The organism is Bacillus sp. DU-106, assembly GCF_004799705.1.
GTDB classification, from domain to species: domain Bacteria; phylum Bacillota; class Bacilli; order Bacillales; family Bacillaceae_G; genus Bacillus_A; species Bacillus_A cereus.
On the sequence record NZ_CP026607.1, the window covers coordinates 522,501 to 637,843 of the forward strand.

Genomic DNA, 115,343 nt, shown 5'->3' on the forward strand with positions numbered 1-115,343 from the left:
GTGCCTTTTGTAGAATGAACCGGCGAGTTACGATCCCGTGCGAGGTTAAGCTGAAGAGGCGGAGCCGCAGCGAAAGCGAGTCTGAATAGGGCGTTTAGTACGTGGTCGTAGACCCGAAACCAGGTGATCTACCCATGTCCAGGGTGAAGTTCAGGTAACACTGAATGGAGGCCCGAACCCACGCACGTTGAAAAGTGCGGGGATGAGGTGTGGGTAGCGGAGAAATTCCAATCGAACCTGGAGATAGCTGGTTCTCCCCGAAATAGCTTTAGGGCTAGCCTTAAGTGTAAGAGTCTTGGAGGTAGAGCACTGATTGGACTAGGGGTCCTCATCGGATTACCGAATTCAGTCAAACTCCGAATGCCAATGACTTATCCTTAGGAGTCAGACTGCGAGTGATAAGATCCGTAGTCAAAAGGGAAACAGCCCAGACCGCCAGCTAAGGTCCCAAAGTGTGTATTAAGTGGAAAAGGATGTGGAGTTGCTTAGACAACTAGGATGTTGGCTTAGAAGCAGCCACCATTTAAAGAGTGCGTAATAGCTCACTAGTCGAGTGACTCTGCGCCGAAAATGTACCGGGGCTAAATACACCACCGAAGCTGCGGATTGATACCAATGGTATCAGTGGTAGGGGAGCGTTCTAAGGACAGTGAAGTCAGACCGGAAGGACTGGTGGAGTGCTTAGAAGTGAGAATGCCGGTATGAGTAGCGAAAGACGGGTGAGAATCCCGTCCACCGAATGCCTAAGGTTTCCTGAGGAAGGCTCGTCCGCTCAGGGTTAGTCAGGACCTAAGCCGAGGCCGACAGGCGTAGGCGATGGACAACAGGTTGATATTCCTGTACCACCTCTTTATCGTTTGAGCAATGGAGGGACGCAGAAGGATAGAAGAAGCGTGCGATTGGTTGTGCACGTCCAAGCAGTTAGGCTGATAAGTAGGCAAATCCGCTTATCGTAAAGGCTGAGCTGTGATGGGGAAGCTCCTTATGGAGCGAAGTCTTTGATTCCCCGCTGCCAAGAAAAGCTTCTAGCGAGATAAAAGGTGCCTGTACCGCAAACCGACACAGGTAGGCGAGGAGAGAATCCTAAGGTGTGCGAGAGAACTCTGGTTAAGGAACTCGGCAAAATGACCCCGTAACTTCGGGAGAAGGGGTGCTTTCTTAACGGAAAGCCGCAGTGAATAGGCCCAAGCGACTGTTTAGCAAAAACACAGCTCTCTGCGAAGCCGTAAGGCGAAGTATAGGGGGTGACACCTGCCCGGTGCTGGAAGGTTAAGGAGAGGGGTTAGCGTAAGCGAAGCTCTGAACTGAAGCCCCAGTAAACGGCGGCCGTAACTATAACGGTCCTAAGGTAGCGAAATTCCTTGTCGGGTAAGTTCCGACCCGCACGAAAGGTGTAACGATTTGGGCACTGTCTCAACCAGAGACTCGGTGAAATTATAGTACCTGTGAAGATGCAGGTTACCCGCGACAGGACGGAAAGACCCCGTGGAGCTTTACTGTAGCCTGATATTGAATTTTGGTACAGTTTGTACAGGATAGGCGGGAGCCATTGAAACCGGAGCGCTAGCTTCGGTGGAGGCGCTGGTGGGATACCGCCCTGACTGTATTGAAATTCTAACCTACGGGTCTTATCGACCCGGGAGACAGTGTCAGGTGGGCAGTTTGACTGGGGCGGTCGCCTCCTAAAGTGTAACGGAGGCGCCCAAAGGTTCCCTCAGAATGGTTGGAAATCATTCGTAGAGTGCAAAGGCATAAGGGAGCTTGACTGCGAGACCTACAAGTCGAGCAGGGACGAAAGTCGGGCTTAGTGATCCGGTGGTTCCGCATGGAAGGGCCATCGCTCAACGGATAAAAGCTACCCCGGGGATAACAGGCTTATCTCCCCCAAGAGTCCACATCGACGGGGAGGTTTGGCACCTCGATGTCGGCTCATCGCATCCTGGGGCTGTAGTCGGTCCCAAGGGTTGGGCTGTTCGCCCATTAAAGCGGTACGCGAGCTGGGTTCAGAACGTCGTGAGACAGTTCGGTCCCTATCCGTCGTGGGCGTAGGAAATTTGAGAGGAGCTGTCCTTAGTACGAGAGGACCGGGATGGACGCACCGCTGGTGTACCAGTTGTTCTGCCAAGGGCATAGCTGGGTAGCTATGTGCGGAAGGGATAAGTGCTGAAAGCATCTAAGCATGAAGCCCCCCTCAAGATGAGATTTCCCATAGCGTAAGCTAGTAAGATCCCTGAAAGATGATCAGGTTGATAGGTTCGAGGTGGAAGCATGGTGACATGTGGAGCTGACGAATACTAATAGATCGAGGACTTAACCATATAATATGTAGCAATGTTATCTAGTTTTGAGAGAACATAAAAAACTTGTTGACTTTTAAAGTAAATAAGTTATAATAATGATTGTCTCAAAAGAATAATGTCTGGTAATGATGGCAGAGAGGTCACACCCGTTCCCATACCGAACACGGAAGTTAAGCTCTCTAGCGCCGATGGTAGTTGGGACCTTGTCCCTGTGAGAGTAGGACGTTGCCAGGCAATATTATTCCGCAGTAGCTCAGCGGTAGAGCTATCGGCTGTTAACCGATCGGTCGTAGGTTCGATTCCTACCTGCGGAGCCATTGGAGAGCTGTCCGAGTTGGCCGAAGGAGCACGATTGGAAATCGTGTATACGTCACAAGCGTATCAAGGGTTCGAATCCCTTGCTCTCCGCCATAGGATTTATAATATTTGGCCCGTTGGTCAAGTGGTTAAGACACCGCCCTTTCACGGCGGTAACACGGGTTCGAATCCCGTACGGGTCACCACTTTGGAGGATTAGCTCAGCTGGGAGAGCACCTGCCTTACAAGCAGGGGGTCGGCGGTTCGATCCCGTCATCCTCCACCATATAAATTTTATATGAATAGTATTATCGCGGGGTGGAGCAGCACGGTAGCTCGTCGGGCTCATAACCCGAAGGTCGCAGGTTCAAATCCTGTCCCCGCAACCAAATGGTCCCGTGGTGTAGTGGTTAACATGCCTGCCTGTCACGCAGGAGATCGCCGGTTCGACCCCGGTCGGGACCGCCATTTTAATAAGGCTCGGTAGCTCAGTCGGTAGAGCAGAGGACTGAAAATCCTCGTGTCGGCGGTTCGATTCCGTCCCGAGCCACCATTTATTTTAATAAAATACGCCGGCTTAGCTCAATTGGTAGAGCAACTGACTTGTAATCAGTAGGTTGGGGGTTCAAGTCCTCTAGCCGGCACCATGTAAGTTTCGGAGGGGTAGCGAAGTGGCTAAACGCGGCGGACTGTAAATCCGCTCCTTCGGGTTCGGCAGTTCGAATCTGCCCCCCTCCACCATTTACATAGGGGCATAGTTTAAAGGTAGAACTGAGGTCTCCAAAACCTCCAGTGTGGGTTCGATTCCTACTGCCCCTGCCAAATATATTTACACAACATGGCGGTTGTGGCGAAGTGGTTAACGCACCGGATTGTGGCTCCGGCATTCGTGGGTTCGATTCCCATCAGTCGCCCCATTTTTATTTTAAAAATTACAAATAATCTAATGGATACTTACATATAATTAAGTAAGAATTCGATGGGCTATAGCCAAGCGGTAAGGCAACGGACTTTGACTCCGTCATGCGCTGGTTCGAATCCAGCTAGCCCAGCCATTTTTGCGGAAGTAGTTCAGTGGTAGAATACAACCTTGCCAAGGTTGGGGTCGCGGGTTCGAATCCCGTCTTCCGCTCCAATAAAATTTAATATGGCGGCATAGCCAAGTGGTAAGGCAGAGGTCTGCAAAACCTTTATCACCGGTTCAAATCCGGTTGCCGCCTTTTCTTTTGTGCCGATGTGGCGGAATTGGCAGACGCGCACGACTCAAAATCGTGTTCCTTCGGGAGTGTCGGTTCGACCCCGACCATCGGTATCATGAACGGCGTAATAAAAGACTCTACACCAAATGTGTAGAGTCTTTTTATGTTTTCATCATACTATAAAATAAGCAAAAATGGTGTGTTGGTGAAATGGTTATAAATGATTAAGGTAAACTTATTCATTTAGTACATGCGATACAGTTGGGGAAAGCTACAAAACAATAAAGGGATAAATTTTTATCCCTTTATATAATTTCATTATTTTATAGAGAATTTCTCCAACCTGGTGACATGAAGTTAAATCCGACGCCACCAGTAGATATTAGTACATGATCAGCTGTTAATTTCGTAATTTCTAAGAACTTCTTTTCAAACTCTTCTCTGTTGTATTTGTACATAGTTGAGTGGCATGACCACATGTGCGTTGAAGTACTCAACCAGTCTCCTAATTCCTTTAATTCAGGAAACGACTCAAATCGAATTGGTTCATCTAATTTCATGAATCTCACTTGATAGATAGTTGGGTTTAACTTCTCTCCTATTCCTTTAAAAGCATGTGATTTTTTGTCTTTGGAATGTGTCATAATTCACCCTCCATCTTTTCTTCAAATTTTTTCCTATTTTTATTATACAACAATAGAAAACAATTATGGGAATAATATGGAAATCTTTATTGGCAATATAAAAAGACTGTAACAGAAATGTTAGAGTCTTTTTGTTAAATTATACTATGTGCTTCTAAAATTCGTAATAAACGTAGGAATTCATGTATAATATAACTTGTCGAAAGAACAAAATGATAGTGATTTATATTATGTCTGTAATATGAATCAAAAATGAACTTTTTATATTTCTTTTAAAAATGTGTTGAACACACATTATATTTCATATTAATATTTTTATGTAGATTTAAAACGGGAAAGAGAGTGGAAAGTATGGGCCGTAAATGGAACAATATTAAAGACAAAAAAGCATCAAAAGATGCAAATACAAGCCGTATATACGCGAAATTTGGGCGTGAAATTTATGTGGCAGCAAAACAAGGCGAGCCAGATCCAGAATCAAACCAAGCACTAAGAGTTGTATTAGAGCGTGCGAAAACATACAATGTTCCAAGAACAATTATTGATCGTGCAGTTGAAAAAGCAAAAGGCGGTTCAGAAGAAAATTATGACGAGCTTCGTTATGAAGGATTCGGACCAAATGGAGCTATGGTTATTGTAGATACACTTACAAATAACGTAAACCGTACTGCAGCAGATGTACGAGCTGCATTTAGCAAAAATAGTGGTAATATGGGTGTGAACGGTTCTGTAGCTTACATGTTTGATGCGACAGCTGTTATCGGCCTTGAAGGTAAAACATCAGATGAAGTTCTTGAAATTTTAATGGAAGCAGATGTAGATGCACGTGACATTCTAGAAGAAGAAGATTCTGTTATCGTGTATGCTGAACCAGATCAATTTCATGCAGTACAATCTGCACTTAAAGGTGCTGGCGTTGAGGAGTTTACAGTTGCAGAATTAACAATGCTTGCACAAAGTGATGTAACACTTCCTGAAGATGCTCAAGCACAATTTGAGAAAATGGTTGATGCATTAGAAGATTTAGAAGATGTTCAACAAGTTTATCACAACGTAGACTTAGGAGAGTAATACGATAGATGACCCTTTTCGCTTAGCGGATAGGGTCTTTTTTATGAAGTTAATTAAGGTGATGAAGTATTAAAGGTATTTTGTTGTAGGTAGGGAATATGATTATAGGGATATATAAAATATTCATTATCTCTAGGAGGCTTAATATGGAACATAAGACACCAAAGCATATCGTTGCTGTAGCCGGTTATTTAACAAATGGAAAAAATGAAGTGTTATTAACAAAAGTGCACTGGCGAGCTGATACGTGGGAGTTGCCAGGAGGACAGGTAGAAGAAGGCGAAGCGCTCGATCAAGCTGTCTGTAGGGAAATAAAAGAGGAAACAGGGTTAACGGTGAAGCCTATCGGAATTACAGGCGTTTATTATAATACTTCTATGCATATTCTAGCTGTTGTTTTTAAAGTAGCATATATAAGTGGTGAAATAAAAATTCAACCTGAAGAAATACAAGAGGCTAAATTTGTTGAGTTAAATGAAGAGAACATAGATGAGTATATAACGCGTCCTCATATGAAATCCAGAACGCTTGATGCAATGAGAGCAACACATTTTATTCCGTATGAAACGTGGGAAGTACAGCCGTATAATTTAATAGGAAGATTGTAAAGAAAAGAGTAGCCGATTTGAGATACATTCGAATCACTACTCTTTTTTTGTATACTGTTTAAGAAAAAGGTCAAAATAATAGTAGCACTAGTATTGATTTTGAGAACGTTTGTTCTGTATAATAAATCTATATGTTATATACATTTAGATTACTAGATAGTCAAAAGTATATATATTTGTAGATGATATAATTAAAGTGTAAAGTGAAAATATAATAGTCTTAAGGGTTTCTCTTTTATTGGTTATTCGTACTTTAACATAACCTATATTCAATATTTCAGATGAATAGTAGATAAAAAAAGACTGTGATACAATACTTTTTTATCCCACTATTTGCTAGGCAGTAAGCTTGATTAATGAGGACCGATTAAAGTTTCACTTTATACCTTACAATGATGTAAGGTACGTGTAAGAGAAATCGATGGGATATTTTTTTACAACAATGTATTCTTAAAGTAAGAGTTATATGCTGTGTGGAAAAGAGGTGTTCAAGATGAAAGAACGAGTATTATCTAGGGTGAACTATCATCAAAAAGTTGCATTAAATCCAATGACTAAACTTTTTTATAAAGCCATTATATTATTATTATTGTTAAGTTGTACGTTATTATTCATTGGAAATGTAATGATTGAGAAAAGTGATATTAGTAAATTACATGTACCGGCTAAGTTAGAGGTGCCAGAATCATTAACACATGCATTTATTGCGACAGAAGATAAAAGATTTTATCATCATAACGGTTTAGATTATATAGCAATTATTAGGGCCTCTGTTGAGAATATAAAGGCTGGTGGTGTCGTGCAAGGAGGAAGCACAATTACACAGCAGCTATCTAAAAATGCCTTTTTAACGAATGAACGTACATTTTCTCGGAAGTGGAAAGAGATTTTTTATACGAAAAAAATTGAACGCACATTTACGAAGGATGAAATATTAAAATTATATGTAAGTAATATTTATTATGGAGAAGGAGCATGGGGAATTGAAAAAGCAGCAAACCTTTACTTCGGTAAAAAGGTGAACCAATTAACGTTGGCTGAAAGTGCAATGATGGCTGCTGTAGTAAAAGCACCTGCTTATTACTCACCTGCCCAAAATTATGATAAAGCAGTAGAGAGACGTAATGTCGTTTTGAGACTAATGGAGAAAGAAGGCTATATAAGCCATGATGAGTATGTTCAAGCAGTTAGTGAGAAATTGGTAATTCGTCATGATATAAAAATAGAGCAGTCGATGTTAAATAGCGCGCGTAAAAAAGCAGTAAGTTAAGAGAAGTTCCTACAGAGGAGCTTCTTTTTTTGAATAAATTGTGACAAATTGTGACACAATATCGTCACAATTATTGTGTTTTTGTAATTTATGTGAGCGTGTTCATTGCGTGACGTATATAAGTGTTGATATTATGTGTATTGTGTACAATGCTGTATACAGAATATGAATTTAAAGAGGAATGTATATGAAATCAAATAAACTCATGGCTCTTGGTATAGTTTTTTCTATCGCAGTATTGATTGTAATTGGAACAATTGCGTATAGCATCATAAATGACAAAAAAGATAAAGGGAATGAGATGTTTGCTTATTCTACGCAACAATCTTTAGGGAAAGATGATGCTCCAGTTAAGGTAGTTGAATTTGGAGACTTTAAATGTCCTGCTTGTCGTACTTGGGATGTAACAGTATTACCTCGATTAAAAGAAGAGTATATTGATAAAGGCAAAGTGCAGTTATACTTTATTAACTTCCCATTTATCGGAAAAGACTCAGATTTAGGTGCAGCAGCTGGTGAAGCAATTTATAAACAAGATAAAGATTCATTCTGGATTTTCTATGATGAGATTTATCAAAATCAAAAGAAAGATACGGAAGAATGGATTACAGAAGATTTGCTTCTTAGCATTGTGAAAGAGAAACTTCCAAAAGTTGATGTAGAGCAATTTAAGAAAGATTTACACAGTAAAGACATTAAAGAAAAAGTAAGTAAAGATTCAGATCGTGCTCAAAAATTAAAAGTTCAAGGTGCTCCTTCTGTATATGTAAACGGAAATCTTGCAAATCCTGATTTTGATAGTATGAAGAAGGCAATTGATAAAGAATTGAAAAAGTGATGAGGTCTCTCATCACTTTTTCGACTTTTTTCGATAAAATTCTTGCCTCTACTTTTTTTACATGCTATACTATTTTACATAAGTTATTCTAATATCTTATATGTAATTCATATTTGCGGGTGTAGTTTAGTGGTAAAACAAGAGCCTTCCAAGCTCTGGTCGAGAGTTCGATTCTCTTCACCCGCTCCAAATTTTATTAAAAGTTTTTCTATAAATTGTGATCAACGCAGTGTTTCGTTTCCGAGATAAACGAGGCATTGCGTTTTTTAATGTTTGAAAAATATAATTACATGCGAAAATAGAAGTAAATGATAGTATTCCAAACGTGAATTACTAACCAATAGAGTGGTTACATAAGGGGTGGATTCATCTGAGGAGGCGATTAAGAGTGGATTTTGAACAATTAAAGCAAGATGTAATTGCGTATAGTAAAACAATTGGCATAGATAAAATAGGCTTTGCGAGCGCTTCTCCTTTTGAGGAATTAAAGCAGCGCTTAATCCAGCAACAACAATTAAATTATCAATCTGGATTTGAAGAGCCTGATATAGAGAAGAGAACGAATCCGCAACTGTTATTACCGGGTGCTAAATCAATTATTGCGATTGCTTTAGCATATCCTTCAAAATTAAAAAATGCACCATTAAGTAAGCGTGGAGAACGCCGTGGGATTTTTTGTCGTGCTTCTTGGGGACAAGATTATCATCTTGTTTTACGAGATCGTTTGAAAAAATTAGAGGCATATTTAATTGAAAAACTTCCCGATATAGAAGTGAAGTCCATGGTTGATACAGGTGAATTAAGTGATCGAGCTGTATCAGAGCGTGCTGGTATTGGATGGAGCGGTAAAAACTGCTCTATTATTACACCTGAATTTGGTTCGTACGTATACTTAGGGGAAATGATTACAAATGTTCCATTCCCGCCAGATAAGCCGATAGAAGATCAATGCGGAGGCTGTACGAAATGTATCGATATTTGCCCTACCGGTGCTTTAATACAGGGGGGACAGTTAGATTCGAAGAAGTGCATTGCGTTTTTAACACAAACGAAAGGATTCCTACCTGAAGAATATCGCGATAAAATAGGAAATCGCATATATGGATGTGATACGTGTCAGACTGTTTGTCCGAAAAACAAAGGAATGGATTTTCATAATCATCCTGAGATGGAGCCGGATCCTGAGCTAGTTAAACCATTATTAACGCCACTTTTAACAATTAGTAATCGTGATTTTAAAGAGAAATATGGGATTATGTCAGGGTCATGGAGAGGGAAAAAACCACTGCAAAGAAATGCGATTTTAGCATTAGCACATTTTAAAGAAGCATCGGCAATTCCAGATTTAATTGGTGTTATGAAAGATGACCCAAGACCGGTACTACGCGGAACGGCAGCATGGGCACTTGGGAAAATTGGCGGAGATGGAGTAGGCGAAGCGATTGAGAAAGCGATGGAACGTGAGAAAGATGAAGAAGTGCTTCATGAAATGAATCGCGGGCTTGAATTGTTAGCACAGAAAAAAGAGTAGATAATATTTCCCTTTTTCATATTGTAATATGGGAGGGAGACAGAATGGTTGTAAAAACGAAGATTGAAAACCAAGTACAACAATTTTTAGCATATATAACGGAGAAAAGAACGAATGTGGATGGTATTGCTGAGGATTTACTACAAATGGCACTGAGAAAGAAACAATTGTTTCAAAGGCGTAGTGCACATATAGTGAAAGCAACTGCGGATGTTTCTTTCATTAGACAATTAAATAGTAATGACCATCAAGAAATTGATTATCAAATACATTTTAAATATTTAATTAAGCATAAAGAATTATTTTATATTGAAGAGGAACAATTAAAACGAAGAGTTTGTTTAAATAATAGTCGAATTATAGGCGATTCTGCTATTGAAGTGTCAGAAGAAATTAGAATGGGTGAGACATTAGAAAGGGATATTACGAAAGAGAAGTACGGTTCTTATCAGTATAATCGTTTAGAGGCAGTGAAATATGCAGAGCGTTGGTGGGATGACCGGAATCCTATGTATCGTAATTTCCCTGATAATTGTACGAATTTCATTTCTCAATGTCTTCATACTGGAGAAGTACCTATGAACGGGTATCCTAATATTCGTAAAGGATGGTGGCAAAGGGAGAATCAGTGGAGTTGGAGCTGGGCTGTTGCACATTCTTTTTATTGGTATTTGTCAGGTGCTACAACAGGACTTCGAGCAGAGGCGGTAGAGAGGCCAGAAGAACTTATTCTTGGAGATGTCATTGCTTATGATTTCGAGGATGACGGAAGATGGAATCATACGACGATTGTAGTAGCAAAAGATGCAGATGGTATGCCGCTTGTAAATGCACATTCAGCGAATAGCCGTCGACGTTATTGGAACTATGAAGACTCTAGTAAATATACACCACAAATGAAATATAAATTCTTTCATATTATTAATGGGTAGAGATTTTTCGCTCAAGTGGTATAATACGTAGTAGACAAAAAACAGAGGTGAATATCGCGTGGGAGTACATGTTGTTTTATATCAGCCAGAAATTCCAGCAAATACAGGGAATATTGCTCGTACTTGTGCAGCAACTGGAACAGAATTACATTTGATTAGACCGCTTGGATTTTCAACGGATGATAAAATGTTAAAGCGTGCAGGATTAGATTATTGGCAGCACGTAAAAATTACGTATTATGATTCAATTGAAGAATTTTATGAAAAAAATAAAGACGGTGAATTCTTCTATTTAACAAAGTATGGCGAGAAAGCTCATACAGCGTTTGACTATAGCAAGCGTGAGAAGGATTACTATTTTGTATTTGGAAGAGAAACAAACGGCTTACCAGCTAATGTAATCGAAGAAAACTTTGATCATTGTTTACGTATTCCAATGACAGATAAAGTACGTTCATTAAATTTATCTAATACAGCAGCAATTTTAATTTATGAAGCGTTCCGCCAACAAAATTACCCTGGATTAGATTTAGAAATCGTTTATTAAAAGTCGCCATATGGCGACTTTTTTTTATAAAATAAAAATAATATATAATCATACATTTAAAAGAGAGGACATAATCATATAGAATGGGATATATGATTAAAAATAGATAAGACGGGTTGAGATAAATATGAAGGAAGAATATAGTAATCAAAATACCTTTTTAAGTATGATAGATATGGATTTAATTAGACAAGGATTATTACATGCTATTCAAGATTTAGTATTCATATTGAAAGTTATTGATAATGAAACGTTTCAATATATGTATGTGAATAAAATAGGAATGGATTATGCTAGGTTAAGCGAAGAGTGCTATGGAAAAACTTTTGCAGAAGTATTACCAAAAGATATAGCGGGGATATTGCAAAGGCAATATGCAAAAGTAGTGAGAGAAGCGAAAGCACACACCTTTTGTGATGTAGTCAATTTACCAAAAGGTGAGATACATTATGAATCTTCACTTAATCCTGTCTGCGACGAAGAAGGAATATGTCAATTTGTTATTTGTATTACAAGAGATATTACAGCTCAAATTGAGGAGAAGACAAAGATAGAGGAAAAACAAATGTTATTTAAGTCGTTACTGGAATATAATAATGACTCAATTATATCTATAGATTCTATAGGGAGAGTTACATATGCAAATCCGGCAACGTATGAAATATTTGGATACCGGTATGAGGAATTAAATAATAAATTTATTTTTGAATTCATTAATAAAGAATATGAAAAAGATTTTCAAATTATATTTAAGGGATCGATGCAAGGAAAAGCAAAACAAATTGTTTCAAAGAAATATGTTCATAAAGAAGGGTACGAGCTATATATTTCTTTGAGAACTATCCCGATTATTGTGAACGGTGAAATTGTTGGGATTTATATTGTTACGAGAGATGTTACAAGGCAAGTATTAAACGAAATGCGAACAGAATATTTAGCTTACTATGACCAGTTAACGGGATTAATGAATAGAATTTCATGTACAAATAAGTTAAATACTTTTTTAAATGAGAGTGTAAATTTTGCGCTTGTATTTATAGATTTAGATGAGTTTCATCGTATTAATGATACATTTGGTCATAAAGAGGGAGATAAAGTATTACAAAAAGTTACAGAATGTTTAAGCAATCTAAAAATAGAAGGTATGCACTTATTTAGAGAACACGATGATCAATTTGTTATGTTGATAGAAAATATAACGAAAGAATATGTAGAGGAAGTTGCAAAAAGCATACTGAAAAATATTAGTGAATATTTTGTAATCGAAGAAGAAGATGTATATTTAAGTGCATCAATTGGAATTGTAATGGCTCCAGCAGATGGAGAAGATGAAAAAATACTATTTCAGAGGGTCGATGCTGCTTTAGAAAAAGCAAAAGAAAAAGGAAAAGGACATTATCATTTTTATTGTAGTGGATTAGACTGTGAGCGTGAACAAAGGTTTATAATAGAAAACCAGTTACATCGTGCTATAGAAAAAAATGAATTTTTCTTATATTATCAGCCACAAATTAATATTGAAACGAAAAAAATAGCTAGTATGGAAGCCTTAATAAGGTGGGAGAATAAGGAATTAGGATTTGTTTCTCCAAACCAATTTATTCCGTTGGCAGAAAGAACAGGATTTATTATTAAGCTCGATGAATGGGTAGTAAATCAAGTGTGTCAGCAACTGCGCGAATGGTTAAATAAAGGATATGAAGTGGTCCCAATTGCGGTTAATATTTCAGCTAGACACTTTCGTTCTATTACATTAATAGAGATGATTACACGGGCTTTAAATAAGTACAATGTATCAGCTCATTTATTAGCGATAGAGGTTACAGAAGGAGCTCTTATACATAAAGATATATCAAAGAGAGTGTTACTACAATTAAAAGAACAAAATTTAAAGATTCATTTAGATGATTTTGGAACAGGCTATTCATCTTTAAGTTATTTAAAAACATATCCAATTGATACTTTAAAAATTGATCGTTCTTTTATGGAAGGTATACATATAGATGAACGTGATACGAATATTACAGCTGCAATTATTCATTTAGCTCATACTTTAGAATTGAATATAATTGCAGAAGGAGTAGAAAAAAAGGAGCAAATACAGTTTTTGAAAGAAAAGAATGTGAAGCTTGTACAAGGTTATTATTATAGCCGACCACTATCCAAATATGATATGGAAAATATGTATTATAAATAAAAAAATGATGTGCTAAAAGCACATCATTTTTTATGTGTACCTGGTTTGTCATTGTAACCGGATGTAAAAATAGCTGTAAGAAATGTGAGTGATACACCTAAAATTAATAATAATTTCATACTAATATCCTCCTTACTGTTTTCGGTTTATGAGTTTTATTTATTATCCAAAATGTATGTAAGGTTCTTAGAAGAAAAGAATTTATTTATAATGAATAGCAGTGTAAAAATGTTAATACCTATATTATACAGAATTTTCTTTGAATTTTGGAGAGAATTTTAGCGTGCTATTATATATTTCGTTTTGATTTAAAGAATGTTTAAGGACATCCTAGCATACCTTTTATAATAATCCGATTGAACAAGGAGATGGGGGAGGAGCTATAATGGATATTCTAAAAAAGATTGAACAGCATCGAGCAGCAGAAGAACGTTTACAATGGGAAGGTACGTTTGCGGAGTATTTGGAGCTTGTGAAAGAAAGACCATGGGTGGCTCAAACAGCACACTCTCGCATTTACAATATGATAAAAGACGCTGGAATTGAAGAAGTTGATGGTAGAAGAAAGTATAACTTCTTTAGTAATCAGCTCTTTGGATTAGAGGATGCTCTAGAACGTCTTGTAGAGGAATATTTTCATCCATCTGCAAAACGATTAGATGTTAGAAAAAGAATTTTATTATTAATGGGTCCTGTTAGTGGAGGGAAATCAACGTTAGTTACAATGTTGAAACGAGGATTAGAAACATATTCAAGAACAGATCGCGGAGCAATTTTTGCAATTAAAGGATGCCCAATGCACGAGGATCCACTGCATTTAATTCCACATCATTTACGAGATGATTTCTTTGATGAGTATGGGGTTAGAATTGAAGGGAATTTATCACCACTAAATGTCATGCGTTTAGAGCAAGAATACGGATCAAGAATTGAGGATGTAGTTGTAGAGCGTATTTTCTTCTCTGAAGATCGCCGTACAGGGATTGGTACATTTAGCCCGTCTGATCCAAAATCACAGGATATTGCAGATTTAACAGGTAGTCTGGACTTTTCTACGATTGCAGAATATGGTTCAGAATCAGATCCGCGTGCGTATCGATTTGATGGAGAATTAAATAAGGCAAACCGAGGAATGATGGAGTTCCAAGAGATGTTAAAATGCGATGAGAAGTTTTTATGGCACTTATTATCGCTTACGCAAGAAGGGAATTTCAAAGCGGGAAGATTTGCGCTTATTTCAGCAGATGAATTAATTGTAGCGCATACGAATGAAACAGAGTATCGCTCATTTATAGCAAATAAGAAAAATGAAGCATTGCACTCAAGAATTATTGTAATGCCAGTTCCTTATAATTTACGAGTAAGTGAAGAAGAACATATTTATGAAAAAATGATTCGTGAAAGTGATGTATCGAATGTTCACATTGCACCACACACACTTCGCGTTGCAGCAATGTTCACTATTTTAACTCGTTTAAAAGATCCGAAGCGTCCGGATATTGATTTAATTAAAAAGATGCGTTTGTATGATGGAGAAACGGTAGAAGGTTATAATGCGATTGATGTAGAAGAATTACAACGCGAATATCAAGATGAAGGTATGAAGGGTATTGATCCTCGTTATGTCATTAACCGAATTTCGTCTACAATCATTCGAAAAGAGGTACCATCTATTAACGCGTTAGATGTACTTAGATCTTTAAAAGATGGGCTAGATCAGCATCCATCCATTAGTAATGAAGACCGTGAACGTTACATGAACTTCATCTCATTAGCGAGAAAAGAATACGATGAAATCGCGAAGAAAGAAGTACAAAAAGCGTTTGTTTATTCATATGAAGAATCAGCTAAGACGCTTATGGATAATTACTTAGATAACGTTGAGGCGTACTGCAATAAATCGAAATTACGTGATCCGTTAACAGGAGAAGAAATGAGTCCAGATGAAAAATTAATGCGCTCAATTGAAGAGCAAATTGGAATTTCAGAAAATGCTAAGAAAGCGTTCCGTGAAGAGATTTTAATTCGCATTTCTGCTTATGCCCGTAAAGGAAAACGCTTTGATTATAATTCACATGAACGTCTTCGTGAAGCGATTCAGAAAAAACTATTTGCTGATTTAAAAGATATAGTGAAAATTACAACATCAACGAAAACGCCGGACGAAAATCAGCTTAAGAAAATCAATGATGTTGTTGCGCGTTTAATTGATGAGCATGGTTATAATTCTTCTTCAGCAAATGAATTACTACGCTATGTAGGTAGCTTGTTAAACAGATAGTTTGATAACAAAACGCTGTCTCTTGTATTTTGCGGGACAGCGTTTTATTATCCGTTCATATGTGTATAAAGTGTCATACCTTGTCCAAATGTAATAAATTAAGATGCAATTTTATGAATTTATTGTCAATTATTTTTACAATATGCATATGATAGAGTAACCAACCATTCATACGAAAAAAGCCAACACAATACAATATGTTGCAAAGTAAAAATGTGTGCAACAATGCATTGTGTTTCTTTCTTATCAGTGGCTGAATATTTCTTTCTATTTATGTGAGTGGCAAAATTTTGTTTAGGATGCTCGGGGTATTGTATGAAAAACGTTATAAATGTTTATGGGATGATTTTCTGTGGGCAGTTACCTTTCAAATATTCTAGCTTGCATATTACAGAACAAAATTTATAGATTGCTGTTCATACAGGAAGACAATTACAGTAAGGAGGGAAAGGAATGGGCGAAGAAAATCAACCAAATTATACGATTTCACAGGAAAACTGGTCCCTCCATCGCAAAGGATATGACGACCAACAGCGCCATCAAGAAAAAGTACAAGAGGCAATTAAGAATAATTTACCCGATCTTGTAACAGAAGAAAGTATAGTTATGTCTAATGGCAAGGATGTTGTAAAAATACCAATTCGTTCTCTAGATGAATATAAGATTAGATACAATTATGATAAAAATAAACATGTTGGGCAAGGAAACGGTGACAGCAAAGTTGGTGATGTCGTTGCGAGAGATGGATCAGGTGGTCAAAAACAAAAAGGGCCAGGAAAAGGGCAAGGAGCAGGAGATGCAGCTGGGGAAGATTACTATGAAGCTGAAGTCTCTATTTTAGAATTAGAGCAAGCGTTTTTCAGAGAGTTAGAACTGCCTAATTTAAAGAGAAAAGAAATGGATGAAAACCGGATTGAACATGTTGAATTTAATGACATTAGAAAAACAGGATTATGGGGAAATATCGATAAGAAACGAACAATGATATCCGCATATAAACGAAATGCGATGGGTGGTAAAGCATCTTTTCATCCAATTCATCAAGAAGACTTAAAGTTCCGCACTTGGAATGAAGTATTAAAGCCAGATTCAAAAGCTGTTGTATTAGCGATGATGGATACGAGTGGATCGATGGGAATATGGGAGAAATATATGGCACGTAGCTTCTTTTTCTGGATGACAAGATTTTTACGCACAAAGTATGAAACAGTTGATATTGAATTTATTGCTCATCATACAGAAGCGAAAGTCGTTACAGAAGAAGAATTTTTCTCAAAAGGAGAAAGTGGCGGAACAATATGTTCTTCCGTATATAAAAAAGCATTAGAACTTATCGATAATAAATATTCACCTGACCGCTATAATATTTATCCATTCCATTTTTCAGATGGTGATAATTTAACATCAGATAATGCTAGATGTGTAAAACTTGTTGAAGAGCTAATGAAGAAGTGTAATATGTTTGGGTATGGGGAAGTGAATCAGTACAACCGCCACAGTACACTCATGTCAGCCTATAAAAATATTAAAGATGAAAACTTTAGATACTATATTTTAAAGCAAAAAGCAGACGTATTTCATGCGATGAAAAGCTTTTTTAGAGAAGAATCAGGTGAGAAAATGGCATAACCTCTTTTAAAGAGGTTCTTTTTTTGTAAACTTTTTATTTTTTCAGTTGACAATGATAATGAAAATCATTATCATTTATTCGAGAAATGATTACATTTTGAATTATATATTTCGGAGGAGATGTAAAGTTGAAACAAAATAAAAGAAAACGTATAAATGCAATGATTATAGCGGCGGCGTTATCACTTCCGTTTGCTGTGTATTCAACACCTGCTTTAGCGGCAGTAGCAATTGAGGCGAATAAAACTGGACAAGGTTTAGAAGATGGTACATATGACGCTGTTATTAAAGCGTATAAAGATAAAACGAATGAAGAGTCTATGGCAGCTGTTTATATAAAGGATCCGAAATTAACAATTGAGAATGGAAAGAAAATTGTAACAGCAACGTTAAGTGATAGTGATTTCTTTCAATACTTGAAGACAGAGGATATTCACACTCCAGGTGTGTTTCATGATGTGAAAGTAATATCAGAAGACAAAAAGAAAAATGGAACGAAAGTGATTCAGTTTGAAGTAGGGGAATTAGGAAAAAGGTATAATATGCGAATGCATATTTATATTCCAACAATGGCCTATGACAATAAGTACCAAGTACAGTTTGAAGTAAATACATTGAATTTAGATAAAGATGTTCCAGAAGCACAAAAGGAAAATAAAGAGGATAAAGTGGATCAACAAGATGCAAATGTAATAGTAGATAAGCAATTACAAAGGCATATTAATAAATATAACTTGAATAGAGAGAATCTAGATGATCCAATAACTAAGGAAGATTTATTAAAAGTTAAATCCTTAATAGTCGTTGAAGCTAAAAGTAAAGGAATAAAAGACGTAAGTGGTCTAGAATATATGACGAACTTAGAAAACTTAACGTTGGAAGAAGTTAAGTTAAAAAATATAAAATTTATCTCGGACTTGAGACAATTGAAATCATTAAGTATAACCTATGGTGAACTTGAAGATATTGGACCTTTGGCTACGTTAGAGCATATTGAGTTTTTAACTTTGAGAAACAATAAAATCTCAGATTTAAGCCCATTAAGCCAAATGAAGAAGATTAAAATGCTAGATTTAAATAGTAATTATATAAAAGATATTAAACCATTATTTACAGTGAAATCTTTAAGGACTTTGACGGTAGCAAATAATCAAATTAGTAATGCAGGTCTTGAAGGAGTTCACCAATTAAAGAATTTAAAGACATTTGAAATAAGCAATAATGGATTGAGTAATGTTGAACATATTAATGGGATGAATAAATTAATTGAATTAGGGCTTTCCAAAAATGAATTAGTAGATCTTACGCCATTATCAAAATTGTCAGGGTTACAGAAATTAAATCTAGAAGAAAACTATATTTCAGATATAACGCCACTTAGTCAATTAACAGGTTTATATGATTTAAAACTAGGTTCAAATGAAATTCGTGATGTTAGACCAGTTCAAGAATTAGGAAAAAGAATGTATATCGATATTCAAAGACAAAAAATTTTTTTAGATGATGTAGAAAAAGATAAGGAAGTTAAAATACCTATTTATAATTTACAAGGAGAGGCACTTGATACTATTCAATTGAAGAGTGAAGAGGGGATCGTTAATAATGGTTCTGTTAAATGGGGGACTACCGGTGAAAAAACATATGAATTTATGTTGGATATAAATCCAGAAGAGAATCGTATTAAGTTTAATGGAACAGTAATTCAAAATGTTGTTGAAAGATTAGACGAAATCAAGGAAACAATAAAAGAGAATAATGAACAAAAGGAAAATGTAATTCTCGATAAAACTTTACAACAACATATTAATAAAGAGAATTTAGGTAGAGAGAATGTAAACGCTCCTATCACAAAAGAAGATTTATTACAGATTAAAAAATTAGAGATACTTAAAGAAAAAGGAAATGAGATAAAAGATATAACAGGTTTAGAATACATGACGAATTTAGAAAAACTTACTTTAGAAGGAGTAGGCCTGAAAAATATTGAGTTCATCTCAAACTTGAAACAATTGAATAATGTGAATATATCTCATAATCAAATTGAAGATATAACACCACTATCTTCATTGGAAAATTTACAGTGGTTAAATCTTGCGGACAATCATATTAAAGATGTAACGGTTATTGGTTCCATGCTAAACTTATTTAGCTTAAATCTAGCTGGGAATGAGATTCGTGATGTAAGGCCGTTAATACAATTAGGTCAGTGGTTTACAATTGATGTTGGAAGACAAAATATCATTTTAAATGATGCAAAAATAAACGAAGAAATTCAAGTTCCTGTATATGATTTAGAAGGAGAAAGTATTGAAAATATTCAATTGGCAAGTGAGGGAGGGACGTTTAATAACGGAGTAATAAAATGGAATACCCTAGGTGAAAAGGTGTATAAATTTGATTTAGATTCTGATGAAATTAGCATCAGGTTTAACGGAACAGTTATACAGAATATAGTGGAAAAAGAAGAAGTAAAAGAACCGGTAAAAGAAGTTGAAGAAACAAAAGAAGAAGTGAAAGAACCGGTAAAAGAAGTAAAAGAGGAAGTAAAAGAGCCAACGAAAGAAGTTGAAGAAGCGAAAGAGGAAGTGGACGAGCCAACAACAGGAGTTGAAGGATCGAAAGCGGAGGTAAAAGAAACAGGAAAAGAAATTGAAGGTTCAAAAGACACGGTAAATCAATCAGCAGTAGTCCAAGAACAAAACGTGAATAATCAAGTTGTGAAAGAAAATAAACCAGCTGTTAATAAGCAAGAAGAAAGTAAGAAATCATTAGGAGCAACAGGTGGACAAGAGAATACATCAACATTACTTTCAGGCATAGCGTTAGTTCTTTCAGCACTGAGTATGTTTGTATTTAGAAAGAGATTATTTAAGAAATAAAAAACGTTTTATCTTATTATAACGTAAGATGATTATATGAGTTTTTGAGAAGACATTATCATGGCGATTTCATTTTGAAATATGCTTATGGTGATGTCTTTTTTAGAAGGATATAAATGGAAAAGGTGTGAATATATTAGTGAAGGAGGAGAGGTTATGTATGTCAGTTCTATTTTGAAAATTGAAGAGGTGGCAGCATTTATTGCGAATATGAATAAAGATGCTACTCATCATGTTGGCTATTGTGGAGATGAGAAAGAGGAGTTGTTACAGACAATTATTCATGATTTTTCAGATATAGGCTGGGAACAATCTTTTGTTGCTACTTATGAGAATAATAATTTAATAGGTTTATTAGGATTTGATGTGGATGAAGTAAAGAAATGTGCAGAGATATGGGGGCCGTTTATTATCGCAGAGAATTGGGAAGAAGTTGCTTTACATATGTGGAAGGAACTTATAGAAAAGGTGCCTTTTCATATTGAGAGATTTTATGGTTTTTATCATGTGGAAAATAATAATTGTGCCCGTTTAATGAGGAATTTACATGCAAAAGAACAAGGTCGACATAGTATTCTCGTTTTAAATAATATTGTGGAGCACCGTATTATATGTAATGTAGAAGAGGCTTTACCACAAGTGTTTGAGCAGTTTATCGCTTTACACAATCATGTGTTTTCTAATACGTATTATGACGGAAACGAAATTATTGAACGTTTAAGTAATACGAATAAATTATTTGTAAGTATGAAGAATGATAAGTTAGAAGGTTATGTATATGTGGAAGTAAATCCAGAGTTTCAAGAAGCGAATATCGAATTTATTGCAACCGCTGAAAATAGTAGAAGAAAAGGTGTCGGAGAGCGGTTATTACAAAAGGCAATTCAGTATATTATTTCCTTCCAAGGAATGAAGGAGATAGAATTATGTTTGAATACGAATAATGATCGTGCGATGAAATTGTACAAGAAAGTAGGATTTGAGGAGAAGGCATGTTTACAACACTATATAATAGAGTGAAAACCCATTCGTATGAAAATTATATTTCATACGAATGGGTTTTATTAATCTACTTTTCCCCCAGTTGTTACGGATTCAGAAGTAATTTGAGGTGCTAATCGTTACATAACCTTTTTTATTTTTTGAGATACTTCTTTTGTTTGCAAATTAACATCTTCTTTTCGCAGCTCCTTAAAGAGCGAAATGACCATAAGAACGACTACGATAGAAAATGGTAGTGCTGCGATGATAGCTGCGATTTGTAGTGCATTTAATCCTCCAGCTTGTAATAAAAGAGCGGCAATTATCGCGATTGTTAATCCCCATATAAGTTTTAAACTATTTTTCGGTGATAAGCTTCCGTTACTCGTTTGCATTGAAACAACAAATGTTGCTGAATCGGCAGAAGTAACGAAAAATGTGGCTACTAAAATTAACCCGATAATCGTTAAAAAGGTAGAAAATGGTAGATGTGAAATAACAGCAAATAATCCAATCTCTGTACCATTTTTTGCAATTTCATCAGCTATTCCAAGCGATTGGAACATTTCCATATGAATTGCGGTACCACCAAATACTGCAAACCAAAATGTACAGATAAGAGTTGGGACTAATACAACTCCAAAAATAAATTCTTTTATTGTGCGTCCTTTAGAAATACGTGCGATAAATGTGCCGACGAATGGAGACCAAGAGATCCACCATCCCCAATAGAAAATAGTCCAGTTTTCAATCCAAGAAGAAGATTTTTCACTAAATGCTCCTAAATTTAATCCCATACTAGGTAAAGCGCCGATATAAGAACCGAGTGTAGATGTGAAATATTTCATAATAAATACAGTTGGTCCTAAAAGTAAGAAAGAGATGAGTAAAATACCTGCAAGAGAGAAATTCAAGTTACTCAAATATTTAATCCCACGATCTAAGCCAGTTTGTGCACTTGTTAAATATAAAACAGCGAAGATAGCTATAAGTACGAGCTGAGTAAGTAAAGTGTTATGAATGGAAGGGAATAAATAGCTTAATCCTCCAGCAATTTGTTGAGCACCAATCCCAACAGATGGTACAATGCCAAACACTGTGGCTAAAACAGCTAAAATATCAACTGTTTTTCCGATACGGGAATTTTTCGATCGATTAAATAATGGAGTAACTGTAGCCCCGATAGTGCTACCTTTTTGTTTGCGGAATGTGAAATATGCAATTGTTAAAGCGACCATTGCGTATAGTGACCACGGAAAGAGTCCCCAGTGGAAAAATGAATATTGCATAGCGAGTTTGGCGCTTTCTTCTGTACCTGCTTTTCCTGTTAACGGATCTGTAAAATGTGAAATCGGTTCAGCGATTCCATAAAAGAGGAGTCCAATTCCCATTCCTGCCCCAAACAACATGGATAGCCAAGATGGATAATTATATTTTGGCTTTTCTCCATCTTTACCGAGACGAATAGAACCGTACTTGGAAAATGCTAAATAAGCAGCCAAAATAATCATTGTAGTCATAAGTAGAGAGTAAAACCATCCAAATTTATTGAGGATAAATGAGTTTAAAGAAGATGTAACACTTTGTAAATCGTAGCCTTGTATCCAACTTGCTGGGGTAATTCCCCATATAATGAATAATGTTGTTAGCAAGAAGGAGATATAAAATACACTGTTTTCTTTTTTTATCATAGAATCCCACCCTTATTTAATAAAGTTAACAATTATAATAATCATAACAATTAAGTTTTTAATTGTCAAAAAATTCCCTTTTTATAATGTGAAAGGATGCAATTTGTTTTAGGGAGGTAAAGAGCAATGCGTTCACGATATGTACAAATTATAGGAAGAAATAATATGAAATATTGCATTTTATATTGTTACATCCAGATTTTATGTTAAATTCTTGAATGGAATATTAAAATAGGGGGTCAGGATATGAACAAGAAATCAAAGATCAATAAAGTGATGCTTAGCATTAGTACAATGGCTTTATCGTTAGGCGCACTTCAAACTCATGCAGCAGCGGAAGAAAAAGTACCGTATAACGTGTTAAAAACGAAACCGGTTGGAATTGAAAAGTCGGTAGATGAAGTTGGACATATTTCAAAAGTTGATGAAACTTTATCATTTCAAGAACGTTTAAAAGTAGGAGATTTTTCACAGCGACCAGCATCTATTACGAAGAAAACTGCAGTAAAGCAGGTTAAAGAAAGCTATTCAATGGCTGATTTAAACAAAATGAATGACCAAGAATTAGTTGAAACGTTAGGCAGTATTAAATGGCACCAAATTACAGACTTATTCCAGTTTAATGAAGATGCAAAGGCTTTTTATAAAGATAAAGGAAAAATGCAAGTCATTATAGATGAATTAGCTCATAGAGGTAGTACATTTACGAAAGATGATTCAAAAGGAATTCAAACGTTTACTGAAGTGCTGCGTTCAGCTTTTTATCTTGCATTTTATAATAGTGAATTAAGCGACTTAAATGAAAGAAGCTTCCAGGATAAATGTTTACCTGCTTTAAAAGCAATCGCAAAAAATCCAAACTTTAAGCTTGGTACAGTTGAACAAGATACAGTCGTATCTGCATACGGTAAATTAATTAGTAATGCTTCAAGCGATGTTGAAACGGTTCAATACGCATCGAATATTTTAAAGCAATACAATGATAATTATACTACTTATGTAAATGATCGAATGAAGGGACAAGCAATATACGATATTATGCAAGGTATTGACTATGATATACAGTCGTACTTAACTGAGGCTCGTAAAGAAGCGAATGAAACGATGTGGTATGGAAAAGTAGATGGGTTTATTAATGAAATAAATCGTATTGCTCTTCTAAATGAAGTAACGTCAGAAAATAAATGGCTCGTTAATAATGGAATTTATTTTGCTAGCCGTTTAGGGAAGTTTCATAGCAATCCAAATAAAGGATTAGAGGTTGTTACACAAGCAATGCATATGTACCCGCGCTTAAGTGAACCGTATTTTGTTGCGGTAGAACAAATTACAACAAATTATAATGGTAAAGATTATAGCGGGAATACAGTAGATTTAGAGAAAATACGTAAAGAAGGAAAAGAGCAATACTTACCAAAAACATATACATTCGACGATGGATCAATTGTGTTCAAAACAGGAGATAAAGTATCAGAAGAAAAAATTAAGAGACTATATTGGGCTGCGAAGGAAGTAAAGGCACAGTATCACCGTGTAATTGGAAATGACAAAGCGTTAGAGCCAGGAAATGCGGATGATGTATTAACGATCGTAATTTATAATAGTCCAGATGAATATCAGTTAAATAGACAATTGTATGGATATGAAACAAACAACGGTGGAATTTATATTGAAGAGACAGGTACATTCTTTACATATGAGCGTACACCAGAGCAAAGTATTTATAGTTTAGAAGAGTTATTCCGTCATGAATTTACTCATTATCTGCAAGGGAGATATGAAGTTCCTGGTTTATTTGGAAGAGGAGATATGTATCAAAATGAAAGGCTAACTTGGTTCCAAGAAGGAAATGCAGAGTTTTTCGCAGGATCTACTCGTACGAATAACGTTGTACCAAGAAAGAGTATAATTAGCGGATTATCATCTGATCCTGCAAGCCGTTATACAGCAGAGCGTACACTATTTGCTAAATACGGTTCTTGGGATTTCTATAATTACTCGTTCGCATTGCAGTCTTACTTATATACGCATCAGTTTGAAACATTTGATAAAATTCAAGATTTGATTCGTGCGAATGACGTGAAAAATTATGATGCATATCGTGAAAATCTAAGTAAAGATCCTAAGTTAAATAAAGAGTATCAAGAGTATATGCAGCAGTTAATTGATAATCAAGATAAATATAATGTACCGGAAGTAGCAGATGATTATTTAGCTGAACATGCACCGAAATCGTTAACTGAAGTGAAAAAAGAAATTAGTGATACGTTGCCTATGAATGATACAAAAATGACAAAACATAATTCTCAATTCTTTAATACATTTACATTAGAAGGTACGTATACAGGTAGTGTCACAAAAGGTGAATCAGAAGATTGGAAAGCAATGAGTAAAAGAGTAAATGAATCTTTAGAACAATTGGCGCAAAAAGAATGGAGTGGCTACAAAACTGTTACAGCATACTTCGTCAATTATCGTGTGAATAGCTCAAATGAATTTGAATATGATGTAGTCTTCCATGGAATCGCAAAAGATGATGGAGAAAATAAAGCTCCAACGGTTAATATAAATGGCCCTTATAGCGGTCTTGTAAAAGAAGGAATTCAATTTAAAAGTGATGGCTCAAACGATGAAGATGGAAAAATTGTTTCTTATTTATGGGAATTTGGAGATGGAAGCACAAGTGCAGAAGTGAATCCAGTACATGTATATGAAAGAGAAGGTTCTTATAAAGTATCGTTAAGAGTAAAAGATGATAAGGGAAAAGAGAGCAGAAGCGAAACAACTGTTACGATTAAAGATGGAAGTTTAACAGAATCAGAACCAAATAATCGTCCAGAGGAAGCAAATCGTATCGGGCTAAATAGTACGATAAAAGGTAGTCTTATTGGCGGGGACCACACTGATGTTTATACATTTAATGTAGCATCAGCGAAAGATATCGACATTTCTGTTTTAAATGAGTATGGAATTGGGATGACATGGGTACTTCACCATGAATCAGATATGCAAAATTATGCAGCTTACGGTCAAGCTAATGGGAATCATATAGAAGCAAAATTTAATGCAAAACCAGGTAAGTATTACTTGTATGTATATAAATATGATAATGGCGATGGAACATACGAATTGTCAGTAAAATAAGTGATTTTCCAATGTATGTTTAACTTTACTTTTTGTGGAAAATAGTATATTATATAGATATATAATATATCGGTTATTTTCTAGGAGGAGCCTGTCACAATAGGTTTCTCCTGTTCTTTTTTAGGGGCCTGTTTTACAGGCTTTTCTTTAAAGAGTAAATAACTGAAAATTAAGAACTATAATCTTTGAAAGAGGTGGGGCATACACATAACAAAAAAGGGATTGTTTAAGAAAGGGGGATAAGAAATGGTCTTGTTTGGTTATCCACTTGAAACAATTTATTTATATGGATTTATTATTGCTACTATACTCACTGTTATTTATATCTTCTTTGGAGATATATTTGAATCGATATTTAGTTTTGGGGGCGGATCTGTATCCGTTGTTACTTTATTACTTAGTTTCTTCGCCATGTTATGTGGGCTTAGTTATATAGGAGAGTACTTATTTTCCTTTAATAGTATTACTATTTTCGGGGCTGCATTTGCTATATCTTTTATCGGTGTTTTCATCATGAAAATACTAATTTTAAAACCGATTGCAGAAGCAGAACAAAATACCGTACAACGTATGGATGAATTTATCGGTTGCAAAGGAGAAGTCATTACGACAATTCCTACAGAAGGATTTGGTGAAGTATTAATTTTATCCCAATTTGGAAGTAATGCAATCCCAGCTAAAACTGTTGGAAAAAAAGATATTTCGCAAGGAACAGAGGTTATTATCGAGGGAGTCCAAGATGGTGTTTTACTTGTACAAAACATCGCTTATTCTTTAAAAAAACCAAAATTATAAGGGGGAATTTACATGACGATTCCATTAATTATCGGTGGAGTTTTACTGGCAATTTTAATTCTACTCATTTTAGTATTCATTACGAAGTATCGTACGGTTGGTCCAGATGAAGCATTAATTGTTACAGGGAACTGGCTTGGTGGAGGAAAGAATGTTGTTACCACTGATGATGGAAAGAAGATTAAGATTATCCGCGGGGGCGGTACTTTCGTAGTTCCAATTATGCAAAGAGCAGAGCCTTTAAGCCTATTAAACTACAAATTAGAAGTTGGTACACGTGATACGTATACGAAGCAAGGTGTTCCAGTTACAGTAAATGGTGTTTCTATTATTAAAGTAGGTTCTACAATTGAAGAAGTATCTACTGCAGCTGAGCAATATTTAGGAAAAGAAACAGAAGAGTTAAAAGTAGAAGCAAAAGAGGTTTTAGAAGGTCACTTACGTGCAATCTTATCTTCTATGACAGTAGAGGATGCGTATAGTAATAGAGAGCAATTTGCTCAAAAGGTACATGAAGTAGCTTCTACAGATTTAAAGAAGATGGGACTTCGCATTGTTTCTTTCACAATTAAAGAAATAATGGATAAAAACGGATACTTAGATGCGCTTGGTCAGCCGCAAATTGCGACAGTTAAGCGTGATGCAACAATTGCAAATGCAGAGCGTGAAAAAGAAGCACGTATTGAAAAAGCACGTGCTGAAAAAGAGGCAAAAGAAGCAGAATATCAACGTGATGCACAAATCGCTGAAGCTGAAAAACATAAAGAATTAAAAGTACAGTCCTATAAGAGAGAACAAGAGCAAGCACGTGCAGATGCGGATCTTTCTTACGAATTACAACAAGCGAAAGCACAACAAGGTGTTACAGAAGAGCAAATGCGCGTTAAAATCATTGAGCGTGAAAAGCAAATCGAGTTAGAAGAAAAAGAGATTGCGCGTCGTGAAAAGCAATACGATGCAGAAGTTAAGAAAAAAGCAGATGCAGATCGTTATGCTGTTGAGCAATCAGCAGAAGCAGAAAAAGTAAAACAAATTAAAAAGGCAGATGCGGATCAATATAAGATTGAAGCTGAAGCGAGAGCTCGTGCGGAAGAAGTACGTGTGGAAGGTTTAGCGAAGGCGGAAATCGAAAAAGCGCAAGGTCAAGCGAAAGCGGAAGTACAAAAAGCGCAAGGTACAGCAGAAGCAGATGTTATTAGATTAAAAGGTTTAGCAGAAGCAGAAGCGAAACAAAAAATTGCTGAAGCATTTGAATTATATGGTCAAGCGGCAATTATGGATATGGTTCTTAAAATGCTTCCAAGTTATGCGAAGGAAGTTGCAAGTCCGCTTAGTAATATTGATAAAATCACAGTTGTCGATACAGGCGGCGGTGGTAAAAATAGCGGGGCCGGAAAAGTTGCGGGCTATGCGACTGATTTAATGGCAACGATGCAAGAAACGTTAAAGGCTTCTTCTGGAATTGACTTAAAAGAGCTATTAGAAGGATTTGCAGGAAAAGGAGCAGTGCAACAATTATCAAGTGATAAACCTGTTGTATCTGTAGTAGAAGATAAGAAAAAAGAAGTAGAAAAAGATAAAGAATAATAAGGTGGAAAGAACCTCTAGTAAGTGAAATACTAGAGGTTCTTCTGTGAATTATAATATTTCGAATAATATACATTTTTATACATTGTTTTAATTATTTAATTTATATAGAATGAAAAAGATATGTATCAATTCTTTATGATGTAGAAAAAGATAGAGAGTCTCATCGATACATTTAAATCGTATTATTTTTATAGAAAGATTAAATGTTAATTAATTACATTTAAAACGGTATGGAGGGGTAGAAGTATGTTTCAAGGGAAATTAAGGAGTAGTAGTTTAAAAACAAAGTTACTTGTATCATTTATTATTATTTTAGTTCTTCCAAGTATTGTAATTGGTTGGACGTCTTATCAACAGGCGAAGACGAATTTTAATGAAACGATTTTAAACTCGGCGAAAGATAATATAAAAATTTTGGATAATGTAATTAATAAAGAATTGGATAGTAAAAAAGTAGATGCAACTTATTTTACGAAATTATTCACACAATCAAGTTACCAAGCAGATCAAATTCAAAACATACAAAATAAACTAGAAGAATACAATAAACTGCATCCAGAAATGGAAGCAATCTATACAGGATCTAGTAATGGACAGTTCATTCAATCACCAGCTATTCAGATGCCAGATGGATATAATCCTACAGAAAGAGATTGGTATAAAGAGGCCGTGAAGAAAAGTGGAGAGGTAATTGTAACTGCTCCATATAAGTCAAAAACGACAGGGAATATTGTTATTACACTAGCAAAACAAAACGAGGATAAAAGTGGAGTTCTTGGGATTGACTTGATCATTAATAATATTGTTACTACTTCCAAGATGGTTAATATTGGTAAGGAAGGATATGTAGCGATATTTGATCAAGATAAAAATGTAGTAGCACACCCGAAAATGAAGCCAGGAGAGAAATTAGAAGAGAAACTTAGTAAAGAATTGTATAAACAGGAAGCTGGGGATTTTCATTATTCATTAGATGGTGAAGATCGCAATATCACTTTTAAAACGAATAAGAAAACTGGGTGGAAAATAGCAGGAATTATGCCTTCCAAAGAAATTATCGAAGCGGCTGAACCTATTTTCTATAAAACAGTAACTGTTCTTGGAATTTCACTAATAATCGGTGGAATTGTAATTTACTTCATAATTGCGTCTATTATTAAACCGTTAAAACAACTTGTCATATCATCGAAGAAGATTAGTGAAGGTGATTTAACAGAATCAATTACAGTTCATTCTAAAGATGAAATTGGACAGCTAGGAGAAAGTTTTAACGAGATGGCTGCATCGTTACAAAGTGTCATTTCCAATATAAACACTTCAGCAAGTCATGTAGCGGCATCTTCAGAAGAATTAACAGCTAGTATGAAGCAGACAAGCGAAGCGACGGAACAAATTACACAGGCGATAGAGCAAGTATCAAGTGGTGCAGAAATACAAACGAAAGAAGTTGAAGAAGGAGCAACATTGTTAGAAGAAGTTACAGAAGGAATTCAGCGTGTTGCAGATAGTTCTTCATTAGTATCTACAGCCTCTATGTATACGAAGAAAAAAGCTGAAAATGGTGGGAAGTTAGTTGAACAAACTGTGAATCAAATGCAATTAATTCATGAGTCTGTTTCACAGTCAGACAAAATCATTGGTTTGTTAGACGATAAGTCGAAACAAATTGGAGCAATCCTTGAAGTGATTCAACATATTGCAGAACAGACAAATTTATTAGCGTTAAATGCGGCAATTGAGGCTGCGAGAGCTGGAGAGCAAGGAAGAGGATTTGCAATTGTAGCAGATGAAGTGCGAAAGCTAGCAGAACAATCAGGACAGTCTTCTACGGAAATTGGGAAACTAGTGAAAGAGATTCAATTTGATATAAAAGAAACAGTAAGCTCTATGAATCAAGTTGGAGCAGAAGTACAATCAGGACTTGTAGTTGCAAATGAAACGAAGCAAAGCTTTGCCGAAATATTGAAGTCTACAAATGATACAGTTGTACAAATTGATAGCATGGTAGATGTAGCAAAACAAATGACGGTAGATGCAAAACAAGTAAGTGCATCTATTAATGAAATTGCAGCCACAATTGAAGAAAATGCAGCAAGCGTTCAAAATATTGCTGGTTCTTCAGAAGAACAATTAGCTTCAGTAGATGAAATAAATGCAGCAGCAGTCCATTTATCACAAATGGCAGAAGAATTACAAGAGATGATTAGTAAGTTTAAAGTGTAATAACAAATATTAAGAAACGAGGTAATAATTTTACTTTGTTTCTTTTTTTATGAAGAGAAAAAGAAAGAAATATAGAGTAACCGTGTTATGATTAAGTATAATTAAAGAGACTGTATATTCTTTAAATTCTATCTTTAATCATGTTAGGGGAATGGTTTTGAAATTAAAAAAATTAAAACTCCAACCGAGAATTACATTAACTATTAGTACACTTATTTTAGTGGTACTTCTGCTAACGAGTTATTTATTTTATTACATATTATCTGAAACGGTAGAAGAGCAAATTGGGAAACGGGCTTTGCATGTTGCGAAAACAGTTGCCGCGATACCAGAAATTCAGGAAGCTTTTCAAAAAGAAAATCCAGCTTCTATTATTCAGCCAATCGCAGAAAAAATTCGACTGGATACAGAGGCTGACTTCATTGTAGTTGGAAACAAAGAGGGGATTCGTTATGCGCATCCTGAGCGAGATAAAATAGGAGAAAAAATGGTTGGCGGAGATAATAAAGGCGTTTTATTAGAAGGAAAATCATATGTTTCGAAAGCAACTGGATCATTAGGCCCTTCATTACGCGGAAAAGTTCCAATCCGTAATCAGGAAAATGAAATCATTGGCGTGGTGTCTGTTGGATTTTCAATGGCTGATATTCATGGAGCGGTAGAAGTGTATGGAAAGCGTGTATTTTGGATTACAATAATAGGGCTATTAATTGGAGTAATCGGCTCTATATATTTAGCGGCAAGTATAAAAAGAATGATGTTCGGGATGGAACCAGAAGAAATTTCATCTTTATATGAAGAGCATAGTACAGTGATTCAATCTGTACGTGAAGGGATTATTGTAATCGATAAAAATGGCATGATTAGTTTAGTCAATCAAGCAGCTTATGATATTCTTTCGCTAGATAAACAACAAAATATTATTGGGGAATTTATTTTAAATGTAATTCCTAATTCAACGATACTAGATGTACTTCAAACTGGTGAAGAACAGTTTGATCGCCAATTAAATATAAAAGGACAGGCTGTTATTGCGAACCGTCTACCTATTAAAGTAAAGAATAAAGTAACTGGCGTTGTATCGAGCTTACGTTTGAAATCTGAAATGGATCAGTTAACAGCAGAATTATCTCAGACGAAGCAATATACAGAGGCATTACGAGCGCAAGCGCACGAATATAACAATTTATTGTATACGCTTTCAGGTCTTATTCAATTAGAATCATACGAAGATGCTTTAGAGCTTATTCATAAGGAAACAGCGGTATATCAAGATTTTGTTCAATTTATTATGAAGCGGATTCAAAATCCATGGCTAGGTGGAATTTTAATTGGATTTTATAATAGAGCACGAGAGTTGAAGATTGATTTTATGCTAGATAGAGAAAGTGGTTTAGAAAAATTAAGTCCACATATTGAGAGTAATTATGTCGTTTCTATTTTAGGAAATTTAATTACGAATGCATTTGAAGCAATTGAAAAAAATGAAGAGAATGATAAGAAAGTAAGGATGTTTGTAACTGATATTGGAGAAGAAATATTAATTGAAGTGGAAGATTCAGGGCAAGGGATTCATGATGAAATAATTACTAGCATATTCTATAAAGGCTTTTCGACGAAAGAAGGAGGAGAGCGAGGATATGGATTAGCAAAAGTGAAAGAGTTAGTAGAAGATTTAAATGGAAGTATTGCAATTGAAAAAGGGGATTTAGGTGGTGCGTTATTTATTATTGCACTACCGAAAGAGAGAGGCGAATAGTAATGGGTGAGGAGATTGAAGTATTAATTGTAGAAGATGATATTCGGATTGCTGACATTCATCGTCGTTTTACTGAGAAAATTGAGGGATTTAAAGTAATTGGAACGGCAACGACTGGAGAACAAGCGAAAGAATGGCTAGAGCTTGTGAAGCCACAGCTTGTTTTATTAGATGTGTACTTACCTGATATGCAAGGAACGGAACTTGTCACATATATTAGGCATCATTTGCACGATACAGATATTATTATGATTACAGCGGCATCGGAAACAGATGTAGTGAGGCACGCCCTGCGGGGCGGAGTAACAGATTATATCGTAAAGCCACTAATGTTTGATCGATTTAAAGCAAGTCTGGAAGGCTATCAAAAAAAGATTATACAGTTAAAGAAAAATAATCAATTATCTACGGAGCAAATTGAATATTTATGGTCTCAAAGAGGGGTGAAGGGAGATCAAATAGAATATGCCCCGAAAGGGATAGATCCTTTAACTTTAGCGAAAATAAAAAAGCATATGTTAACAGTTAATGAAGAAGGGATTACAGCAGAGGTGCTAAGTTCAATGGTAGGCGTAAGCCGATCAACGGCAAGGCGTTATTTAGAGTATTTGATATCTGGGAAGAAAGTCCACGCAGAGCTAATATATGGAAGTGTTGGGAGACCCGAGAGACGTTATTTTCTTGTTTCTTCATAATAAAAAACAGTAGAGGATTTTATTCCTTCTACTGTTTTTTTTGCATCTTATATTGGAATAATCCCAATTACAATTCCGGTAATTAACATAACCATCGTCGTTCCAACGGCCCACAATAAAGTGAAGCGTTGATGTTCACCGAAATCAACTCTTGCCATTCCGACCAATAAATAAGTGGAAGCGACAAGAGGACTTAATAAGTGAACGGGTTGCCCAAGTAAGGAAGCGCGTCCCATTTCAGCTGCACTAATTCCGTAAGTAGCAGCAGCTTTCGTCAAAATAGGTAATACCCCGAAGTAAAATGCATCATTAGACATGAAAAATGTGAATGGCATACTGAGAAGTGCTGTAATAATTGGCAATTGTGGTCCAAGTGCATCTGGTATAAGAGTTACTACACTGTTAGCCATTGCATCTACCATTTTTGTTCCAGATAAAATACCAGTGAAAATACCGGCAGCAAATACGAGAGAAACAACTGCTAATACATTCCCAGCATGAGAAGCAATACGTTCTTTCTGTTGCTCTAAGTTTGGATAGTTAATCATAACAGCGATAGCAAAAGCGACTGTAAATAAAACAGGTAATGGCATAACTTCTAGTATGAGACAGACAAGTAATGTGGCGGTTAATAAAAAGTTAATCCATAGAAGTTTAGGGCGTTTATGCACTGCTGCTTCGACAGTTGCAGCTTGCTCATCCATTGTTTGCATTTGTTTTAAATACTGTACATCCATAATTCCTAAACGTTTTCTTTCTTTTTTTCCAAGATAGTAGGCAACGAAAACAACCCAAATTGCACCAGCAATCATTCCTGGAATAAGAGGTGTAAATAATTCGGAAGCCTCAAGCCCAAGTGCGCTCATAACACGAGCTGTGGGTCCACCCCAAGGTGTAAGATTTGTTACCCCTGCCCCTAACATAACAACTCCAGCTAATATGAGGGGGTTCATTCCAAGGCGCTTATATAGTGGATACATTGCGGAAACTGTAATCATGTATGTTGTTGTACCATCACCATCTAGAGAAACGATAATAGTCAATATAGCCGTTCCGACAACGATTTTTAAAGGATCTCCTTTTACAAATTTTAAAATCTTACTAATGACAGGATCGAATAAACCGCTATCAATCATAATCCCAAAATATAAAATAGCGAACATAAGCATAATACCAGTAGGTGCTAATTTTTGGATCCCCTCTAACATCATAGGTCCCATATCGGCATAGAATCCGCCAATTAATGCAAAAACACTCGGAATTAATATTAATGCTACTAGCGCTGACATACGTTTCGTCATAATTAAAAACATAAAGACAAATACCATCGCAAATCCAAGTAGTGCTAACATGTAATTTCCCCCTCAAAAGAATGATTGCGCTTTCAAAATAGAATAAAAATTCAGAAAAAGTTTTTTTATTTATAATAAAAGCATCTATTCAAATGGTAAATAATTTGAAAAATAACATCATTAGAAGCATAATTTTTATTTTGTTCATTTTGTTCACGGTAGTTAATTTGAATTTTTAAAAAGTAAGCTGCTTCTCGTAAGAATGGTAGAATAAGATGAAAATAGCGAAGTGTGAAATAGGGAGTAGATGTTATATGAAAACGAGAATTGAAGAGATTTATAGCTCTTATGAAGGAAAAGTAGAGGAGATTTTTATTAATGAATCTTCTTACGTATATGAATGGGAAAAATTACTGATGATCCGAAAAAATGACGGTGAGCTTAAAAAAATTGCAGTCGGGATTAGTGGAAATATAAGATTGGTAAATGTAGAAGTTGGACAGGAAATTAGTGCGGATACATTATTAGTTAAATTAGAAGATGATTTGTTAATTACAGGTTGCGAGTGATGAGAGATGTGTAGAAATAACTACACATCTTTTTTTGTTTCCTATATTACAAAAAGCACATTGTTTTTTCACAAATCTCACACAACCTTTTGGTATTATTTTCGTGGAGTATACGGTTTCTAGGGAGGAATATTGATGAAAGTAAAATATGTCGTACTTGCTATATGTTTATGTTTCGTATTTACGGTAGTCGGGTGTGGGAAAAAGGAAACAGCAGCTGTTGCCATTGATGAGAAACATGATAAATGTGATATTTGCCAAATTGGGGTAACAGATAATCAATTTGCAACAGAAATTATTTTAGAAAATGGAAAAGCGTTAAAGTTTGATGATATCGGTTGTATGTATAAATGGATGGAGATCAACTCAGATGAAAAGACGAAAGAGAAATTTGTCCGAGATTATGATTCGAAAGATTGGATTTCGTTAGAAGACGCTACTTACGTATATGATAAAACAATAACGACACCGATGGCTTATAATGTCATTTCATTTAAAAATAAAAAAGATGCAGAGAGCTTTGTATCTAACTATAAGGGGAAAGTTCTTTCGTATAAAGAGCTAGCAGAGCATAAATGGGAAATGAATAAAGAGATGATGGGGAAACCGAAAGCAGGAAATCATGGTGGACATCATTAATAGAAAAAGACAACTATGTAGTTGTCTTTTTCTATTATTACTCAGGTGCAAATATAGAAAAGGTGTAAAATTTTTAGCAGAACGGTTACAATGGAATATAGTAACCTAAAGCAATCATTTATGTACTTTTTAGAAATGTATACAAATGCGGTAAAAACGTGCTAAACTAATTGCTTCATAATGTTAATGATGGGGCCATCAGGCGTATCATTTCAATAGGTTGAGAAACATAGTATAAGCTTAAGATAATCCGATTAAAGAAGGAATCTAAAGGGCTTATGGATAAATGTACTCAAGAAGAGTTATTGTATGTGATGGAGGAATGGTTAAGAAAACATTATCTTTCATAGGAGCTGTAGTTGTGAGAAAACAAAAAATTTTATTATGTATTTTATTAGGACTTTTAATGACGGTAGTGGCTTGCGATAAGCAAGAAGAACCAGAATCGAAACCGGTTCATGTGAAAAATGAGAAGAAAAAAGAGAAGCATAAAGAACAGGAAGAATCTAAAGAAGAGAAAAGTATAAATTTAATGGACAAACAGTTGTTACTTTCAGCTACTCTTGGAGACACAGAGACAGCTATGAAGTTGATTCAGGATGGAGCGAATATAAACGTAGAAGGTGACAACGGAGAAACGCCTGTCCTTGCAGCGACGTACCAAAATCATGTAGAGACAGTTAAAGCATTAATTGGTGCAGGTGCTAATATTGAAATTAAAGATGAGAAAAAAAGTAATCCACTTCTTTATGCAAGTAGAGAAGGATATACGGATATTGTAAAAGTATTAATTAATGCAGGAGTTAATACGAAAGAAACGACTAGGTCAGGTGGGACAGCACTTATTTCTGCATCTGAGCGTGGCCATGTAGAGGTTGTTAAAGAATTATTAGAGCATACAGATATTGATGTGAATTATAAAAATGAACGTGGTGGAACAGCGTTATTAGAAGCAATTGTATTAGGAAATGGTAGTGAAAACCATAAGAAAGTAATTCAATTACTTATTGATCACGGTGCAGATGTAAACATGGCTAACAAGGAACATCTGACGCCACTGCAATACGCTGAAAAAAGAGGTTTTAAAGATATTGTAAATATGTTGAGGGTAGCTGGAGCGAATGAAGTAGTACAGCCACAACAACCAGTAGAGTAAAAAACGAAAAATAATCCCATTTAGATAGACAGAATGAAGAAATCAGTTAGTATGATGGATTCAGTAATGTGTATTTGAATGGGATTTTTATTTTGAACATGAAAAATAGATTATGAATGGATGGTAAATGGAGTAAATAAGGAGGCAACCTTATTTGGCAATTGTAAAAAATGAAAAAGTAGTTTCTGTTTGTTGCAGTGCCAGAAGTACGCCCGTAGCTGCTGAGGCAAGTGTGGAAACTTTAGCGGAGTTTCAAGGGAACGGATATGGTACTGATGTTGTTACAGCCTGGGCCATATCAATACAAGAGAAAAGGCGCATTCCACTTTATAGTACTGCTTGGGATAACTTTAGTTTGCAAGCAGTGGCAAGCAAACTAAAAATCATTAACTATGGAATGAATTTACATATTGATTGAATTTTAAGTATTGTTTCGTTCTATTTATTTATATTTTAATATCTAGATTAATGTAAATAATGATATGGTGAATATTAACATTCGATTAACACCTAATTAACAATCTATCAAAACTGACTTAATAAATGCGTAATATAGTAAAGGTAACAAAATAACTAGGGTAGAGAACATTTGAGAACACCCACTTACATATAATGTGCCACTTTCTTAGGTGTGCTCTATTCCCTAGAGTTCAAATAAGGAGAAAGGCGTTCTATGTAAGTAGGTGTTTTTAGTTTGGATAAAAATAGAACAGTTAGGTGGAATAAATGTTTAAAGAACCTTATATTGCGATGATAAAGGATTGGAAAGGATACAAAGCATACAAAAAATTGCCGAAAACAGTTTTTCTTATGACTGGTTCAATGCTGGAATTACCAGAGCGTGTATATGAATTGCAGAAACATGGACATGATGTATTTCTTCATTGTGATTTTATACAAGGCTTAAATACGAATACAGAGGAAGCGCTTTTGTATATTCAAGATGTTATCGGGGCACAAGGTATTATTTCAACAAAGGGTTCAACAATTCGAAATGCTAATAAAATTGGATTGAAAACAATTCAACGTATTTTTATTGTAGATACTTTATCTCTTACTAAATCAATTGAAAATTGTAAAACGACTAAACCAAATGCAGTAGAGATTATGCCGGGGATTATGCCTTCTATTATTAAGCAGCTAGTAGAGGAAATAGAGTTTCCTATTATTGCAGGAGGGCTGATTCAAACGCGAGAAGATGCGGAAATTGCAATTCGTGCAGGAGCAAGTGCGATTTCAACAAGTCATTATGAAGTATGGATACAAGAAGAAAAAAGGAGTGCAACCTTGTGATTGAATTGAAAAATGTTTCAAAGGTATATAAAAATGCAGAAGAGACAGCGGTTAAAGGCATATCGGTTCATATTAAGAAGGGTGAATTTTTTGTTTTAGTTGGACCTTCGGGATGCGGGAAAAGCACATTATTACGAATGATCGCTGGCTTAGAAGAGATTTCTTCAGGAGATTTAATTATTAATGAACGTGTTGCAAATGATCTAGAGCCGAAAGACCGTAATCTATCAATGGTATTTCAAAATTATGCATTATATCCACACTTATCTGTAGAAGAAAATATTTTATTTGGACTTAAGGTAAGAAAAGTACAAAAAGAAGAGCGACAAAAGCGATTAATGGAAGCTATTGAAATGGTAGGACTGAAAGAGTATGTGAAAATGAAACCAGGCCAATTATCAGGCGGACAAAGACAGCGTGTTGCACTTGCCAGGGCAATTGTGAGTCAAGCGCCAATCTGTTTAATGGATGAACCACTTTCGAATTTGGATGCGAAATTACGTGCGCAAATGAGAATTGAAATTAGAGAAATTCAGCAGCGATTAGGAATTACGATGATTTACGTTACCCACGATCAAATAGAAGCGATGACTATGGGTGATCGTATCATGGTTTTAAATAAAGGAAGTATACAGCAAGTTGGAACACCACTTAACATATATAACGAACCAGCAAACGAATTTGTTGCAAGCTTTATAGGTTCTCCTTCTATGAATATAAATGATGGGGAAGTAAATAAAGAAAAAGGTGTATTACATATAGGACAATTGCAAATTCCATTATCTATTAGACAGTTAAAGCAATTACCAGAAGGAACAATTCGCATAGGCATGCGCCCTGAGCATATTGCACTGTCTGAGGAGGGACAAGAAGTGACGTTGCAATCTGTAGAAGTATTAGGGAATGAATCTATATTGAACTTTGCGGTAAATGGAACAACTTGGAGTGCGAAAGTTATCGGACAGTTACTCCTGAACAAAGGTGACAAAGTAAAATTATTATTCTCGCAAGAAAAGTTATGCTTCTTTAACGAAAACACGAATGAACGCTTAAAAGTGGTAGCTGAAGAAGAGTTGAAAGTGGTGGCGAAATAATGATCGAAGTAAGTAAGTTACCAGTTCAAACAAAGGTGTCAAAAAAGAAAAAATTATGGGAGAGAACGAAAGATTTAAGAATAGGATTATTGTTTTTGGCGCCATCTATTTTGCTATTTTCGATTTTTCTGTTCTATCCATTGTTTAGGACGATTTATTATAGTTTTTATTTAACCGATATACATGGAGAAGCTAATCTTTTCGTTGGCTTAGAAAATTATCAATATTTATTCTCTGATCCAGCCTTCTACAAAAGTATAAAATCAACTTTATTATTTGTTTTATATACAGTTCCTACGAGTATTATATTTGCTTTGTTTCTTGCATTGATTGCAAATGGAAAGGTAAGAGGTATTGGGTTATTCCGAGTTCTGTTTTCTTCGACGATGGGAATATCAGTAGCTGCTAGTGCAGTGATTTGGCTATTTTTATTTCATCCAAGTGTAGGATTATTTAATAATATATTAGCCTCTATGAACCTTCCTGCAATCGCATGGTTAACGAGTCCGGACTGGGCACTATTCTCTGTATCAGTTACAACAGTTTGGGTGAATACAGGTTTTGCATTTTTAGTTATATTAGGTGGTTTACAAAATATTGATACGTCTTTATATGAGAGTGCATCTATAGATGGTGCTAGTTATTTATATAAGCTTCGCCGTGTTACATTACCGATGCTATCACCAACTTTATTCTTTATTGTAACAGTAACATTAATTAGTGCGTTCCAAAGCTTTGGACAAATTGATATTTTAACGCACGGTGGACCAAATGATGCAACGAATTTAATTGTGTACTCGATTTACAAAGAGGCGTTTGTGAATCATCAATTTGGAACAGCAAGTGCACAAGCGATGGTATTATTTGTTTTCATTTTCGTTGCTACATTACTTCAATTTAAGTTTGCTGAGAGAAAGGTGCATTATAAATGATTGTTAAACAGTGGAAACAAAATTTCCTATTATACATGCTACTCATTATTAGTGCAGTGATGGTATTTTTTCCTGTACTGTATGCATTTTTAATAAGCTTTATGACACCAGACGATATTCAAATGAGAAGGTTATTTCCGACCCAGTTTACTTTTGATAATTTCATTAATATTTTTCAAAAAGTACCGCTTTTTACATACTTATATAACAGTTTAATTGTATCGACAGTCGTTATGATTGGACAACTTATCGTATCAAGTTTAGCAGCTTATGCTTTTGTTTTTCTTCAGTTTAAAGGGAGAAACTTAATTTTCTTCCTGTTTATTTCAACGATGCTTATTCCGTGGGAAGCAACGATGGTGCCTAACTTTTTAACGATTCAAAACTTTGGCTGGATCAATAGTTTCGCCGGGATGACAGTGCCGTTTTTTGCAACAGCTTTCGGTATTTTCTTGTTACGTCAACATTTTATGACACTCCCGAATGAACTGAAAGAAGCTGCTTTTATTGAAGGGATTGGAAATATAAGATTTTTATTCAGCGTTGTAATACCGTATTGTAAAACGAGTTTTATTACGCTTGGAGTATATAGCTTTTTAACAACATGGAATATGTATTTATGGCCACTTTTAGTGACCACTGATGAAAAAGTAAGAACAGTGCAAATCGGTGTAAAGCAGCTTCAGTCTCAAGAAGTTGCAACTGATTGGGGAAGCGTAATGGCCGGTGTTACGGTTATCGTTATTCCAACATTGATTTTACTATTTTTAGGGCAAAAGCAATTACAACAAGGATTAACAAAAGGTGCAATTAAATAACTAAGAGAAGGTGAGATTTAAATGAGTCTAGTTAAAAAAGGTGCTGCTCTATTAATGGTAGCAACAATGGCATTATCTAGTGCAGCTTGTTCAAATAGTAAAACAGAGGGAAAACCTGAAGTACAGGCAAAAGTAGCACCTGTTGAAAAAAATGGTGATAAAACTGTAATTCGCTTCTGGCATGCGATGGGTGGAAAAACACAAGGAGTATTAGATGGTCTTGTTGCAGACTATAATAAGTCGCAAAATAAATATGAGATAAAGGCAGAGTTCCAAGGGACATATGAAGAGTCTTTAACGAAATTTAGAACGATGTCTGCAACGAAAGAAGCGCCAGCTCTTGTTCAATCGAGTGAAATTACAACGAAATATATGATTGATAGCAAAAAAATCACACCAATTGATAGCTGGATAAAAAAAGATAAGTACGATACGTCAAAATTAGAAAAAGCAATTACAAATTATTATTCAGTTGATGGAAAAATGTATTCTATGCCATTTAATTCATCTACACCAGTATTAATTTATAATAAAGATGCTTTTGCAAAGGCGGGCTTAGATCCAGAGAAAGCTCCAAAAACATATGCGGAATTACAAGAAGCAGCGAAAAAGTTAACGATTAAAGAAGGCGGAAATGTAAAACAATATGGATTCTCCATGCTTAACTACGGTTGGTTCTTTGAAGAATTGTTAGCGACACAAGGTGCTTTATATGTAGATAACGAAAACGGCCGTAAAGATGCTGCAAAGAAGGCGGTATTTAACGGTAAAGAAGGACAGAAAGTATTTGGAATGTTAGATGATTTAAATAAAGCTGGCGCACTTGGAAAGTATGGAGCAAGTTGGGATGATATTCGTGCCGCGTTCCAATCTGGACAAGTTGCTATGTATTTAGATTCTTCAGCAGGTGTTCGTGATTTAATCGATGCATCTAAGTTTAATGTAGGTGTTTCATATATTCCGTATCCTGAGGATTCGAAACAAAATGGTGTTGTTATTGGTGGAGCATCATTATGGATGACGAATATGGTTTCAGAAGAAACGCAACAAGGTGCTTGGGACTTTATGAAATATTTAACGAAGCCAGACGTACAAGCAAAATGGCATACTGCAACAGGTTATTTCTCAATTAATCCAGATGCATATAATGAGCCATTAGTAAAAGAGCAATATGAAAAATATCCACAGTTGAAAGTAACAGTAGATCAATTGCAAGCGACGAAGCAATCTCCAGCAACACAAGGGGCTTTAATTAGTGTATTCTCAGAATCACGAGATGCAGTTGTAAAAGCATTAGAAGCGATGTATGACGGGAAGAATAGTAAAGAAGCGTTAGATGAAGCTGCCAAAGCAACAGATAGAGCAATTAGCATTTCAGCTCGTACGAGTCAAAAATAAGAGAAAGCCGTATCCTTAAAAGGGATACGGCTTTCTTTATAGGGAGATAAGGGATCAAAGAAATGATGAAGTCTTATCTCTTTTATATGAGTAAAGGGTCTAGAGTGAATGTTGTCCTTTTCATTATTTATTTAACTCCATTGCGACTTGTTTACCATTTACGAAAACCTCTACTACCGCTACTACAACTTCCATTACTTTTTTCATCTCTCATCTCTCCTTATTTTTTGTTTCATTTCTTACTCTCAGTATAAGGAAATACAGTAATTACAACTATCGAATTGGATGACAAGAGACTTACATTGTTGTAAGGATAATAGTTTAGTTTGTAATAAAGTGAAACTGTAATCAGTGGGGGGCTTACTGCCCGTTAATGCGGGATTTCAATTCTGAACTTTCTGTCGTTTTGAACTATAATTAGAAAGAGGGGGGATAATATGAAAAGAATTCTTGTTATTAGTGATATTCATGGAGAGATAGAAAAGTTCGAACATTTATTGGAAGAAGCTCAATATGATGCGAAACAGGATCAATTAATCTTACTGGGAGATTATGTAGATCGTGGTCCAAATGCGCGTGCTGTAATTGAAAAGGTAAGAGAATTGAAAAAAGAGGGAGCACTCATTTTAAAAGGAAATCATGAAGATATGATGATTAAGGCGTTAACGACAAATGAGGAACGTTCATGGAACCATTGGGTAAAAAGAAATGGTGGAGATAAGACATTATATAGCTATGGATTTGTAGAAGAAGATATTGCGGTTAATGAGAAAGACTTCCAAAAACCGATTTTACACTCTCGTGTATTAGAGGAACATATAAAGTTTATTCAAGAATTAGATCATTACATTGAAACAGAAGAGTATATATTTGTACATGCTGGGGTTGAACCGATGAAACGAGTTTCTGAATCTGAACCATATACATTAATGTGGATCCGTAATGAATTTCATAATGGATATAGCGGTGAAAAGGTTATTGTATTTGGGCATACGGAAACAAAAACGCTTCATGGTAGTGAGGATTGCGGAGTGTATTTTGGTAGTAATCGTATTATTGGGATTGATGGCGGGGCTGTGTATGGCGGTCAGCTAAATTGTTTAGAGTTGCCGAGTAAAAAGGTATATGTAATAAAAAATTGAAAGAGATAAGAGGAATCTTATTTCTTTCAATTTTTTATTAAGCTAAATTTAAGACAAAGTTTTTATAATAAAACTTCAAAATTTTAGAAGGAAATAGTTAAAAATGAAATTACGTAATGTAACTACATTCTTTTGTTATGAAGAGAAGAAATGTAATAATAAATAGAATTGAACTATTTGATGGAAGGTGAGAGCATGCGTTTACTTGTAGTAGAAGATAATGCTTCGTTATTAGAGTCTATCGTACAAATTTTACGTGATGAATTTGAAGTAGATACGGCAATAAATGGAGAAGATGGATTGTTTTTAGCTCTTCAAAATATATATGATGCAATTTTGCTGGATGTGATGATGCCAGGGATGGACGGATTTGAAGTGATTCAAAAAATACGAGATGAAAAGATTGAAACACCAGTCCTGTTTTTGACAGCGAGAGATTCTTTAGAAGATCGGGTGAAGGGATTGGACTTTGGTGGAGATGACTATATTGTTAAGCCATTTCAGGCCCCTGAATTAAAAGCGAGAATTCGTGCTTTACTACGCAGAAGTGGTAGTTTAACAACGCAGCAAACAATTCGCTATAAAGGCATTGAATTGTTCGGAAAAGATAAAGATGTTCAAGTAGATGGAAAAGGTATGAAGTTATCATTAAAACAATATGAGCTTCTAGAGTACCTTGTTCAAAATAGCGGAAAGATTTTAATGCGTGAACAAATTTTTGATCGTGTTTGGGGATTTGATTCAGATACGACAGTAGCGATTGTAGAAGTGTATGTGCATCATTTACGTAAAAAATTAGAGCCATTCGGTTATCAGAAAGATATTCAAACCGTTCGAGGTATTGGATATATATTAAAAGAACAATGAAAAAAGGAAGTATGTTTCAAAAAACACGCATTCGTTTGACTATAGTGAACTCATTAGTATTTATTCTATTAATAGGTATATTAGGCAGTATTATTTATTCGTACACATACAAGCGTATTTATAGTGAAGTAGATCAATCTATAAAAATGATAGCTCAGTATAGAGAAAAATTAGATGTTAAAGTACCACCAAGAAAACGCATGGAGAATATCCAAATTGGAGATCCGCGAGTAACTAGAATAACTTGGAATGGGAAAATAGTGAAAATAGAGGGCGATAACCGTAAATTCCGTTCTATTTTTGAAGAGAATTTGGAAAGTTTTTCTCCCGAAAAATTAGAGGAGTTACAAGATATTGAAGTACAAGGACGATATTTTAGAGCATTTTCGCTTCAAAAAGATGGAGAAATAGTTCAAATCGTGCGAGATATAACAGCGGAAGAAGGAATGTTAAATACTTTATTTTTAATTCTCGTTATAGGTTGTAGCATAGGAAGCCTCTGTGCGATAGGTATTGGCTTTTTCCTAGCTGGTAGAGCACTTGTACCTATTCAAAGTTCATGGGAGAAACAGCAACAATTCGTTTCTGATGCATCACATGAACTCAGGACACCACTTGCAGTTATTCAATCAAAAACGGATGTTTTATTCCAGTCACCATCCGCTACGATAGAAGAAAAAGCGATGGATATTTCTACAATTTCAAAAGAATGTAGGCGGTTATCGAAACTCGTTAGTAATTTATTATTGCTAGCACGTTCTGATTCTAATCAAATTGAGATGGATAAGAAAATATTTGAACTTGATAAATTGTTAGAAGAAATAGTAGCTCCATATAAAGAGATTGCTTCTTATCAAGAAAAAGAAATGATGCTAAAAGTAGAACGTGGTGTATCTTTTATGGGGGATAGAGAGCGGATTCATCAAATGATGGTCATACTGTTAGATAATGCGATGAAGTATACAAACGAAGGTGGGCATATTCAAATTGATTGCACGCAAACGAGTAGTTCAATTCGCATACAGGTGAAAGATGACGGGATAGGAGTGAAAGAAGAAGATATTCCGAAATTATTTGATCGTTTTTATCAAGGGGATAAAGCAAGAAGTACGTCAGAAGGAGCTGGATTAGGTCTTTCAATCGCAAATTGGATTGTAGAAAAGCATTACGGAAAAATATCAGTAGAGAGCAAATGGGGAGATGGCACTTGTTTTGAAGTGATTTTCCCTAAAAATCAAAAAATATAAGTAAGAAGACGACCTTGTTTTTACAAGGTCGTCTTTTTTTAAGGGAAAGTTAAGAAACTATTTATATTATGTATGGCATAAAGAAAGTTCGTTACATGAAGAAGAGATTAGGTGTATGTGAGTGGGGTTTATCAATCATAATGTTATCTCAAGCAGCGATGAGATGTATGTATAGTATTAAAAAAACTAGGGGAATGATGGGAAAGAAAGTATAAGAGGGAGGAATTAATTTTGAAAAAGAAAATGATGACGGTATTCACTATTGGAGTAATGAGTTTAAGTATATTAGGGGGGGCCTCTCCTTCTGAAACACAAAAAGGAAAGACAGATTACACGCAGCGCAGTAAAGAACAATTGAACAATGGTAAGATACATGCAGTGCATACAGAAGAAAAAGCAGAGAAACTAGGTATTGAAACGGAAGGAAAAGAACAAATTACACTAGAAAAAGAAATTCATGAAACAGAAGTAGGAAGGGAAGCAGAGCAGTTAGGCATATCGATTGAAGGAAAAGATGTTGGGATGCTGTCAGAAGAAATCTATGAAACAAAAGTAAAGCAAGAAGCGTTAAAGCTAGGTATATCTATAGAGAATACATCAATTGTAGATTTAATTACTCAAATTAATGCGATTAAAATTAAAGATGAAGCAGATAAATTAGGTATTTCGACAGATGGAAAAGAAATCGAAGACATCGCGGAAGAAATCTACGGAAAGAAAGTAAGAGAAGAAGCAGGAAAGTTAGATATTTCTCAAAAAGGAAAAGAAATTGAAGAGTTAGCACAAGAAGTGTACGAACAAAAAGTACAAGAAGAAGCAAAAAAACATCATATTGATTTGTATGGTAAAGATATATATCAAATATTAAGAGAAATTAATGAACAAAAGGTGCTACAAATGGCAGATGAGCTTAATATGGATAAAATGAATATGAATATTCAAGAGTTAGCGGAAAAGATAAAAAAAGATCAGCCTGAAAAAGGAAAAGAACTAAATTTTGTACCGATGGTACGAACGGATGCTGACGCATTTTATTCTTATTTAACGAATTAATAAGGGTGTGAAAGCGATAAGAAAATTGAAGTGGTATATATGTACAGCTTTACTAGGTGCAGCAATATGGAGTGTATATACAAATGGAATTCCAAAGTATGTAGAGAAGTTAACATTCTCAAATATACAAAGAGGAAAAGAAACGGAGTTTAGTAATAACGATGAAAAAGTCATCTTAGCAAATGTTCCCTTAATTCAGCAGTTACCAGAATTGGATAGAGGCTGTGAAGTGACGAGCTTAGCGATGATGTTACAATACGCTGGTGTTTCAGTGGATAAGATGACATTAGCAAATGAAATAAAAAAAGTTGATTTTATAGACGATGGTGTGCGCGGGAATCCGAATGAAGGATTTGTAGGTAATATTTATACATTTTCTGAATCGGGATATGGTGTATATCATGGGCCACTTTTTCAGTTAGCGGAAAAATATTTACCTAATAAAGCTGTAGACTTAACAGGGAAGAATATAGAAGAAATTTATAAGAGTATAAAAGCAGGGCAACCTGTAGTCATGATCACAAATGCAACATTTGCACCATTAGATGAAGCTGAATTTACTACATGGGAAACAAATAGTGGAGATGTTTCTATTACGTATAATGAACATTGTGTTGTACTTATTGGGTATGATCAGGAATCTGTATATATTCGAGATCCACTTGAGGATAGCTTAGATGTAAAAGTACCGAGAGAAACCTTTGAACAGGCATGGGTACAAATGGGAAGTCAGGCAATTAGTTATGTAAAGAGCGCTAAATAAATTAGGACGAAGAGTTTTAGTAATATGACTATAAGGCGAAGGGTAAAGATTTGAGGATTATAAGAGAAGTTTTATAGAGTAGAAGCTGTTAAGAAATAAGAGAACTTTAGCATATATAATGCTAAAGTTCTCTTATTTTTATGATTAAAATACGTATAAGGAGTGGATATGCAAAAATGCATAATTGACGAAAAAATTACATGTTATCATTATATATTGTTTTATATATATTAATTGTATAAAATGACACAAGTATCCACATTACATAAAGGAGGCTTATTATGCAAAAAATATTTAACTGGGTTAAATGTATGAGTATCAATAAAAAATTAATCATTTCATTTTTTATTATTTTAACTATACCAGGAATTATTATCGGTGGTGTTTCATATCAAACTGCCAAAACAAATTTTGAGCATCAAATGACAGATAAGGCAAAGGAGAATATTTCGATTTTAAATACTGTTATTTCTCAAAATATAGAAGAGAAATTTGTTGATGCGACGTACTTTGCAGACATCTTAACAGAGGATACATATCTAAATGGACAAGAAGAAATAGTAAGAACGAAGTTAGCACAATATATAAAGCTTCATCCAGAAGTAGAAGGTATTTATATTGGAACAGAGACGGGAAAGTTTATAAGAGAACCATTTATTCAAATGGCTGATGGGTATAATCCAACAGATAGATCTTGGTATAAAGAAGCACATGAAAATAAAGGGAAAGTAATTGTTACTGCGCCATATCAGTCAGCATCTACAAAAAATATGGTAGTGACGATTGCGAAAGAAGTAAAAGATGGTAAAGGTGTTATAGGAATTAATTTAAATTTAGATAACATCTTAAAAATTTCCAAAATGATTAACATTGGTGAAAAAGGTTATGCAGTTATTTTAGATCAAAATAAGCAAATTGTTAGTCATCCATCTAGAAAACCAGGTGCAAAAGTTACTGATCCTTGGATTAAACCAATTTATGAAGATAAACAAGGAAATGTGTCTTATACAGAACAAGATGATAAAAAGAATTTAATCTTTGCAACAAATGAGAAAACGGGCTGGAAAGTAGTTGGTGTTATGTTCGATGAAGAAATTACCCAAGCTGCCAGTCCAGTGTTTTATAAGACTTTGATTGTCATTGCTATCGCTATTGCATTTGGTAGTATATTAATTTATTTCATTACAAAGTCTATTACAAGGCCATTACGAAAAATAGCTGAATCGGCATATAAAATTAGTAAGGGAGATTTAACAGAGAAAATTACAATCCATTCCAAGGATGACATAGGGAAATTAGGGAATTCATTTAATGAAATGTCTACGTCTTTACAAGATGTTATTACCCAAATTAGCTTTTCAGCAGAACATGTTGCAGCATCGGCAGAAGAGTTAACAGCGAGCGTACAGCAAGCAAATGATGCGACAGATCAAATTACAATTGCAATGGAACAAGTATCAGGTGGGGCTGAATCACAAAGTCAAGGTGTTGAAGAAGGTGCGGCTACATTGCAACAAGTAAATACAGCAATTCAAGATGTAACTGGAAGCGCAGAGTCAATTTCTATTTCCTCATTACATGCGCGAGAAAGAGCTGAAGAGGGAGAAGATTTAGTTGAACAAACTGCAAAACAAATGCAGTCTATTTCTAGGTCGGTATCCGAGTCAGATGCTATTATTAAACTGCTTGATGAGAAATCAAAGCAAGTAGGAGCTATTTCTGAAGCAATTCAAAACATCGCAACTCAAACAAACTTATTAGCTTTAAATGCGGCTATTGAAGCAGCAAGAGCAGGTGAACAGGGACGAGGATTTGCTATTGTAGCAGATGAGGTTAGAAAATTAGCAGAGCAATCAGGAGAGTCATCTGGAGAGATTGCAAATTTAATTGCAGAAATTAAGGCGGATATTGAACATACTGTTAAGGCGATGGATAATGTGAATGGAGAAGTTCAACAGGGCCTTGATGTTGTAACAAAAACGAAAGTAAGTTTTACGGAAATTTTAAGTTCTACTACACATATTGTTTCTCAAGTTAATCAAATGGTAGAAACAACGAAGAGAATTGCTGGGGATGCAAATGAAGTGACAAATGCTATTGATGAAATTGCAGCTGCTGCAGAAGAAAATACAGCTAGTATGCAAAGTGTTGCAGCTTCAACAGAAGAACAGGTTAATTCCATGGAGGAAATTAGTTCAGCTTCGCAAAACTTAGCTGAGATGGCAGAAGAACTACAAGCGATGACTAGTAAATTTAAAGTATAATAACAGCAGATAAGTAAGGTGAAAATAATATCACCTTACTTATTTTTCTATTCAGCAATTAGGGGAGTCATTAACGGGATGAAAAAAAGAAAAAGACTATGGAATTTATGGAAAACGATTACATTGTTAGTTTGTACAGTTGTAATTTTTTCTTTACTTGTGACAGATATATTAATTAGTCATAATGTAGAACGGACGACGGAGGATAGCCAAGCAGAGAAGGCAAAAACAATTGCACACATTGTGGCGAATGATTCGATTGTAATCGATGGTTTGGTTGGGAAAGCAGATACCTCTGCAATCCAAACGTATACAAATAGAATATTACAAAACACAGGTGTTCAGTTTATTGTAGTTATGGACATGAATGGAATAAGAAAGTCACATCCAAATCCTCAAAAAATAGGGCATCATTTTATTGGGGGAGATGAAGGGCCTGCATTGAAAGGAAAAGAACATGTATCGTTAGCAGAAGGAACTTTAGGTATTTCCATGCGAGTGTTTGTACCAATATTTTCTGAAACAGGTGAACAACTTGGAGCTGTGGCTGTTGGTATTTCAGCAGATAATGTAAAAGAGAGAGTTAAGGAAAGTAGACATATCATTTATATTGGTGTCGGAGTTGGTGTATTAGTCGGAATTATAGGAGCAATATTGCTAGCTAGACATATAAAGAAAAGTTTATTCGGTCTTGAGCCGCACAGGATAGCAAAAATTCTTGAAGAAAGAAATACGATGCTACAATCTGTAAAGGAAGGTATTATTGCTGTAGATAAAGAGGCTAGAGTAACATTAATTAATAATGAAGCGAAACGTCTATTTAAAAAAAGCGGACTTGAAGAAGATTTTATCGGTAAAGATGTTGAGTTGTATATGCCAAATTCACGTATAAAAGAAGTATTGCAAACGGGAGAAGTACAATTAAACGAAGAACAAAATATTTATGGAATTACGATTGTGACGAATCGAGTTCCTTTATATGTAAAAGGAGAAATAGTTGGTGCAATTGCAACATTTCGTGATAAAACAGAGATTAGAAAACTAGCAGAGGAACTAACTGGTATTAGACTATATGCAGAAGCATTACGGGCACAATCTCATGAGTTTATGAATAAGATGCATGTCGTATTAGGGCTTACACATATGAAGCAGTATGAAGAATTACAGAAGTATATAAGCGGCATGGTATCAGAGCATCAATATGAAATTGGTGGAGTTATGAAAAGAATAAAAAGTCCAGTATTTGCTGGTTTTTTACTAGGTAAGCTCAGCTATGCTAGAGAGAAAAATATAAAATTAATTATAAGTGAAGATTCTTATATGCCGGAAATAGATGATGAAAGTATTACTCATGAACTTATTACGATTGTCGGAAATTTAATTGATAATGCATTAGAGGCAGTTACGAATTGTGAAAAGAAGCGAGTTGAAGTTAAGATACAACATGGGGATATACTAACTATTACAGTACAAGATACGGGAAAAGGTATACAAGAAAAAGAAATAGAGCAATTATTTACGAAAGGTTATTCCACAAAGGGAGATAACCGCGGTTATGGTTTGTATCTTGTAAAAGAAAGTATACAGCGAATAAATGGGGAAATTCATATGCATTCATTAGTAGGTAAGGGAACAACGATAACAATTGAAATACCTAAAGGTAGGGATGAGAGGCAAATATGATTAAAGTTTTAATTGTAGAAGATGACCCGATGGTAGCAATGCTAAATACGCATTATTTAGAGCAAGTAGGAGGATTTGAACTTGTTCAAGCAGTTAACTCAGTAAAGTCGGCGATCGAAATATTAGAGAAATCACGAGTAGATTTAGTATTACTTGATATTTTTATGCCTGAAGAGACTGGTTTTGAGCTTTTAATGTATATCCGGAACCAAGAAAAAGAAATTGATATTATAATGATTTCAGCTGTACATGATATGGGAAGTATTAAAAAAGCATTACAATATGGTGTAGTAGATTATTTAATTAAACCATTTACATTTGAACGATTTAAAGAGGCATTAACTATATATCGAGAAAAACTTACTTTCATGAAAGAACAACAAAAAATTAGTCAATCGGAATTAGATTTGTTAATTTTACAAAAAGAAAAAAGGGAGCCTACTGTCACGAAAGAGCTTCCGAAAGGGTTAACGAAGCAAACGTTGCAATTAATTTGGCAGAAGATCGAGTCGTTGAATGGAAGAGTGTTTACAACAGATGAAATGGCACAATTAGTTGGAATTTCAAGAGTTTCTATTCGAAAATATGTAATGTTTTTGACTGACATTGGAGTGTTAGAAAACGAAATGATGTACCAACATGTGGGCAGACCTGTAAGTAAATTAAGATGTGTTGATCAAAAGAAAATAGAGTTTTACGTATAAGCGACTTAATATAAGTCGCTTATACTTTTTTTAATTACAAAATCAATTACAAAACTTACAAAAACTATTTTTACTATTGAAAGCGTTTTAATATTGTTATTAAGAAAACGAGGGGGTGCCATATGGGAATTCAAAAGAATGTGGAAGCGGTATCATTTTCTGAAGGAAATGAAGTACAAAGAGAATCTTTCGCTTCTAAAATTATGAATGTAAAAATCGGTGTTATACCTTTACCGTTATATGTAGTATTGGCTGCTATTATTTATGGGGCATCTGTATATAATAAATTGCCAGCAGATATGATTGGTGGATTTGCAGTTATTATGATCATGGGGATTTTCTTAGGCGATATTGGGATGAGAATTCCAATTTTAAAAAATATCGGCGGTCCAGCAATACTTTCGTTATTTATTCCATCATTACTTGTATTTTTTAACTGGATGAATCCAGCTTCAATGGAAGCTGCGACTATGTTAATGAAAAAATCGAACTTTTTATATTTATATATTTCTTGTTTAGTAGTCGGAAGTATTTTAGGAATGAACCGTAAAGTGTTAGTACAAGGTTTCGTTCGTATGTTTATTCCTTTAGTAGTAGGGACGTTAGCTTCTGTAGCAGTAGGGTTATTGGTCGGTTCATTATTTGGATTTGAAATGAAGCACACATTCTTCTTTATCATCGTACCAATTGTGAGTGGTGGTATCGGGGAAGGGATTTTACCATTGTCGCTAGCTTATAGTGATATTTTAAATGAATCATCAGCGACGTTTGTATCACAGCTTATTCCAGCAGCTATTATTGGAAATATGTTCGCAATTGTAAGTGCAGGGTATATGAAGCGTTTAGGTGAGAAGAAACCGGAGCTTAGTGGTAACGGTGTATTAGTGAAAACAGACAATCAAGCAGAATTATTAAAAGAACAAAATACAGAGAAGCCAATTGACTTCTCATTAATGGGAGCAGGTTTATTAATTGCGTGTACGTTCTTCATCTTTGGAGGATTTGCTTCTAAGTTCATCGGTATTCCTGGGGCAATCATTATGATTTTTTCAGCAGCACTTGTGAAATACTTTAAATTAATGCCAGCAAAAATGGAGCAAGGAGCATTCCATTTATATAAATTTATTTCGAAGAATTTAACTTGGCCTTTAATGGTTGGATTAGGATTGCTATATATTCCGTTAAAAGACGTAGCAGCAGTTCTTTCAGTAGGATATGTTGTTGTGTGCGCATCGGTTGTTCTTACAATGGTAGCATCAGGTTTTCTTGTAGGGAAAGTGATGAAGATGTATCCAGTTGAATCGGCGATTGTAACTGGATGTCATAGCGGTTTAGGCGGAACTGGAGATGTTGCTATTTTATCGGCTTCAAATCGTATGGAATTAATGCCGTTCGCGCAAATTTCAACTCGTTTAGGCGGGGCGGCAATGGTTGTAATGGCGACAATATTATTAAAAATGTTTTCATGATCAAACAAGCTAGCTATATTCATATAGCTAGCTTGTCAAATTAAGGGGAGATTATAAGTATGTTAGCAAATCAAATTAATGAAAGATCATTGTTATTGCATAAAGAATTAGTAGGGAAAATTGAAATTACAAGTAAAGTGGAGGTAAATTCAGCGGATGATTTAAGCCTGACGTATACACCAGGTGTAGCGGAGTCGTGTAAAGCAATTGCGGCAGATGAAGAAACAGTGTATGACTATACAGCACGTGGCAATATGGTGGCAGTTGTTTCAGATGGAACAGCGGTACTCGGTTTAGGAAACATTGGACCGAAAGCGGCTATGCCTGTTATGGAAGGAAAAAGTATTTTGTTTAAGAAGTTTGCGAATGTAGATGCTTTCCCATTATGTTTAGGCACAACGGATGTAGATGAAATCGTTACCCTTGTAAAAAATTTAGAGCCTACATTTGCAGGGATTAATTTAGAAGATATTGCAGCACCGCGTTGTTTTGAAATTGAAAAACGATTAAAAGAAGAAACGAATATTCCTGTATTCCATGATGATCAACATGGAACAGCTATTGTCGTTTTAGCAGCTGTTATTAATGCATTAAAAGTTGTTAGCAAACAAATGGATAATGTGAAAATCGTTATTAACGGTGCGGGTTCGGCAGGAATTGCAATTGGAAAATTATTATTAAAGGCTGGTGCAAAGCACATTACGTTAGTTAGCCTAGAAGGTATTGTTTGTGAAGGTGAAACATGGATGAACGAAGCACAAATTGAAGTTTCAAAAAAGACAAATCGTGAACATGTGCGTGGAACGTTAAAAGAAGCAATTCACCAAGCTGATATTTTTATTGGCGTATCTGCTCCTAACGTATTAACGAAAGAACTTGTACAGACGATGAATGAGAAAGCAATTGTGTTTGCAATGGCGAATCCAATTCCAGAAATCTTCCCTGAGGATGCATTAGAGGCTGGGGCAGCTGTAGTAGGAACTGGACGCTCGGATTATGCGAATCAAGTAAATAATGTATTGGCGTTTCCCGGAATATTCCGCGGTGCGTTAGATGTGCGCGCAACTGATATTACAGAAGAGATGAAATTAGCGGCAGCATATGGGATCGCTAACATTATTACTGATGAAGAACGTAATGCGAATTATGTAATCCCGAATCCATTAGATAAAAGAGTTGTTCCAAGTGTTGCAGAAGCAGTAGCGAAAGCAGCTATTGATTCAGGCGTGGCACAAATTACGAAAATACCACGTTATTAATAGCGAAAAGCAGTGCCTAAAAGGCACTGCTTTTTTGAGATAAGAAATCAAAATAATGAAGAAGTGTAGAATTATTTATGTTTCTTCACTATTTATTTAATTCCATTGCAACTTGTTTACCATTCACTAAAACCTCAGTTACTGCTACGATCACTTCTATCATTTTTTTCATCTCTCATCTCTCCTCGTTTCATTTCTTACTTTAAGTATAAGAGAAGAGAGATAATTCAACTATCGAAGTACATGACGTAGAAATTACATTGTTGTAAGAAAGTGGTTTATTTTTGTCACTTTACTCAGCAGTGATTACAAACTGATCATAATATTTTTCATTCACATATATATTTAATAACCATAATCCAGATGAAGGTAGTGACATAGTGAGAGGGAGTTCGTTTGTAGTAGAATCGATTGTATTTGAAGTAGTCCAAGTTTGTTTGGAAGTTTCTTTTTGAAAGAGTACTTGTGTCGGAGTTACAGATCCTTGTTTTAGCGCAATAATAGACAATTTTCCAGTTGGTATTTCAGAATCTAGAAAGTGCCACATTATTTCATTTTGTTCATTTGCGATAATAGGACTATCAGCCATTGCGACTTTACCTTCGATGCCTTTTAAAGGCATTTTTCCTTCTACGAAAGAAGGTGTTTCTTCCCAATTTACATCTTTTAAAACACTAAGGTGAAAGAAGGAAGGTGCGTTCACTTGAGTGGATGACGTTGCTATTACGTCTTTTTTTTGTTCTTTTGAATCCGGTTGCGTTTGTGTGCATCCAGTGATGAGGAAGGAGAGAAGTAGCATAGTTCCGATTTTTTTCATGGTGCCACACTCCTAGTTTTATTGTTAGTGTAATTGTATTTGCTAGAAGGCGGGACAATTCCTTTAAAGTATAAAAAGAGGTCGTAAGTTTTGTACGACCTCTTTTGACATTTTTATCCCGTAAAAGCCCGATTGGTGTAGGTTAATAATTAGTGGGAGATAGTCCCCACTAATTAAAGTTTCATTTTATATTTGTTCCGTTGTATAGGTTGGTTCGGTTTCTTTTTGAGGCATCGTCAAAAAAATAACGGACAGAACGATACATACGCCGCCTAATAATTGATATGTTCCAAAAGATTCATTTAGCCAAGTGATTGAAACGATGGCAGCTACAAGGGGTTCAATGCTAGATAAAATGCTTGTTTCTGTTGCTGCTAAATATTTAAGACTACCGATATATAGAAGGAAAGAAAGGGTACCACTAATAATGATAAGAATAAGCATAGAAAAAGTTTTTAGTGTAAGGGTTTGTGAAAATTGATTCCACCCGAATGAACGATTATAAATAAGTAGTGCAATTCCTCCGATTAACATCCCCCAACCAATTACTACAGTTGTCCCGCATTCTTTAATGAGAGAAGCCGGATGAAGGGTATAAAATGCAAATCCGATTGCTGTTAATAGTCCAAAAATAATAGCTTCTTTGGATAAAACAATGTTTTCAATTGAGCCATTTGTAATAATAAAGTATGTTCCTATTAGCGCGGCTATAATTGCGAATAGTTGCATGGAAGCAGGGAATTTTCTTTGTTCAAATGCAACATACATGGTAATAAGAACAGGACCTAGAAATTGAAATAGCGTTGCTGTGACTGCATTACTAATATGAACCGTTTCGATAAAGGCGTATTGCGCACCGAGCATGCCGAGAATAGAGAAAATAATAAGTTGTATAGAATATCTAGGGTGTTTCCAAATTTGAAATATGTTTTGTTTCTTTATAAGTAAGAAAGACAAAATAAATATTCCTGCAAGCAACAATCGAATTGTTAAAAAATCAATTGAGGATACATTAGTATGTTGAAATAGCCACTGAATCATTGGACCAGATAATCCCCATAATGTAGCCCCTGTAATAATCATAATGAGTCCGATACGTCTACCATTGTTCATTATCATGTTTCTCCTCTCCAGTATTTGATTTTTTATGTGTGACATGATAAAAGGAATTATATATAACTTCTGGTACTGTAAAAAGTATCAGATTTTAGTTTTATTAAGGGGTCAGATATTATGTTAGAATTAACGCCTAATTTAAATATGAATAGTAAAAAGGCATTGTATGTGCAATTGTATGAGTATATAAAAAAAGAAATTAAAGATGGATCGATTGTCCCTTTTACGAAATTACCGGCTAAGCGAAAGTTAGCGATACATTTACAAGTAAGTAAAAATACAGTAGAGGCAGCGTACGAACAATTACTGGCAGAAGGTTATATTGAGTCGATATCGAGAAAAGGTTATTTTGTATGCAAGATTGAGCAAATGGTTCATATAGAGGATAGCGGAGATAGAATAGAAGAAGTACCGTTTCAGGAGAAGAGTTATAAATTTGATTTTACACAAACAGGAATTGATACAAATGCTTTTCCATTCAATATGTATCGGAAAATTGTAAATGAAATATGGCAGCCGCATAATAACGAACTTCTCTTTCTAGGACACCCTCAAGGAGAAGCGAGCTTAAGAGAAGAGATTACGAATTATTTGTATGAATCTAGAGGTGTACGTTGTTCAGCTAGTCAAATTGTATTAGGAGCGGGAACACAAATATTAGTGAAACTATTGTTTCAATTGTTAAAGGGAAGCAATTATGCAGTTGAAAACCCAGGGTATCATAGAAAGATGGTTGTTTTTGAACAGGGAGAAGCAAGAGTCCAAATGTTATCTTTAGATAGAGATGGAATTTGTATTGCGGATTTAGAAAATAGCAATGCGAATGTTGTATTTGTTACACCTTCCCATCAGTTTCCGTATGGAATGATTATGCCTATTACGAGAAGGACGCAGCTTTTACAATGGGCCAAGAAAGAAGAGAGCAGGTATATTATTGAAGATGATTATGATAGTGAATTTCGCTATTCTGGAAAGCCTATACCGGCGCTGCAAGGGTTAGATACAGAGGGGAAAGTTATTTATATGGGGACGCTATCTAAAGCATTATTACCATCGCTACGGATGAGCTATATGGTGTTGCCGAAGAAATTAATTAAAAAGTATCAACAGCAATATTTATTTTATACACAAAGTGTTTCAAGAATGGACCAAGAAGTGATTAGAAGATTTTTAAATGAAGGCTATTGGGAAAAACATATTCATAAAATGCGTGTCGTCTACCGAAAGAAGAGAGATCGACTTGTTTTTGAAATAGAGAAGTATTTCTCTAATCGTGTTGAAGTGATAGGAGAAGATTCAGGATTACACATTTTATTAAAAGTGCATAATGGAATGCGGGAAGAAGAATTAATTCAAGAAGCTGCGAAACATAGTATCAAAATATATCCTGTGTCTACGTACTATAAAGACGATACTGCACCTGAAAATGTAGTTTTACTTGGGTTTGCGATATTATCAGAGGAAGAAATTGCGAAAGCGATTCAATTATTACACACGGCATGGTTTACAAGAAAGTAAAAAACATCCTCCAAACATGAGGATGTTTTTTATTATTTATTTTCATCTAAGAATAAGACCATATGCTCTTCGTCCCAATATTGTCCGTTATATTTTAATGAACGTTCTTGTACACCGAATGTTTTAAAACCTAATGATTCATAAAGTTTTTTCGCTCCATCGTTGCCAACAACAACATCAAGCATAACTTGTTCTACTTCTAAAGATTTAGCAAGCTCAAGACATTCTTTAATAAGTGCTTTTCCTGCTCCAAGTCCGCGCGCTTTTGGAGATACATATACAGAACCGATTTTAGCTTTATGTTCTTGTTTTACATATGGTTTCGTTTCCAGTGTTGCAACCCCGATTAATTTTCCATCTTTAAATGCACCTAGCGTATAGTTTTCATCTTGTGCTAATTTTTGTGCTTTATATTCAATCGCACACTCTTTATTAATAATATCTTCATAAGAAGAGCTGAATGCTTCAGGGTTTTGCTTTAATCCTTCTACGCGAAGTTCTAAGTAAATTTCTGCTTCGTCTTTTGTTAATACATGGATATCCAATTATATCACCCTCCAAATCTTTGCAAATGTACCTTTATTTTATATTGAAATAAGAATAATTTCAAAAGCTTAGCTTATATGAGCTGTTTTTATGAACAAAATAACACCAGTAGTGTTTACTGCTACTGGTGTTTTCACACGCATATTATTCAAAAGGTAGCTCGATTATAAAGTTTGTTCCCGCTCCTAATTGGCTTGTTACTAGAATAGAACCGTTATGCAATTCTACAATTTCCTTTGCAACAGCTAGCCCGATACCTTTTCCGCCTGTAGCTCGTGTTCTAGATTTATCGACACGATAAAAACGGTCAAATATATGCGGGATATCTTCTTCAGGAATACCTTCACCTTCATCTTGTACACTTATTGTAAAAGAATCTGTTTCCATGAGTACACGTATCGTAATGGCTGTGTTTTCTGGCGAATGTTGATAAGCGTTGTGTAATAAATTTAACATAACTTGTTCCATACGTCTTTCGTCTATACAAACTTCTAAATCATCTTTGCAATATACATGAAGTTGCATTTGCTTATTTGTTAATGTTGTTTTTGTTTTTTCTACCATTCGTTCTAAAAATGGCTGAAGAAGCACTTTTTGTTTTTTTATAACAAATTGGTGTTGTTCTAATTGTACAAGCATAAATAAATCTTGGACGAGATCGGTTACACTATCCGTTTCATCCTCAATAATTTGTAAGTATTCTTCTCGCTCCTCTTTTGTTAAAGAGTCTCTCTTTGCTACCTTCGCATAACCTTTCATATAGGTCAATGGAGTTAATAGTTCATGAGCGACACTAGCGAGAAATTCATTGCGCTCTTTTTTCATATACGTAAGTTCACTCGATAAATCTTCAATTGTTTTTGCTAAACTTCCGAGTTCATCATTTCGTTTAATACCTAATTGAATTGGCTTGTTTAATTTTGACATTTTTTCTGTCGCTCTCTTCATTTTTACAAGTGGTTCTGTAATAACGCGTGAAAAAACAAAGACAGAAATTGTTGTTAAAATAATTGTTAAAACGCTAATGATAAGAAATTGGTTCATGAGTTTAAGTAACATATTTTCTAGGAAAGATGTTTTTAATAACATATATAGCTTTCCTTGAAACTTTGTTGTGTTAAGTGGGCTTACTGTTGTGATGAACTTTGATTTTTTCCAGTTCCTTTCAACGACCAATCCGCCGTCTGGGACAGTTTCTGTTTTACAAGTAAGTTGTTTTTGCATATCTTTTGTTACGGGTTCTGAGGTGGAAATAATTTTGCCATTATGGTCAGTAATAATGATAGCTATATCGGAGTTAGAAATTGATTCCGATTCAACTAAGTGTGCAGCCTCATTCGTAATATCGAACTCAGGGTACACAGGACGTTTAGGATTTTTATTATGTTCAGCGTGTTTCATTTCTTTATAATATTCATCCCGTCTCTCGCGGCTTTTAATTTTTTTACTATAGCGATTACCTTTCTCTAAAAGAGCATCTGTTTCCTCTACAATACGCATTTTTGAAAGGCTTTTATAAAAAGATACGAAAGCAATTGTTTCAATACATAAAGCTAATATTAAAAAGTATGTCCCAATTTTAAGGGAAAGTTTACTCATTTTTTCACCATACCTTATTCATAATAAAGAGTCAGTGGTATACGATTTCCCACTGACCGAAGTAATTATTCACTTTTCCATTTATATCCGACTTTATAGACCGTTTCTAGGTAATCTTCAATCGGAAATCCTTTTTTGCGTAGTTTATCACGGATATTACGAATGTGTGAGTCAATTGTTCTATATTCGATATCTGTTTCATAGCCCCAAATTTTTTCGATTAAATCATCTCGGCTATAAGCACGGTTTGTATTTTGTAAAAATAGTCCGAGTAACGAAAATTCGATAGGAGTTAATGAGATTTTTTCATCATAAACTGTGACAGTATGTTTCGTTTTATCCCACTCAATACCATTGAAACTAACAAAGCCATCTTTTTTTGTACGGCGTAATATAGCCTCGATTCGTGCGACTAATACATGCTCATCAAATGGTTTTGTAATATAATCATCTGCGCCCATCGTGAGGCCTTTCACCATATCGTAGTTTTGGTTGCGAGCTGTTAACATAATGATAGGAACGTTGGAAATTTGACGAATTTGATAGCAAGTATCCCATCCATCCATACTTGGCATCATAACATCTAATAAAATAATATCGAATTCTTTTTGTTCGATTAATTTTAGTGCTTCAAGGCCAGAGGTAGCTTTCATACAAAAATAGCCGCGAGGGCTTAAGAACAGATCTAATAATCGTAACATACGTTCTTCATCGTCTACTAATAAAATTTTTACCATAATCTTGTGCACCCCAAACTGTTCATTCTACTTGTATAGTTTACATGAAAATAATAAAAAACTCTTTTTATGTGATTGAATGGAGGGCTGATTTTTTCGCTCAGAGTAATTGACATAAAAAATGCACTAGTTTTGCACAACTATTTTTTATAATAGAAAACGTAGCGACACAAAATACCCTATGTTGCGACATAACGTCATGTCATTTTATTTATAAAATGACAATTCCATTCTATTGTGTATGTGAGATAGAGAGGGTTTTCGTATTCACCTCGCATCGGATAAGAAAAATTTCCTATCTCACACTTTTTTTAAAAGGAGATCATACACATGAATTCAAAAGAAGAAATTTCAAAAAAAGAAAAGCAAGATCGTAATACGGTTGTCATGTGCGTTGCCGTATCTATGGTTATTATTATAAGTTGCGTAAATAAAATTTTGGGGATTTTATAATATAAAAAAAGCTGATTGCTTCTTAAGAAGCAATCAGCTTTTTTCATTGTTAGGGGGAGTGTTCATATAATAAACCAAGGTAAAATTGCTAATCCAGAAGTTACAATTGCTGTAGTAAATATTAAAAGCATAGCTCGTTTGTTTTGTTTCATGTCACATTCTCCTCTACATATCAAGTACATGCGATCAGCGTGGGATGTAGTTCCCCACTGAGTAAAGTTTCACTTTATATTTTTAGTATAATGAATGGAAAGGTTTGGTACGATCGATAAAGGTGACATGAAGATTACATTGTTGTAATGAAAAAAGCATCTTTCTTAATAAAAAGATGCTTTTGGAAAACTATATTGAAGTATTAATCATTTAAGAACAGAACCATATGTTCCTCGTCCCAATATTGACCGTTATGTTTTAATGAACGCTCTTGTACGCCGTAAGTCTGGAAACCTAATGATTCATATAATTTTTTTGCACCAGCGTTACCAACTACAACATCGAGCATAAGTTGTTCTACATGTAATTTATCGGCATTTTCAATAATTGCTTTAATAAGAGCTCGTCCTGCTCCAAGGCCACGCGCTTTTGGGGAAACGAAAACGGAACCGATTTTTGCTTTATGTTCTTGTTTAATAAAAGGCTTTGTTTCTAAAGTAGCAATGCCGATTAAATCATCATCTTTGAAGACCCCTAGAGTATACTTATCCGGATTGCTTAATCGTTTTGCCATAGCAGCTACAGGATCCTCATGTTTCAAAACGTCTTCATAGGAAGAGCTAAAAGCTTCCGGGTTCTTCGTTAAACCTTCCATACAAACTTTTAAATATATTTCTGCGTCCTCTGTCGTTAATAAGCGAATTTCCATAGTTGTAACCTCCTTGGTCGATTTCAAATAAAATAAATCCATTACTTTTATAAGAGTGTGTATGTGTTTTGTTAGCAGTCTCTTTTAATTTGTAAAAGAATGAAAAGATATATGCTACAATGTTTTGTTTTTTAATATGTAATGAAATTATATATTAACTTTATTAACTATTCAAGTCTTTAATATATTACATTTTCATAACTAAAATAACTCCTCAATTGAGGAGTTATTTTAGTTATTCGATTGATAACCATCAATTCGATGTGGATGTGTGTAAATATTGCAGGATTCATTTCTGATAAATCCTACGACTGTAATGCCTAAATCGTGAGCGAGTTGCAATGCTAGTTTTGTTGGGGCAGATTTAGATAGAACAATTTCACATCCGATTTTTGAAACTTTGAGTAAAATTTCAGATGAAATACGTCCGCTAAATGCGATAATTTTTCCTTTAACAGATATATCGTTGCGCAAACAATGACCATATATTTTATCTAATGCATTATGTCTGCCAATATCCATTCTTGATAGGAGGATTTTGTTTCGATCACAGAGCGCGGTATTGTGAACACCGCCGGTTTGGCGAAAGGTAGTGGAAGATTGTTGTAACGTATTCATTAAGTAAAAACATTCTTCAGGAGTAATTTTTACATGTATATCATGTAAGTCTTTTGCTTTTGCTGCATCGTTTACGAAAATAAAACCTTGTCTACCTTTTCCGCAGCAAGAAGTGACGTATCGTTTATTATATAAAGTTTGATAGAGCGGATTCACTTTTGATGATTTTACATGGACAATTCCGTTATCTTTTTGAACCCATAGTTCTTCAACATCGTTATAGGAAGAAATAATCCCCTCAGAAATTAAAAAACCAATTACCATATCTTCAATATAATTTGGTGTGCATACGACTGTTACATATTCTTCACCATTCAATTTAATAGTAATAGGAGATTCTGTAACAATCTCATCAAGTTGTTTTGAAAATGTACCAGATTGATAACATACAATTGTATAAGTCTCTTGCGTAGGCCCCATATTTAATTCCCCTTTTATATGTATTTCTCTCCCACATTTATCATAAAACAATGGGAAAAATAAAAACACCTATTAACAAGAAGATCACAGATTATTTTGGTTATTATTGTATATGTACGATATAATAGAACTGTAGAATAGTGATATTTTCAAGCTTTCGTAGTTATACCTTATAACATCTAGAATCGACTTCATAAGAAAGTATTTGGGTAGAGCGTTTCAAAAATATGTACAGTAATGCGATTTTGAAAACGGATTCATGATTGTGTTGTACAGTTGGTTGTAAGGAGAGGGGAAACTATGGCAGAACAGACAGTCCGTGTAACCGTCGATGGTAAAGAATTTTCTGCATCAGGTGAAAAGACGATACTACAATTATTTAACGAGAGTAATTTGGAACATCCTCAAATTTGTCATGTACCAGAAGTAGATCCAATTCAAACTTGTGATACGTGTATTGTAGAAGTAAATGGAAAGTTATTGCGTGCTTGTTCAACGAAATTAGAGAACGGTATGCATATCGAAAGGCAGTCCCAGCGTGCAAAAGAGGCGCAGACTGAGGCAATGGATCGAATATTAGAGAATCATCTACTGTATTGTACCGTTTGTGATAACAATAATGGTAACTGTAAAGTCCACAATACAGTACATATGATGGGAATTGAGGAACAGAAATATCCGTATGAGCCAAAAGTAAGTGCGTGTGAAGTGGATATGTCACATCCGTTTTATCGATATGATCCAAATCAATGTATTGCTTGTGGACAGTGTGTAGAAGTATGTCAAAACTTACAGGTTAATGAAACAATATCGATAGACTGGAGCTTAGACCGTCCACGTGTTATATGGGACAATGGTGTAAGTATAAATGACTCATCTTGTGTAAGTTGCGGGCAATGTGTAACAGTATGTCCATGTAATGCGTTGATGGAGAAATCAATGTTAGGTGAAGCTGGATTCATGACTGGATTGAAACCGGATGTGTTAGATCCGATGATTGATTTTGTAAAGGATGTAGAGCCTGGATATAGTAGTATTTTAGCAGTTTCAGAAGTAGAGGCTGCGATGCGTAAGACGAAAGTGAATAAAACAAAAACAGTTTGTACATTTTGTGGTGTAGGTTGTTCATTTGAAGTATGGACGAAAGACCGCCACATTTTGAAAGTACAGCCTGTTTCAGATGCGCCGGTTAACGGTATTTCCACATGCGTAAAAGGCAAATTTGGATGGGATTTTGTAAACAGTGAAGATCGAATTACAAAGCCATTAATTCGCCAAGGAGATATGTTTGTTGAAGCTTCATGGGAAGAGGCTCTTGAAGTTGTTGCATCCAATATGCAGCATATTAAATCAGAATATGGCAGTGATGCATTTGGGTTTATTTCTTCTTCAAAAGTAACGAATGAAGAAAATTATCTTATGCAAAAATTAGCCCGTCAAATATATGGAACGAATAATGTAGACAACTGTTCCCGTTATTGTCAATCTCCAGCAACAGACGGTTTATTTAAAACTGTCGGTATGGGCGGAGACGCTGGAACAGTGAAAGATATTGCGGAAGCTGGCCTTGTCATTATCGTTGGAGCAAATCCAACAGAAGGACATCCTGTACTTGCAACGCGTGTAAAACGTGCTCATAAATTACATGACCAAAAATTAATTGTGGCGGATCTTCGTAAACATGAAATGGCAGAGCGTGCGGATTTATTCATTCATCCGCGCCAAGGAACTGATTATGTATGGCTCGCTGGTATTACGAAATATATTATTGATCAAGATTGGCACGATAAAAAGTTCATAGCTGAAAATGTGAAGAATTTTGATGAATATAGCAAAATGGTAGAAAAGTATACGCTTGATTATACAGAAGAGATTACGGGGATTTCGAAAGAAAATCTGAAAGAAATGGCTCGTATGGTATATGAAGCAGATGGTACTTGTGTACTTTGGGGAATGGGTGTAACGCAAAATACTGGAGGAAGTACAACTTCAGCAGCAATTTCAAATCTATTGCTTGTTACGGGTAATTATCGTCGTCCTGGTGCAGGAGCATATCCATTACGCGGACATAATAACGTACAAGGCGCTTGTGATATGGCAACATTACCAAACTGGCTTCCAGGTTACCAAGCGGTTTCAGATGATGCGCTCCGTGCGAAATTTGAAAAAGCATACGGTACTACAATTCCGAAAGCACCAGGCTTAAATAATATTGCAATGTTACTTGCGGCAGATGAAGGAAAACTGCGTGGTATGTATGTTATGGGTGAAGAAATGGCTTTAGTAGATTCGAATGCCAACCATGTACAACATATTTTAGCGAATTTAGATTTCCTTGTTGTTCAAGATATGTTCTTATCGAAAACAGCTCGTTTTGCTGATGTTATTTTACCGGCAGCACCAAGCTTAGAAAAAGAGGGAACATTTACGAATACAGAGCGCCGTATTCAAAGATTATATGAAGTATTGAAGCCGCTTGGTGATTCAAAGCCAGACTGGTGGATTTTACAAAAAGTAGCTCGTGCGCTTGGCGGGGACTGGAATTATGAAAGTCCAAGTGAAATCATGGATGAAATTGCATCGCTTGCACCTTTATATTCTCAGGCAACATACGATCGTTTAGAAGGATGGAATAGTTTATGTTGGGGTAGCCATGATGGTAGCGATACACCGCTATTATATGTGGACGGATTTAACTTCCCGGATAAACTAGCTCGTCTATCATTAGATGAATGGGTACCACCAGTTGTAGCGCCAGATGAGTATAATTTACTTTTAAATAATGGTCGTATGTTAGAACATTTCCACGAAGGGAATATGACGAATAAATCGGCTGGTATTTTATCTAAAGTATCTGAAGTGTTCGTTGAAATCTCGCCTGAACTTGCCCTAGAGCGCAATGTGAAAGATGGTGGCCTTGTAGAATTAGCATCACCATTTGGGAAAATTAAAGTACAGGCACTTGTTACAGAGCGTGTAACGGGGAAAGAGCTATATTTACCGATGCATGCAACGGTAAATGAAGAGGCAATCAATATTTTAACTGGAACGGCGACAGATCTTTATACGTGTACACCAGCGTACAAACAAACGATGGTAAAGATGCGTGTACTACGTGAAAAAGGGAATCGTCCGTTACCATCTTCAAACCCGAGAGATAAAAAGCGTAATCCGCAAAACGGTGTTGAAATCCAGCAAAAATGGCAAAGAAAACAATACGTATCACTTGTGGACTAGGGGGCGGAGATAGTGGCGAAAGAAATTACTGTAATTAAAAAGAAAGTTGTAACAGAGGAAGAACAGAAACAGCAAGTAGCAGATGAACTTCTAAATGAGCTATCTAATAATCGTGAAGCAGTAGAAGAAACGATGCAGCTTTTAGCACAGTTGCAGAAGGCTGGTATATTAGATGCGGCAATTAGTTTACTTGCTGCGAAGGAAGATGTTTCAAAAATCGCTGTGGAGCAATTAAATCGTGAACCCGTTAAAAATGCGTTAAATAATATGATGGGGGCAGGAGAAGCGTTATCTTCAGTTGACCCAGAAATAACGAAGCAAATTACGTCAAGTTTAGTTACAGGATTGCAATTTGCAACAGATGAATTAAATAGTGGTAAAAAAACAAAAGTGATGGATTTCTTTAAAGTATTAAAAGATCCAGATATCAATAGAGCTATTACATTCGGTTTTAGCTTCTTGAAAGCATTTGGACAAGGGCTAGAGAAAAAATAGAATAAATGAAAAAGTGATGGGAAGTAGCCATCACTTTTTTCATTATATGTATAAGTGTGTTCATGTTAAGCGGAATATATTATTATTAAAAAGATGGATTAGAACTGGAAATATGGAATCCATCTCAAATACCGTTTTAGAATTTGGAGGAATATATGCAACACCGTAAAAAACTATCTATACCAGGAGTAATGAGACATTCCTTTCAAACAGTTAAATTTGCCTTTTGGAATGTATTAACTTTTCAACTTGCTTATAAATTATTAGCAGCGATTGTGTTTGTTCCGCTATTTGGAATCATTTTTAATAAGTTATTGTATTTTGGTGGTTATGCAAATGCGACAAATGATGAATTATTAGCGTTTTTAAAGACGCCTTATGGCATCTTAGCAATCGTAATTTTATCATTGTTAGCACTGTTTCTTATCTTTACAGAATTTGCGGTGCTTATTATTATTTCGTATTTCGCTCATAAAAGACAGAAGGTGAAATTACGTCCGATTTTATATAAAACGGTAACGTATTTACCTACTCTTTTCACATATTGCTTACCAGGATTTATTTTATATGCTGTCGTATTGTTGCCTCTTTTAAATATGGGATATGAAACGGCATTAATCCCGCAAATTCAAATTCCTAACTTTATTACAGGAGAGCTGTTTAAGACAACGATGGGACAAGTTGGTTATTACACGTTCTTTGCTGTAGTCGCGTATTTGAATCTTAGATGGATTTTCGTTCTACCTATTGTTGTTTTAGAGCAAAAACCATTTCGCGTGGCAGCACGTAAAAGTGCAACTTTAGTAAAGGAAAGCTTTTTTAAAGTACTATTCTTTTTAGTAGGATTTTTTATTTCAATTGGAATTGTATATGTCATGTTTTTGGGAATGTATTTATTGTGCCTATGGGGTGTTTATGAATTTACAAACCCGAAAGGAACATTTGCATTATTAGCTGAATCAACGATTTCTGTATTTTTAACGAGTACATTGTATTTATTCAGCTTTATCGTGACGCCATTTTATATTATGGCGATTACGCGATTATACTTACAAAAGGTTCCAGTTGAGGATGTTTTATTAGAAGAAGGATTAGATTATTCGAAAACGAAAGCAGATAAATGTTTCTTCCAAAAACATCGTTGGAAATTCATTGGCGTATACATTGTAGGGATTATTACTGCGGGAATGGTCGTTGCCTTCATTGTAACGTTTATTTCAAATTCGTATAAAGAACCGATTATTATGGCGCACCGCGGGTATATATCAAAAGGCGTAGAAAATACGAAAGAAGCTGTGCAAGGTGCTATTGATGCAAAAGCAGACTACGCTGAAATAGATGTATTACAAACGAAAGACGGTGAGCTAGCGGTTATACATGATTTGAAGCTGAAACGTCTCGCAAATGCTAATGTGCATGTGTCAGATTTAACGATGGCGGAGTTAAGGCAGCTTACCCTTAGTCAAGATGGACTTTCAGGACAAATAAGTACACTTGATGAAATCATTAAGCTAGCAAATGGCAAAATCAAACTTAATATAGAAGTGAAGCTTCATGGGGGCGAAAAAGATTTTGTAAACAAAGTCTTAAAAACGATTAAAGATAATGAATTTGAGAAGCAATGTGTAATTCAAACGTTACACTATCCACTTATTAAAGAGTTTAAGCGTGCAAATCCAGATATAAAAGTAGGGTATATACTGTATGCAAGTAGAGCTAACTTAAAGAATGTGAAGGCTGACTTTTACGTAGCAGAAGAATATATGTTAAATAAGAAATTAGTAAAAGAAGCAAGGAAGTTAAACAAACCAATTTACGTATGGACAGTAAATGATATGGAAAATTTAAAGGCATATTATAAGTTAAACGTAGATGGTATTATAACCGATTACCCTGAAGATGCACGTGAAACAATTAAGATGTTAAAAGAGCAAGAAGCGGAAGAAAGTGATCTGTTTGATAAAATTACTGAAACGACAGATGATTTATTTTCTAAGTTATTTATAAGTTACCCAGCTGCTAGCTAAATGCTAGCAGCTGTTTTTTTGTGAAAAGAATATATCTCTAAAGTATTGAGTAAAGTAATAACTGTATATGTATACGTTATCGCTTAGGTTTCTTACATTGTTAAATTATTGTCAAATAATAAATGATTGCTGTTTATTTTGAAGCAGTATAATAAAAATAGAGTGAAAGATAATGGAATGACACGAAACCCCTAATAGAATCAATGTTTTATATATTTACACTATTCTAAATATAAAAACTTTAGGAAAATGATATGTTAGCGTTTTCATAACTTTTAAGTTATGCTAGAATAAGGACATAAGTTATTAATTATTACAAAAAGAAAAAAGAATCTCTTTTTTCTGTTAATTATAAGGGGGCATTTCATTATGCGTATTGGGGTACCAGCAGAAATTAAAAACAACGAAAACCGTGTGGCAATGACACCAGCAGGTGTTGTACATTTAATTCGTAACAATCACGAAGTATTCATTCAAAAGGGTGCAGGTTTAGGGTCTGGTTTCACAGATGCTCAGTATGTTGAAGCGGGAGCAAAAATTGTTGATACAGCTGAAGAAGCTTGGAATATGGAAATGGTTATGAAAGTTAAGGAACCAATTGAAAGCGAATACAAACACTTCAGTGAAGGCTTAATCTTGTTCACATACTTACACTTAGCTCCAGAGCCAGAATTAACAAAAGCTTTAATCGAGAAAAAAGTTGTTTCTATCGCATATGAAACAGTACAATTAGAAAACCGTTCATTACCATTACTTGCACCTATGAGTGAAGTAGCTGGTCGTATGGCTGCACAAATTGGTGCACAATTCCTTGAGAAAAACAAAGGCGGTAAAGGTATCTTACTTGCAGGTGTTCCAGGGGTTAAACGTGGTAAAGTAACAATCATCGGTGGTGGACAAGCTGGTACAAATGCTGCTAAAATTGCAGTTGGACTAGGTGCGGATGTAACAATCATCGACTTAAGTGCAGAACGTCTTCGTCAATTAGATGACATTTTCGGAAACCAAGTAAAAACTTTAATGTCTAATCCTTACAATATTGCAGAAGCTGTTAAAGAGTCTGATCTTGTAATCGGTGCAGTATTAATCCCAGGTGCAAAAGCTCCAAAACTTGTAACAGAAGAAATGATTCAATCAATGGAACCAGGTTCTGTTGTTGTAGATATCGCGATTGACCAAGGTGGTATTTTCGAAACAACTGACCGTATTACAACTCATGATAACCCAACTTACGAAAAACACGGCGTTGTTCATTATGCAGTTGCAAACATGCCAGGTGCGGTTCCACGTACATCAACTCTTGCATTAACAAACGTAACAGTACCATATGCAGTACAAATTGCTAACAAAGGCTACAAAGAAGCTTGCCTAGGCAACTCTGCATTACTAAAAGGTATTAACACATTAGATGGCTATGTAACATTCGAAGCAGTTGCAGAAGCTCACGGTGTAGAGTACAAAGGTGCTAAAGAATTATTAGAAGCAGAAACAGTATCTTGCTAATAGAAGCATTATACAAAACAAAATCGAACAATATATAAAACAACATGATAAGAGCTAAGAGTGAAGATCTCTTAGCTCTTCTTGGCAAAAGGGGGCATACATCGTGGCCAACCTATTTAAAAAGAAATCCGTTACGCAATTGTTAGGGGAAAGTAAAAGTAAAACTTTGACGAAAACGCTAGGGGCATTTGACCTAACAATGCTAGGGATTGGTGCGATAATTGGTACAGGAGTTCTAGTATTAACTGGATTAGTAGCAGCAAGAGATGCTGGTCCAGCAGTTATTTTTTCATTCATGATTGCAGCCATCGTTTGTGGATTTGCAGCATTATGTTACGCAGAGGTGGCTTCTACACTTCCTGTTTCAGGTAGTGTGTACACATACTCATATGCAACTATTGGTGAGTTTGTAGCTCATTTAATGGGATGGACATTACTATCCGTATATGTTGTAACGACTGCCGCAGTAGCTGGCGGATGGACTGGTTACTTCCATAACTTAGTGAGTGGATTAGGGCTTGAAATTCCAAAAGCACTGCTAACGATTCCGTCTCAAGGTGGTATGGTGAATTTACCAGCAGTTATCGTTACATTAGTTATAACTTGGTTATTATCAAGAGGTACGAAAGAAAGTAAACGCGTGAATAACATAATGGTATTAATTAAAATTGGTATCGTTGTTTTATTCATTGCAGTTGGTGTATTCTACGTGAAACCAGAAAACTGGATACCATTTGCACCGTACGGTTTAAGTGGAGTTTTCGCGGGGGGAGCAGCAGTATTCTTTGCTTTCTTAGGATTTGATGCATTAGCAACTTCTGCTGAAGAGGTAAAAAATCCGCAACGTGATCTACCGATTGGTATTATCGCTTCGTTAGTCATTTGTACAATCATTTATGTTGTAGTTTGTCTCGTTATGACGGGTATGGTTTCTTATAAAGAATTAGATGTACCAGAAGCTATGGCATATGTGTTAGAAGTTGTAGGACAAGATAAAGTAGCAGGTGTAATCGCAATTGGAGCTGTAATTGGTATTATGGCAGTAATTTTTGCTTACATTTATGCAACGACACGTGTATTCTTTGCGATGAGCCGTGACGGTTTATTGCCAGAATCTTTCGCGAAAATTAATAAAAAGACAGAAGCGCCAACATTTACAGTTTGGTTAACAGGAATTGGTAGTGCTTTAATTGCTGGATTTATCGATTTAAAAGAATTGTCGAATTTAGCGAATATTGGAGCGTTGTTAACATTTGCGATGGTTGGTGTGTCAGTTATTATTCTTCGTAAAACACATCCAAAATTACAACGTGGATTTATGGTACCACTTGTACCGATCTTGCCGATTATTTCGATTGCATGTTGTCTATTCTTAATGGTAAATCTACCATTAAAAACATGGATGTACTTCGGTGCTTGGTTAGCAATTGGAGTAGTTGTATACTTTGTTTATTCGAAAAAACATAGTCATTTAAAAGACGATGGAAGTTCGCAGGATAATTTAGAACAAGCTAATTAAAAGCTTAATTAAAAGGGATATAAGTATAGTAAGCCTTGTGCGTCTAGGGAGCGCGCAAGGCTTTTTCTTTTGTTGAAATAAAGGGAATATATATTACTTTGTTGAATTTTTATGTCGGAATATGAAAAAAGGGTGGGAGCAAAATGGAAGAAACAAAAGTTGTAGTTGGAGCAGAGGGTTATAATAATAACCCTGGTTGGTTACATACGAATGAAGAAGAATTAAACTTATTACGGAGAGAAACTTGGCTTGATAAATTTCAACCTAATTCTTTATCAGTAATTTTGGCAGAACATGTATGGGAGCATTTATCATATGAAGAAGGAATTGAAGCTGCAAAAATTTGTTATGAGTTTTTAATGGAGAATGGATATATTCGTTGTGCAGTACCAGATGCATTTTTTCCAGATGAAGAATATCAGCAAGGGGTACAAGTAGGTGGACCTGGTCCATTAGATCATCCTGCAGCAAGCCATAAAATTGTTCATAACTATAAAACAATCACGTCCATGTTTGAATCAGCAGGTTTTCAAGTGAGGCTCTTAGAATACTGTGATGAGAATGGTAAGTTTCACTATAATGATTGGAATGAGAAAGATGGATTTATTTATCGTTCGAAACGTTTTGACCATAGAAATCGGGATAATCAGTTAGGATTTGTTTCTTTAATTGTGGATGCGGTGAAAATGAAAAGTAAGTAAAAAGGGGTGTGCGAATTGTGCATCCTTTTTTGTATGAGAATATAGAGGATGCGAAAAATATGTATACGACTTATTAAAATGTGAACGGAATGTTCATAAAAAAAATTCAGATTTCATTGACACATATGAGTAGGCGCTCATATAATAAGAGTATAAGATATATGAATGATTGTTCATATGTTCAATTAAAGAGGTGAGCTATAATGGCTGGAAATAAAGTAGAAACACCACAAGAGACATGTTCTCAAACGATAATTCATGAAGAAGTTGTAGAGCAAGTAAAACAAACAATTCCAACTGATGAAAGTTTAAGTAAAGTAGCAGAACTATTTAAAGTATTAGGTGACCGTACACGTACGAGAATATTACATGCGCTATTTGAAGCTGAAATGTGCGTTTGTGATTTAGCTTATTTATTAGGAATGACACAATCATCTATTTCGCATCAGCTTCGTGTGTTAAAGCAAGCGAAACTTGTGAAGAATCGTAAAGAAGGAAAGGTTGTTTATTATTCGTTAGCTGACCAGCACGTAATTCATATCTTCGAGCAAGCGTTTGAACACGTAAACGAAGAAGAATAAAAAGAACGCGAGGAGGGAGAACGATGGCTGAAGCGTTAGTGAAAAAGAAACTGATGTTAGAAGGTTTAGATTGTGCGAATTGTGCAATGAAAATTGAAAAAGGTGTTGGGAATATAGAAGGAGTAAATTCTTGCTCTGTAAACTTTGCAACAAAGACAATGATTTTAGAAACGGCACAAAATAAAGAAAACGAAGTTGTTACGGAAGCAAAACAACTCGTTACAAAATTAGAACCGCATATTAAAGTGCAAGAAGAACAAAAAAATAAAATTGCTAAAGAAGTATTTATATTAGAAGGTTTAGATTGCGCGAACTGTGCAATGAAAATTGAAAATAAAGTGAAGGAAATGCCAGCTGTCTCAGAAGCAACTGTTGATTTCGTATCGAAGAAACTACGAGTAGAAGTTGCGAATAAAAGAGAACTAGAAGCGACTGTAGCAAATATAACAAATGTCGTTCAAAAGTTAGAGCCAGACGTGAAAGTTGTTCGTGAAGAGAAGAACGGTCATGACCACGGGCATAGTCATGATCATGGTGAAGCAAATGTGAAAAAGATGGTAGGGAGATTAGTGGTTGGCGGAATTTTGACAGCAATTGCTGCATTAGCGGGCTTACCACAAATGGTAACAATTCCGTTATTCGTCCTTGCTTATTTATTAATAGGTGGAGATATCGTTTGGAGAGCGGTAAGAAACATAACTCGTGGCCAAGTATTTGATGAAAACTTCTTAATGGCAATTGCAACTGTAGGAGCTTTTGCAATTCAACAATACTCAGAAGCTGTAGCAGTAATGCTATTTTATCAAGTAGGAGAACTATTCCAAAGCATTGCGGTAAACCGCTCTCGAAAATCAATTACTTCATTAATGGATATTCGTCCTGATTATGCGAATGTAAAGGTTGGAAATGAAACGAAACAAGTATCACCAGAAGATGTACAAATTGGCGATTATATTATCGTTAAGCCAGGTGAGAAAGTGCCGTTAGACGGAAAAGTAATTGAAGGAACATCAATGGTAGATACTTCAGCATTAACAGGTGAATCTGTACCACGTGAAGTTGAAGTTGGAAATGATGTATTAAGTGGCTTTGTGAACCAAAACGGTGTGTTGACAATTGAAGTTACAAAAGAATTCGGTGAATCAACTGTATCGAAAATTTTAGATTTAGTTCAAAATGCAAGCAGTAAAAAAGCACCAACGGAAAACTTTATTACGAAGTTTGCACGTTACTACACTCCAGTTGTAGTTATTACAGCGGCAATCATGGCGTTTATTCCACCACTTATTTTAGAAGGAGCTACATTCTCTGAGTGGATTTATAGAGCTTTAGTGTTCTTAGTAATCTCTTGTCCATGTGCGTTAGTTGTATCCATTCCTCTTGGATTCTTTGGAGGTATTGGTGGTGCATCTAAAAGTGGTGTGTTAGTAAAAGGTAGTAACTATTTAGAAGCTTTAAATGATGTGAAATATATTGTTTTTGACAAAACAGGAACATTAACAAAAGGTGTTTTCAAAGTTACAAAAATGGAACCGAGCGAAGGCACTACAAGTGAAGAGTTATTAGAGTATGCGGCATTTGCTGAAGTATATTCTAACCATCCAATTGCCCAATCTATTCGAAAGGCATATGGAAAATCAATTGATGAAAAAATAATCGATGATTATAACGAAATTTCTGGTCACGGTACAGTCGTAAAAGTACAAGGAAAAGAAATTTTTGCAGGTAATGCAAAATTAATGAGAAAAGAAAATATTGAATTTAAGCAACCAGAAACAGTAGGTACATTAGTTCACGTTGCTGTAGATGGAAGATATGCAGGTTATATTGTTATCTCTGATGAGGTAAAAGAGGATTCGAAACAAGCGATTCAAAAGTTAAAAGAACTAGGTATTAAAAAGACAGTAATGTTAACTGGTGATGCAAAAACAGTTGGTGAAGCTGTTGGTAAAGAATTAGGCTTAGATGAAGTTCATGCGGAATTACTACCGCAACAAAAAGTAGAAGAGATTGAAAAAATTGATGCAGCGAAGCACGGAAAAGAAAAAATTGCCTTCGTTGGTGACGGTATTAACGATACACCAGTATTAGCCCGTGCAGACGTTGGTATTGCGATGGGTGGTTTAGGGTCAGATGCAGCAATTGAAGCGGCAGACATCGTTATTATGACTGATGAGCCTTCAAAAATTGCGACAGCTGTAAAAATTGCAAAACGCACAAGAAGTATAGTGTGGCAAAATATCATCTTTGCTCTAGGTGTAAAAGGGATCGTTTTATTACTTGGTGCCTTTGGTATTGCAACAATGTGGGAAGCTGTTTTCTCAGATGTTGGTGTGACACTACTTGCAGTGTTAAATGCAATGCGTGTATTACGAGTGAAAGATTTATAAAAAAGAGGACGCGAACCGCGTCCTCTTTTTTATTGGTGATTTTGTTGAAATTGACTCAATAAAATAATATCAAATATTATTTTACTTTAAAATAGTATAATATTAAAATTTACAAATAAAATACATTCGTCTTATTATTTTAATATATTTTTTACAAATATCCATATAGTATTGAAAAAACAGAGAAGGGGAAACTTCTCTGTTTACTTTTGTATGTTTTTTTCAACTTGTTCTCGAACTGTTTGAATGTAATTCATTTTATGATCCCAGCACTCTTGGCTTAAATCGACAGGGTATTCTTCAGGGTTTAAAGTTCGCATATATTCTTCCCAAAATAGAGAGAGGCTCTGTTCATTATATTTTTGAATATCTAATATACTTGGTAGTTCATATGTTCTTTCACCGTTAACGAAAATGTCTTTATGCAGTTCACGGGCTTCAAAGTTTGTTACGAATTTACTTATATATGTGTGAACTGGATGGAACATTTTTAAGCGCTCTTCTTTTCCTGGTTCTTCAGAATCTAACGCAATATAATCGCCTTCTGCATGATCGTTAACCCGATTGATAATACGATAAATTCGTTTCAGTCCTGGAGTGGTAATTTTTTCAGGGTTAGATGAAATTTTAATTGTATCATTTAATTTTCCGTCAGTATCTTCAATCGCAACGAGTTTGTAAACAGCCCCCAATGCAGGTTGCTCAAAGGACGTAATTAATTTCGTTCCAACGCCCCATACGTCAATTTTTGCTCCTTGAGATTTAAGGTGCATAATTGTGTATTCATCTAAATCGCTAGAAGCGATAATTTTTGTATTTGTAAACCCTGCTTCATCTAGTAGTTTTCGTGCCTTTTTCGATAAATAAGCCATATCACCACTATCAAGACGTATGCCATAGAAATCAATACGATCCCCAAATTCTTTTGCAACACGAATCGCATTTGGAACACCAGATTTCAATGTGTCATATGTATCAACGAGAAAGACGCACTTTTTATGAGTTTCAGCGTATTTTTTAAACGCGACGTATTCATCGCGATATGCTTGAACGAAAGAGTGAGCGTGTGTGCCAGCTACAGGAATCCCAAAGCGTTTCCCAGCACGAACGTTGCTTGTAGAGGAGAAACCACCAATAAAGGCAGCACGCGTCCCCCAAAGGGCAGCATCGAACTCATGGGCACGTCTTGTGCCGAACTCTAAAAGCTCATCATTACTTGCAGCATGTTTCATACGTGCTGCTTTTGTGGCAATTAATGTTTGGTAATTCACAATATTTAAGAGGGCAGTCTCAATAATTTGTGCTTCACCAAGTGGTGCATCAACACGTAATAAAGGCTCGTTATTAAATACAACTTCACCTTCTTGCATACTGCGAATCGTCCCAGTGAATTTCATATTTTGTAAATAATGAAGGAATTCTTCTTCGAATTGTAATTCTGCTAAGTAAGCGATATCGCTTTCAGTAAAACTGAAATTTTCTATGTACTCTACAATTTTCTCAAGGCCAGCAAAAACAGCGTAGCCGTTCTCAAATGGAAGCTTTCGAAAATATAAATCAAAAACAGAACGGCGATTATGAATACCATCTTTCCAATATGTATAAGCCATGTTGATTTGATATAGGTCTGTATGTAAGGCATAACTATCGTCTTTATAATGAGTCATCGCAAGAACACCTCCATAATTTGGTTATAGTATACCAATTTTTCACCATTCGTAGCAAAGAAGAGATATTGATGTGAAGTCAAGAGAGAAAAAAATGAAATTATGCATATTTTTTAGAAAATTTATATTTATCAATTTATATTTCTCCAAATTTTATGTATTATTAGAGTAATGGGGGTAATGAGAATGGAGGAGGACAATGCAACAAACATTAGAAAAAATAGGCAAACAAGTCTTTTATAAACGGCTCCAGCAAAAAATGACACAAGAAGAATTATGTCAGGGCATTTGTTCTGTCTCATACTTAAGTAAGATCGAAAATGGAAAGATCGAAGCATCAGAAGAAATTCTACAATTGCTCTGCACAAGACTAGAAATTGCTGTGACGGATTTGAGAGATGTAGAAGAAGATGTGAAGGGGAAGCTAGATGAATGGTTAAATGCACTAGTTCATTTAGACAAGCAACAAGTAGAACGTATATATGAAGAGTTGCAAGGTGAAATGAAGCATGTGTTGGATTTTGAAATTATAAATTATTATAAACTGCTGTATACACGTTATTTAATTATGAAAAGGGATATTTCTGCACTCGAAGAAGAATTAGATAAGTTGAAGAAGGTATATAAAAAATATTCTCCATTTCAGAAGTTGTTATATATGTATAGTAGAGGATTATTGTGCTGTTTACAGTATAGATGGAAGGATGGGCTAGATTACTTATTAAAAACAGAAGTAATGGCCAAAGAACAAGGGTATCATGAAACAGGCTTGTATTATAATATAGCGCTTGCATATACTCATTTAGATATTCATCATCTTGCAATTCATTTTGTAAATATGGCATTAGAAGGATTTCGTAGTGAATATAAGTTTAGAAATATAATTAATTGCCAAATCCTTATTGCGGTAAGTTATACAGAAAAAGGTCAGTATGAAGAAGCTTTAAAAATGTATGAGAGTATATTGAGAGAGGCCACATCTTTTGCTGATAAGGATGTACTATTAGCTATTACTTTAAGTAATATGGGAAGTATCTATTATAAAAAAGGTAAATATCAGCAAGCGAAAAAATATTATTTAGATAGTCTACAACTTCAAAAACAAATAGATTTAAACTATTTAGATACAATATACGAAATGGCATTAGTATGCATTAAATTAGAAGAATTGGAAGAGGCAAGGACATTAATTGATAAGGGAATTGATGCAGCAAAACAGGAAGAGAGATTTAATGCAAAATTATATTTGCTTTTAATGCTTAGATATAAATATTTTGAAGAAGCAAAAGATTATAAAGCATTTTTGGAAAATGAGGCTATCCCGTTGTATAAATCTGCAGGAAATAAAATAGAATTAAAGAAAGTATACGTTGAACTAGCAGAACATTTTTCCAGTTTATCGAGATTTGAAGAAAGTAATCGATATTATAGGTTAGTTATTGATTTAATGAATGATAATAAGGAGGAATAAACATGAAAAAGATGGTATTTGGAGTATTGGCGTTTATATTGACTCTTACAGTTGCTGGAGGAATACATCAATATAGCAGTAAACCTGATATTGTTGGTCAACAAGCTAAAACTGTTGAACAAGTTAATTTATAATCTCCACCCTTTCCAATCGGAAAGGGTTTTTTCAATATTTGTTCCTCAAAATTCTACAAAACTTGAGAAAATAATTATTTGAATTTTTAGTATATTAATAGTGGAAACATAATGCTAATATAAAACTACTCTTTTTCAAAAAAATTTTTTATTAGGGGGAAGGTTCATGAAAAAGAAAAGTTTAGCGTTAGTGTTAGCGACAGGAATGGCAGTTACAACATTTGGAGGGACAGGCTCTGCATTTGCGGATTCTAAAAATGTACTCTCTACGAAGAAGTACAATGAGACAGTACAGTCACCTGAGTTTATTTCTGGTGATCTAACTGGAGCGACTGGTAAGAAAGCGGAATCTGTTGTGTTTGATTACTTAAATGCAGCAAAAGGTGATTACAAGCTAGGGGAAAAGAGTGCGCAAGATTCTTTCAAAGTGAAACAAGTGAAGAAAGATGCTGTAACTGATTCAACAGTAGTACGTATGCAACAAGTTTACGAAGGAGTACCTGTATGGGGTTCTACTCAAGTAGCTCACGTAAGTAAAGACGGTTCTTTAAAAGTATTGTCTGGAACAGTTGCACCTGATTTAGACAAGAAAGAAAAGTTGAAAAATAAAAATAAGATTGAAGGCGCAAAAGCGATTGAAATCGCGCAGCAAGATTTAGGGGTAACACCGAAATATGAGGTAGAACCAAAAGCGGACTTATATGTATATCAAAATGGTGAAGAAACAACATATGCATACGTTGTAAATCTAAACTTCTTAGATCCAAGTCCAGGAAACTACTACTATTTCATTGAAGCAGACAGCGGTAAAGTATTAAATAAATATAATAAATTGGATCATGTAACAAATGAAGATAAATCACCAGTTAAGCAAGAGGCTCCTAAACAGGATGCGAAAGCAGTAGTAAAACCTGTAACAGGAACAAATAAAGTAGGAACTGGTAAAGGTGTATTAGGAGATACAAAATCACTTAATACAACGTTATCTGGTTCATCTTACTACTTGCAAGATAATACGCGCGGGGCAACAATTTTCACATATGATGCGAAAAATCGTACTACATTGCCAGGAACTTTATGGGTAGATGCAGATAATGTTTTCAATGCAGCGTATGATGCAGCAGCAGTAGATGCTCATTACTATGCAGGTAGAACATATGATTATTATAAAGCTACATTTAACAGAAACTCTATTAATGATGCAGGAGCTCCGTTAAAATCGACAGTTCATTACGGAAGTAAGTATAATAATGCATTCTGGAATGGCTCACAAATGGTATACGGAGATGGTGATGGTGTAACATTCACTTCATTATCTGGTGGAATTGATGTAATTGGTCACGAATTAACGCATGCTGTTACTGAAAATAGCTCGGACTTAATTTATCAAAATGAATCAGGAGCGCTAAATGAAGCAATTTCTGATATTTTTGGTACTTTAGTAGAATTCTATGATAACCGTAACCCGGATTGGGAGATTGGTGAAGATATTTATACGCCTGGTAAAGCAGGAGATGCGCTTCGCTCTATGAGTGATCCAGCGAAATACGGTGATCCAGACCATTATTCTAAGCGTTACACTGGTACTAGTGATAACGGTGGGGTTCATACAAACAGTGGTATCATTAACAAACAAGCTTATTTATTAGCAAATGGTGGTACGCATTCGGGTGTAACTGTAACGGGCATTGGTAAAGATAAGTTAGGTGCAATTTATTACCGTGCAAATACACAATATTTCACGCAATCTACTACATTTAGCCAAGCTCGTGCTGGTGCAGTACAAGCTGCAGCTGATTTATATGGTGCGACTTCTGCGGAAGTAGCAGCAGTTAAGCAATCATTTAGTGCTGTTGGTATTAACTAAGGATTTAAAGGATAGCTATTAATAAAATACCTCAAAAATAAAGAAGGAGCCTATGCTCCTTCTTTATTTTTTTCTCCATTTTTTCCACAAATAATATAATCCGATACAACCTGCAATTGTCACAATCCACTTTGCTTCATTTGTTCCGTTCATGACATGATAGGCAGAATATACTTCGATTAACAATGCCGGTATTTTCCCTATTGTGCTGGCAATACTGAAGGAGAGTAATGACATCTTACCTAGAGCCGCAAATAAAGTCACAATACTTGATGGGATGAAAGGTATCAAGCGAAACGATAGAACGAGTAGAAAGGCCTCTCTACCTTCTACATAAAGAAGACGCTCTACCTTTGGGTATTTATTTACTTTATCGTGAGTGAACTTTTGAAGGCCCATGCGGTAAATATAAAACGAGATAATAGCCCCTAATGCTTCGCCTGCGATCGAAATAACAGTACCATTTGTTACGCCAAAGAGCTGTATATTAATGGCGGTTAAAAAAATACTAGGGATAAAACCTAAAAGACTAATGATGATGTTAATTAAGATACTAAGTGGAATTGCGATTGAATAGTATTCTGTTAAGAAATTTTGAATCGTTTCAGCCATTGTTTAAAATCCTTTATCTTTTTTTGCATTACACCACATTTCGTTTGTATAGGCAAGGGTAAATTTACATAATGTAGAAAAACGTTGATAAGAAGGTGTCTTTATACCTTATATGGGTATTAGGTATATGAAAATAGGGGTATTTTAAAATATTTTTAAAAATACTATAAAAACCTTTGTATAAAAGAGTTTTATAGTTATGTTATCTGTGATTTCATCTGGGAAATAATCGAAAAATATAGGGGGTATATATTATAAAAGGCAAAAATAGAGGGTTGATGAAATTGCTGGGGTAAATATGGAAAAATAGATGAAAAAAATGAAAACTGATAGATTTTTTCGTTGTGAAATTGACTTTTAGTGAAGTTGCGATAATAATCATGGAAGAGGTGATATGATGAAACGAATAAGTAGTCTTTTCTTCAGTAGTTTATTGGCATTAATGCTGATCTTAAGCGGATGTGCAGGAAAAGAACAAAAAACAGAGAAACAGACAGGGAATCAAGCTACATCGGTAGAAAAAATTAGTGATAATATTTTAGATGAAATGGAAGGACCACCTAAAAATGGTCATACGATTGAAAGACATGTAGGCAAGTCAGAAGAGGATTTGAAGAATCGCTTGAAGACAGATAAAGTGTCAGCCGCAAGTACATACTATGATAAAGAAACAGCGACGAAAGCTGTAAAAGATAGCTTGAAGCAACATGACAAGGAAATTCAAGATTGGTTAAAAAATTCTAAAGAGGCTCGTCTCGTATTAAATACAACTCATTCATTTCCTGTTGGAAAAACGGTAATAAAGAAAAATATGAGTGTAAAAGACAAGTTAGTAAAAACTGTTACTGTTTTAGCAAGAGATAAGTCAGGAGAATTAGGGTTTAAGATTATTACTTCTTATCCATCTGATAAATAAGAAGGGGGAGTACATTATGTATACGACATTACAATACTTTCTTAAATCGTACTGTACGTTAAGTATTCATGAGGATGAAATAGTAAGCGTGATGGAAGAGTTTATTGAACAAGAAGACGAAGAAATTGTTTTGAAATTACGTGATGAATTAATAAATATGAAGAAAAAGAACGCGTGGGAAGAGGCGTGTGTATTAGCTGCGAAGCAAGGAAATCGTATGTGGTCTTTAGAAGAAACGAAAGACCATCTTGAAACTTTTTTACTATTACTGCAAAAGAAAAAGGCGTGATTAAATCACGCCTTTTTCTTTATGCTATTCGGTTGATATTATCTATTCTTTTGGAGCGCTTTTATATACGCTTTTTGAAATTTGTCCATTTGATATTACTTCCCCGTTTTGTGTTACTTTTTTATACGTAACCGCGGTGATTTTATCACTAGTTCTACTAATTACTTGAGAAGAAACTTCAACATTTTTACCAGTATTTGTACCGAAAATGCGTGTAGTAATACTACCTCCATTTGAAAATGCTTGAATATAAATATGATTGCCTGTATTATTTTTAAATTTTAAATCTGGACCATAATCTGCTACTGCTGCATCTTGTCCAAGTGGTAAATAATTTACTGGCATAGAATGATTGCTTCGAGAAACAATGCCTAAATCTGCCCTTAAAGCTGCACTGTATAATGTACTACTGACTTGGCAAACTCCTCCGCCTGCACTTTGTATTACTTTACCTTGTGAATATACTGCTGCAGATTTATAACCATGTGCAGCATCAGTTACGCCAACGCGACCGTTAAAACTAAATGTTTCATCAGGTGCGACAATAACCCCACTTAAAGTATTAGCTGACTTATTTACGTTAAATGATTGATTTCCGTTACGGCCAGCCATTGGAGTAGAATATTCAGCAATGACTTCTTTAATACCCATTTTCTGTATGTCTTCTGTAGAACGTTCTGGTTTTATGAATGTAACTGGTAATGTAACATCTGATTTACCAGTAGTAATAGCTTCATTTGTTAAACCGCTTAGTTTCCCTTTATCAATTTTTTCTCCGTTTTGGCTTTGACTAATATTTACTGTTGAGCCTTCAATACTTAATTCTGCGTTAACAGGATTTTTTAATGTTTCATTATATTTATCTTTTATAAAGGTTTCATAAGCTGTTGCATTTAATTGTGGTGTTAATTTATAGTCACGTTTTAATTCACCGTTTTCAGCTTGCTTACGCATTTTGTAACGATTCATTACGTTTCCTTCTTGTTCTTTGAAGATTTTGTCAATAATATCTTTCTCTTTATAATTTATCCCTAAATCTTTCCATGTGTAAGTTTGTTTATCGTTTTGGAATATGTAGGTAAGGGATTTTTGATCTAACTCAGTTACCTTTTGATTAATAATTGCTTGAATATCCTTCTTATTTTTTCCGTCGAGAGAAATACCTTCAAATGTAGTATTTGGTAATGCAGTAGTATCTAATTGATTATTTAATTTGGATACATATTGATATCCCCCAACACCGCCTACACAAAGTAATATGCCCCCAGCAATTGCAGAACCAATCAGTATTTTACTTAGCTTCATTTATTTCCCCCCAGAAATTTATGTATAAATATATGTATTACATTTTTTGTATAAAAATGATGAAAATAACATTATGTACGTACTAGTATACTATTATTTTCACTGTGTGTGTAATGTTTTCATAAAAAATGTTACACCGCTGTAATAATTGTCACTTCTTGTCACAATGTGTATGAAAAATATGTTGAAAAATATAATAAAAAGGCTGTCTAGAAAGATCTAGCAGCCTTTTTATTATAATTTTTTATGTTCATTTTTATTCGTAACACCGAGATGTTTTTGAAGGATAGTTGAAATAGTATCGACGCTTTTTTCATTTGGAACGTAATAATAAATACCACCTATATATTTATCTGTACCCTCTACTTGCATTTTTTCCATTTTTAAATTTGAATCCATTGAATTTTTTGTAATTGTCATCATATCATCAAAAGTTAAATTAGTTTTTAAATCTTTATCGACAGCGTCTAGTAGGCCACCGATTTTATTAATGGAATTAAGAGATAGTGCCTTTTCAGCAATGGCCTCTAATACAAGCTGTTGACGTTGACCACGCATATAATCACTATCGATATGACGAGTTCTAGCTAGTGCCAGTGCCTCTTCTCCATTTAAATGTTGACGTCCTTTTTTTAGATGAATGGCATCTGCTTCATCTTTACTATTTTGCTCTGTGAACTCAACTGGAACGTCTACAGTAATACCACCAAGAGAATCAACAATTTTAATAAAGGATTTAAAATTGAATTTTACATAGTAGTCAACTGGAACATCTAAAAAGTTCTCTACCGTATCAATTGTGCTGTCTACACCACCGAATACGTGCGCATGTGTGATTTTATCGTATTTATCACGTGATTTAATGTAGACGCGTGAGTCACGTGGAATGCTTACAAGTTTAACGGATTTATCGTTTTTATTAATTGTTGCAAGTAATAACGCATCTGTTCGAGTTGCTTTTCCATAACCTTTTTCCCTAATATCACTTTCATCAACACCCATAATTAGTACGGAAATATTGTCGGTCATAGGTTTAACAGCTTTTTCACGTTTACTGGACTTATCTCCTCGACCTAGTTCAGCATAAGCGTTATTTAAGACGGACTTTGCTTTACTGTATATATGGAAGGAGTAGCCTCCTGCTCCAAGTGCTACAATTAGTAATGGAATAAGAAGGAACCAAAGTAGGCGTTTTTTCTTTGAGCGTCCTTTTTTGGCTCGCGTATTGTTGTTCGTGTCGGATTTCATCATTTTTTCTCCTTTAAAACTATCAAAGTGTATACATTTAGAAGTGTATTCAAACACATAAAAAATATTTTACGCTAAATAAAAGCGATTGTACATGTATAAAAAATAGATGTCTTGATTATTTATAAGACACCTATTCGTTATTGTATACAAAAGATAGGGATAAGAAAATGATAAAATTTTACCTAATTACAACATAATGCTTACGATAATTGCAGATAAAATACTAACGAGAGTAGCTCCATATAGTAATTTAAGGCCAAACCTCGCAACAACGTTTCCTTGTTCTTCGTTTAGTCCTTTTACCGCACCTGAAATAATACCAATGGAAGAAAAATTGGCAAAAGATACAAGGAAAACAGAAATAATACCAACTGTACGGGGAGAAAGGCTATTAGAAATTTTACTAAGGTCCATCATTGCGACAAATTCATTCGTTACAAGCTTCGTTGCCATAATGCTGCCAGCCGCGACAATTTCAGAACTGGGTACACCGATAAGGAATGCGATAGGTGCAAATACATAGCCGATTAATTGTTGGAACGTAATACCGAATATAATGAGGAACAGGTCATTAATACAACTAATTAATGCGACGAATCCGATGAGCATAGCGCCGACAACAATGGCTACACGAAAACCATCAAGAATGTATTCTCCAAGCATTTCAAAAAAGCTTTGTTTTTCACCTTTGATTTCTAAAATATCTTCGTCATCTTTAACGTCGTAAGGGTTAATGATGAGTATGATAATAAAACCGCTAAATAAATTGAGAACGAGTGCAGTTACTACATATTTAGGTTCAATCATTGTCATATAGGCACCTACGATAGACATAGATACGGTTGACATAGCAGAGGCACAAAGTGTATAAAGACGGTGTTTTGGAATTTGAGCTAATTGTTTTTTCACTGTAATAAAAACTTCTGATTGGCCGACAATGGCAGAGGCGATAGCGTTGTAAGATTCTAATTTACCAAGACCATTTATTTTACTAAGAAAGTACCCGATCCAACGAATAAAAAATGGTAATATTTTGAAATGTTGTAATATACCAATTAAAACAGAAATAAAGACGATTGGTAATAATACAGTAAGGAAAAATGGCATTTCACCTTTATTTGCAAGACCACCAAATACGAAATTTATTCCATCAGCAGCATACTCGAGTAGCTTGGTAAACAAACTGGAAATGATTCTAATAAGTATGAGGCCGATTTCTGTATTTAATAGTAAATAGGTTAAAATTAACTGTATAATAAGCATGATAAAAATTGGTTTAAATTTAATATGCTTCTTATTATTGCTAGCAATATAAGCGAGCAAGAAAACAACAATTAGTCCGACGAAAAAAGTAATGAATTTCATGGTAAGCCCCCTAAAAGAGATATTCTGCTATATATGTTTTTCATTTCAAGGGAGAATATGCATCTTTGGTAAAGAAAGGAATAGAGAGAGCATGAATATATGTAGAGTGCATCACGTTGCAATTATTTGTTCGAATTATGAGACGTCAAAGGATTTTTATACTAGGATATTAGGGTTTAAAGAGATAAATGAAGTATATAGAAAGGAACGAGATTCTTATAAATTAGATTTATGTGTAGGAGAAGAGTATCAAATCGAATTATTTTCATTTCCAAATCCGCCTGAGCGTAAAAGTTTTCCAGAAGCAGCCGGTCTTAGACATTTAGCATTTGCTGTTACAAATATAGAAGAAGCTGTGAAGCATTTAAACCAATGTGGTGTTGAGACGGAACCGATCCGTATTGATGAAATAACGGGGAAGAAATTCGTCTTTTTCCAAGATCCTGATGGTTTACCTTTAGAATTGTATGAGGTTTGAAAATTGGTGGATTTTATATAGAGTTGCTTTCCAATAATTGAAGAAACTAAAGTGAAACTTCTTTTTAAAAGGAGGTGTAACTTTAGCTAAGAAAGCTAAAGAGCATATGTGGATATTTTAAAATTATTGATGGTAGTCATTCTTATTGGGTTAACAGCATTTTTTGTGGCTGTTGAATTTGCAATTATTAAGGTACGTAGCAGTCGTATTGATCAACTCGTTAGCGAAAAAAGACGAGGTGCACTGGCAGCTAAAAAGGTAACTTCAAATTTAGATGAATATTTATCGGCCTGTCAGCTAGGTATTACAATTACTGCTTTAGGGCTTGGGTGGTTAGGGGAACCAACCATTAAACATTTACTCGAGCCGTTGTTTTTAAAATTAAAATTCTCACCTGCAATTTCCAGTACAGTTTCATTTATTATTGCCTTTGCAGTAATTACATTTTTACATGTTGTCATTGGGGAACTTGCTCCAAAGACATTTGCTATACAAAAAGCAGAACAAGTTAGCTTATTGTTATCGAAACCACTTATTTATTTTTACCGAGTTATGTATCCGTTTATTTGGGCTTTGAATGGTTCAGCGAGGGTTGTAACTGGTTTATTCGGATTACATCCAGCTTCTGAACATGAAGTAGCTCATTCAGAAGAAGAATTAAGGTTAATCTTATCTGAGAGCTATGAGAGCGGAGAGATTAACCAAAGGGAATTTAAATATGTAAATAATATTTTTGAATTTGATAATAGAGTAGCAAAAGAAATTATGGTACCTCGTACGGAAGTTGTAGGCTTATATGAGGACGAACCATTTGAAACACATATTAAAGTAATCGCGCAAGAAAAGTACACGAGATATCCTGTATTTGGTGAAGATAAAGATGAAATTATTGGGATGGTTAATGTAAAAGATTTATTTATTCGTTATATGGATGGTAATCGGGATGAGGAGTGCTCAATTATGCCATATACAAGGCCAGTTATTGAAGTGCTAGAAAATATTCCAATTCATGATTTACTATTACAAATGCAAAGAAAACACATTCCATTAGCTGTATTGTATGATGAATATGGTGGTACAGCTGGGATTGTTACACTAGAAGATATTTTAGAAGAAATTGTTGGAGAAATTCGAGATGAATACGATGAAGATGAGAATCCCCCTATAGAGCATATAAGTGAAGGTTATAAAATCGTAGAGGGAAAAGTGCTTATTAGTGAAGTAAATGATTTGCTTGGCATACATTTAATTGCTGATGATGTAGATACAATTGGTGGCTGGATTATGGTACAAAAACAAATCGTTGCTGAAGGAGATATTATTGAGAAACACGGTTTTTATTTTAAAGTCCTTGAAAAGGATATGCATCAAATTAAACGAGTGGAAATAAGGAAAGTAGAAGAATGATTTTCTATAAACTTTAATAAAAAGGATATACAGAAAAATAAATGTTTGCGCTTTCAAAAAAGGTGCTATATAGTGAAGGTGGATACTGAAAAATTCTTCTGAATGATACTCGTGTTTTTAGAGGGCGGATTTTTTGGATAAGGATTTAGAATGAAAAAGTATAGGTGATAAAAATGATAGCAACGAAGGATATACGTATAGAAAAAGATTTTTTAGGTAAAAAAGAAGTACCAAGTGCAGCTTATTATGGTGTACAAACATTACGTGCCGTAGAAAACTTCCCAATTACAGGATATCGCATTCATCCATCACTCATTACAGCAATGGCAATTGTGAAAAAAGCGGCGGCGCTTGCGAATATAGATACTGGTTACTTAGCTAAAGACATTGGACATGAAATTGCAGAAGCAGCGCAAGAAATTGTTGATGGAAAGTTTCATGATCAATTTATCGTGGATCCTATTCAAGGCGGAGCCGGAACTTCTATTAATATGAATACAAATGAAGTAATTGCGAATAGAGCGTTAGAACGTATGGGATATGAAAAAGGGGCGTATGCGAAAATTAGCCCAAACACTCATGTGAACATGGCCCAATCAACGAACGATGCGTTTCCAACAGGGATTCATATTGCAACTCTTATGATGTTAGAAAAGCTTCTTATTACAATGGAAGAACTTCATTCTGCTTTTCGTAAAAAAGCAAAAGAGTTTGATCACGTTATTAAAATGGGACGCACACATTTACAAGATGCAGTTCCAATTCGCCTTGGACAAGAATTTGAAGCGTATAGCCGAGTGCTTGCGCGTGATATAAAAAGAATTAAACAGTCTCGTCAGCATTTATATGAAGTGAATATGGGGGCGACAGCTGTTGGTACAGGATTGAATGCAAATCCTATGTATATTGAACAAGTGGTAAAACATTTAAGAACGTTTAGTGGATTCCCACTTGTTGGTGCAGAGCATTTAGTTGATGCAACGCAAAATACAGATGCATACACAGAAGTATCTGCAGCACTTAAAGTATGTATGATGAACATGTCTAAAATTGCAAACGATCTTCGTATTATGGCGTCTGGACCACGTGTTGGGTTAGCTGAAATTCAATTGCCAGCACGTCAGCCAGGTTCATCGATTATGCCAGGTAAAGTAAATCCAGTTATGGCAGAAGTGATTAACCAAGTCGCATTCCAAGTAATCGGAAACGATCATACAATTTGCTTAGCATCAGAAGCAGGACAATTAGAGTTAAACGTAATGGAGCCTGTGCTTGTATTTAATTTAATTCAATCTATTAGTATTATGAATAATGGATTCCGTGTATTCCGTGAATATTGTATTGAAGGAATTACGGCAAATGAAGAATTGCTGAAGCAATATGTTGAGAAAAGTGTTGGAATTATTACAGCAGTTAATCCTCATATTGGTTATGAAGTAGCATCTCGTATTGCACGTGAAGCAATTGAAACAGGGAAATCTGTTAGGGAGTTATGTTTAGAACATGGTGTACTGACAGAAGAGGAATTGGATATTATTTTAGATCCATTCGAAATGACTCACCCTGAAATTGCTGGAGCTTCTTTATTAAAAAATAAAAAAATGTAATGTGAAAAACACCGATCCACTTGGATCGGTGTTTTATTTTTAAAAGATATTAAATACAGCGTTTAATTGAAGTAAGCTAATAACAGCTAAGAAGATTAAACTGTATTTCATTGCTGTTTTAAATAGAGCAGATTCTTTACCAACTAGTCCAACTGCGGCACAAGCAACTGCTACAGATTGTGGTGAAACCATTTTTGCCATTGTACCACCTACTACGTTTAAGGCAACGAGTGTAGAAGGAACGATGTTTAACTGGTCTGCTGTTACTGCTTGAAGTGGTGCGAATAAAGAACCACTTGAAACTACTGAACCTGTAATGAATACGCCAATCCATCCTAAGATTGGAGAAAGAACTGGGAATGCATTACCAGTAGAAGAGAATGCAAGTCCAAGTGTAGATGACATACCAGAGTAGTTTTCTACGTAAGCTAAAGCGATAACGCTACAAATTGTATATACTGGAGCTTTTAATTCTTTCATTGTTTCAATCATTAATTCTTTAACCATTTTACCTTTTACGCGGTAAACGATAAGTGAAACGATAATTGCTAGTACAATCGCAGTAGTTGTAGAAGAGAATACATCAAATTTGAAAACAGCTGCGAAAGGTGTATCAGCTTTTGTAATTGGTGTAGTTTTCATAACAGCATTATGAAGACCAGGGAACTGAATGTTAAATACTAAGTTTGCTAACGCACCATCTGGAGCAAATAAAGCTTTAATCGGTTTTAAGTTAAAGATTGTTACAAATGCAGTTAAGAATACGAATGGAGACCAAGCGTATAAAATTTGATTGAATGTATGTGATACTTTAGTTTCTTGTTTTTCTTCTTTAGTAGAAGATTTTGGTTGCCAAACACGTAAGAATAATGCAAGAGCAATCATACTTACAACTGCTGCGAAAATATTAGTAAGTTCTGCACCTAAGAAGTAAGTCACAGCGAATTGAGTAATAGCGAAAGAAACACCACTTACAAGAATACCTTGCCAAGTTTCTTTAATACCTTTAATTCCATCGACCATTGAAACAAGTAAGAAAGGTAAAATAATACTAATGAAAGGTAAAATAAGAACAGTTTGACGACCAATAGTTAATGCGTCAAGTTGAGTTAATTGTGCTGGCACTGTAACTGGAATACCCATAGCACCCATAGCACCACCAGCAATATTAGCTACTAAACAAATACCTGCTGCTTTTAATGGATTAAAGCCCATACCTACAAGTAGTGCGGCTGTAATAGCAACTGGAACCCCTAGACCAGCTGCACCTTCTAAGAAAGCACCGAAAGAATAAGCGATTAATAATACTTGTAAACGTTGATCATTTGTAATGCTTGAAATACTATCGCGAATAATATTGAATTGCTCTGTTTTAACAGTTAATTTGTAAAGGAAAATTGCGGCGATAACGATAGTACAAATTGGATAAAATCCAGATAAAACACCGAATCCAGCAGATGCTACAGCTACTGTTGCTGGCATTTTATAAACAAATATTGCAAGGATAATAGCGACAATCACACTATAAAGACCAGCCATGTAACTTTTCATTTTGAATCCCATTAAACAAATGATGAAACAAAAGATTGGAAGTGCTGCGATTAGTGCAGATAACCAAATATTGTTTAATGGGTCATAAATTTGTGTCCAAGTACTCATAATAATGACAACTCCTATCTATTATATGTGAAGAAATTCACATTATTTGTGAAACTATTCACAATCAACTTACATGCTTAGTATATTCTCCTTCAACACTATTGTCAACGTAAAAAAGTATAATTATTCCATAATAGTGTTAAAAGAAAAGCTTTGTTCATAAAGTAGACAAAAAACACACTCAAATGAATTTAAGTGTGCTGTATAAACTATTTGCATATTATTTTGCTTATTCAGCTGGCATGTTTCCTATAAGTGTATATTAGATGCCATCTTTTATATCGAGTATAAAGTTTGATATATGAACTGATCTGTCCTATTTGATCTAGTGTGAGGGAGGATTGGTGAGTGGATTTAAATAGGAAGTTTTGCACAACAGTCCAACCGCTTGCAATACGAATAAAAAATTAGAAACAAATTTTTAATATCACATCATCTCTTTTTACTGAAAATTCCTTTTAGCGTAACAAAGAGGTTAATTATAGTTCAACTACATTACGATAGGTTATCAATTATAGACGGTATTTTACAATACCGTTACTGTGCGTTTCAATGAGGTGAAAATATAACAAAAAGCTTGATAAAACAACGTTTGCAAGCAAAGTATTCGTAGGCCATTATTTTGCTTTTTCGTTATATCATATAGTATAATATTCAAAATCAGCAAGGATTTTTTCCTGAATTTTTGCTGATAAAGATGGAAAAATTTTTCGGCTTTATAGGTTGATAAAGTTATGTCGTAACAGGAAATATAAGAACAGATATATAAATAAATAAAAAGAACATAAAAACGCAAATAAAAACGAAAATGAGGGGAACTTTATGAGCCAAAATCAATTCGAATGTCGTATTTCAGAAGAAGATGTACAAATGTTAAGAGCGTTAGCTCACCCACTTCGTCTACGTCTAGTAATGGAACTTATGCAAAGAGGAACATGTAATGTAACACAACTACAGGAAGTATTAGAAATTCCGCAATCAACGGTTTCACAACATTTAACGAAGTTAAAGCAAAATAAAGTAGTGCGCTTTGAAAGACGAGGATTAGAAGTGTATTATCAAATCCATAATGATAAAGTAAGTGCGGTAGTAAAAACATTATTTTCTTAAAATTTGAATATTATGGAAAAAGACGTATGGAATATACGTCTTTTTTTATTTGTCAGAAAGGTAGTGAGAGAGTAAATATTAGCATGTGAGGAAGAAATGACTATCAATCAACATGCTGCCTTACGGAATATATTCTAAAAGGAAAAGAAAAAATAGAAAGGAGTGTAGTAAGCAAAAGGAGGGATAGTAGTATGGATGTGAAACGTGTGAAACAAATTTTATCTTCTTCAAGTAGAATTGACGTTACATATGAGGGCGTACCAGTATGGATTGAGAGCTGTGATGAGCAGAAGGGGAGTGCTCAAGTGTATGATGTATCTAATCCTGGTGAGAGCGTTCATGTGGACGTGACAGCTTTAGAGGAGAAATAATAAAAAAGACGCTTCTCAATTGAGAAGCGTCTTTTTTATTATTCCATCATATGTGCAATTTTCTTAGAGAACATAAGAAGTACTAATCCCAGTACAATTACGATAATACCGATACTTGCGAATACTTCTAAATATCCTAAAGATTGAGTGAAAGCAGCTAATTGTCCTGCTAATAAGTTTGCGAAGCCAGTACCAGCTAACCATACACCCATTAATAATGATGCTAATTTAACAGGAGCAATTGCACTTACCATAGATAATCCGATTGGTGATAAGAATAACTCACCGATTGTGTGGAACATGTAAGTGAATACAATGAATAGTAAGTTTGCTTTCATTGTAATGTTACCTTCATCGCTACCAGTTTTTAAAACAGCTAAAGTTAGAACTAAATATCCAATCCCTAGTAAAATCATGCCTAATGCCATTTTTGTTGGGATTTTCAAATCGCCATTTTTTGTTTTTGAAAGCTTAATCCATAACGCAGAAACAGGTAATGCTAGTAAGATAATGAATAGTGGGTTTACAGATTGGAACCAAGGTGTTGGAATTGTAAATCCACCAATTGTACGATCGACGAACTTATCTGTGTAAAGTGTTAAAGAACTACCAGCTTGCTCAAATCCTGCCCAGAAGAATACTACGAAACAAGTTAAAATTAAAATTGCAGCAGTACGTTTTTTCTCTTGTGTTGTTAAAGGTTTTTTCTCAATTGCTTTTGCATTTTTTTCTTTAGATTGTTTACCTACAACAGTTGTTCCGATAGACCCTAAGTAACGAGGTGCTAAGAAATTAAAGGCAAGCTGCCCAATAATCATACCGATACAAGCTGTTAAGAAACCGTATCTATAATCTGCAAAGTAACCGCAAATGAATGGAGCGATAAGAGCTCCTAAGTTAATCCCCATGTAGAAGATAGTGAAGGCACTATCACGACGAGAATCATTTTCGCTATATAATTGACCTAATAAAGTCGAAATATTTGGTTTGAAGAATCCGTTACCAATAACTAATAATCCTAATCCTAAGAAAAGTCCAGTTTTTGTGTTCATTGAGAATAATACAAAGTTACCAATTGCCATGATGATACCACCAATAGTAATGGCATGTCGCTTCGTAATGAAATGGTCAGTTAACCAACCACCGATAATAGGTGTGAAGTATACTAACATTGTGAAAATACCGTAAATTTGAACTGCAACTGCTTTATCAAATCCTAAACCGCCGCTTACTAAGCTCGTTGTTAAATAAAGAACTAATAAGCCACGCATTCCGTAATAACTAAATCTTTCCCATGCCTCTGTAAAGAACAACAAGTATAACCCTGGTGGATGTTTTTTTGGTGATTGTTGCTCTCCAGCTTTGTCTAATTTTAAAGCTGCATCCATTTTTGTTTCCCCCTAATCCTGTATAACGGATATTTATGTAATCATTTTAATTTACAAAATATTTAGAAGTCAATAGAATTATATGGAAATAGAAAGAAAATTTCTAAAAAAGTTCTATTTTTCTTCGACCGTTACTGTATTTTGCCCTGAAAACGAGATGATAAGCGTTTTCAAATGTAATAATTGAATTCTAAAAGAAAATAAAATAGTGATTAATCAGAAAATTTAGATTAAAACATTTATTCTGATATAAAGAAAATATATTCTATTTACTTTCTCAATATAACATATTGGGAATAAAAATACAAAACGAAATAATGTGACATTTAAGTGAATTGAAAAATAACCAGCTCCACAGAAGGGAGCTGGTTAAGGAAATATTATTTAACAAAGCGTTTTTCGATGTCATCTAGTAATAGGTTAGCAGCAATTACACCGCCAGCTGTATTCCAAATAACATCGTCGACTTTGTATGCTTTACCATTCTTTACGGCATTTAAATTTTTAAATAGAGGATCGTTTATATATTCTTTTTCTAGTTCAGATCCTTTTTTCTCATTTCCTTTATCGAATGTGAAGTAGAATAATACGTCACCATCCATAGCAGAAATACGCTCTTTAGATACGTTACGCTCTGCAAAATCATCTTTGTTTTGATCTCCAGGACGTTTAAATCCAAGTTCTTTTAAAATAACACCAGAGAATGTATCGCCATGATAAATACGAACATCACCAGGCATGAAACGAACCATAGAGATTTCTTGATTTACTTTATCGCCAAGTTTGCCTTTTAAATCTTTCATACGTGATTCGTAATCAGCTACAACTTTTTGACCTTCTTTTTCTTTATTTAATGCTTTTGCATAAAATTTGAAGTTATCTTTCCATTCACCACGTAATGTTTCTGAGAACACAGTAGGTGCAATTGCTTTTAATTGTTCGTACACTTTTTCGTGGCGCATTTTGTTACCGATAATTAAGTCTGGTTTTAAAGAAGCGATTGTTTCAACGTTAACTTGTCCTTCATCACCAACAACTTTTACATCTTTCATTTTATCCTTAATATGTGGATACCATGGGTCACCAGTCCAAGACTTTACAGCACCAACTGGTTTCACACCTAATTCAAGTAAAGCTTCAGTTCCTTCATTTGTTAAGATAACTACACGTTTTGGATTAGCAGGAACTTCTGTTTTACCCATTGCATGTTCTACAGTAACCACTTCTTTTTTATTATCTTCTTTTGTAGATTCTTCTTTGTTATTTGATTTTCCACAAGCGCTTAAAAGCATTGAAAATGCTAGTAAAAATACAAATACTGTAAACGATTTCTTCCGCATGAAATTCATTATGTACCCCCTATATGTTGAGAATATTTTTCAATAGCAAGCATGATATTAAGCCTTTATCTTTTGATTGTCAATACATATGGGTGAAAATAATTCTCATTTCCGTTGACAATGAGAATTAAGTTGAAATACACTAACAACGTATCATTATACATTGAAGGGGAAACGCTGCATGTTATTAAAAACAAATCGAGCAAAATGGATTGGATTATTTGTTGGAATCATTGCAGTCGTTATTTGTATTTGGGGAAGTATTATTTTCGGATATACAAATACGAGTTGGAAACTAGCATTGGATGCTTTTTTCCATTTTAACGGTTCCAATGAACATATTATTATTCAAAATGTACGTCTGCCTAGGGCGTTAATTGCAGCTAGTGTTGGTGCTAGTTTAGCCATTGCTGGTTGTCTTATGCAAACTTTAACTAAGAATCCACTTGCTTCTCCAGATTTTATTGGATTAAATTCAGGTGCTGCGTTCTTTATAGTTGTAGCAATTGTAATCTTTTCAGTAACATCATTATCAGCTTTCACATGGATTGCCTTTTTAGGAGCGGCGGTTGCAGCTGTACTTGTATTTGCTTCTAGTTCTTTAGGAAAAGAAGGGACTACTCCTCTTAAGTTAACGTTAGCAGGGGTCGCAATTAGTGCATTATTTTCATCATTAACACAAGGATTACTTGTGTTAAATGAAAAAGCACTTGAAGAGGTATTATTTTGGCTTGCTGGATCTGTGCAAGGGAGAAAGTTAGAAATTTTACAATCTGTATTCCCATATTTATTAATAGGATGGATTGCATCTCTTATGATGGCAGGGAAAGTAAATACATTGATGATGGGAGAAGACGTCGCGAAAGGACTTGGACAACGAACAATTTTAATGAAATCATTCGTGTTACTTATTATTGTACTGTTGTCTGGTGGTTCAGTTGCGGTTGCTGGCCCAATTGGATTTATTGGAATTATTACTCCGCATTTTGCGAGATTTCTTGTTGGAGTTGACCACAGATGGAGAGTGCCTTATAGCGGATTGTTAGGTGCAATACTACTAATATTGGCTGATATAGCAGCAAGATATGTCATTATGCCACAAGAAGTACCAGTAGGAGTTATGACAGCATTTATTGGAGCTCCATTCTTTATTTATATTGCACGTAAGAGAGGGCTTAGCAAATGAAGAAATATATTCCGTTTCGTATAGGAAAAGGTGAGCTCTCGTTTTTAATGTATAAACGAGCTTGTCTCGTCTTGTTAAGTTTACTAGTTGTTTTAATAGGATTATTCTTTGCGAGCGCAGGTATGGGAGACATGAAAATTGCTCCTTATGACGTATGGCAAGCAATTACCGGAAATGGCGATGCAATGTCAAATATGGTTGTAAATAAGTTTCGTATGCCACGTATTTTAATTGCTATCCTCGTAGGAATTGCGCTTGCGGTAGCGGGCTGTATTTTACAAGGGCTCGTTCGAAATCCACTTGCTTCTCCTGATATCATCGGGATTACGGGCGGGGCAAGTGTCGCAGTTGTATTATTTTTAGCGCTATTTAGTGATAAAAATAATGCGCTAACTGTAAGCATTCATTATATGCCGCTCGCAGCTTTTGCAGGAGCAACGATTGTAGCGGTTTTTGTATACTTATTTGCATGGAAAAATGATGGATTATCACCAATTATTCTCGTTTTAATTGGTGTTGGATTTTGGGCATTAACGAAGGCGGCAACAACATTATTTATGTTGTTAGCACCAATTTATCAAGCGAGCCAAGCGAATGTATGGATTACGGGTACCGTTTATGGCTCTTCTTGGCAAAATGTTATGGTACTTGCACCGTGGGTTCTCATTTTAACAGTAATATCATTTATAGCTGCTAGACATTTAAATGCGCAAGAGCTAGGGGATGATATTGCGGTAGGACTTGGTGTTCCTTTAACGAAGTCACGCGTATTCATGTTATTACTTAGTACGGCTTTAATTGGGGGAGCAGTTGCCTTCGCCGGAGGGATTGGATTTGTCGGTTTAATGGCACCTCATATTTCACGAAGGCTAGTTGGTTCTTTATACGGTGCATTGCTCCCAGTTGCAGCTATTGTCGGTGCAATTCTAGTACTTGCTGCAGATTTAATAGGGCGTACAATTTTCACACCACTTGAAATTCCAGCAGGGGTATTTACATCAGCAATTGGTGCACCTTATTTTATTTATTTACTTTATAAAAGTCGGAATTCATAAAGGGAGATGAATATGCAAAAAGCATTGGAGACGAAACGCTTGACGTTGTCTTATGGTGAAACAATTATTATTGATGAGTTGAATTTAGAAATTCCAAAAGGTGAAATTACAATCTTTATCGGTTCCAACGGTTGCGGGAAATCAACTTTATTACGTTCACTAGCTAGATTATTAAAGCCAACAACTGGTGACATTTTGTTAGATAATCAAGCTATTCAAAGTATGCAAACGAAGCAAATTGCTCGTCAAATGGCAATTTTACCGCAAGGACCGCAAGCACCAGAAGGGCTTACAGTATTGCAACTTGTAAAACAAGGACGCTATCCATATCAAACATGGCTGAAACAGTGGTCAGAAAAAGATGAGGAAATGGTACAGAAGGCACTTGCAGCAACAGGTATGACAGAATTTGCTGAGCGTGATGTGCATGCTCTTTCAGGTGGGCAGCGTCAACGTGCTTGGATCGCAATGACACTTGCACAAGATACAGATATCATTTTACTGGATGAGCCAACTACATACTTAGATATGACTCACCAAATTGAAGTGCTAGATTTATTATTCGAATTAAATGAAACAGAACAAAGAACAATTGTTATGGTATTACATGATCTGAATTTAGCATGCCGCTATGCAGATAACATTGTAGCAATTCAAGATAAACAAATATATGCACAAGGTAAACCTGAAGAAGTGGTAGATGAGAAACTAGTACGTGATGTATTCCGAATGGAGTGTCAAATTAGTACGGATCCGTTGTTTGGAACACCGCTTTGTATCCCTCACGGAAGAGGAAGACGTGTAGTTAAAGAAGTTGCTCAGGCAATGAGATAAAAAAACGATGAGTGATTCATCGTTTTTTTTATTTGGTACAAGAAAATAAGAGGAAGAGAGGAATACGTAAGCGACGTTTATACTCTTCTTCATCTTGAAAATAGGTTGGATTTGGTGTAGCTTCTTTTAATGATGTAATGGTAAATCCGGCTTGCTGTAATAATGTGAAATACTCTTCCGTTGTACGATGATATTTAATAACTTCTTGGTCAATCCATGGTTCAACCCGTTTGCCTAGTTTAAAGTAATCATCGACGAGCCAAATCGTTCTTTTACCACTTGTTTGTAAGCTTTCAAATGAAGAAGTAATAACGGGATGTTGAACGCTAAAGGTAAAGGTGCCATTTGTTTTTAAAGTTTGAAATACATTTTGAAAAATAGTATCAAGATGTTCAATATAATGTAAGGCGAGTCTAGATGTTACTAAATCAAAAGTGGAAGAGGGGTAGGTATAATCTTTGAGGTTTAAAAAATGAACAGATCCATTTTTATTTTCTAGTTGTTTTTTAGCTTTTTCATACATAAGTTCGGAGCCTTCAATGCCGGTATAAGAGTAGCATCCCTTCTCTAATAATTCCGCACCAAACTTAGCATCACCACAGCCTAAATCGAGAATTTGTTTTCCTTGTACATGACCAATGAGCTGAAAGAATACTGGTTTTTCAATGGATTCATTTGGGCTATTTTCTCGGTATCTTCGTTTCATATATTGTTCGAAAAATGCTGTGTTATTGTATACATCAGATTCTGTAAATGCCATGTTTGAAACCTCCCGAAATATTTTTTTAATTCTATCAAATATGAAAAGTAAATGATAGATTTATTGTAATGAATCATATATAATCTAGAATTGTAAGCGGTTACTTTAAACTATTTTTCTATAATAAATTCTGAAAACGTGTTAAGCTAGTAGAGGGATTATTAGAACTATTAAGACAATAATCCGCTTACATGAACGATGGGAGGCTTCACGATGTCTAGTAAAACACTTGCGAAATTTTTAGAAGAAAATTTAGAGGATTTAAAATCAAAGGGGCTTTATAACGTAATTGATCCGCTTGAGAGTTCAAATGGACCGATCATTACAATTGGCGGAAAAGAATATATTAACTTATCTTCAAACAACTATCTGGGATTAGCAACAGATAGCCGTTTGCAAGAAGCAGCAATTGGTGCTATTCATAAGTACGGTGTTGGAGCAGGGGCTGTTCGTACAATTAACGGTACTTTAGATTTGCATATTAAGTTAGAAGAAACAATTGCAAAGTTTAAACATACAGAAGCAGCAATTGCTTATCAATCAGGATTTAACTGTAATATGGCAGCGATTTCAGCTGTTATGGATAAAAATGATGCGATTCTTTCAGACGAATTAAATCATGCATCTATTATTGACGGTAGTCGTTTATCAAAAGCAAAAATTATTGTTTATAAACATTCTGATATGGAAGATTTACGCCAAAAAGCAATCGCGGCGAAAGAATCAGGTCTTTACAATAAATTAATGGTAATTACAGATGGTGTCTTTTCGATGGATGGAGATGTTGCAAAACTACCAGAAATTGTTGAGATTGCAGAAGAGTTAGATTTAATGACATACGTAGATGATGCACACGGTTCAGGTGTACTTGGAAAAGGTGCAGGAACTGTAAAGCACTTCGGTCTTTCTGATAAAGTTGATTTCCAAATTGGTACATTATCAAAAGCAATTGGGGTAATTGGTGGATATGTAGCAGGGAAACAAAACTTAATTGACTGGTTAAAAGTTCGTTCACGTCCATTCTTATTCTCTACAGCATTAACACCAGCTGATGCAGCAGCTTGCATGAGATCAATTGAAATCTTAATGGAAAGCACAGAGTTACACGATCGCTTATGGGAAAATGGCCGCTACTTGAAACAAGGATTAAAAGAACTTGGCTTTAACATTGGGGAAAGTGAAACGCCAATTACACCTTGTATCATTGGGGACGAAGTATTAACACAAGAATTTAGTAAACGTCTAAATGAAGAAGGTGTATACGCAAAATCTATCGTGTTCCCAACTGTAGCAAAAGGAACAGGGCGCGTTCGTAATATGCCTACAGCAGCTCATACGAAAGAAATGTTAGATGAAGCAATTCTTAAGTATGAAAAAGTAGGAAAAGAAATGGGCATCATTTAAGTAACGACATCTTTTGAATAGCTTGCAAATGAGGAGTGGGGAAAATGAAAAAAATTCTAGTAACCGGTTCTTTAGGGCAAATTGGTTCTGAACTAGTAATGAAACTTCGTGATGTATACGGCGCATCAAATGTTATTGCAACAGATATTCGTGAAACAGATAGTGAAGTAGTAACGTCTGGTCCATTTGAAACGTTAGATGTAACAGATGGACAAAAACTACATGATATCGCAAAGCGTAATGAAGTAGATACAATTATTCATTTAGCAGCTTTACTTTCAGCAACAGCAGAAAAAAATCCGTTATTTGCATGGAATTTAAATATGGGTGGACTTGTAAATGCTCTAGAAGCAGCTCGTGAATTAAACTGTAAGTTCTTCACGCCAAGTTCTATCGGTGCATTTGGTCCATCAACGCCAAAAGATAATACACCGCAAGATACAATTCAGCGTCCTACTACGATGTATGGGGTAAACAAAGTGGCAGGAGAATTACTGTGTGATTATTATCATCAAAAATTTGGCGTAGATACGCGCGGTGTCCGTTTCCCAGGTTTAATTTCTTACGTAGCGCCTCCAGGAGGCGGAACGACTGATTATGCAGTTGAAATTTATTATGAGGCGATTAAAAAAGGTGCATACACCTCATACATTGCTGAAGGAACATATATGGACATGATGTATATGCCTGATGCTTTACAAGCGATCATTTCATTAATGGAAGCTGATCCAAGTAAGCTAGTGCATAGAAATGCATTTAACATTACAGCAATGAGCTTCGAGCCAGAGCAAATTGCAGCGTCAATTCGTAAACACATTCCGACGTTTACAATGGATTATGCAGTAGATCCAGCTCGTCAAACAATCGCTGATAGCTGGCCAAACTCTATTGATGCAACAGCAGCAATGAAAGAGTGGGGCTTTAAAGCAGAATACGATTTAGACAAAATGACAACTGACATGCTGGCTAAGTTAAAAAAAAAGCTCACAGCTGAGTTAGTGATGAATTAATAGGAAGAGTCGATTCTTAGGAATCGGCTCTTCCTCATTTTTGGAAGGAGAGAAGTCTTATGCAAAGAGTTGATGTCGTATATGCACTAATACATGACGAAGAAACAGATAAAATATTAATGGTACATAATGTAGAACAAAACGTTTGGTCATTGCCAGGTGGGGCTGTGGAAAAAGGTGAAATATTAGAGGAAGCACTAATAAGAGAAGTGAAAGAAGAGACAGGTTTAACTGCTACGTTAGGTGGACTTGTTGCGATCAATGAAAAATTCTTTGAAGAATCAGGGAATCATGCGCTATTCTTTACATTCCGAGCGAATGTAGAAAAAGGTGAACTTATTGCGGAAGATGAAGGTGAAATTTCTGCAGTAGAGTGGGTGGATCGAACAATTGCGAATGAGCGCTTCCCATACTATGACGGAGGATTTGAATATTTGTTAGAAGTAGCCATTCCATACAAGTTTCAACCAGAAACAAAGTAATTGAACGAAAAAACAGGAGCCACAAGGCTCCTGTTTTCTATTCAATCGTCTTCAGTAATAATTTTTTCAGTAATGGTTTAATCTTCAGTCGTAAATCTTCAGCGTGATTTGCAACTAAGAAGTGATGGTTATAAATGTTTTTCATCAATTGATAAGTTGCTTCTTTCGCTTCGCCTTCTTCGATGAAGATACCGATTACTTCCATACCACTTTTACGCGCGAGTTTAACAGCTTCATGCGTATCTAAAATTCCGTCTTGTTGATAGTCTAGCGCAGAAGGCTCACCGTCTGTGAAGACTAGTAAGAATTTATGTTTCTCAGGTCTTTTGGCAAGCTTTTCAGAAACGATACGAATAATATATCCGTCGCGGTTATCTTCTTCTTCACGAAGTTGCATAATTTCTGGACCAACGTTTGGTAACGTTGAGTTTTTATAATTTACAACTTCATGGATAACGTTCGGCTTATCTTCAGGTTTAGCGCTAGAGGCATCTTCCCAAAATCCGCTAATAGCGTGCGGGATTTTTAAAGATTTTAAAGCTTCATGGAATAGTACAACACTCTTCTTCGTTTCTTCCATTTTGTTATACATAGAACCAGAACAGTCAACTAATAGTTGGAATGCAACGTCGAGCTCTTGTGATTCTTGCCCTTTTTTATAAAACATGCGAGGCTGCTTTTCAGTATAAATACGAAGGAATTTCTTACGAAGTCTTCCGTAATATTTATCACTATTTGCATTCGTTTTATTTTCAATCGTTTTTTCGATAATTTTCTTTAATTCTTTTACATCTTTATTAACGACTGATTTGAAAGCTTGGTAATCCTTTTTCTCATCAGGATTTGGTTTACGTGCTTCTTTAAATGTATGAGAAGCGCCAGTGTTATATTTACCATATGCACCATCATTTTGACTAGAAGCGTGTGAAGCCCTTGCTTCTTCTGTATCAGCGCCATCAAAGTTGGATTGTGTACTTTTTTGAGAAGTACCTTGTACAGAACCAAGTGCTTGGTCGCCATCTTCTGATTCACGAGCAGTATCGCCCATCATGTTTGTTTTTGTTCCGCTTTCTAATTCAAAGCGTAAAAAGTTCTCGTTTTCGTTATTTTTATTTTCACGATGCCATGTGGAGAAACTTTCATCCATTTTGTTTTTATTTTCATCGTCATCTATAAGCTGCGTATCATCATTTGCTAAATCTTCGACGCGACAGTTCTTTTCGTCTGCAAGAACAGATAAATAAAGCGGTGCATGTCCGAAATAGTTGTTAAGCATATCACTTTCAAGAAGCTCCTCTAAGCGGTAGCGAATTTTCTCAACGATATACATAATATCTTCCGTATTACGAGCTTGGAATGTTTCATGCAAAATAGCTTCAATTTGTTCGAAATATTCATTATTAAACATTTCATATTTATCGCTCGTTAATGAAAGATAGCATAGGCAAAATAGACGATCACCGTGATAGTTACGAACGCGATTGATTTCATTTTGTGAGCTAAAGTAATTGCGATACATTTCTTTTCTTCTTTTAAAAACATGCTTCGTGCCAGGACGTAAGTTCTTTACAATTTCCTCAACGCGTAAATCTTCTAATAGAACAAATAATTGTGTTAAAAACTTTTTTAGGGGCGATTCTTGCAATTCAATCGCATAAGAACGAATTAAAGTCATGTCCGAGTAATGTTTATTACCAAGTGCTTTTAAGAACACTTCGCTTTTTAATCCGATTACTGTATCTTCTTCTTTTCGATCATCCCAAAAGTGACTAATGACAACTTTCTTTTCAATTTCGTCGTAGTATGCTTTATAGCCATATTCAAGATAGGCATCGTCTTCTTTTAGAAGGGCATACATTAAGTTTTCCATTTGTAGAAACAGCGACGCATCAATTTTTTTGTCACTAAAAATTTGTCTCATAAATTATCCCTCAAAGAAATAACTTTCTGCTAATTCACGGACAGTCATTTGTTCTGTTTCATCATTAAGTTTTGCAATTATGCTTCGTTCAATCGCTCGCATAACAGGAATATATACACCTAAATCACATGCGTCGATAATACCACGAATACTTGCTGCTTCTTCACTTACACGTCCATCGCGAGCTAAAGGCATAAGGTCGCTTGCAAATGCAACAAACTTTTCAATTGTTGCAACATCATTTAATTTTGATTCTGCTAATAATAGTTCTTTTAATGTATCACCTTGAATGTAAGGAACTTCAATAATAACGAAACGGTTTTTTAACGCTTCATTTAGTTCACTTGTTCCAACGTAACCTTCGTTAATCGCAGCAATTACACGGTATTCTTCATCACCGTATACAACCTCTTGTGTAAATGGGTTTGTAATCATTTTACGGTAATCTAATGCGCCGTGAAGAAGTGGTAACGTTTCAGGTTTTGCCATATTGATTTCGTCAATATATAGGAAGTGACCGTTCTTCATTGCTTTCATAAGAGGACCGTTAACGAATGAAACTTCAGATGCACCATCTTTCGTTTGTAGTGTGTTGTATCCTAAAATACCCTCTACATCTAAGTCGACAGAGCAGTTAATGCTATGCATTGGTTTTTGGAATAAAGAAGAAAGAGTTTCCGCTAGTACTGTTTTACCACTACCAGTCGGTCCTTTTAATAGAATATTCTTGCCAAGAAGAAGTGCTGTAATCGCATCTTCAATAATGCTATTATCAGACGCTTTATATATTTTCGTTCCGATTAAATGTGCATTTTCACCAGCTTCTTGCTTATTCTTTTCATGAATCGTAGAAAGCTGTTGTTTTAAATCAGCATGTATATGAAATTGTTCTAACATGTATTTCCCACCTAACATTATTTTCATAAAGTAATACATCTTATGATAACTTGTTTTAATATGGTATGCAAAGAAAAGGAAGGAGGATAAAGGGAAAAGAAAAAGCAATCAAGATGAAGTTGATTGCCTACAGTAAAGGAGAAATGAGCCTCATGAAAGACTCCAATATGCGTTTTTTTATACTTCTTTTTTGGAAAGAGTTCCATTTAATTTCAGTTGAATGTTTAAAATCTTCTTCAAAATCACGTTTAATGTCGTGAACTGTTTTTGATTCATAAAGCACGCTAATAATTTCGTAATTCAATTCAAAGCTACGTACATCCATGTTCGCTGTTCCAATAGTTGCAATTGTATCATCAACGAGTACAATTTTTGCATGCATAAAACCATCTTTATAACTGTAAATAGAAGCACCAGCTTTTAAAAGCGGAGTGAAATAGGATTGAGATGCTTGATCACTAATGATGCTATCACTTTTACCTGGATATAAAATCCGTACATCTATTCCGGCAATTGCACTTAAGCGTAATAATGTTAAAGTTTCTTGATCTGGAATAAAGTAGGGTGTAGCGATCCAAATGGATTTTTTTGCAGAGCCCATAACAGCTAATAATGTATTACGAATACTTTTATCATCGGAGCTTGGTCCGCTTGCTACGATTTGAACAGCACCTTCTGCATTTGAAATCTCTTTACCTGGGAAGTATTGTCTATTCATGAATTGATCCCAGGAATAAGTATTTAAACCACTAGAGGCATAGAGCCAGTCTTCTAGAAAGATTGCTTGTAATTTATATAATGCTTTTCCTTCTATTTTTAAATGACTATCACGCCAAACAGGAAATTTCTTGGAACGGCCAAGATATTCATCACCGACATTGAGTCCTCCGGTAAAACCAATTTCGCCATCTACAATAACAATTTTTCGATGGTTACGATAATTGACAGTTTCAAGTAACCAAGCTGAAAAAATAGGGTCAAATTCTACAATTTCAATCCCAGCTTCTTTCATAGGTTGTAAAAATCGTCTTCTTAACGTATTACTTCCAAGGCCATCATAAAGGAAGCGTACAATAACACCATCTTTTGCTTTTTGTATTAAAGCATCTCGAACTTTTGTACCAATTTCATCAGATTTATAAATGTAGTATTGAATATGTATATGATGTTTTGCTTGCTCTATAGCTCGCAAAATTTCTGAAAATGTTTGATCTCCGTTTGTTAAAAGTTTTGTAGTTGTTCTATCTGCGGCAGGACCGCCTCCAAATTTTTGTATGACTTCTGTTAAATGTATGGAACGTTCATTTAGTGGGACTGTGAGTAATAACTCTAGTCTTCTTCCTTCTAATATTTCACGGAATAATTTTCTTTGTTCTTCTGAACGATGGAGATGTTTTTTTCTTCTCCAGCGGCTGCGTCCGAAAATAGCGTATAAAAGCACACCTATAATAGGAAGAAGTGCTAATACTAAAAACCATGCTAATGTACTTTGTGGAGATCTATTTTCTATAAAAATAACGAATGAAATTCCTACGATTGTGATGGACCATAGAGCACCGACAAATGTATATAACGAGATATACGATGTATTTAATAGGAACAGAACGATAGATACAATTGTAAATATTAATAGTAATTGAACGATAGGCTTCTTCATTTCTATATAATTCCCCTAATCTTTTTTCAATATAGACTTCTTAAATAGAAGATGTAATATGACATCTTTATTATAAGGTGTTTTGCTTTTTTTACAAAATATAGACATTTCACCTATACTTTCCGCATTTGTCCTACATACAGTGTACTATCCCATTTTTTATCCCACTCTTAACGCATATGAAAATGAAAAAATCGAAAAGGAGCGGAGAAACATGAATTATATAGAAAATAATGGATTGTATTATCGAAATCATCATGGAGGACACAATCATGGTGGGCACAATCATAACGGTGGACATCATCACCATGGAGGACACAATCACTATGAACACCATCATCATCACGGAGGCGGATGGGGCTGGGGTGGTGGTAGTTCATGGGGAGGCGGATTTTTCCCTGGAAGCTTTGCAGGAGGAGTGTTAGGCGGACTGACAGCTGGTGCATTAACAGGTGCAACAAGTGGAGGGTATTATCCCGCTCCATATCCAGTAGCTTATCCATCACCATACCCTGTAACGTATCCAATGCCATACCCAGGTTATCAGCAAATACCATATTCGTATTAAACTAAAAAAGAGGCTATCCTCTTTTTTAGTTTAATACGGTATTTATTTATAAAATACTTCCAAAATTAAGGTGAAAATATGTTAATATTTTGTTATTGTAATTCAAAAACATATACATTGATGTAGAGTTTTATATTATTATTCGTGAATAGTTATGTAGTATGTTCTAATTTCTATTTCGTTATTAAAAACAAAGAGATCAGATGTGAGTGGTATTAGTTGGAAACAAGGCTTGCATAGAGCCACTTAAAGGGATTGCAGTATAATAAGGTACGAAATAATTAGGGAGATGAGAAGCTACTATTTATAATTAGAACGGTATAATATTGCTTTTTATTACAAATAATATTATGTTATTTTAATCGGTCTATTCAAAAAGATAATTTATGTAATGGGCTAGTATTAGAAAATGAAATATCTCTATTTCTATGAAGAGAAACAGGTTGTGTTTTAGTCAGATAGAAGCAAGGAGAGATGCGCATGCTAGAACAGAGAGGTCATGCATTATATGACTCTTCATTGCGAGATTTAAAGTTAGCATTAGATGAGTCTTCAATTGTTGCAATTACAGATCGAAAAGGTCTTATTACATATGTAAATGATAAATTTTGTGAAATCTCTAAATACAAAAGAGAAGAATTAATTGGAAAAGATCACCGTATTTTAAATTCAGGACATCATCCAAAAACCTTTTTTCAAGATTTATGGAAACGTATTTTGAATGGGAAAGTATGGACAGGTGAGATTCGGAATCGAGCAAAAGATGGTACATATTATTGGGTCAAAACAACAATTGTTCCATTTTTAAATGAAAAAGGAGAGCCATACCAATTTATCGCAATTCGAAATGATATTAGTAGTAGAAAAGAAGCGGAACATAGATTGCGGCTAAGTGAAAGTCGTTATAGGGAACTTGCCTATCATGATGCTTTAACGAGTTTGCCTAACCGTTTACAATTAATAACGACCGTTAACGAATTGATTGCAGATAAAAAAGAATTTGGTATGATTTACTTTGATTTGGACCGTTTTAAATTAGTAAATGATACATTAGGTCATATGATAGGGGATTTACTTTTAAGTGAAGTTGCTTCAAGGTTGCATTATGTACTAGGAGAGAAAGATGTTCTGGCTAGGCTAGGTGGCGACGAATTTGTGCTGTTAACAAAAAATCATAGACAAGATGATATGAGTCAGTTAGCGACATCTGTATTGTCATGTTTTCAGGCACCATTTATGCTGGAAGGCCATGAAGTATACATTTCAGCTAGTCTAGGACTTTGTTCTTATCCACAAGACGGACAAGATGTGGAAACGTTATTGAAAAACTCTGACTTAGCTATGTATAGTGCAAAAGAACAGGGGAGAAACGCTGCGTGTTTCTTTACAGATGAGCTACGCGCGAAAATAAATCGTAGAATGAAAGTTGAGTTTGCTTTGCAAAAGGCAATTCGTGATGAAGAGTTAGATGTAGCATTGCAGCCTATTATTGATTTGAAAACGAAGAGATATTCTGGTATAGAAGCTCTAGTACGTTGTATGACAGAAGACGGACCTATTTCACCAAGCGAATTTATCCCTGTAGCTGAAGAGTCTGGACTTATTATAAAACTAGGAGACTGGGTATTAGAAAAATCATGTCGCTTGTTTAAAACATTGCCGAATTATCAAGAAGGACTAAAGTTATCTGTGAATTTATCTATACAACAATTAATGCAGAAACGTTTTATTTTATCAGTACGTAGCATTTTAAAGAGAACTGGTTTTCCTCCGAACCGTTTAATATTAGAAATAACGGAAAGTATTGCAGTCCGCCATTTTGATTATATTATTGCTACATTACAAGAATTAAGAAATATGGGTGTTTTAATTGCTTTGGATGATTTCGGAACTGGCTATTCTTCCTTATATTATTTAAAACAACTACCACTGGATATTGTAAAAATTGATCGTAATTTTATTCGTGAATTTCATTATGATCACGCACAACCAGAACGAACGATTGTAAAATCCGTTATTGAAATTGCTCATAGTTTAAATTTAGCAGTAGTTGCTGAAGGAGTAGAAACAGTAGAGCAAGAGAGTTTGTTACAATCAATGAGCTGTGATTATGTACAGGGATTTTATTATGCGAAACCTTTATCTGTAGGAGAGCTAAAAGAAAAGTTAATTACAGATTTTTAATAAAAAAGAGAAGCCAGCAGCTTCTCTTTATTTAATCCGTTTTTTGTGAGTCTTTCATTAGTACTGGATAAAGAATAAGACCTAATACGAACAATCCAATTCCTAAGAAGAACGTTTTTAAATCAGCAGTTCCCGTTTTGATAACCCAAATGGAGTATACCAACGCCAATGTAGTAATGATTCCATCTTTTACTCGAGATCCTGGCAGTATATCATACGTTTCTCCTGTAATAACTAATTTTAATTGGTACAAGGTAGAAACAAGGTATGGAATTAAATAGGCTAATGTTGCTACGACGATAGCGAAACTATACGCTTCTGAAACAGTACCAGAAATCGTTGAAAATAAGAAAATTTGCGTCATTACATTTGTAATCAATAATGATTTTGCAGGACTACCTTTTTTATTTGTTTTCCCGAAAAACTTAGGGAAAAGTCCATTTTTTGCTGCCTGGTAAGGTACCTCTGAACTAACAACAATCCAGCCAACTGTAGATCCAAATAAAGATATAAGAGCGAGTAAAGCCATTATATATGCACCTTTATTTCCAATTGCTAAATTTAATGCGTCTACTAATGGTTTTTGAGACTCTTTTAAAGCATCTTGCGGAAGAGCTCCCATTGTAAGTAAAGTAATTGACATGTAAATAAGAAGAGCGATAATTAATCCGAAAATCGTAGCTTTTTTTACATCGCGCTGTGATTTTGCACGATTAGAAAGCATAACTGCTGATTCAATACCGATAAATGCCCAGAGTGTTGCAATAGCAGCTGAATTGATTTGTCCACCTAATGAGATTGATTGTCCAGCTTCATTCATAAAGGTTTGACCGTCTCCGAAATTAGAGGCGTTGAAAATGAATAATGTAATTACAATAAACATTGTAAATCCAATAATTTTTGCAATGGTAGCAAGTAGATTCATGTTTCCAGCGCGATCAATATTTTGAGAAAGAATATATTGAATTCCCCACAGCATAAGGCTACATACGAGGAAAGTTAATCCTTTTCCGAGTTCCAGTGAAAATCCATTTATTGAAAAAAGAATTTGCTTACTTTGTAAAACTGGAAAGAATGTTGATAAATATCCAGCAAAGGAAATAATAACAGATGCTGTTGCAGCCCAGTTAGCAGCCCAATATCCCCATGCCATACTATATCCTGCAACTTTACCAGCTTTTTTTGAAGGAAACATCGCTTGAGCATAGCTTTGTGGTCCAGCTTTTAATTCTGGTTTCCGAATCGCTAAATTTCCAAATACAAGTGCAATCATAAATACGCCAAGGCCTGTAATACTCCATGCGAGTGTAGAACCCATTGGCCCTGATACTTGTGCTAAATTTGCCGGAAGCATAAATACGCCACCGCCAACCATATTCCCGATAACAAATGCTGTTAAAACCCATAATCCCCATTTTTTCGTTTCCATTTTTGTTAACTCCTTTGTAGTAAGTTTTGCTTAAACATCATTTTTTACTAGCTTTTTGACAATAAAAAAAGAGCCATGTAGATAAAAAAATACCTACATGGCTCTTTCGCCAAAGCGTAGGTACAACGGGAATAACCCTTGTACCTACGCGTAATTTTTCCGCTAGGTTTCAAGGGTTACGTATGATGATGATGTTTTTGTGCAAATGTAACTACAGTTGTTGTATAAGTAAGCATAGTTCTTTGCTCCCTTTCTCCTCTGATTTTGAAGTTAGTATACTACATGTTTTTTTGAATGAAAAGAAAAATATAAAAATTTTTATAAAAATACGTTTTAAAGATTAAATATTTACCTATATTTTTCTTGTACTGGAAAATAAGTGAGAGATTGGCAGAAGAGTGAAGCATGTTATAATACATATAGAATTAGAAGGTGACAAGGGGCTATTGTAGATGATGAGTAAGTATGAACAAATTTATACAGAAATCAGTAAATCTATTGATAATAAACAATTAAAAGAGGGATGCAAAATCCCATCAGAAACAGAATTAATGAAGCAGTATGAGGCAAGCCGAGGCACGGTAAGAAAAGCTGTAGATTTACTGCAAGAGCGTGGATATGTGCAAAAAATTCATGGAAAAGGTGTTTTTGTTTTAAAGCGAAAAAATATTGAATTTAATTTTGGCGGTATTGTAAGTTTCCAAGAAGAAAATGAACGTTTAGGACGTCATTGTATTACGGAAGTTGTGGAAATGGACAAAGAAAAAGCCACAAAAGACATTGCGAAATTATTAAATGTAAAAGAAAAAACAGAGATTGACCATATTAAACGTGTACGAAATATTGATGGAGAAAAAGTAATTTTAGATATAAATCATTTTGTATCTGAGTTTATTCCAGGATTAACGAAAGAAATTGCAACTGCATCGATTTATAAATACATCGAGAAAGAGCTTGGGCTACATATTAGTTATTCGCAGAGGGTAATAGAAGTACAGCCATGTACAGAGGATGACAGAAAGTATTTAGATTTAAATGGAACAGACTATGTTGTCGTTGTGAAAAACTTTACACATTTGTATGATGGAAGTCAGTTTGAATATACAGAATCACGCCACCGTTTAGATATTTTTCACTTTTCGGATGTGGCACGCAGGAAGTAAAGAGGTGGAACAAAATATTGTTTCATCTCTTTTTTTTATAAAAAAAACACAAACTCGTATATACGAGTGTTGACTAACTTATATATACGAGTTAATATGTAATTGTAAACGGTATCAAAAAAAGAAAAGAGGGACGGGAATATGGGGAAAGACTATCGTAAAACAGCAGAGGAAGTGTTGCAGTATATTGGTGGGAAAGACAATATTGAACAAGCTGCACATTGTGTGACGAGGCTCCGTATCGCTTTAAAAGATGAAAGTAAAATAGATAATGATAAATTACAGTCTGTTTCATTAGTGAAAGGAGCGTTTCATAACGCTGGTATATTTCAAGTTGTAATTGGTCCAGGGGATGTAGATCGTGTTTACGCTGAATTGATAACGCTTGCAGGTATGAAAGAATCGACTGTAGCGGACGTAAAAGACTCTGGAAATCAGAAGTTAAATCCAGCTCAAAAGTTTGTAAAAATATTTTCGGATGTATTTATGCCGATATTACCAGCGATCGTAACAGCTGGTTTACTAATGGGTATTAACAATCTATTAGGCGCAAAGGACTTATTTTTTGATGGGAAAAATTTATTAGATGTTTATCCGAACTTAGGCGGGCTTTGGGATTTAATTAATATGATGGCCAATACAGCATTCGTATTCTTACCAGCACTTGTCGGTTGGTCAGCAACGAAGCGTTTTGGTGGTAGTCCAATACTAGGGATTGTTATGGGATTAATGCTTGTGCACCCGGCCTTATTAAACGCTTGGGACTATGGAAAAGCAGCGACTGGTTTAGAGGGTCAAAAGATTGAGTACTTCAATATTTTAGGACTATTCCAAATTGAGAAGGTAGGATATCAAGGACAAATTTTACCTGTTTTAGTAGCAGCATTTGTATTAAGTAAAGTGGAAATTTTCTTAAAGAAACATGTACCAAATGCAATTCAATTATTAGTTGTACCAATTACAACAATCGTTGTGACAGGTGTGTTAGCACTAGGAATTATCGGTCCGGTTACACGTCATATTGGAGATTTATTAACAGTAGGATTAGTAGGTGTATATGAAACAGTACCAGTAGTTGGAGCAGTATTATTTGGAGCGTTATATGCACCGCTTGTAATTACAGGTATGCATCATATGTTTATTGCAATTGATTTACAATTGATTGCACAACATGGCGGGACATTTATTTGGCCGATGATCGCTCTTTCTAACATTGCGCAAGGTAGTGCGGCACTTGCGATGTTCTGGATTTCTAAAAATCAAAATGATAAAAGTATGGCATCAACATCAGCCATTTCAGCATACTTCGGTATTACAGAACCAGCGATGTTTGGGGTGAATTTACGAAATAAGTTCCCGTTCTATGCAGCGATTATAGGATCTGCTGTGGCAGCGATATTCATTACATTAAATGGTGTATTAGCGCCTGCTATCGGAATTGGCGGATTGCCAGCATTTATTTCTATCATTCCGAAATCGATTCCAATGTTTATTGTAGGAATGATTATTGCAGTTGTAATCCCGTTTACTTTAACATGGTTATTTGCAAAAAGAGTCAAACAGAAGTAGGAGGAAGTTAAACATGAAGGATTGGCATAAAAGTGTAGTCTATCAAATTTATCCGAAGAGCTTTAATAGTTATTACAATAGAGAAACCGGGGATATAAAAGGTGTTACAGAGAAACTAGATTATTTAAAAGAACTCGGAGTGGATTATATATGGTTAACACCGATATACCAATCACCACAAAATGATAATGGATATGATGTAAGTGATTACTACAGCATTGATCCATCTTACGGAACGATGGAAGAGTTTGAAGAACTTTTAGCAGAAGCGAAAGTACGTAACATTGAGATTATGCTTGATATTGTTGTAAATCATAGTTCGACTGAACATAAGTGGTTTAAAGAAGCGAAGGAAGATAAAAATAGTCCATATCGTAATTACTATATTTGGCGTGATGAAAAAAATAATTGGCAGTCTAAGTTTGGTGGATCTGCTTGGAAATATGATGAGAAGACGGAGCAATATTATTTACATTTATTTGATGAAACACAAGCTGATTTAAATTGGGAAAATGAAAAACTTCGTGAAGAAGTATATGATATGATGCGTTTTTGGCTGGATAAAGGAGTAACAGGATTCCGATTAGATGTCATTAACTTAATTTCAAAAGACCAATGTTTCTTAAACGATGAAGGTAGTACTGCGACAAGTGATGGACGCAAGTATTATACAGATGGTCCGCGTGTTCATGAATATTTACAAGAGATGAACCGAAATGTTTTTGCAGGAAAAGATGTAATTACAGTTGGAGAAATGTCATCTACGACAATTGATCATTGTATTAAATATTCAAACCCTGAGCGTAATGAATTAAGTATGACGTTTAGTTTCCATCATTTAAAAGTAGATTATCCGAATGGTGATAAGTGGACGAAGGCTGATTTTGATTTTATTAAATTAAAAGAGATTATGTCTAGCTGGCAAATTGAAATGCAAAAGGGCGGAGGATGGAATGCGTTATTTTGGTGTAATCATGACCAGCCTCGCATCGTGTCACGCTTTGGTGATGATGGAAAGTACCGAAACGAATCTGCAAAAATGTTAGCGACAGCCATGCACATGCTGCAAGGAACGCCTTATATTTATCAAGGGGAAGAAATCGGT

90 protein-coding genes, 16 tRNA genes, 2 rRNA genes and 3 pseudogenes (2 of these 111 cut by a window edge) are annotated in these 115,343 nt (G+C 35.1%); 88 read left to right on the top strand and 23 right to left on the bottom strand.

Annotated features, from left to right (window positions below; all coding sequences use genetic code 11):
- The 17 genes from C3Y97_RS02745 to C3Y97_RS02825 all read left to right on the top strand — a co-directional run.
- Window positions 1–2,318: ribosomal RNA gene (locus tag C3Y97_RS02745) — 23S ribosomal RNA — on the top strand (it extends 604 nt beyond the left edge of the window).
- 100 nt (window positions 2,319–2,418) lie between these two features.
- Window positions 2,419–2,534: ribosomal RNA gene (rrf, locus tag C3Y97_RS02750) — 5S ribosomal RNA — on the top strand.
- A gap of 8 nt (window positions 2,535–2,542) precedes the next feature.
- A tRNA-Asn gene (locus C3Y97_RS02755) sits at window positions 2,543–2,617 on the top strand.
- A 2-nt stretch (window positions 2,618–2,619) separates the two neighbouring features.
- Window positions 2,620–2,711, top strand: a tRNA-Ser gene (locus C3Y97_RS02760).
- Window positions 2,712–2,728: 17 nt separating this feature from the next.
- Window positions 2,729–2,803 (top strand) — tRNA-Glu (locus tag C3Y97_RS02765).
- A 4-nt stretch (window positions 2,804–2,807) separates the two neighbouring features.
- Window positions 2,808–2,883, top strand: a tRNA-Val gene (locus tag C3Y97_RS02770).
- A 26-nt stretch (window positions 2,884–2,909) separates the two neighbouring features.
- Window positions 2,910–2,986 (top strand) — tRNA-Met (locus C3Y97_RS02775).
- 3 nt (window positions 2,987–2,989) lie between these two features.
- Window positions 2,990–3,065: transfer RNA gene (locus C3Y97_RS02780), tRNA-Asp, on the top strand.
- Between the two features lie 9 nt (window positions 3,066–3,074).
- Window positions 3,075–3,150, top strand: a tRNA-Phe gene (locus C3Y97_RS02785).
- Window positions 3,151–3,168: 18 nt separating this feature from the next.
- A tRNA-Thr gene (locus C3Y97_RS02790) sits at window positions 3,169–3,244 on the top strand.
- A gap of 10 nt (window positions 3,245–3,254) precedes the next feature.
- Window positions 3,255–3,338 (top strand) — tRNA-Tyr (locus C3Y97_RS02795).
- A gap of 7 nt (window positions 3,339–3,345) precedes the next feature.
- Window positions 3,346–3,419: transfer RNA gene (locus tag C3Y97_RS02800), tRNA-Trp, on the top strand.
- 19 nt (window positions 3,420–3,438) lie between these two features.
- Window positions 3,439–3,514: transfer RNA gene (locus tag C3Y97_RS02805), tRNA-His, on the top strand.
- A 63-nt stretch (window positions 3,515–3,577) separates the two neighbouring features.
- Window positions 3,578–3,652, top strand: a tRNA-Gln gene (locus C3Y97_RS02810).
- 5 nt (window positions 3,653–3,657) lie between these two features.
- A tRNA-Gly gene (locus C3Y97_RS02815) sits at window positions 3,658–3,732 on the top strand.
- A gap of 14 nt (window positions 3,733–3,746) precedes the next feature.
- Window positions 3,747–3,817, top strand: a tRNA-Cys gene (locus tag C3Y97_RS02820).
- A gap of 10 nt (window positions 3,818–3,827) precedes the next feature.
- A tRNA-Leu gene (locus tag C3Y97_RS02825) sits at window positions 3,828–3,909 on the top strand.
- Between the two features lie 210 nt (window positions 3,910–4,119).
- On the opposite strand, the gene C3Y97_RS02830 is transcribed toward C3Y97_RS02825, so the two are convergent.
- On the bottom strand, window positions 4,120–4,440 hold the full coding sequence (locus C3Y97_RS02830; protein ID WP_000149743.1) for a DUF3884 family protein: 321 nt from the start codon (window positions 4,438–4,440) through the stop codon (window positions 4,120–4,122).
- A 351-nt stretch (window positions 4,441–4,791) separates the two neighbouring features.
- Here C3Y97_RS02830 and C3Y97_RS02835 point away from each other — a divergent pair, with 351 nt between their 5' ends.
- The 13 genes from C3Y97_RS02835 (at window position 4,792) to C3Y97_RS02895 (ending at window position 21,243) form a co-directional block, all read left to right on the top strand.
- Window positions 4,792–5,511: a YebC/PmpR family DNA-binding transcriptional regulator gene (locus C3Y97_RS02835; protein ID WP_000532952.1), complete on the top strand. Its 720-nt coding sequence runs from the start codon at window positions 4,792–4,794 to the stop codon at window positions 5,509–5,511.
- 146 nt (window positions 5,512–5,657) lie between these two features.
- The gene (locus C3Y97_RS02840; protein ID WP_098213013.1) at window positions 5,658–6,119 is read left to right on the top strand and encodes an NUDIX hydrolase; all 462 of its coding nucleotides are present in this window, start codon (window positions 5,658–5,660) and stop codon (window positions 6,117–6,119) included.
- A gap of 493 nt (window positions 6,120–6,612) precedes the next feature.
- Entirely contained in the window at window positions 6,613–7,389 is a 777-nt protein-coding gene (locus C3Y97_RS02845; RefSeq protein WP_000664715.1) for a transglycosylase domain-containing protein, read from the top strand.
- Between the two features lie 187 nt (window positions 7,390–7,576).
- Window positions 7,577–8,227, top strand: a complete 651-nt coding sequence (locus C3Y97_RS02850) for a DsbA family protein (protein WP_000841307.1) — start codon at window positions 7,577–7,579, stop codon at window positions 8,225–8,227.
- Between the two features lie 115 nt (window positions 8,228–8,342).
- Window positions 8,343–8,416 (top strand) — tRNA-Gly (locus C3Y97_RS02855).
- A 199-nt stretch (window positions 8,417–8,615) separates the two neighbouring features.
- Window positions 8,616–9,758 carry a tRNA epoxyqueuosine(34) reductase QueG gene (queG, locus tag C3Y97_RS02860; RefSeq protein ID WP_000345206.1) on the top strand — a complete coding sequence of 381 codons (1,143 nt, stop codon included), beginning with the start codon at window positions 8,616–8,618 and terminating at the stop codon, window positions 9,756–9,758.
- A 44-nt stretch (window positions 9,759–9,802) separates the two neighbouring features.
- On the top strand, window positions 9,803–10,690 hold the full coding sequence (locus C3Y97_RS02865) for an amidase domain-containing protein (protein WP_000260591.1): 888 nt from the start codon (window positions 9,803–9,805) through the stop codon (window positions 10,688–10,690).
- A gap of 58 nt (window positions 10,691–10,748) precedes the next feature.
- Complete coding sequence (trmL, locus tag C3Y97_RS02870) at window positions 10,749–11,237, top strand: tRNA (uridine(34)/cytosine(34)/5-carboxymethylaminomethyluridine(34)-2'-O)-methyltransferase TrmL (protein ID WP_000538147.1); 489 nt, start codon at window positions 10,749–10,751, stop codon at window positions 11,235–11,237.
- Window positions 11,238–11,364: 127 nt separating this feature from the next.
- Window positions 11,365–13,434 carry a sensor domain-containing protein gene (locus C3Y97_RS02875; RefSeq protein WP_000657173.1) on the top strand — a complete coding sequence of 690 codons (2,070 nt, stop codon included), beginning with the start codon at window positions 11,365–11,367 and terminating at the stop codon, window positions 13,432–13,434.
- Between the two features lie 385 nt (window positions 13,435–13,819).
- Window positions 13,820–15,715 carry a PrkA family serine protein kinase gene (locus C3Y97_RS02880; protein ID WP_000353273.1) on the top strand — a complete coding sequence of 632 codons (1,896 nt, stop codon included), beginning with the start codon at window positions 13,820–13,822 and terminating at the stop codon, window positions 15,713–15,715.
- Between the two features lie 453 nt (window positions 15,716–16,168).
- Entirely contained in the window at window positions 16,169–17,344 is a 1,176-nt protein-coding gene (gene yhbH / locus C3Y97_RS02885; protein ID WP_000503517.1) for a sporulation protein YhbH, read from the top strand.
- Window positions 17,345–17,472: 128 nt separating this feature from the next.
- Window positions 17,473–20,223, top strand: coding sequence for a leucine-rich repeat domain-containing protein (locus C3Y97_RS02890; protein ID WP_098213010.1), 2,751 nt, complete (start codon window positions 17,473–17,475; stop codon window positions 20,221–20,223).
- 156 nt (window positions 20,224–20,379) lie between these two features.
- On the top strand, window positions 20,380–21,243 hold the full coding sequence (locus C3Y97_RS02895; RefSeq protein WP_000289531.1) for a GNAT family N-acetyltransferase: 864 nt from the start codon (window positions 20,380–20,382) through the stop codon (window positions 21,241–21,243).
- A gap of 101 nt (window positions 21,244–21,344) precedes the next feature.
- On the opposite strand, the gene opuD is transcribed toward C3Y97_RS02895, so the two are convergent.
- Entirely contained in the window at window positions 21,345–22,895 is a 1,551-nt protein-coding gene (gene opuD / locus C3Y97_RS02900) for a glycine betaine transporter OpuD (RefSeq protein WP_000591574.1), read from the bottom strand.
- Between the two features lie 246 nt (window positions 22,896–23,141).
- Here opuD and colA point away from each other — a divergent pair, with 246 nt between their 5' ends.
- From colA to C3Y97_RS02930, 7 genes and pseudogenes are all read left to right on the top strand, one after another.
- Window positions 23,142–26,039 (top strand): collagenase ColA, encoded by a 2,898-nt coding sequence (gene colA, locus C3Y97_RS02905; protein WP_001036408.1) that lies wholly within the window; start codon window positions 23,142–23,144, stop codon window positions 26,037–26,039.
- A 246-nt stretch (window positions 26,040–26,285) separates the two neighbouring features.
- A complete protein-coding gene (locus C3Y97_RS02910; protein WP_000242445.1) occupies window positions 26,286–26,834 on the top strand; it encodes an NfeD family protein in 549 nt (182 codons plus the stop codon).
- A 12-nt stretch (window positions 26,835–26,846) separates the two neighbouring features.
- Window positions 26,847–28,421 (top strand): flotillin lipid rafts scaffold protein FloT, encoded by a 1,575-nt coding sequence (locus tag C3Y97_RS02915; protein WP_000155021.1) that lies wholly within the window; start codon window positions 26,847–26,849, stop codon window positions 28,419–28,421.
- Window positions 28,422–28,670: 249 nt separating this feature from the next.
- Window positions 28,671–29,705 (top strand): annotated as a pseudogene (locus C3Y97_RS28405) (HAMP domain-containing protein); the annotation flags it as partial.
- Window positions 29,706–29,786: 81 nt separating this feature from the next.
- The gene (locus tag C3Y97_RS28410) at window positions 29,787–30,647 is read left to right on the top strand and encodes a methyl-accepting chemotaxis protein (RefSeq protein ID WP_370622813.1); all 861 of its coding nucleotides are present in this window, start codon (window positions 29,787–29,789) and stop codon (window positions 30,645–30,647) included.
- A 151-nt stretch (window positions 30,648–30,798) separates the two neighbouring features.
- Window positions 30,799–32,406: an ATP-binding protein gene (locus C3Y97_RS02925; RefSeq protein ID WP_136363013.1), complete on the top strand. Its 1,608-nt coding sequence runs from the start codon at window positions 30,799–30,801 to the stop codon at window positions 32,404–32,406.
- A gap of 2 nt (window positions 32,407–32,408) precedes the next feature.
- Window positions 32,409–33,101, top strand: a complete 693-nt coding sequence (locus C3Y97_RS02930) for a response regulator (protein WP_000503461.1) — start codon at window positions 32,409–32,411, stop codon at window positions 33,099–33,101.
- A 47-nt stretch (window positions 33,102–33,148) separates the two neighbouring features.
- Here C3Y97_RS02930 and C3Y97_RS02935 read toward each other — a convergent pair whose 3' ends face one another.
- A complete protein-coding gene (locus tag C3Y97_RS02935; RefSeq protein WP_098213008.1) occupies window positions 33,149–34,453 on the bottom strand; it encodes a CitMHS family transporter in 1,305 nt (434 codons plus the stop codon).
- A gap of 254 nt (window positions 34,454–34,707) precedes the next feature.
- Here C3Y97_RS02935 and C3Y97_RS02940 point away from each other — a divergent pair, with 254 nt between their 5' ends.
- The 20 genes and pseudogenes from C3Y97_RS02940 (at window position 34,708) to C3Y97_RS03030 (ending at window position 54,743) form a co-directional block, all read left to right on the top strand.
- Window positions 34,708–34,962, top strand: a complete 255-nt coding sequence (locus C3Y97_RS02940; RefSeq protein WP_000857376.1) for a hypothetical protein — start codon at window positions 34,708–34,710, stop codon at window positions 34,960–34,962.
- 135 nt (window positions 34,963–35,097) lie between these two features.
- Window positions 35,098–35,601 (top strand): nitrous oxide reductase accessory protein NosL, encoded by a 504-nt coding sequence (locus C3Y97_RS02945; RefSeq protein WP_000865665.1) that lies wholly within the window; start codon window positions 35,098–35,100, stop codon window positions 35,599–35,601.
- Between the two features lie 286 nt (window positions 35,602–35,887).
- Complete coding sequence (locus tag C3Y97_RS02950; protein ID WP_000287336.1) at window positions 35,888–36,757, top strand: ankyrin repeat domain-containing protein; 870 nt, start codon at window positions 35,888–35,890, stop codon at window positions 36,755–36,757.
- Between the two features lie 142 nt (window positions 36,758–36,899).
- Window positions 36,900–37,175, top strand: a pseudogene (locus C3Y97_RS02955) (GNAT family N-acetyltransferase); the annotation flags it as partial.
- 308 nt (window positions 37,176–37,483) lie between these two features.
- Complete coding sequence (locus C3Y97_RS02960) at window positions 37,484–38,050, top strand: glycerol-3-phosphate responsive antiterminator (RefSeq protein ID WP_000472003.1); 567 nt, start codon at window positions 37,484–37,486, stop codon at window positions 38,048–38,050.
- On the top strand, window positions 38,047–39,144 hold the full coding sequence (locus tag C3Y97_RS02965) for an ABC transporter ATP-binding protein (protein WP_000571372.1): 1,098 nt from the start codon (window positions 38,047–38,049) through the stop codon (window positions 39,142–39,144). The genes C3Y97_RS02960 and C3Y97_RS02965 overlap by 4 nt, the downstream gene beginning before the upstream one ends.
- Window positions 39,144–40,076 carry a carbohydrate ABC transporter permease gene (locus C3Y97_RS02970; protein WP_000573797.1) on the top strand — a complete coding sequence of 311 codons (933 nt, stop codon included), beginning with the start codon at window positions 39,144–39,146 and terminating at the stop codon, window positions 40,074–40,076. Before C3Y97_RS02965 ends, C3Y97_RS02970 begins: the two co-directional genes overlap by 1 nt.
- Window positions 40,073–40,894, top strand: a complete 822-nt coding sequence (locus C3Y97_RS02975) for a carbohydrate ABC transporter permease (protein ID WP_000635946.1) — start codon at window positions 40,073–40,075, stop codon at window positions 40,892–40,894. Before C3Y97_RS02970 ends, C3Y97_RS02975 begins: the two co-directional genes overlap by 4 nt.
- Before the next feature lie 21 nt (window positions 40,895–40,915).
- Complete coding sequence (locus C3Y97_RS02980; RefSeq protein ID WP_086401957.1) at window positions 40,916–42,292, top strand: ABC transporter substrate-binding protein; 1,377 nt, start codon at window positions 40,916–40,918, stop codon at window positions 42,290–42,292.
- A gap of 437 nt (window positions 42,293–42,729) precedes the next feature.
- Window positions 42,730–43,434: a metallophosphoesterase family protein gene (locus C3Y97_RS02985; protein WP_000821952.1), complete on the top strand. Its 705-nt coding sequence runs from the start codon at window positions 42,730–42,732 to the stop codon at window positions 43,432–43,434.
- A gap of 195 nt (window positions 43,435–43,629) precedes the next feature.
- Window positions 43,630–44,301 carry a response regulator transcription factor gene (locus C3Y97_RS02990; protein WP_001238621.1) on the top strand — a complete coding sequence of 224 codons (672 nt, stop codon included), beginning with the start codon at window positions 43,630–43,632 and terminating at the stop codon, window positions 44,299–44,301.
- On the top strand, window positions 44,298–45,548 hold the full coding sequence (locus tag C3Y97_RS02995) for a sensor histidine kinase (protein ID WP_000715835.1): 1,251 nt from the start codon (window positions 44,298–44,300) through the stop codon (window positions 45,546–45,548). The genes C3Y97_RS02990 and C3Y97_RS02995 overlap by 4 nt, the downstream gene beginning before the upstream one ends.
- Window positions 45,549–45,779: 231 nt before the next feature.
- Window positions 45,780–46,601 carry a hypothetical protein gene (locus C3Y97_RS03000; RefSeq protein WP_000728585.1) on the top strand — a complete coding sequence of 274 codons (822 nt, stop codon included), beginning with the start codon at window positions 45,780–45,782 and terminating at the stop codon, window positions 46,599–46,601.
- A gap of 7 nt (window positions 46,602–46,608) precedes the next feature.
- A complete protein-coding gene (locus C3Y97_RS03005) occupies window positions 46,609–47,364 on the top strand; it encodes a C39 family peptidase (protein WP_033689701.1) in 756 nt (251 codons plus the stop codon).
- A gap of 422 nt (window positions 47,365–47,786) precedes the next feature.
- A pseudogene (locus C3Y97_RS28415) lies at window positions 47,787–48,689 on the top strand (HAMP domain-containing protein); the annotation flags it as partial.
- 120 nt (window positions 48,690–48,809) lie between these two features.
- On the top strand, window positions 48,810–49,628 hold the full coding sequence (locus C3Y97_RS28420) for a methyl-accepting chemotaxis protein (RefSeq protein ID WP_432804035.1): 819 nt from the start codon (window positions 48,810–48,812) through the stop codon (window positions 49,626–49,628).
- A gap of 78 nt (window positions 49,629–49,706) precedes the next feature.
- Window positions 49,707–51,311 carry a sensor histidine kinase gene (locus tag C3Y97_RS03015; RefSeq protein WP_000746421.1) on the top strand — a complete coding sequence of 535 codons (1,605 nt, stop codon included), beginning with the start codon at window positions 49,707–49,709 and terminating at the stop codon, window positions 51,309–51,311.
- Window positions 51,308–52,015 (top strand): response regulator, encoded by a 708-nt coding sequence (locus tag C3Y97_RS03020; protein WP_086401959.1) that lies wholly within the window; start codon window positions 51,308–51,310, stop codon window positions 52,013–52,015. The genes C3Y97_RS03015 and C3Y97_RS03020 overlap by 4 nt, the downstream gene beginning before the upstream one ends.
- 122 nt (window positions 52,016–52,137) lie before the next feature.
- On the top strand, window positions 52,138–53,484 hold the full coding sequence (locus tag C3Y97_RS03025; RefSeq protein WP_136363015.1) for a 2-hydroxycarboxylate transporter family protein: 1,347 nt from the start codon (window positions 52,138–52,140) through the stop codon (window positions 53,482–53,484).
- Window positions 53,485–53,543: 59 nt separating this feature from the next.
- Window positions 53,544–54,743 carry an NAD(P)-dependent malic enzyme gene (locus C3Y97_RS03030; protein ID WP_000880780.1) on the top strand — a complete coding sequence of 400 codons (1,200 nt, stop codon included), beginning with the start codon at window positions 53,544–53,546 and terminating at the stop codon, window positions 54,741–54,743.
- Between the two features lie 292 nt (window positions 54,744–55,035).
- On the opposite strand, the gene C3Y97_RS03035 is transcribed toward C3Y97_RS03030, so the two are convergent.
- Both C3Y97_RS03035 and C3Y97_RS03040 read right to left on the bottom strand, forming a co-directional pair.
- Window positions 55,036–55,560 (bottom strand): DUF4871 domain-containing protein, encoded by a 525-nt coding sequence (locus C3Y97_RS03035; protein ID WP_000719692.1) that lies wholly within the window; start codon window positions 55,558–55,560, stop codon window positions 55,036–55,038.
- Between the two features lie 186 nt (window positions 55,561–55,746).
- Window positions 55,747–56,673: a DMT family transporter gene (locus tag C3Y97_RS03040; protein ID WP_001059054.1), complete on the bottom strand. Its 927-nt coding sequence runs from the start codon at window positions 56,671–56,673 to the stop codon at window positions 55,747–55,749.
- 120 nt (window positions 56,674–56,793) lie between these two features.
- On the opposite strand from C3Y97_RS03040, the gene pdxR reads away from it, so the two are divergent.
- Window positions 56,794–58,194 carry a MocR-like pyridoxine biosynthesis transcription factor PdxR gene (gene pdxR, locus C3Y97_RS03045; protein ID WP_086401960.1) on the top strand — a complete coding sequence of 467 codons (1,401 nt, stop codon included), beginning with the start codon at window positions 56,794–56,796 and terminating at the stop codon, window positions 58,192–58,194.
- 32 nt (window positions 58,195–58,226) lie between these two features.
- Here the strand turns inward: pdxR and C3Y97_RS03050 are convergent, their stop codons facing one another.
- The 3 genes from C3Y97_RS03050 to C3Y97_RS03060 all read right to left on the bottom strand — a co-directional run bounded on the left by C3Y97_RS03050 (window position 58,227) and on the right by C3Y97_RS03060 (window position 61,076).
- Window positions 58,227–58,739: a GNAT family N-acetyltransferase gene (locus C3Y97_RS03050; RefSeq protein WP_000351212.1), complete on the bottom strand. Its 513-nt coding sequence runs from the start codon at window positions 58,737–58,739 to the stop codon at window positions 58,227–58,229.
- A gap of 145 nt (window positions 58,740–58,884) precedes the next feature.
- Window positions 58,885–60,339, bottom strand: a complete 1,455-nt coding sequence (locus C3Y97_RS03055; protein WP_000041022.1) for a HAMP domain-containing sensor histidine kinase — start codon at window positions 60,337–60,339, stop codon at window positions 58,885–58,887.
- Between the two features lie 65 nt (window positions 60,340–60,404).
- Entirely contained in the window at window positions 60,405–61,076 is a 672-nt protein-coding gene (locus tag C3Y97_RS03060; RefSeq protein WP_000238957.1) for a response regulator transcription factor, read from the bottom strand.
- 330 nt (window positions 61,077–61,406) lie between these two features.
- Between C3Y97_RS03060 and C3Y97_RS28240 the strand changes: the two genes are divergently transcribed.
- Complete coding sequence (locus tag C3Y97_RS28240; protein ID WP_001085006.1) at window positions 61,407–61,529, top strand: hypothetical protein; 123 nt, start codon at window positions 61,407–61,409, stop codon at window positions 61,527–61,529.
- Window positions 61,530–61,884: 355 nt separating this feature from the next.
- On the opposite strand, the gene C3Y97_RS03065 is transcribed toward C3Y97_RS28240, so the two are convergent.
- Complete coding sequence (locus C3Y97_RS03065; RefSeq protein WP_000405868.1) at window positions 61,885–62,391, bottom strand: GNAT family N-acetyltransferase; 507 nt, start codon at window positions 62,389–62,391, stop codon at window positions 61,885–61,887.
- Between the two features lie 231 nt (window positions 62,392–62,622).
- Window positions 62,623–63,429, bottom strand: a complete 807-nt coding sequence (fdhD, locus tag C3Y97_RS03070; protein WP_136363018.1) for a formate dehydrogenase accessory sulfurtransferase FdhD — start codon at window positions 63,427–63,429, stop codon at window positions 62,623–62,625.
- A 300-nt stretch (window positions 63,430–63,729) separates the two neighbouring features.
- Here fdhD and fdhF point away from each other — a divergent pair, with 300 nt between their 5' ends.
- The 8 genes from fdhF (at window position 63,730) to C3Y97_RS03110 (ending at window position 75,882) form a co-directional block, all read left to right on the top strand.
- Window positions 63,730–66,666: a formate dehydrogenase subunit alpha gene (gene fdhF, locus C3Y97_RS03075; RefSeq protein ID WP_000840664.1), complete on the top strand. Its 2,937-nt coding sequence runs from the start codon at window positions 63,730–63,732 to the stop codon at window positions 66,664–66,666.
- Between the two features lie 12 nt (window positions 66,667–66,678).
- Window positions 66,679–67,161 (top strand): helical membrane plugin domain-containing protein, encoded by a 483-nt coding sequence (locus tag C3Y97_RS03080; RefSeq protein WP_001040540.1) that lies wholly within the window; start codon window positions 66,679–66,681, stop codon window positions 67,159–67,161.
- 155 nt (window positions 67,162–67,316) lie between these two features.
- On the top strand, window positions 67,317–69,188 hold the full coding sequence (locus C3Y97_RS03085; protein WP_001164716.1) for a glycerophosphodiester phosphodiesterase: 1,872 nt from the start codon (window positions 67,317–67,319) through the stop codon (window positions 69,186–69,188).
- 369 nt (window positions 69,189–69,557) lie between these two features.
- Window positions 69,558–70,691, top strand: coding sequence for an alanine dehydrogenase (gene ald / locus C3Y97_RS03090; RefSeq protein WP_001219745.1), 1,134 nt, complete (start codon window positions 69,558–69,560; stop codon window positions 70,689–70,691).
- 103 nt (window positions 70,692–70,794) lie between these two features.
- A complete protein-coding gene (locus C3Y97_RS03095) occupies window positions 70,795–72,210 on the top strand; it encodes an amino acid permease (protein WP_001284893.1) in 1,416 nt (471 codons plus the stop codon).
- A 143-nt stretch (window positions 72,211–72,353) separates the two neighbouring features.
- Window positions 72,354–72,911 (top strand): class I SAM-dependent methyltransferase, encoded by a 558-nt coding sequence (locus tag C3Y97_RS03100; RefSeq protein WP_000393177.1) that lies wholly within the window; start codon window positions 72,354–72,356, stop codon window positions 72,909–72,911.
- 203 nt (window positions 72,912–73,114) lie between these two features.
- Window positions 73,115–73,492 carry an ArsR/SmtB family transcription factor gene (locus C3Y97_RS03105; RefSeq protein ID WP_000918378.1) on the top strand — a complete coding sequence of 126 codons (378 nt, stop codon included), beginning with the start codon at window positions 73,115–73,117 and terminating at the stop codon, window positions 73,490–73,492.
- A gap of 23 nt (window positions 73,493–73,515) precedes the next feature.
- Window positions 73,516–75,882: a heavy metal translocating P-type ATPase gene (locus C3Y97_RS03110; protein ID WP_000796570.1), complete on the top strand. Its 2,367-nt coding sequence runs from the start codon at window positions 73,516–73,518 to the stop codon at window positions 75,880–75,882.
- Between the two features lie 203 nt (window positions 75,883–76,085).
- Here C3Y97_RS03110 and C3Y97_RS03115 read toward each other — a convergent pair whose 3' ends face one another.
- Window positions 76,086–77,549, bottom strand: coding sequence for a nicotinate phosphoribosyltransferase (locus C3Y97_RS03115; protein WP_000150184.1), 1,464 nt, complete (start codon window positions 77,547–77,549; stop codon window positions 76,086–76,088).
- 199 nt (window positions 77,550–77,748) lie between these two features.
- On the opposite strand from C3Y97_RS03115, the gene C3Y97_RS03120 reads away from it, so the two are divergent.
- The 3 genes from C3Y97_RS03120 (at window position 77,749) to C3Y97_RS03130 (ending at window position 81,021) form a co-directional block, all read left to right on the top strand.
- Window positions 77,749–79,020: a tetratricopeptide repeat protein gene (locus C3Y97_RS03120; protein WP_001187961.1), complete on the top strand. Its 1,272-nt coding sequence runs from the start codon at window positions 77,749–77,751 to the stop codon at window positions 79,018–79,020.
- A 2-nt stretch (window positions 79,021–79,022) separates the two neighbouring features.
- Entirely contained in the window at window positions 79,023–79,154 is a 132-nt protein-coding gene (nprX, locus tag C3Y97_RS03125; protein ID WP_000738910.1) for a quorum-signaling peptide NprX, read from the top strand.
- A gap of 166 nt (window positions 79,155–79,320) precedes the next feature.
- Window positions 79,321–81,021, top strand: coding sequence for a M4 family metallopeptidase (locus C3Y97_RS03130; RefSeq protein WP_000730383.1), 1,701 nt, complete (start codon window positions 79,321–79,323; stop codon window positions 81,019–81,021).
- Between the two features lie 63 nt (window positions 81,022–81,084).
- On the opposite strand, the gene C3Y97_RS03135 is transcribed toward C3Y97_RS03130, so the two are convergent.
- Window positions 81,085–81,633, bottom strand: coding sequence for a TVP38/TMEM64 family protein (locus tag C3Y97_RS03135; protein ID WP_000852222.1), 549 nt, complete (start codon window positions 81,631–81,633; stop codon window positions 81,085–81,087).
- A gap of 397 nt (window positions 81,634–82,030) precedes the next feature.
- On the opposite strand from C3Y97_RS03135, the gene C3Y97_RS03140 reads away from it, so the two are divergent.
- A complete protein-coding gene (locus tag C3Y97_RS03140) occupies window positions 82,031–82,549 on the top strand; it encodes an RNase A-like domain-containing lipoprotein (RefSeq protein ID WP_000822694.1) in 519 nt (172 codons plus the stop codon).
- A 16-nt stretch (window positions 82,550–82,565) separates the two neighbouring features.
- A complete protein-coding gene (locus tag C3Y97_RS03145) occupies window positions 82,566–82,838 on the top strand; it encodes a hypothetical protein (RefSeq protein WP_000288803.1) in 273 nt (90 codons plus the stop codon).
- 42 nt (window positions 82,839–82,880) lie between these two features.
- On the opposite strand, the gene C3Y97_RS03150 is transcribed toward C3Y97_RS03145, so the two are convergent.
- From C3Y97_RS03150 to C3Y97_RS03160, 3 genes are all read right to left on the bottom strand, one after another.
- A complete protein-coding gene (locus C3Y97_RS03150; protein ID WP_000777355.1) occupies window positions 82,881–84,143 on the bottom strand; it encodes a VanW family protein in 1,263 nt (420 codons plus the stop codon).
- Window positions 84,144–84,377: 234 nt separating this feature from the next.
- Complete coding sequence (locus tag C3Y97_RS03155) at window positions 84,378–85,394, bottom strand: LCP family protein (protein WP_033684262.1); 1,017 nt, start codon at window positions 85,392–85,394, stop codon at window positions 84,378–84,380.
- 186 nt (window positions 85,395–85,580) lie between these two features.
- On the bottom strand, window positions 85,581–86,759 hold the full coding sequence (locus C3Y97_RS03160) for a NupC/NupG family nucleoside CNT transporter (RefSeq protein ID WP_000668866.1): 1,179 nt from the start codon (window positions 86,757–86,759) through the stop codon (window positions 85,581–85,583).
- A 91-nt stretch (window positions 86,760–86,850) separates the two neighbouring features.
- Between C3Y97_RS03160 and gloA2 the strand changes: the two genes are divergently transcribed.
- The 3 genes from gloA2 (at window position 86,851) to aspA (ending at window position 90,251) form a co-directional block, all read left to right on the top strand.
- Window positions 86,851–87,237 carry an SMU1112c/YaeR family gloxylase I-like metalloprotein gene (gene gloA2 / locus C3Y97_RS03165; RefSeq protein ID WP_001017675.1) on the top strand — a complete coding sequence of 129 codons (387 nt, stop codon included), beginning with the start codon at window positions 86,851–86,853 and terminating at the stop codon, window positions 87,235–87,237.
- Window positions 87,238–87,345: 108 nt separating this feature from the next.
- On the top strand, window positions 87,346–88,644 hold the full coding sequence (locus C3Y97_RS03170; RefSeq protein ID WP_000353313.1) for a hemolysin family protein: 1,299 nt from the start codon (window positions 87,346–87,348) through the stop codon (window positions 88,642–88,644).
- Between the two features lie 173 nt (window positions 88,645–88,817).
- On the top strand, window positions 88,818–90,251 hold the full coding sequence (aspA, locus tag C3Y97_RS03175; RefSeq protein WP_000562170.1) for an aspartate ammonia-lyase: 1,434 nt from the start codon (window positions 88,818–88,820) through the stop codon (window positions 90,249–90,251).
- 39 nt (window positions 90,252–90,290) lie between these two features.
- On the opposite strand, the gene C3Y97_RS03180 is transcribed toward aspA, so the two are convergent.
- Entirely contained in the window at window positions 90,291–91,910 is a 1,620-nt protein-coding gene (locus tag C3Y97_RS03180; RefSeq protein ID WP_000109096.1) for an L-lactate permease, read from the bottom strand.
- A gap of 822 nt (window positions 91,911–92,732) precedes the next feature.
- Here C3Y97_RS03180 and C3Y97_RS03185 point away from each other — a divergent pair.
- Together C3Y97_RS03185 and C3Y97_RS03190 are read left to right on the top strand one after the other, a co-directional pair.
- Window positions 92,733–93,020, top strand: coding sequence for an ArsR/SmtB family transcription factor (locus C3Y97_RS03185; protein ID WP_000081428.1), 288 nt, complete (start codon window positions 92,733–92,735; stop codon window positions 93,018–93,020).
- Between the two features lie 191 nt (window positions 93,021–93,211).
- Window positions 93,212–93,391 (top strand): acid-soluble spore protein H, encoded by a 180-nt coding sequence (locus C3Y97_RS03190; protein WP_000382679.1) that lies wholly within the window; start codon window positions 93,212–93,214, stop codon window positions 93,389–93,391.
- 38 nt (window positions 93,392–93,429) lie between these two features.
- Here the strand turns inward: C3Y97_RS03190 and C3Y97_RS03195 are convergent, their stop codons facing one another.
- Together C3Y97_RS03195 and C3Y97_RS03200 are read right to left on the bottom strand one after the other, a co-directional pair.
- Window positions 93,430–94,779, bottom strand: coding sequence for a peptide MFS transporter (locus C3Y97_RS03195; RefSeq protein WP_000338314.1), 1,350 nt, complete (start codon window positions 94,777–94,779; stop codon window positions 93,430–93,432).
- 380 nt (window positions 94,780–95,159) lie between these two features.
- Complete coding sequence (locus tag C3Y97_RS03200) at window positions 95,160–96,128, bottom strand: ABC transporter substrate-binding protein (protein ID WP_001010276.1); 969 nt, start codon at window positions 96,126–96,128, stop codon at window positions 95,160–95,162.
- 172 nt (window positions 96,129–96,300) lie between these two features.
- Here C3Y97_RS03200 and C3Y97_RS03205 point away from each other — a divergent pair, with 172 nt between their 5' ends.
- Genes C3Y97_RS03205 through C3Y97_RS03215 form a run of 3 tightly spaced genes read left to right on the top strand, consistent with a single transcriptional unit; the run spans window position 96,301 to window position 99,194 of the window.
- On the top strand, window positions 96,301–97,305 hold the full coding sequence (locus tag C3Y97_RS03205; protein ID WP_000925232.1) for a FecCD family ABC transporter permease: 1,005 nt from the start codon (window positions 96,301–96,303) through the stop codon (window positions 97,303–97,305).
- A complete protein-coding gene (locus C3Y97_RS03210; RefSeq protein WP_000760056.1) occupies window positions 97,302–98,360 on the top strand; it encodes a FecCD family ABC transporter permease in 1,059 nt (352 codons plus the stop codon). The genes C3Y97_RS03205 and C3Y97_RS03210 overlap by 4 nt, the downstream gene beginning before the upstream one ends.
- A 12-nt stretch (window positions 98,361–98,372) precedes the next feature.
- Complete coding sequence (locus C3Y97_RS03215; protein WP_001167962.1) at window positions 98,373–99,194, top strand: ABC transporter ATP-binding protein; 822 nt, start codon at window positions 98,373–98,375, stop codon at window positions 99,192–99,194.
- 28 nt (window positions 99,195–99,222) lie between these two features.
- Here the strand turns inward: C3Y97_RS03215 and C3Y97_RS03220 are convergent, their stop codons facing one another.
- On the bottom strand, window positions 99,223–99,954 hold the full coding sequence (locus C3Y97_RS03220) for a class I SAM-dependent DNA methyltransferase (protein WP_000885971.1): 732 nt from the start codon (window positions 99,952–99,954) through the stop codon (window positions 99,223–99,225).
- A 213-nt stretch (window positions 99,955–100,167) separates the two neighbouring features.
- On the opposite strand from C3Y97_RS03220, the gene C3Y97_RS03225 reads away from it, so the two are divergent.
- From C3Y97_RS03225 to C3Y97_RS03235, 3 genes are read left to right on the top strand one after another with little or no spacing between them, the layout of a single operon-like run.
- The gene (locus tag C3Y97_RS03225) at window positions 100,168–101,358 is read left to right on the top strand and encodes a glycine C-acetyltransferase (RefSeq protein ID WP_000095905.1); all 1,191 of its coding nucleotides are present in this window, start codon (window positions 100,168–100,170) and stop codon (window positions 101,356–101,358) included.
- A 44-nt stretch (window positions 101,359–101,402) separates the two neighbouring features.
- A complete protein-coding gene (locus tag C3Y97_RS03230; RefSeq protein WP_000723125.1) occupies window positions 101,403–102,368 on the top strand; it encodes an L-threonine 3-dehydrogenase in 966 nt (321 codons plus the stop codon).
- 59 nt (window positions 102,369–102,427) lie between these two features.
- Window positions 102,428–102,850, top strand: coding sequence for an NUDIX hydrolase (locus C3Y97_RS03235; RefSeq protein ID WP_001189941.1), 423 nt, complete (start codon window positions 102,428–102,430; stop codon window positions 102,848–102,850).
- A gap of 37 nt (window positions 102,851–102,887) precedes the next feature.
- Here the strand turns inward: C3Y97_RS03235 and C3Y97_RS03240 are convergent, their stop codons facing one another.
- The 3 genes from C3Y97_RS03240 to C3Y97_RS03250 form a co-directional block, all read right to left on the bottom strand.
- Window positions 102,888–104,771: a vWA domain-containing protein gene (locus C3Y97_RS03240; protein WP_001248874.1), complete on the bottom strand. Its 1,884-nt coding sequence runs from the start codon at window positions 104,769–104,771 to the stop codon at window positions 102,888–102,890.
- 3 nt (window positions 104,772–104,774) lie between these two features.
- Window positions 104,775–105,668, bottom strand: a complete 894-nt coding sequence (locus C3Y97_RS03245) for an ATP-binding protein (RefSeq protein ID WP_000892974.1) — start codon at window positions 105,666–105,668, stop codon at window positions 104,775–104,777.
- A 127-nt stretch (window positions 105,669–105,795) separates the two neighbouring features.
- Window positions 105,796–107,325, bottom strand: coding sequence for a cardiolipin synthase (locus C3Y97_RS03250; RefSeq protein ID WP_000743034.1), 1,530 nt, complete (start codon window positions 107,323–107,325; stop codon window positions 105,796–105,798).
- A gap of 214 nt (window positions 107,326–107,539) precedes the next feature.
- Between C3Y97_RS03250 and C3Y97_RS03255 the strand changes: the two genes are divergently transcribed.
- Both C3Y97_RS03255 and C3Y97_RS03260 read left to right on the top strand, forming a co-directional pair.
- Window positions 107,540–107,893 (top strand): cobalt transporter, encoded by a 354-nt coding sequence (locus tag C3Y97_RS03255; protein WP_136363020.1) that lies wholly within the window; start codon window positions 107,540–107,542, stop codon window positions 107,891–107,893.
- Window positions 107,894–108,373: 480 nt separating this feature from the next.
- Window positions 108,374–110,077, top strand: a complete 1,704-nt coding sequence (locus C3Y97_RS03260) for a putative bifunctional diguanylate cyclase/phosphodiesterase (protein ID WP_000893345.1) — start codon at window positions 108,374–108,376, stop codon at window positions 110,075–110,077.
- A gap of 31 nt (window positions 110,078–110,108) precedes the next feature.
- On the opposite strand, the gene C3Y97_RS03265 is transcribed toward C3Y97_RS03260, so the two are convergent.
- Complete coding sequence (locus C3Y97_RS03265) at window positions 110,109–111,506, bottom strand: amino acid permease (RefSeq protein ID WP_000448441.1); 1,398 nt, start codon at window positions 111,504–111,506, stop codon at window positions 110,109–110,111.
- Window positions 111,507–111,958: 452 nt separating this feature from the next.
- On the opposite strand from C3Y97_RS03265, the gene treR reads away from it, so the two are divergent.
- The 3 genes from treR to treC all read left to right on the top strand — a co-directional run.
- Entirely contained in the window at window positions 111,959–112,669 is a 711-nt protein-coding gene (gene treR, locus C3Y97_RS03270) for a trehalose operon repressor (RefSeq protein ID WP_000987240.1), read from the top strand.
- A gap of 141 nt (window positions 112,670–112,810) precedes the next feature.
- Window positions 112,811–114,238 (top strand): PTS system trehalose-specific EIIBC component, encoded by a 1,428-nt coding sequence (gene treP, locus C3Y97_RS03275; protein WP_000513942.1) that lies wholly within the window; start codon window positions 112,811–112,813, stop codon window positions 114,236–114,238.
- Between the two features lie 13 nt (window positions 114,239–114,251).
- Window positions 114,252–115,343 carry the 5' portion of an alpha,alpha-phosphotrehalase gene (gene treC / locus C3Y97_RS03280; RefSeq protein ID WP_136363022.1) on the top strand. It continues 570 nt past the right edge of the window, so only the first 1,092 of its 1,662 coding nucleotides appear in the window; its start codon is at window positions 114,252–114,254; its stop codon lies off the right edge, out of view.

Coding starts and splice junctions, on each gene's coding strand:
- C3Y97_RS02830 (WP_000149743.1), bottom strand. CDS start 4,440: ATGACACATTCCAAAGACAAAAAATCACATGCTTTTAAAGGAATAGGA.
- C3Y97_RS02835 (WP_000532952.1), top strand. CDS start 4,792: ATGGGCCGTAAATGGAACAATATTAAAGACAAAAAAGCATCAAAAGAT.
- C3Y97_RS02840 (WP_098213013.1), top strand. CDS start 5,658: ATGGAACATAAGACACCAAAGCATATCGTTGCTGTAGCCGGTTATTTA.
- C3Y97_RS02845 (WP_000664715.1), top strand. CDS start 6,613: ATGAAAGAACGAGTATTATCTAGGGTGAACTATCATCAAAAAGTTGCA.
- C3Y97_RS02850 (WP_000841307.1), top strand. CDS start 7,577: ATGAAATCAAATAAACTCATGGCTCTTGGTATAGTTTTTTCTATCGCA.
- C3Y97_RS02865 (WP_000260591.1), top strand. CDS start 9,803: ATGGTTGTAAAAACGAAGATTGAAAACCAAGTACAACAATTTTTAGCA.
- C3Y97_RS02875 (WP_000657173.1), top strand. CDS start 11,365: ATGAAGGAAGAATATAGTAATCAAAATACCTTTTTAAGTATGATAGAT.
- C3Y97_RS02880 (WP_000353273.1), top strand. CDS start 13,820: ATGGATATTCTAAAAAAGATTGAACAGCATCGAGCAGCAGAAGAACGT.
- yhbH (WP_000503517.1), top strand. CDS start 16,169: ATGGGCGAAGAAAATCAACCAAATTATACGATTTCACAGGAAAACTGG.
- C3Y97_RS02895 (WP_000289531.1), top strand. CDS start 20,380: ATGTATGTCAGTTCTATTTTGAAAATTGAAGAGGTGGCAGCATTTATT.
- opuD (WP_000591574.1), bottom strand. CDS start 22,895: ATGATAAAAAAAGAAAACAGTGTATTTTATATCTCCTTCTTGCTAACA.
- colA (WP_001036408.1), top strand. CDS start 23,142: ATGAACAAGAAATCAAAGATCAATAAAGTGATGCTTAGCATTAGTACA.
- C3Y97_RS02910 (WP_000242445.1), top strand. CDS start 26,286: ATGGTCTTGTTTGGTTATCCACTTGAAACAATTTATTTATATGGATTT.
- C3Y97_RS02915 (WP_000155021.1), top strand. CDS start 26,847: ATGACGATTCCATTAATTATCGGTGGAGTTTTACTGGCAATTTTAATT.
- C3Y97_RS28410 (WP_370622813.1), top strand. CDS start 29,787: ATGAAGCAGACAAGCGAAGCGACGGAACAAATTACACAGGCGATAGAG.
- C3Y97_RS02925 (WP_136363013.1), top strand. CDS start 30,799: ATGGTTTTGAAATTAAAAAAATTAAAACTCCAACCGAGAATTACATTA.
- C3Y97_RS02930 (WP_000503461.1), top strand. CDS start 32,409: ATGGGTGAGGAGATTGAAGTATTAATTGTAGAAGATGATATTCGGATT.
- C3Y97_RS02935 (WP_098213008.1), bottom strand. CDS start 34,453: ATGTTAGCACTACTTGGATTTGCGATGGTATTTGTCTTTATGTTTTTA.
- C3Y97_RS02940 (WP_000857376.1), top strand. CDS start 34,708: ATGAAAACGAGAATTGAAGAGATTTATAGCTCTTATGAAGGAAAAGTA.
- C3Y97_RS02945 (WP_000865665.1), top strand. CDS start 35,098: ATGAAAGTAAAATATGTCGTACTTGCTATATGTTTATGTTTCGTATTT.
- C3Y97_RS02950 (WP_000287336.1), top strand. CDS start 35,888: ATGTACTCAAGAAGAGTTATTGTATGTGATGGAGGAATGGTTAAGAAA.
- C3Y97_RS02960 (WP_000472003.1), top strand. CDS start 37,484: ATGTTTAAAGAACCTTATATTGCGATGATAAAGGATTGGAAAGGATAC.
- C3Y97_RS02970 (WP_000573797.1), top strand. CDS start 39,144: ATGATCGAAGTAAGTAAGTTACCAGTTCAAACAAAGGTGTCAAAAAAG.
- C3Y97_RS02975 (WP_000635946.1), top strand. CDS start 40,073: ATGATTGTTAAACAGTGGAAACAAAATTTCCTATTATACATGCTACTC.
- C3Y97_RS02980 (WP_086401957.1), top strand. CDS start 40,916: ATGAGTCTAGTTAAAAAAGGTGCTGCTCTATTAATGGTAGCAACAATG.
- C3Y97_RS02985 (WP_000821952.1), top strand. CDS start 42,730: ATGAAAAGAATTCTTGTTATTAGTGATATTCATGGAGAGATAGAAAAG.
- C3Y97_RS02990 (WP_001238621.1), top strand. CDS start 43,630: ATGCGTTTACTTGTAGTAGAAGATAATGCTTCGTTATTAGAGTCTATC.
- C3Y97_RS02995 (WP_000715835.1), top strand. CDS start 44,298: ATGAAAAAAGGAAGTATGTTTCAAAAAACACGCATTCGTTTGACTATA.
- C3Y97_RS28420 (WP_432804035.1), top strand. CDS start 48,810: ATGGAACAAGTATCAGGTGGGGCTGAATCACAAAGTCAAGGTGTTGAA.
- C3Y97_RS03015 (WP_000746421.1), top strand. CDS start 49,707: ATGAAAAAAAGAAAAAGACTATGGAATTTATGGAAAACGATTACATTG.
- C3Y97_RS03020 (WP_086401959.1), top strand. CDS start 51,308: ATGATTAAAGTTTTAATTGTAGAAGATGACCCGATGGTAGCAATGCTA.
- C3Y97_RS03025 (WP_136363015.1), top strand. CDS start 52,138: ATGGGAATTCAAAAGAATGTGGAAGCGGTATCATTTTCTGAAGGAAAT.
- C3Y97_RS03030 (WP_000880780.1), top strand. CDS start 53,544: ATGTTAGCAAATCAAATTAATGAAAGATCATTGTTATTGCATAAAGAA.
- C3Y97_RS03035 (WP_000719692.1), bottom strand. CDS start 55,560: ATGAAAAAAATCGGAACTATGCTACTTCTCTCCTTCCTCATCACTGGA.
- C3Y97_RS03040 (WP_001059054.1), bottom strand. CDS start 56,673: ATGAACAATGGTAGACGTATCGGACTCATTATGATTATTACAGGGGCT.
- pdxR (WP_086401960.1), top strand. CDS start 56,794: ATGTTAGAATTAACGCCTAATTTAAATATGAATAGTAAAAAGGCATTG.
- C3Y97_RS03055 (WP_000041022.1), bottom strand. CDS start 60,339: ATGAGTAAACTTTCCCTTAAAATTGGGACATACTTTTTAATATTAGCT.
- C3Y97_RS03060 (WP_000238957.1), bottom strand. CDS start 61,076: ATGGTAAAAATTTTATTAGTAGACGATGAAGAACGTATGTTACGATTA.
- C3Y97_RS28240 (WP_001085006.1), top strand. CDS start 61,407: ATGAATTCAAAAGAAGAAATTTCAAAAAAAGAAAAGCAAGATCGTAAT.
- C3Y97_RS03065 (WP_000405868.1), bottom strand. CDS start 62,391: ATGGAAATTCGCTTATTAACGACAGAGGACGCAGAAATATATTTAAAA.
- fdhD (WP_136363018.1), bottom strand. CDS start 63,429: ATGGGGCCTACGCAAGAGACTTATACAATTGTATGTTATCAATCTGGT.
- fdhF (WP_000840664.1), top strand. CDS start 63,730: ATGGCAGAACAGACAGTCCGTGTAACCGTCGATGGTAAAGAATTTTCT.
- C3Y97_RS03085 (WP_001164716.1), top strand. CDS start 67,317: ATGCAACACCGTAAAAAACTATCTATACCAGGAGTAATGAGACATTCC.
- ald (WP_001219745.1), top strand. CDS start 69,558: ATGCGTATTGGGGTACCAGCAGAAATTAAAAACAACGAAAACCGTGTG.
- C3Y97_RS03100 (WP_000393177.1), top strand. CDS start 72,354: ATGGAAGAAACAAAAGTTGTAGTTGGAGCAGAGGGTTATAATAATAAC.
- C3Y97_RS03105 (WP_000918378.1), top strand. CDS start 73,115: ATGGCTGGAAATAAAGTAGAAACACCACAAGAGACATGTTCTCAAACG.
- C3Y97_RS03110 (WP_000796570.1), top strand. CDS start 73,516: ATGGCTGAAGCGTTAGTGAAAAAGAAACTGATGTTAGAAGGTTTAGAT.
- C3Y97_RS03115 (WP_000150184.1), bottom strand. CDS start 77,549: ATGACTCATTATAAAGACGATAGTTATGCCTTACATACAGACCTATAT.
- C3Y97_RS03120 (WP_001187961.1), top strand. CDS start 77,749: ATGCAACAAACATTAGAAAAAATAGGCAAACAAGTCTTTTATAAACGG.
- nprX (WP_000738910.1), top strand. CDS start 79,023: ATGAAAAAGATGGTATTTGGAGTATTGGCGTTTATATTGACTCTTACA.
- C3Y97_RS03130 (WP_000730383.1), top strand. CDS start 79,321: ATGAAAAAGAAAAGTTTAGCGTTAGTGTTAGCGACAGGAATGGCAGTT.
- C3Y97_RS03135 (WP_000852222.1), bottom strand. CDS start 81,633: ATGGCTGAAACGATTCAAAATTTCTTAACAGAATACTATTCAATCGCA.
- C3Y97_RS03140 (WP_000822694.1), top strand. CDS start 82,031: ATGAAACGAATAAGTAGTCTTTTCTTCAGTAGTTTATTGGCATTAATG.
- C3Y97_RS03145 (WP_000288803.1), top strand. CDS start 82,566: ATGTATACGACATTACAATACTTTCTTAAATCGTACTGTACGTTAAGT.
- C3Y97_RS03150 (WP_000777355.1), bottom strand. CDS start 84,143: ATGAAGCTAAGTAAAATACTGATTGGTTCTGCAATTGCTGGGGGCATA.
- C3Y97_RS03155 (WP_033684262.1), bottom strand. CDS start 85,394: ATGATGAAATCCGACACGAACAACAATACGCGAGCCAAAAAAGGACGC.
- C3Y97_RS03160 (WP_000668866.1), bottom strand. CDS start 86,759: ATGAAATTCATTACTTTTTTCGTCGGACTAATTGTTGTTTTCTTGCTC.
- gloA2 (WP_001017675.1), top strand. CDS start 86,851: ATGAATATATGTAGAGTGCATCACGTTGCAATTATTTGTTCGAATTAT.
- aspA (WP_000562170.1), top strand. CDS start 88,818: ATGATAGCAACGAAGGATATACGTATAGAAAAAGATTTTTTAGGTAAA.
- C3Y97_RS03180 (WP_000109096.1), bottom strand. CDS start 91,910: ATGAGTACTTGGACACAAATTTATGACCCATTAAACAATATTTGGTTA.
- C3Y97_RS03185 (WP_000081428.1), top strand. CDS start 92,733: ATGAGCCAAAATCAATTCGAATGTCGTATTTCAGAAGAAGATGTACAA.
- C3Y97_RS03190 (WP_000382679.1), top strand. CDS start 93,212: ATGGATGTGAAACGTGTGAAACAAATTTTATCTTCTTCAAGTAGAATT.
- C3Y97_RS03195 (WP_000338314.1), bottom strand. CDS start 94,779: ATGGATGCAGCTTTAAAATTAGACAAAGCTGGAGAGCAACAATCACCA.
- C3Y97_RS03200 (WP_001010276.1), bottom strand. CDS start 96,128: ATGAATTTCATGCGGAAGAAATCGTTTACAGTATTTGTATTTTTACTA.
- C3Y97_RS03205 (WP_000925232.1), top strand. CDS start 96,301: ATGTTATTAAAAACAAATCGAGCAAAATGGATTGGATTATTTGTTGGA.
- C3Y97_RS03210 (WP_000760056.1), top strand. CDS start 97,302: ATGAAGAAATATATTCCGTTTCGTATAGGAAAAGGTGAGCTCTCGTTT.
- C3Y97_RS03215 (WP_001167962.1), top strand. CDS start 98,373: ATGCAAAAAGCATTGGAGACGAAACGCTTGACGTTGTCTTATGGTGAA.
- C3Y97_RS03220 (WP_000885971.1), bottom strand. CDS start 99,954: ATGGCATTTACAGAATCTGATGTATACAATAACACAGCATTTTTCGAA.
- C3Y97_RS03225 (WP_000095905.1), top strand. CDS start 100,168: ATGTCTAGTAAAACACTTGCGAAATTTTTAGAAGAAAATTTAGAGGAT.
- C3Y97_RS03230 (WP_000723125.1), top strand. CDS start 101,403: ATGAAAAAAATTCTAGTAACCGGTTCTTTAGGGCAAATTGGTTCTGAA.
- C3Y97_RS03235 (WP_001189941.1), top strand. CDS start 102,428: ATGCAAAGAGTTGATGTCGTATATGCACTAATACATGACGAAGAAACA.
- C3Y97_RS03240 (WP_001248874.1), bottom strand. CDS start 104,771: ATGAGACAAATTTTTAGTGACAAAAAAATTGATGCGTCGCTGTTTCTA.
- C3Y97_RS03245 (WP_000892974.1), bottom strand. CDS start 105,668: ATGTTAGAACAATTTCATATACATGCTGATTTAAAACAACAGCTTTCT.
- C3Y97_RS03250 (WP_000743034.1), bottom strand. CDS start 107,325: ATGAAGAAGCCTATCGTTCAATTACTATTAATATTTACAATTGTATCT.
- C3Y97_RS03255 (WP_136363020.1), top strand. CDS start 107,540: ATGAATTATATAGAAAATAATGGATTGTATTATCGAAATCATCATGGA.
- C3Y97_RS03260 (WP_000893345.1), top strand. CDS start 108,374: ATGCTAGAACAGAGAGGTCATGCATTATATGACTCTTCATTGCGAGAT.
- C3Y97_RS03265 (WP_000448441.1), bottom strand. CDS start 111,506: ATGGAAACGAAAAAATGGGGATTATGGGTTTTAACAGCATTTGTTATC.
- treR (WP_000987240.1), top strand. CDS start 111,959: ATGATGAGTAAGTATGAACAAATTTATACAGAAATCAGTAAATCTATT.
- treP (WP_000513942.1), top strand. CDS start 112,811: ATGGGGAAAGACTATCGTAAAACAGCAGAGGAAGTGTTGCAGTATATT.